The sequence below is a fragment of the [Collinsella] massiliensis genome (assembly GCF_002161605.1).
Classification (GTDB): Bacteria; Actinomycetota; Coriobacteriia; order Coriobacteriales; family Coriobacteriaceae; genus Enorma.
In genome coordinates this window covers 1-90,248 of sequence record NZ_NFIE01000010.1, presented here as the reverse complement: position 1 = coordinate 90,248, position 90,248 = coordinate 1, and the positions used below count along the sequence as shown (strand labels likewise).

Sequence of the window (90,248 nt, the reverse complement as noted above, 5' to 3'; positions counted from 1 at the left end):
CCTCGAGGTCGCGGTCGCCGAACTTGTTCATGAGGTACTCGAGCTGCATGAGCTCGTCCCAGGTGCCGCCGACGCCCATGAGGAAGATGGCGTCGTAGCCCTCGTCGGCGATGCGGTCGGCCATGGCCGCCATCTGCTTGCCGGTCTCGACGAGCGCCCGGCCGTCCTCGAGGTAGCCCTCCTGGTCGAAGTTCATGATCTCGACCTTCTCCGTCTCTGCCATGAGCATTCCTTTCTCGTGTCGTCATGCAGAAAGCAGTGCGTCGCTGCCGGCTCGCGACCCGTTCTCCCGTGGCTCGTGCTCCGGCGTGCTTCGCTGAACACACGATACCAAATTGGTTATATGACGTTATAGGACAGCGGTGAGTGGTAGGATTTTCACGGTAAACGTAGATACGTTATATAACGTTATATGTTTTCATCACAATCCGCCCACACAATGTAAAATAACCCCAGGGGTTTTTTGACATGCACGGGGTGGCCGCGGAGCGCGGTCTCACATGTAACATAACCTCTGGGGCATGTAAAATAACCCCTGGGGTATTTTTACATCAGAGGCGGAAGCTGTAGTGCTTGCCCACCACATGCTGCAGGCCGATGAACATGGGCTCGCCGTACTGGTCGGAATACTCGCCGCTCACCGTGAAGAGCGGCTCGTTCTCCGCCACGTCGAGCAGCTCAGCGAGCTGGGCGTCCGCGCGCTCCATGCTCAGCACGCAGTCCGTGCCGTTGCGCGGCACGAGGCCGGTCCTCTGCTCGATGAGCTCGAAGATGGAACAGTCGTCGAGCGGCTCCTCGAGCAGGAAGCGGTATTTGACGGGGTCGAAGAGGTTATCTTCCACCATGAGCGGCAGCCCGTCGGCGGTGCGCACGCGCATGACCCGCACGGCCGCCCCGCCATCCGCCCCGCCGAAGTAGCCGGCGCGGTCGAGCGGCAGGAGCACGCGCTCGCAGGACACGAGCCGCGCGCCCGGGACGACGCCGTTGTTCTCGCAGGTCTTGGTGAAGCTCCGCACGATGTCGTCGTTCTCGAACGGCGCCTTGCGGTCTCCCCCGTCGGCGACGAACGTCCCCTTGCCCTGCCGCTTGATGAGCAGGCCCTCCTTCTCGAGCACCTTGACGGCGTTGCGCACGGTGATGCGGCTCACCCGGTAGATATCGCCCAGCTCAAGCTCGGAGGGGATCTTCTCGCCGGCGCGGTACAGCCCCGAGGCGATGTCGCGGCGGATGTCTTCGATGACCTGCAGATATAGCGGCTCTTGCGAGGAATGGTCGAGTTCAGACGGCATGGCGGTCGCCTTTCGAATACGTCATATATTGTTATGCTACGTCTTAGTATACGCATGCGCCGCGCGCCGCAACCGGGCGACTCGGCGAGCGGCTCCACGGGTGCGCGCGAGCGCCCGGGCACGCCCGGCGCGCGTCCTCCCCTACCGCCGGCGGGACGGGCGCAGCAGCAGCGGGCGCAGAAACGCGAGATGCGTCTCTGAGAGCACGATGGCCGCGAAGATGAGGGCGAAGCCCACCACGAGCCGGACAGTGAGCACCTCGCCCGCAAACAGCACGGAGAAGAGCACGCCCGACGGGGACTCGAGCGAAAGCAGAAGCGAGCCCGTCGCGGGCGGGACGTGCGCGAGGCCGAGGTTCTGCATGAGCATGCCGATGCAGGTGCAGAACACCGCGAGGAAGGCGATCGTGCCCACGAGCTCAGGCGTCCACGGAAGCGACGTGATCGGCGGCTCCACCGCGGCGGCCGCCACGGCGTCCATCGCGCCGACGGTCAGAAACATCCAGAACGTGATGACGTTGACGTCGAGCTCGCGCCCGAAGCGCGCGGCGAGCGCGATCTGGAGCGCGAAGAGCACCGCGCCGGCGAGCGTGAGCACGTCGCCGCGGTTCATCGAGAGGCTGTCGAGCGCCACGAGTGCGATGCCCGCCACGCAGAGCACCGCCGCGCCGAGGTTGTAGCGCGTGAGCGGCTCATGCGACATGAAGAAGCTGATGAACGGCACGAGGATGCAGTACGTCCCCGTGAGGAAGGCGCTCTTCCCCGCCGTCGTCTCGACGAGGCCGAGCGTCTGGAGCGCGTAGGCGAGGCCGAGCGCGACGCCCATCGCCACGCCCACCAGGATGTTCCGCGCGTTGAAGTGCCGGGCGATGCGCCGGCCGAAGAGCACGAGCATGATGAGCGCCGACGCGAGGAAGCGGCACGCGAGCAGCGTGAACGTGGGCACCGCGTTGAGCGCGTCCTTCATGACGAAAAACGAGTAGCCCCACATGACCGCCATCGCGGCGAGCATGAGCTTCCAGAAGAGCGGCGAGCGGGCGCCGGCGCCGCGCAGGCGCGGTCCCGGTGCGCGATCTTCAATGGCGACGGGGGCGTCCGCCCCGAAGAAGCCCTCGGGCTCCGTCGGGGCGGACGCGGTCTCTTGATGCTTCGACATCGAGGCCTAGCGGCGATGCGCGCGGTAGTAGCGGATGAGCGCCTGCGTGGCGGGATCCTGCTCCGTGAGGGCGGCGTCGTCATGGAAGGCCGGGGTGATCTGCTTGGCGAGCTGCTTGCCCAGCTCCACGCCCCACTGGTCGTAGGAATCGATGCCCCACACCGTGCCCTGCACGAACGTGATGTGCTCGTAGAGGGCGATGAGCTCGCCCAAGGCGAACGGCGTGAGCGTGTCGCCGAAGATCGAGGTCGTGGGGCGGTTGCCCGTGAACACGCGCGCCGGCACGATCTCCTCGGGCGTGCCCTCGGCGCGGACCTCGTCGGCGGTCTTGCCGAAGGCGAGCGCCTTCGTCTGCGCGAGGAAGTTGCCCAGGAAGAGCTCGTGGACGTCCTGCTCGCCGTCGCGCACGGGGTGCGGGGTGTTCACGAACGCGATGAAGTCCGCCGGCACCATGCGCGTACCCTGGTGGATGAGCTGGTAGAACGCGTGCTGGCCGTTCGTGCCGGGCTCGCCCCAGAAGATCTCGCCCGTGGCCGAGGTGACCGGTGTGCCGTCCCAGCGCACGCCCTTGCCGTTCGACTCCATGGTGAGCTGCTGGAGGTAGGCCGGGAAGCGGTGCAGGTACTGGTTATAGGGCAGCACCGCGTGGCTTTCCGCGCCGAAGAAGTTCACGTACCACACGTTCATGAGACCCATGAGCGCGACGACGTTCTCCTCGAGCGGGGTCTTCTGGAAGTACTCGTCGATGGCGCGGAAGCCGCCGAGGAACTCCTGGAAGCGCTCGGGGCCGAGCGCCACGATGAGCGAGAGGCCCACGGCGGAGTCGACCGAGTAGCGGCCGCCCACCCAGTTCCAGAACCCGAAGGCGTTCTCCGGGTCGATGCCGAACTCCTCCACGAGGTCGAGGGCCGTGGACACCGCGACGAAGTGCTTGCGGATGGCCTCGGCACGGCTCTCGGCGGAGCCGTCGATGGCGCCGGCGCGCTCGAGGGCGTCGAGCATCCACGTGCGCACCTCGCGCGCGTTGGTGAGGGTCTCGAGCGTGGTGAACGTCTTGGAGACGATGATCACGAGCGTCGTCTCGGGGTCGAGGCCGGCGAGCTTCTCCGCCGCGTCGTTCGGATCGATGTTCGAGATGTAGCGGCAGTCGATGCCGGCGTCCGCGTAGGGCTTGAGCGCCTCGTATACCATGACGGGGCCGAGGTCGGAGCCGCCGATGCCCACGGAGACGACGTGCTCGATCTTCTTGCCCGAGACGCCGCGCCACGCGCCGGAGCGCACCTTGTCCGCGAAGGCGTACATGCGGTCGAGCACCTCGTGCACGTCCGCCACTACATCCTGGCCGTCGACGATGAGCGTGCCCGCCTGCTCCTTCGGGCGGCGGAGGGCCGTATGCAGCACGGCGCGGTCCTCGGTGGTGTTGATGTGCGCGCCCGAGAACATGGCGTCGCGGCGCTCCTCGACGCCCACGGCGCGGCCGAGGTCGCACAGCAGACGCACCGTCTCGTCGGTGATGAGGTCGCGCGAGAGGTCGATGTGCAGGTCGCCCGCCTCGAAGGTGAGCTTCTCCACGCGCTCGGGATCCGCGGCGAACCAGCCCTTGAGGCTGATACCCTCCTCTACCAGGCGATCGTGATGCTCTTGCAGCGCCTTCCAGGCAGGCGTCTGGGTGGCGTCGATGGGCGCGGGAATCGTTGACATGGTGCCTCCTTGCGATGTGACAGCCGGTGTCCGCGCACTGCGCGCACGGATGCTCCCATTCTACCGCGTTCGCATCGCGGGGCGCTACCAAGTGACGTTGACGCCCAGGCCCGGTTCCTCGGAGAGCACGACCGTATCGCCCTCCTCCGCGAAGCTCCCCGCGATGGCGACCGCATCGGGCGCGTAGTACCGGTAGCTGTCGCAGTCGGTGTCGCGGATGTTCTCACGGGCGGCGGCGAGCGCGAGCCCGGCGCTGATGGCGATGGGCGTCTCGAGCATGCAGCCCACCATGCAGCCCACGCCGCTCGCCTCGGCCAAGGCGTTGATGGCGAGCGCCGGGAAGAGGCCGCCGCACTTCATGAGCTTGATGTTGATCTTGTCCACCGCGCCCAGCCGGCAGGCGCGCGCCGCGTCCGACGGCGCATGGATCGCCTCGTCCGCCATGATGGCCACGCCCTGCGCGCGGCCGCGCAGCCACGCGAGCCCCTCGAGGTCGTCCGCCGAGACGAGCTGCTCGGCCTCCTCGACGCCGTGCGCGGCGAACACCTCGAGCATGCGCGCCGCCGTCGCGCGCGTATAGCCCTGGTTCGCGTCGACGCGCAGCGCCGCGCGGCCGCTGATGGCCTCCGACACCGCCGCGACGGCGCGCTCGTCCGATACGGGGTCGATGCCCACCTTCATCTTGATGATGCGGAAGCCCTCGTCCTCCACGTAGCGGCGGGCGGAGGCGGCCATGTGCGCGGGGTCGGCGATCCCGACGGTCATGTCGCTTTGGACGCGCGGATCCGCGCCGCCCAGGAGCCGCCACACGGGCATGCCCGCGGCCTTGCCCATGAGGTCGTACAGGGCGAGGTCGATGGCGCACTTCGCCGCCGTGTTCCCCGTGAGCGCCGCGTCCATCAGCCGGTGCGCCCGCTCGATGGCGAAGGGGTCGGCGCCCTCGAGGAGCGGGGCGAGGTACTCGAGCGCCGCGGTCACGGTGCCGAGCGTCTCGCCCGTCACGCAGGGCTCCGGCGCCGCCTCGCCGTATCCGTACACCCCCGCGTCCGTGGCGAGCCGCACGACGACGACCTCCGTCTCGCGGATCTCGCGCAGGGCGATCTTGAACGGCTCGCGCAAGGGGATGCTGTAGACGCGGTACTCCAGTGATGTGATGAGCATATCCTTCGATCCTTTCTACACGGGGCGGGACATGGGTTGAAAGGAACACGTCCCCAACCAACCCATGGGTTGAAAGGAACACGTCCCCAACCAACCCATTCGATCCGTTCTACGCGAGGCGGGGCGGCTCGGCCGCGTCCCAGGGAAGCTCCTGAAGGGCGATGAGCTCGACCGTCTGGGTCATGCGGTCGGCATCGGCTCCCCGCCCCCTCACCGTCGCCTCGCCCATCTGGTTGTCGAACGGGTCGCGGCGCATGCCCGTGCCCGCCGGGTCGAACGGGGCGAGAAACGCCCGGTTGAAGACCGCGCGCCAGGGATCGAGGTTGCCGAAGTAGAACCGGCGGAGCTCCTCGTCGCCCGCGCGGCGCGCGGAGACCCCGAAGGAGCAGTCCGCCCAGCGCCAGCCCGTCTCGGGCGTATGGAACATTGCCCAGTCGTGGGGCGTGATGCCGTGCGGCGCGGCGAAGAGGCCGCTCTGCCAGCGCGCGGGAACCCCCAGGCAGCGGCAGAGCGCGATGAACGTGAGCGCCATCATGCCGCAGTCGCCGTAGCCGGACGAGAGGCAGGAATCGGGGATCGCGTCGAGCTGGATATAGGAGGGCTGGTAGCGGTACGAGATATGCTCGGTCACGTAGTCGTACGCGGCGCGCGCGAGCTCGAGCGGCGTGTCATCGTAGGCGGCGGCGCGCACCCGCTCCGCGACCGCGCGCACGAGCGGGGTGAACGCGATGTGCGGCGCCTCCTCCGCGAGGTCCGCCGCGCAGGGCGGCGCGCACGGCACGGCGCGCGGTGCTACCGGCGCGGCACCGCGGCCGCCCCACAGGTCGATGTAGGGCGCGTCGATGCGAAAACGATAGGTGACCGAGCAGGTCGCCGGCCCCGTGCGGCGCCAGGACATGGTGCGCGCCGGCGCGTCCGGGGCGGCGAGGAAGCCTCCCGCGGAGGCATCGAGCACCTCGATACGCGATAGCTGGGGCGCCTCCGCCGCGACCGGCAGCCAGATGCGCACGTCGTCATCTGCCCCCGCGCGGTCGACCGAGAGCGTCGCGCGCACCGTGATGCTCCGGGCGGCGCCGCCCGCGGCGCGCATCTCGTCGCGGACGGCGCGGCAGGCGGCGAGCTCGGCGGCCGCGCCCGGCTCCGGCTCGAGCCCGGGCACCTCGTCCGCATAGATGCGCAGCGTGTCGATGAAGTGCGGGAGCGTGCAGGGCGTGCCCGCTATGAAGCGCACATCGATGCGGCCGCGCGCCGCGAGGGCGCAGACATCGTCGAACGATGCGTCGGCGCCGGCGGCGCGCAGGGCGCCCACCGCGTCCCCGAGCGGCAGGCGGTACTCATGCGCCAGGCGCGCGAGCCGGTGCCACTCGAGGCGCAAGCGCGGCACGAGCGGCGAGGCCGGATCCGCCGCGATGCCGTCGCGGCAGAGCGCGGCCGCCTGGGCGAGGTAGCCCGCATCCTTGGCGCGCGCCACCGCCGGCGGCAGCGCCATGCCGAGCGCGGCGACGTCGGCATCGCGCGCATCGGGCGCATCCTCCACCTCGACGAGCGCGCCCGTCGTCTCGACGCCCTCGTGGCCGCTCCATGTAACCGCCATGTGCTCCCCCTCATCGTCTGCCGCCCGTCGCTCACCGCACGGCCTTCAAGCGCCGCGCGACGGACGAGCCCGGCCAGCCCGCGTTTACCCTTTCGAGACCTTGCAGAGGTCGTACGTGCCCACCTGCGGACAGATGAGCCCCTTGACCGACGGGTCGTACCCGATGAGCTTCTGGGCGTGCGAGATCACGATGACGGGCACTTGGTCGGCGACGATCTCCTCGCACCGCTGATAGATGGCATCGCGATCCGGCCCCTCGGGCGTCGCGGTGCCCTCGTGGATGAGCTCGGTGTACTCATCGTCCGCGAAGCGCGAGACGTTGATGCTCGGCTCGGTGTCGGAGAACAGGTTCATGAAGTTGTCCGGGTCCCCGTTGTCGCCAATCCACCCCGCGGCGCACAGATCCCAGGCCTCGATCTCGCGGCGTGCCAGGAACGTCGTCCAATCGTAGGAGTTGACGGTGAGGCTCACGCCGGCATCCTCCAGATACCCCTGGATGCTCTCGGCGAGCTCGCGGCCGCCAGCGGCGTTGTAGTCGCGCTGCGAGGAGTACGTGAGCATGGTGAGCTCCGTGATGCCGCGCTCCGCGAACGCCGCGCGCGCCGCGTCCGGGTCGTACGGGAGCTGCTCGATGTCCTTGTCATACGGTGCCATCCACACCGGCATAAACGAGTTCGCCACCGTCGCGTAGTCGCCGTAGAGCGCCTGCACGAGCGCCTCGGTATCGATGGCCTGGCGCACGGCGCGTCGCACCGCGACATCGCTCGTCGCGCCGACATCCGTGCGCATCGCGATGTAGTTGATGTTCATGCCCTCCGAGGTGAGGATCGACTTGCCCGAAGACTCGACCGTGTCGGCCGTAGCCATGTCGACGCCCTCGATGATGTCGACCTCGCCGTTGCCGAGCGCCGTCACGCGGCTCGAGGTCTCGGCGATGAAGCGGAACACGAGCGTGTCCATCTTCGCCGCGTTATCGTCGTTCCAATAGTCGTCGAAGGCCTCAAGCACGAGGTTCTGGCTGCGGTCCCAGGAACGGAACGCGTAGGGGCCCGTGCCCACCGGATGCTCCGAGAGGTCGTTGTCGTAGGTGTCGAGCGCCGTGGGCGAGACGATGGGCGAGCTCAGCTGCATCGCGAGGTTCTTGATGAACGGGGTCGACACGGCGCGCAGGGTGAAGACCACGGTGTAGTCGTCCGGACACTCGATGCTCGCCACGCCAGTCCCCGTCTCCTCGGAGCCGAAGTTGAACGAGGCGTACGGCATGGAGTCGAGGCGGTCGGGCTCGAGCTGGCGGCTCACGGAGCGCTTGACCGCCTCGGCGTTAAAGTCGGTCCCGTCGTGGAACTTCACACCCTGGTGCAAGGTGAAGGTGTAGATGAGGCCGTCATCCGAGATGGTGTAGTCCTCGGCGAGCCACGGGATGATCTCGGAACAGTCCTCGTTGAAGCGCACGAGGTTCTCATAGATCTGATTCGTGACGTTGCTTGAGGCGATGTCCGAGATGAGCGCCGGGTCGAGCGACGAGGGCTCGGCCGCCTGGGCGAACGTGAGCGTGGATGCCGCATCCCCCGCGCTCCCGGTGGCAGACCCCGCCTCGCTCGCCCGCTGGCCCCCGCACCCCGCGAGACTCGTCGCGACGGGCACCGCAACGAGGGCGCCCATCGCCTTCAAGAACATGCGGCGCGAGACCTCGCGCGCGTTCGGCTGCTGCTCGAAGCGATTCGTCGTTCCCATGGCGTACCTCCTTGTACCGGGCGCCGCGCGTGCGGCGCGCACAACCGACCGGCCCCGCCCCGTCCTGTGGACGGGCCATCGCCTGAGCCCGGCGGCGGGAACAGCGCCCCGCCCGATCCGGCGCCCGCATGGCGCGCGACCGGCCGCTTCGGCTATGGTATGCGCCCACCGAACGCCGCCAGCTTCACTTTTTCGCAGGTAAACAAGGTGAAAACAGCTCGCATCAAACGGGAAAACAACTCGAAACGCCCCCGAGACCCACTCGACACGCGCCGAACACGCACCGGAAACCGCCCGGCAACATACGGAGGGCTCCCGCTCGCGCGCCCCAGCTCCGCGCCGGCGCGCTCCCCTCTCCCAACTATCGAACATATGTCCGTATTATTTGCTATACTTGACAGCGACGGGACGGCGCGGCACGCGCCCGCGCGGCAACGGATCGGAAGCGGGGAGGCTCGATGGACGACAGGCGAACACCGTTCGAGGGCGCACCCGCGGGCCCCGCGCCGGGGACGGACGACGAGCGCACCTACCTATGCATCGACCTCAAGACGTTCTACGCGAGCGTCGAGTGCGCCGACCGCGGGCTCGACCCCTTCACGACAAACCTCGTGGTCGCCGACCCCGCCCGGGGCGAGAGCACCATCTGCCTCGCCGTGACGCCCGCCATGAAGGCGCTCGGCGTGCGCAACCGCTGCCGCGTGTTCGACATCCCGCCCGGCATCCGCTACATCAAGGCGCGGCCGCGCATGCGCCACTACATGGAGGTCTCCGCCCAGATCTACGGCATCTACCTCGAGTACGTGAGCCCGCAGGACATCCACCCCTATTCCATCGACGAGTGCTTCATCGACGCCACGCCCTACCTCAGACTCTACGGCCTCGACGCGCGCGCGTTCGCCGAACGGCTGCGCGCCGCCGTCTTCGACCGCACGCGCATCTCCGCCACAGCCGGCATCGGGCCGAACCTCTTCCTCGCCAAGGTCGCCCTCGATATCGACGCGAAGCACGCGGACGACGGCATCGGCATGCTCGACGAGGAGTCGTTCCGCCGCACCATCTGGCCGCACCGGCCGATCACCGACATCTGGGGCATCGGCCCGGGCATCGCCGCGCGGCTCCAGAAGTACGGCGTCCACGACCTCATGGGGGTCGCCGCGCTCGATGCGTCCATCCTCTACCGCGAGTTCGGGGTGAACGCCGAGTACCTCATCGACCACGCCTTCGGACGCGAGCCCACCACCATCGCCGACATCCAGGCGTACGCGCCCGCGTCGTCCTCGTACGTGAACGGCCAGGTGCTGCCGGAGGGCTACGCGTTCGAGGACGCCCGCACGATCTTGAAGGAGATGGTGGACGCATCGGCCCTGGAGCTCGTGGACCGGCACGAGGTGTGCGGGCACATCTCGCTCTCGGTGGGATACGAATGGGAGCGCGAGGGGGCGAATGGCAGCGGGACGACGGGGGGCGGGCGCGCGGGCGACGTCTTCGTCGGTGAGCACGGGACGCGGCGCCTCGGGCGCGGACGGGGCGGCGGGCACGGCGGCGGCTCGCGCAAGCTGCCGTTCCGCACCAATTCCTACCACAAGCTCATGGCGGCCTTCGACGGGCTCTGGGACGAGACCGTCGACCGCGCGCGGCGCGTGCGGCGGCTCTCGATCGGCCTCGGCAACCTCATGCCCGAGGAGTTCGCGACCGTCGACCTCTTCACCGACGTCGAGGCGGAGGAGCGCGAGCGCGACCTGCAGAAGGCGGTGCTCGCCGTGAAGGGGAAGTTCGGCAAGAACGCGCTTCTGCGCGGCACGAGCCTCACCGAGAAGGCGACCGGCCGCGAGCGCAACGAGCAGGTGGGAGGCCACCATGCATGACGGGAACGATGTGACGCCGCCCGCGACCTGCGCGAACGGGCACGCGCGCGCCGACCGCGCCGCGCAGTTCATGCCCTTCGCGGCGCTGCGGGGCTACTACGAGCTCATCCGGCGGCAGGAGCGCGTGCCCGAGCCCCGCCACGAGCTCACCGACGAGGAGGCGCTCGCGCTCTCGCGCACGGTGGCGCGCATCCGACGCGGGCAGGTCGTGCGCGCCGTCTACTACGACGGGGACGCCTACACGACGCTCACCGGCTGCGTGGCTCGCATCGACCTTGTCGAGCGCGAGCTCACGCTCGTGCAGACGCGCATCCCGCTCGACGACATCAAGGAACTCGAAATCGTCTCGTGAGCGCGCCGCAGGGCGCGGACGGCTTGCGACGCGCCGGCGCTCCCCCGCCGGCCGAGACGCCGGCGCCGCCCGGCAGCGCCATCACGCGGAAAACGGCCACGACCCGGCGGCGAGCGCCTCGATGGCCTGGGCGACGGCATCGTCCTCGCACCGGCCGATATGCCAGCGCGCCGCCGCGGCCGCCTCGGGCGTCGCGCCCGCCACGGCGACGGGATGCCCCACGACCTCGAACATGGCGAGGTCGTTGCCCGCGTCGCCGAACACCGCGACCTCCTCGGTGGAGATGCCCAGGTGCTCGCAGAGCCTGCGAACCGCGGACCCCTTGTTCCACCCCGCGGGCATGATGTTCAGAAAGCCGCGCATGGGCACGTCGAAGTCGAGCTCCTCGAAGGCGTCGTTCAGCTGCGCGCACAGCGCGACGGTCTGGGCCATGTCGCCGTCCACGAAGACGTTCGCCTTCTGGATCTCGAAATCGGGCAGACCCGCGCTCTCGATCGCGACCTGCGCGTAATCGTACACGACCGGCGCCATGTCCGCGCGCTCGCCGCAGCACAGGTAGGGCTGCGACCCCTCGAACGCCACGAGGCCGGCGCGCGGGACGTCCCCGAGCACATCCATCAGGCGCTCGAGCGCCGCCCGGGACGGCATGCCGTAGGCGATGCGCTCGCCGTCATGGTAGATCGCGAGCCCGTTCGTGGTGATGCAGGTCGCGCAGCAGGCGGCGTCGCCGGAGAAGAAGGGCGGGATCTGGGTGACGGCGCGCCCGCTCGCCACGCCCGCGACGATCCCCGCATCGAGGGCGGCGTGGAAGGCCAGCCGCGTCCGCTCGGAAACGTGGTCCCGACCCCGGGGCATGATGGTGCCGTCGATGTCGCTCAGAATCAACTTGATAGGCTGCATGAAACCTCGTCCTCTCAGGGTCGCGCGCTCGTGTCGCCGTCGATGATAGCCCAAGGCGCCGCCGCTCGCCGGCGCGGCGCCGCCGCCGTTTCATTTTGCGCCGGGGCGCGATACGATGGTGCGGGGCGCCCGAGCGCCCCGGTCGCCGTGCCGGCGCCCGCAGCGGAAGCCCGCGCTCCCGCGCAACGCCCGGCACCCGACCAACCGATGCGGAAGCGCACAGATAGGAGACCCACGTGAACGACTTCACCTTCTACTCCCCCACCCGGATCGTCTTCGGCCGCGACGCCATCGACCGCACCGGCCAGGAGCTCGCCGCTGCGGGCTTCGGCCGCGCGCTCATCGTCTACGGCGGGGGCTCCGTCGTGCGCACCGGCACGCTCGACCGCGTGAAGGCGTCGCTCGATGCGGCGGGCGTCGCCCACGTCGAGCTCGGCGGCGTGCGCCCCAACCCCGAGGTCTCCTCCGTGCGCGCGGGCATCGAGATCGCGCGCGCCGAGGCAGTCGACGTGCTGCTGCCCGTGGGCGGCGGGTCGACCATGGACGCGGCGAAGGCCATCGCGCTCGGCGCCGTGTACGAGGGCGACGTCTGGGACCTTTTCTCGAAGCGCGCCGCGCCTAAGGGCCGCATCCCCGTGGTCGCCGTGCCCACCATCCCCGCCTCGGGCTCCGAGGCGTCCGATTCGGCCGTGATCAGCAACGACGCCGAGCACCTCAAGTGCGGCCTCAACACGAACCTCAACCGCCCCGTCCTCGCCATCATGGACCCCGCGCTCACCTTCACGCTGCCGCCGTACCAGACGGCCGCAGGCGTGACCGACATGATCGCGCACATCATGGAGCGCTTCTTCTCAGGCGAGCCCGGCGCGCCCGTGACCGACAACATCGCCTGCGGCATCATCCGCGCCGTCATGGACGAAGCACCGCGCGTCTTCGAGGACCCGTGCAACTACGACGCGCGCGCCAACATCATGTGGGCGGGCACCCTCGCGCACAACGGCCTCGCCGGCTGCGGCGTGAACATCCCGGGCGGCCGCGACGGCGACTGGACCTGCCACGGCCTGGAGCACGAGCTCTCCGCCCTCGACACCGCCATCACCCACGGCGCCGGCCTCGCGGTGATCTTCCCCGCGTGGATGCGCTACGTGTGGCAGGAGCACCCGGAGCGCTTCCTCACCTTCGCGCAGGGCGTCTTCGACATCGAGCCCATCGACGACTCCGAGGAGGCTGTGCGCGACGCCGTGACCGCCACCATCGACGAGCTGCAGGACTTCTTCGTGTCGCTCGGCATGCCGCGCACGCTCGGCGAGTTCGGCGTGAAGGAGGACGACATCGACCAGATGCTCGCCGGCCTCAAGATCAACCGCGGCGAGGTGTTCGGCAGCTTCAAGCGCCTCACGCTCGAGGACGCGCGCGCCATCTACCGCAGCGCCCTCTAGACCGCGCGGCCGCCTCGCGCCGAGGGGGTGAACCCGATGCGACCCACATCCGTCTCGCGCCGCGCGGCGCTGGCCGCCCTCGGCTGCGCCGCGGGCTCGCTCACCGGCCTTGCCGCCTGCGATGCGGCCGCGCCGGGCGGCGACGGGCAGGCGGGATCCGCGGGGAGCGGCGCTGCGGGCGACCAGGGCCCCGCGCGGGACGAACCCGCCGACGCCGTGGACGCGCTCTTGGCATCGATGACGCTCGAGCAGAAGGTCGCCCAGCTCTTCATGGTCACGCCCGAGCAGCTCACCGGCGTCTCCACCGCGACGGTCGCGGGCGAGCTCACCGAGCGCGCGCTCGCGGAGCTTCCCGTGGGCGGCCTTGCCTACTTCTCGAAGAACCTGCAGGGCGCCGACCAGGTGCGCGCCCTGCTCGATGGCACGGACCGGCTCGCGCGGGGCGCCGGCGCGGGCGTCCCGCCGCTGCTCGGCGTCGACGAGGAGGGCGGGTCGCTCGTGGCGCGCGTCGCGAACTCCGGCCTCTTCGACGTCGAGCGCTTCCCCAACATGGCCGAGATCGGCGCGACGGGGGACGCCGCGCGGGCGGCCGAGGTCGGCCGCGCGATCGGGACCTACCTGCGCGAGATCGGCTTTAACCTCGACTTCGCGCCCGACGCCGACGTGCTCACGAACCCCGATAACACCGCCATCGGCGCGCGCTCGTTCGGAAGCGACCCGGACATCGTGGCCGAGATGGTCGCCGCGGAGGTCGCGGCCATGCTCGACGCCGGGACCCTGCCGTGCGCGAAGCATTTCCCCGGGCACGGCGACACGGCGGGCGACTCCCACATCGGCGCCGTCTACGCCGAGCGCACCCGCGCAGAGATCGAGGCGTGCGAGCTCGCGCCGTTCCGCGCGGCGATCGAGGCGGGCTGCCCGCTCGTGATGGTGGGCCACATCGAGACCCCGAACTTCGCGGGCGACGGCCTGCCCGCCTCGCTCTCACCGACGATGATGGGCAACGTGCTCCGCGGCGAGCTGGGGTTCGAGGGCGTCATCGTGTCGGACGCGTTCGACATGGGCGCCATCACCGAGCGCTTCGCACCGGGCGAGGCGGCGGCGCGCTTCTTCGCGGCGGGCGGCGACCTCCTGCTCATGCCATCCGACCTGCACCTCGCCTACCAGGGCGTTCTCGACGCCGTACGTGCCGGGTCGCTCGGCGGGGAGCGCGTGGACGAGAGCGCGCGGCGCATCCTTGCGGCGAAGCGGCGCGCGGGGCTGCTCCCGTAAAGCGACCGCCCTCAGCCGGCGAGCCCGCGCAGCAGCGAGATCTCGGCCGCGTACCCCGGAAGCTCGTTCGGCGTCTCCAAGATGAACGGCAGGTCGCGCAGGGCGGGATGGCGCACGATGCGCTCGAAGACCGCGAGCCCGCCGCCCAGCTCCGCAGAGCCCAGGTACCCCTCCCCGATGCGCGCGTGCCGGTCCTTGCGCGCGCCGCAGGGGTTCTTCGAGTCGTTGAGGTGGACGGCGTGCAGCCTCTCGAGCCCCACGACGCGGTCGAACTCGTCGAGCACCCCGTCGAGGTCGTGCACGATGTCGTAGCCCGCGTCGTGCACGTGGCAGGTGTCGAGGCACACGCCCAGTAGCCCCGCGAACTCCGGCCGCGCCGCGCCCACGGCGTCGATGATCGCGCGGAGCTCCTCGAAGCGGCCGCCCACCTCCGTGCCCTTCCCCGCCATGGTCTCGAGCAGAACGCGCGTGCGCTGGCCTTCGAACATCACCGTGCAGAGCGTCTCCGCGATGAGCTCGATGCCGCGCTCCGCGCCCTGCCCCACGTGCGCGCCGGGGTGGAAGTTGTAGAACATCCCCGGCAAAAGCTCCATGCGCTCGAGGTCCTCGCGCATGGCCTCGCGCGCGAACTCCCGCGCCCGCTCCTTGGCCGAGCAGGGGTTGTACGTGTAGGACGCGTGCGCCACGAGCGGGGCGAAGGCGCGCTCGTCGAGCAGGGCGCGCAGGCGCGCGACGTCCGCCTCGTCGATGGCGCGCACCGACCCGCCCCGCGGGTTGCGCGTGAAGAAGGCGAAGGTATCGGCACCGATGGAGCACGCCGTTGCGCCCATCGCCGCGTAGCCCTTCGCGATCGAGAGATGGCATCCGATGTGCAGCATGGCCTACCTCCGCGCCAGCGCGTCGAGCACCGCCCCGATGGGGCCGGGCGTGAGGCGGCGGCGCGCATCGACGAGGCGCGCGGGGATGTCGATGTGCTGCGGGCACTTCCGCGCGCACGCCCCGCACGAGACGCACGCCGAGGCAAGCTTGGGCGACCCCGTGCGGATGGCCGACGCCGTCATGTACTGCGAGATCCCCGTAAACCAGCCGTGCGCGTACGAGGCGTTGTACGCCGCGAAGCACCCTGGGATGTTCACGCCCTTGGGACAGGGCATGCAGTAGTTGCAGCCCGTGCAGGGCACGCGGTTCGAGCGCTCGAAGACCGCGAGCACGTGCGCGATGGCGTCGAGCTCCGCGGGCGTCATCGAGCCAGGGAGCGCGCCCTCGGCGACCGCGGCGTTCTCCTCCACCATCGCGGGCGACGCCATGCCCGAGAGCAGCATCGTCACCCCCGGGTGGTTCCACACCCAGGAAAGCCCCCAGGCGGCAGGGGTCGCGAAACGGTCGCTCCCCGCAGCGTCCAGCACGCGGCGCGCCGCGTCCGGCAGCTTGTCGGCGAGGCGCCCGCCGAGCAGCGGCTCCATGACGAAGACGGCGAGCCCGCGCTCGGATGCGGCGTGCAGCCCCGCCGTGCCCGCCTGGTAGGTCTCGTTCGCGTAGTTGTACTGGATCTGGCAGAAATCCCACGCGAACGCGTCGAGCAGGCGCGGGAAATCGTCCGCGCTGCCGTGGTAGGAGAAGCCGATCGCGCCCACGCGCCCCGCGGCCTTCTGCCGCGCGATCCACGCCTCGATCCCGAGCGCGCGCAGCCGCTCCCACTGCTCGAAGCCCGTGATGTTATGCAGCAGGTAGTAGTCGATGCGGTCGGTGCGCAGGCGCTTGAGCTGCGTCTGGAAGAAGCGGTCGAAGTCCTCCGGTGCGCGGCACGAGGCGTGGGGCAGCTTGGTGGCGAGGAGCACCCGCTCGCGCAGGCCGAGCTCCTCGAGCGCGGCGCCCACGCAGGCCTCGTTGCCCGGGTAGAGGTAGGCGGTATCGAGGTAGTTCACGCCAAGCTCGACCGCGCGGGAGATGATGGCACGGGCCGCGGAGGCGTCGGGCGTCCCGAGCGGCGTGCGCGGGAAGCGCATGCACCCCAGGCCGAGCGCCGAGATGCGCGCCCCGGTTTTCGGATCGATTCGATACTGCATAGCCGCCCGACCTCCGGATGCGACGCGATGGGAACCAGCTGGCTGGATTCTACCATGCGAATGCGCGGGAACACGGGGCTGCAATGGGCGCTCGGAACCCAAAGTGAACGAAACGAACGGTTTATAAGCACCCCCTAAAGTAGCACGAGGTCACGCGCCAACAAAAGCGCAGGTAGCCGGGTTGCCCGTTTGCCGGCTACTCGGCTACCCCCTCATAAAACGCTCGTTTCGCTCACTTTGGGTTTTCGGCCGGGCGAGCGGAGCGAACACAGCCAGGCCCTGCCCCTCAAAACCTACTCGACGGCCTCGTCGAGCGCCTCGCATCGGCGCTCGGGCTCGCGCACCGCCTCGGATGCGAGGAGCGCGACCACGGCCCCCACGACCATCGCGGCCGTTATCGCCATCTCACCCATATAACCACCTGCCTCGCATCGCGCACGTCCTGCATGCCAAGCATACGGCGCGCGCGTGAGTCGCCCGCAAAGCTCGTGTAAGCGCTCGGACAAGGGTGCGCCCGCCGCGCGAAGCCGTACAATGGGGTGCGATGGCGATGGAGAGGAGCACCGTGAAGGTCACCATCTACACCGACGGCTCGGCGCGCGGCAACCCCGGCAACGGCGGGTACGGCGCCGTGCTCCTGTACACCAACCCCCGCGGCCAGGAGTTCCGCCGCGAGCTCTCCGCAGGGTACGCGCGCACCACGAACAACCGCATGGAGCTCATGGCCGTCATCGCGGCGCTCGAGGCGCTCAACCGCCCCTGCGCGGCCGAGGTGTACTCCGACTCCCAGTACGTGGTCAAGGCCTTCAACGACCACTGGATCGACGGCTGGCGGCGCCGGGGCTGGAAGACGGCGGCGAAGAAGCCCGTGAAGAACGTCGACCTCTGGCAGCGGCTGCTCGCCGCCATGGAGCCGCACGAGGTCTCCTTCACCTGGGTGCGCGGGCACGCCGATAACGCGCTCAACAACCGCTGCGACGAGCTCGCGACCACCGCGGCCGATTCGGGTAGACTGATGGAGGACACCGGCTTCACCGAGGGCGACGCGGACTGACCGCGCCGGGCGAGGCCCTATCGAGGGGAGTTCATCTATGCTGCGCATCGCAACCATCGGCACGAGCCCCATCACGAGCGACTTCATCGAAGCGGTCGCGGCCTCCCCGGACGCCGTCTTCGTGGGCACGCTCTCACGCGACGCCGCGCGCGCCCGCGCGTTCACGGCCGAGCGCGCAGGCACGCTCCCCTTCACCGAGCTCGAGGCCCTCGCGGCGAGCGACGCGGTCGACGCCGTCTACATCGGTAGCCCGAACGCCCTGCATGCGCCCCAGGCGCTCGCGTGCATCGCGGGCGGCAAGCACGTGCTCGTGGAGAAATCCTTCGCGTCGAACGAGCGCGAGGCGCGCGCCGTCTTCGACGCCGCCGAGCGCGCCGGGGTCGTCGCGCTCGAGGCCATGCGCCCGCTGCACGACCCCGCGTTCGTCGCCTGCCGCGATGCCGTGGCCGAGGTCGGGCGCGTGCGGCGCGCGAGCCTGCACCTCGGCAGCTACTCCTCACGCTACGACGAGCTCAAGGCGGGCCGGCACACGAACATCTTCGACTGCGCGATGGCGTCCGGCGCCCTCATGGACATGGGCGTCTACACCGTCGAGCCCCTCATCGAGTTCTTCGGCGCGCCCGAATCCATCACCGCCGTCCCCGTGCTCCTGGACGAGGGGACGCGCGGGCTCACCAACGGCGCGCTCGACGGCGCGGGCACGATCGTGGCGCGCTACGCCGACCACGTCGCGAGCCTGCACTGGTCGAAGATCTCGAACGACGAGCTCCCCTCGCAGGTCGAGGGCGAGAACGCCACGCTCACCTTCGCCGGTACCTCGGAGCCCGCGTGGCTGCGCATCCGCTACCGGGGGACGGTGCAGCGCTCCTCCGCCAAGCAGGCCCGGACGGCGGGCGCCCCGCACATCGAGGAGCGCGACCTCGAACCCGTTGAGAACTCCATGGTGTTCGAGCTCGCCGACTTCGTGACGGCCGTCAACGCGACCCGCTCGGGCACCCCCGCGCTCGACGCGCCCGCCGGCGCGCTCGGCTGCGTGCGCCATTTCCGGGACGTCACGCTCGCCTCGCTCGCGCTCATGGACGAGGCGCGGCGGCAGATGGGCGTCCGCTTCCCCGCCGACGAGGCGTGACGCCGCAGGGCGACGCCCGCTCCGGGCGCGCGGCCGCCCCTCTCAGACGCCGCAGACCCGCGCCCACCCCATCCCATCCGCGTTCCGAGGAGGCGCGATGAACATCTTCGACATGTTCCGCAAGCAGGACGACACCCCTCCCGCCGAGCTCAGAAGCCCGCTCGAGCGCGAGCTCATCGGCGCGCTCCAGGACCGGCTCGCGGACGAGGGCTCCACGGGCGCCCTCCGCTACCACCTGCTCTTCACCGGCAGGGTGCAGGGCGTGGGCTTCCGCTGGACCTGTCAGGAATCCGCCGACAAGCTCGGGATCACCGGGTGGGTGCGGAACCTGCGCGACGGCTCGGTCGCCATGGACGTGCAGGGCACGGCGGCGCAGCTCATCAAGCACCTGGACGCCATGCACCAGACGTACGACCGCATGCGCTGCCGCATGTGGCTCGAGGAGGCGCGCGAGCTGCCCGTCGACGGCGCGGCGGACGGCTTCCGCGTGCGGTATTGAGGTTTGATGAACAGCGCGCCTGATACGATGCGCCCCTGACGTGCAGGATAAAATGCTATCAAGAAACTGGTAAATTGGCGCGACGCGGTAGGACCGAGCGCCGCGACCGAGCGGGCAACTGAGGCGAGGAGGTGCCGGCGATGCAGAGACGCAACACGAGGCAGCGCAAGCTCGTGCTCGATGCGGTGCGGGCGCTGCACGACCACCCCACGGCCGACGAGGTCTTCACCGAGGCGCGACGCCACGACGAGCGCATCAGCCGGGGAACCGTCTACCGCAACCTCGCGCTGCTCGCCGAGGACGGCTCCATCCGCATGCTCAAGACGCCGGGCGGCAGCCGCTTCGACGATCGCTGCGACCGGCACGCGCACCTCATCTGCACCTCATGCGGCACCGTCCGCGACGTGGAGCTCCCCTACGACGGTGCGGCCGATGGCGCCGCCATGCGGGAGACGGGCTTCTCGCACGTCACGCACTATGCGTTCTTCGAGGGCGTCTGCCCCGCCTGCCAGGCGCGCGAGGACGAGGCCAAGGCACGGTAACGGGCGGCCGACGCTCCCGCGCCGAACCGCCCGCTCCTTCCGATATCGGGGTGCTTCCGCCCTACTCCACGACCTCGACGAGCTCGATGTCGAAGTTGAGGTCCTTGCCCGCCAGCTCGTGGTTCGCGTCGAGCTTGACGCCCTCGGGCGTGACCTCGACGACCGTCACCGGCACCGGCTGGCCGGCAGGGGTGGTGAGGAAGAGCTTGTCGCCCACACTGATCTGCTCGATGTTCGGGACCTGGGCGGCCGGGAACTCCAGCACGAGGTCGTCGCGGCGCTCGCCGTACGCCTCCGCGGCGGGGATGTGGACGGTCTTCTTCTCGCCCACCTCCATGTCGACGACCGCGGCATCGAAGCCCGGGATCATCTGGTGCGCCCCGCACACGAACTCGAGCGTCTCGCCGCGATCGTAGGAGCTGTCGAACTGGGTGCCGTCATCGAGCGTCCCGCGGTAGTGCACGCGCAGGGTCTTTCCGGTGTTGGACATCGGGTCCTCATTTCTCGTCGAATGCCGCACCCCTGTGGCGCGGATGTGAAGGCACTATACCCGAAAACGCGCGCCGGGAGCCTCCGTCGGGAAGGCTCCCGGAAAACTCGATGCGGTTGCGTGCGCGCGGCCGTCTCCACGGCGCCGCCACACCACAACCGGGCCGCCGCTTTTACAATGGGATGTCCGAAGTGGAGCGCGGGCGCATGCAGCACGCGGGAAGGAGCATGGTGAGACGCACGCAGGCACAGCCCCAGACCGCCCGGCGGTTCACCGTGCAGGCCGGGGCCGCCGCATACACCGTGCTCGTGACGCGCAAGCGCGTGAAGAACCTCAACCTGCGGGTTCGGGGCGACGGGAGCGTGGTGGCGAGCGTGCCGCCCAGGGTCTCGGATGCGCGCATCCAGGAGTTCCTCGACGGCCGCGCGCACTGGATAGCGGAGCATGTCGAGCGGCAGCGCGCCGCGCGCGAACGCGCCGAGGACGCCTCCTCCTCGGTGCCTGAAACGTTTCCCCTGTGGGGCGCGGCCGTGCCCACGGCGGAGCTCTTCGGCTGCACCCCGCGCGCAACCGCTCAGGAAGCCGCCGGCGAGACGCCCGCGCCCGATCGCGCGGTCTTCGACCGGCTCCTTGCCGACCGCCATCGCCGCGAGGTCGAGCGCGCCCTGCCCGCCGTCGTCGCATCCCTCGAGGGGCGCATGGGCGTCCACGCCGCCCGCTGGCAGGTGCGCAGCATGAAGACGCGCTGGGGCTCCTGCACGCCGGGCACGCGCGCCATCCGCATCAACGCGCGGCTCGCGGCGTACCCGCCCGCGTGCCTCGAGTTCGTCGTGGCGCACGAGCTCTGCCACCTGCTGGAACCGAGCCACAACGCGCGCTTCCACGCCCTGCTCGACCGCTTCTGCCCCGAAAACCGCGCGCTCGCCGCGCGTCTCCGCCGACCGGCCCTGCCGGGCACCCTACCGTAGCCGCACGATCTCCACGCCCGCGCTCGAGAGCGGCAGGCCAATCGGTGCCCACGGCTTCTTGATGCCCACCTTCACGCCCCAGAGCGCGGGGTACCGGTCGAGCAGTTCAGCGGCGAGCGCCTCGGCAGCCGCCTCGATCAGCTTGTACGTATGCTCGCGCAGGAACGCGTCGATCGTGCGGCACACGTCCCCGTAGTCGATCGATGCCTCGAGGTCGTCGGACGAGCCTGCCGCGGCGAGCGAGGTGTAGAGCACGGCCGAGACCACGAACTTCTGCCCCAGCTCGCGCTCCTCGGGGAACACCCCGTGGTTCGCGAACACCTCGAGCCCCTCGATCACGATCTTGTCGGCCAGCGCGAGCTCGCCCGGGGTTATGGTCGCGAGCTCGCGGCGGCTCATGGGCAGCCCCGCCTTCTTGCGGTGCGCGAGGGTCGTCTCCTCGCCCTGCGACGTATCTTCGGGGATGGCTTTCGTCGGCTCCATGCGTTCGCTCCTTCCAGTAGCTCGCCTCGCCAAGCCGACGCCAGAGGCGGCGCCGCGGGGAGGCGGATGTTTTTTGTGCTAGCTGTTTCTATACCCAAGATGCCCGCCTGGCTGCGGAACATATCCCCTTGACGCGCCGCCGCGCGGGTCTACAATCCCGCATGACGATTCGGATGCAAGGCGCGGTCGCGCGATCTCGGCCGCCGCCCGCAGTCGGAAAGGAAGCCATCATGGATTCGCTGGTCATACTCATCCCCGCTGCGCTCTGCGCCGCGCTCGGCATCTCCATGATCGTGTCGGGCAACCCCCGCATGCTCCATAGCTACCACTACGCCACGACGCCGCCGGATAAGCTGCCCAAGCTCGCGCGCGCAGAAGGCGCGGGGCTCGTTGGGCTCGCGGTCGGCATCGCGCTCATGGGGTTCGTCTCCGATGCGCCCGGCGCGCTCGGCATCGCGGGCACGATCGTCGGCACCGTGCTCTTCGTGGCGAGCCTCGCCGAGATGCTCATCATGATCGTGTACTACAACGGCGGGCTCATGACGTTCTCCGGGCAGACGGCGCCCGGCCCCTTCGCCACCATGCGCCCGGTGTGGCGCGTCATCGTCTGCGCGGTCGTCGGCGCCGCGGTCTCGCTCTTCGGCATCATGCCCGGCGTCAACATGATCACGACGGGCGACGTGAGCATGCTCCACAGCTACCACTACGTGAATGTCTCCCCCGCCAACCTGCCGCGCCTCGCGACCGCCGAGGGCTCCTGCATGGTCGTCCTCGGCATCGCCGCCTTCCTGTGCGTGACCGCCGCGGCGGGGTTCGTCGGCACGCGCCCCTTCAAGCGCTGGGCGGTCGCATGCATGGGCGTGGGGCTCGTGTGCCTCTGCGCCGGACTGGCGGGGCTCCTCGGCTTCATCATCTACTACAACGGCTCGCTCATGGGCTCGGCGACGCTCTAGGCACGGCCGCGAGCGGGGAGGCGGGCAAGGGCGCCCCGCTTAGACGCGAATGCTGAGGTTCTTCTTCGCGTCGCTCCACGAGCAGGCGACGCGTACGTCCGCGGGGCAGGCGAAGCACGCGCGCGACGCCTTATCCGCCTGGTAGAGCAGCTGGGAGAGGGGCGCGGCGTCGGGGTCGAAGCGCCGGTGGGCGCGGATCGCCGCGCAGATGGCGTCGACCTCCTCAGGCGAGAACGCACAGGCGGCCGGCAGCTCCTCGAGGATCTCCCGCGCCAGGCGCTCACCCGCCACCTCGTGCGGCTCGCCGGATGCGTACTGCGTCGCCTTGCCCACGTCGTGCAGGAGCGCCGCGGCGTACACCACCTCGCGGTCGATGCCGCGGGCGCGCTCCAGATTGAGCGCCCACATGATGCGCGCCGTGTCGAGCAGGTGCGGCAGCCCATGACGGCAGAACACGCGGTCCTCCTCGAGCACTACCAAGCGCTGGCATTCACGCTGAAAGACCGCGCTTTCCCAGATGGCGTCGACGCGCGGCATCTCCTCCATACACTCCCCTCCCCCGTAAAATTACCCCAGGGGTATTTTTACATGCTCAGTCGTTACGCACCTCGAAGCTGAAGCTGCACGAATCTCCCAGGTAGTCCTCGAGCCCGACCTCCATGAGCACGCCATCCTCGTCGTAGACGATGTTATCCATCTGCGCGATGGGCGTGCCCTCCGGCACGTTGAGGATCTGCGCCGTCGTCGCATCGGCGCCCGTCGCGCGCACCGTCCGCCGGGCGAGATCGGGACGTACGCCATACAGCTCGAACAGGGTCGAATACAACGAACTAACCTCGAAGTCATACGATTCGATATCCGGGAAGCGGTCGCGCGGCACCCATGTCTTCAAATGCTGGGAGGGCACCCCATCGGTGAAACGCACGCGCTCCAGGTAAAACCAACTATGAAACGGATCCTCAACCTCACGGGCCAACCGCTCGGGAAGCTCGCCTTCCCTGAGCGCCAGCACGCGAGTCGCGGGAATATGCCCGCTTAAGAGCGTCTCCTGGGAAAAACCGAGCAACGTGTTGCTCAGAGGACCGCTGCGCATGGGCTGGACGAAGCTCCCCCTACCGCGCTCGCGGATAACAAGCTTCGCCCCCACAAGCGCGCCGTAGGCCTGCCGCACCACCGGGCGCGAAAGCCCGAGCGACTCCGCGAGCTCATCCTCTGTAGGAAGCTTGTCCCCGGCCTTGAGCGTTCCATCGCCGATTGCCCGCACGATCGAATCCTCAAGCTGCTTGTAGAGGGGCAAAGGCGAGCGACGATCAATCTGTATGTATCCGATATCCATAGGGTTCCGTTCGCGGCGCGAGATGTGCTCGCGCGAAAAGAGACTTGATATGTAGTTATCGATATGATAGCAGCAGCCTTGACGTTCGCGTAAAAACGACGAGGTCGCACCCTTGCCGTGAGGCGGAATTTGACGAGCGAGCGCACCGAACGAAGCCCGGCCAAGCGCCTGGCGCGTAAAACGACACGGCGAGCAGCCAAAACGGCCACTCGCCGTGTCAGGCGATGATAATCCTGCCGTTGACCGGCGCTTGCGCCCTACTCCTCGTCGTCGTAATGCGCGAGCGGCTCCTGGAACGGGTTCACGCCCGTATCGATGAAGATGTCCTTCGCGCCCTGCGCCGCGATGAACTGGAACGGCACCGTATAGGCGAGCGGGGCGGCGTACTTGCCAACGCGGTGCGAGAACACCAGGTCGCGCTCGTCGGCATCGGGCACATCGCACATGCTCACCACGTGCACGCGCGGGGTGTACTTCTTATAGGCATCGCGGAACACGAGCATGCGCTCGTACTCAGCCTCGTCGGAGCCGATCATGAACACCGTCTGGTTGGGGCGCAGGCCCATCGTGGGACCATGCGAGAACTCCTCGAGCTCGTACCCGATCGTGGGAATGCGCAGCATCTCGCCCACCTTGAGCATGGCTTCGAGCATCGAGCCGTAATCGATGCCGTATCCCAAGATGAACAGGCGGTCGCTCTGCAGGATGGAGCCCTTGTTCCGCTCGTACCACGCCTTGCCCTCGGCGAGCACCTGGTCGAAATCATTCACAAGCGCCTCGACTTCGGCCAGCGCCGCATCGTAATCGGCAGCATCGAGCTCGCCACGGTCGCGCGCCACCTCGAGCGCCCATAGGTAGACGCTCAGCACCGACACCGTGTATCCCTTCGTCTCGGGCGGCGTGAGCTCGGGCCCCACGAGCAGATGCGTCACCACGTCGCAGAACTGCGTGATCCGGCTCTCAAGATCACCCGTGATCGCAAGCGTACGACAACCGATCTGCTTGCCGTACTCCATGACCTCGCACGTAGAGACCGACGTTCCGGACTGGCTGATGCCCACGAAGAGAATCTTCTCATTCGGGATCGACCCCGTCCAATCCGGGCGCTCGTAGTGCTTGAACACGGTGGGATACTGGGCCTCCGCCGTGATGCCGGCAATGTGCTTCATGTAGTACGCCGCGATCTGCGACACGTTATAGGATGTACCGGAACCGAAGAAGATGATCTTCTCGATGCCGTGCTCGCTGATCTCGCGGGCGAAGGGCTCAACGAACACCGCTCGGTTCGCGAATACCTGCGGAAGCACCTCGGCCTGGCTCATGATGTTGCCGAGCACCGTTTGCTCCATTGTCCACTCTCCAATCGAATCGATACCCAGACCCTCCCGGCGCGCACAGGGGAGACGGCGCGCCGGGAGCGGGGTTACAGGAACTGCTTCGTGATGTTCTCGCGCGGATCGCTCGGCACGAGCTGGTCGAAGATCTCCACGCCGAGCTCAGCGAGCTCATGGAAGGCCTCGAGGTCAGCGGGCGTGGCGTACGCCGTTCGCGCGATCTGCTTGGAGCCCTCGCGGCTCGAGATGTTACCCAACGTCACGTGATCGACCGTGAAACCGGCGCGCGCCATCTGTAGGATGGGCACCGGACTGTTGCATAGGATCATGACCTTGATGCCATGATCGATGTGGCGTGAGAACTTATCCGCCGCCTTTGCCGTATCGAACACCGAGAGCTTGCAGCGCTCGGGGCACGCCATGCGCAGCATCGATTTGCGCAGGTCGTCTTTGGCAATGGCGTCGTCCACCACCACGATGCGATCGACATCGTACTTGGGAATCCAGAAACTGCACACCTGGCCGTGCACGAGGCGGTCGTCGATGCGCGCGTCTACGATAGCCATGCGATCAACTCCCTACATCGCCACGAGGCCCGTGACACCCAGCACGAAGCCGATGACGCAGATGCCCGCGATGATGGCCGTGGTCTTCATGCCCTTCTTGAGGCAGCCATAGACGGCAAGCGTGCACACGAGCGGCAGGAACTTGGGGATGATCTGGTCCAGGTACTCCTGAATGGTGATGGTCATCTCGCCGATGGTGAAGGTGAGCGGGCAGGAGATGGACACCCACATCGCGATCATGGTGCCGATGGAGACCGCGCCGATGATGCCCGCGCAGTACGTGACGAGCTTCATCTGACCGTTCTTCTCAAGCTTTTCCAGGAAGGCGCTTCCCTGCGTGTAGCCGAGCTTGAGACCGAACCAGCGAACGAGCACGTTGGGGATGTTGAACACGAGCAAGAGGATGAACGGGGCGATGGGATTGCCCTGCTGGGCGAACGCGACGCCGAGCGAGCACGCAAGAACGCGGAAGATGCCCCAGAAGAAGGTGTCGCCGATACCGGAGAGCGGGCCCATGAGCGAAACCTTGATGGAGTTCACCGTGCTCGGATCGAGCTCCTTGTCGCGCTTGAAGCTCTCTTCCATGGCAATGGAAATGCCCATGACGAAGGTCGAGGGGGCACAGGTCATGTTGAACGCTGCGATATGGCGCTTGAGCGCGGCCCGCAAGCCCTCCTCGTCATCTCCGTAGATGCGCTTGAGCGGCTTCATGATGCTGTACAGGAAGCCCAAGCTCTGCATACGCTCGTAGTTGAACGAACCCATGAGGGTGAAGCTGCGCCAGAATGCGCTGCGGAAATCACGCTTCGTGATCTGGGAAGCGGCTTGAGTCGTTTCAGCCATGATGCTAGTCCTCCCATTCGTCATCGTCTGCCACGGCGACCGTCTGCGCCGCAACGACCTGCTGCTCGGACCTGATCTGCCAGATGATCAGCGCGATGGCAACTGCGACGGCAGCCATGCCGACCATGTTGAGATCAAAGCCCACGAAGGCGGCGGGAACGAAGCCCAGGATGAAGTACGGCCACATCGAACCGTCCATGATGATGCTCATGAGCAGGGCGAAGCCCAGGCACGGCAGCAGCGCGGCAATACCGTTCAGGCCGGAGCTGACCCAATCGGGCAAACCGCCCACGATGGCATCGATAAGATCGCCGCCGAGGTACATCAACATGAAGATGAGCACGAAGGTCTTGATGGCCGAGAGCAGTACGCACATCCAGTGCAATGCGGTGAGCTTGGTGATCTTGAGCTGCTCGATCGCCTTGTCAGCCTCGAGCATCACGCCGGAGTACGCAGCCATGAGCAGCGTGTTCACGAACTGCATGATGACCGACACGGGGACGCCGAACATGATGGCGCTCTCCAAGCCGGTACCCGTAGCGATGGCAACCGCGGCGCCAACGGTACCGCCGGTGCCGATGTCCAAGCCAGCGGTGGGACCGATGGCAGTCGCACCCATCCACATGAGCTGCATCTGCGCACCGAGCACAAGACCCTTGGTGACGTCGCCCAAAATGAGGCCGACGAGGAAGCCCGTGACGATGGGCTCGCGCATCTTGTTCTCACCGAAGATGTTGCCGTCGAGCTCGGTCAGGACGGCCACGAGCGCGATCAGCACAGCTTGCCACAGTGTGATCATGGTTTCTCACCCCTCTATCCGACAACCTGTCCGACGGAGCTCGGGCTGGCCAATTCCCCTACCGTCGGAACGACATATTCAGGATATTGTTATATTGTTATCCTAAATTGATTAAGCAGGGTAAACGGTCGGATTTCTCCGCGAACGGCATGGGCAAACGCTATGTCAAATAACCCCAGGGGTATTTTTACATGCTGTGCGTGGCGTAGACGCGCTCGTCCTCCCAGAGGCGGACGGCGTCCGAGAGCGGGCAGCCCAGCTCGACAGCCGCGGCACGCGTCGCGTTCAGGTCGATGAGGCGCTGGTTCGAGGAGCCGCGGAACCGCAGGGAGATGTCGTGGAGCTCCTGCACCCAGGGGCCGTCCACAAGGATGTCGATGCAGTCGAGCATGCGCCCGGTCACCTCGGTGCGATGGCGCGCGCCCGGCATGAGCTCGTCGAGCGTGTCCCCCGTGAAGCACCAGATGGTCTTGGCAGGCGAGCCGTCCGGCCGCGCGCCGCGCGGGAAGCGCTCGCGCACGCGCTCGAGGAACTCCACGAGCCCCCGCTGGTTCTCGGGTTCCATGGGCTCGCCGCCGAGCACGGTGAGACCGTCGCAGAAGGGGTGGTCGAGGCTCGCGATGATCTTGTCCTCGACCGCGCGCGTGAAGGGCTCCCCCGCCGCGAAGCTCCAGGCGCCCGAGTTGAAGCACCCCGGGCACCCGCGCCGGCACCCGCTCACGAAGAGCGACGTCCGCACGCCCTCGCCGTTGGCGATATCGAAGTACTTGATCTCTGCGTAGTTCATCGGACTCCCCTCACGCCGATGGCATCGGCTGCTTTCAGAACACTACGCGCTCAGCGGGCGCGCCTCATGGGAACGAGGCCGTAGACCCACACCTCGTCCGCTGTGCGATCGTACTCGTACACGAGGATGAACGAACCAACCGTCATCTTGCGAACCTCAGAGCCGTAGCGCTCGCGGATGGAATCGGCAACATCGGTGGAGCCGATCTCGGGAAACGATTCAAGCGCGGCGAGCGCCTGCACGAGGCTCCTTTTCACCCGCTCCGACCAGATGGCCGCTGCATCGTCGAGGAAGCCCTCGGTATAGTTCATCCTAGCCACGCTGCGCCGCCCGGCGTTCGATCTCCGCGAGCGCGTCCTCCGTGCCCTCGACATAGCGGCCGGCAACCCTATCCGCGCGGCCGCGCTCAAGCACCATGGCCACCCGCGCCTCGGCGACGGCATGCTCGGCCGCCAGCTCGAGATTCCGATCGTAGAGCTCCTCGCTCATGAGCACGAACGCCGCGTTTCCGTTTTCGGTGATGTGAACGACTTGCTCGCGCGCAGCATCCTTCACCTCGCGCTGCCGTGTCTTGAGCGCCGCAGACGAATAGATCACAGTCGCCATGGTTGCTCCTTTGAACGCAATCCGATACGTAATATCGTACCCGATAAGGCATCACATTGCGCACGATAACACACTCGTCGTATCGCTCGTCCACCCAACTCATAGGGGCATGGCTATGGCAAACCCCCGGACACATCGGCTCATGCGCGGCACACGAAGCGCTAACCGAGCACGAGCTGATGCATTCGGGGGTTCCACCCAAAAGCCGCTCCCCTACAGATGCAGCACGCGGTCGCGGATCTCCTCGGTGCGGCCCTGGTTCCAGAACTGCGTCCCGATGTAGCCGCAGGTACGGCGCGCGACGTTCATCTTCTCCTGGTCGCGGTTGCCGCAGTTGGGGCACTCCCACACGAGCTTGCCGTCGTCCTCCACGATGCGGATCTCGCCGTCGTAGCCGCACACCTGGCAGTAATCGCTCTTGGTGTTGAGCTCGGCGTACATGATGTTCTCGTAGATGTACTGCATCACGCGGATGACCGCCTTGAGGTTGTCCTGCATGTTGGGCACCTCGACGTAGGAGATCGCGCCGCCCGGCGAGAGCGCCTGGAACTCGCTCTCGAACTGCAGCTTGTCGAAGGCGTCGATCTCCTCGCTCACGTGCACGTGGTAGCTGTTCGTGATGTAGCCCTTGTCCGTCACGCCCGGGATGATGCCGAAGCGGCGCTGCAGGCACTTCGCAAACTTGTAGGTGGTCGACTCGAGCGGCGTGCCGTAGAGCGAGTAGTCGATGTCCTCGGCGGCCTTCCACTCGGCGCACTTGTCGTTCATGCGCTGCATGACGGCGATCGCGAAGTCCTTGCCGCGCTCGTCGGTGTGGCTCACGCCCTTCATGTACTTCACGCACTCATACAGGCCGGCGTAGCCCAGGCTGATGGTGGAGTACCCGCCGTAGAGCAGCTTGTCGATGGTCTCACCCTTGTCGAGGCGGGCGAGCGCGCCGTACTGCCACAGGATCGGCGCAGCGTCGGAGATCGTGCCCTTCAGGCGCTCGTGGCGGCAGCGCAGCGCCTTGTGGCAGAGCTCCAGGCGCTCGTCGAAGATCTCCCAGAAGCGCTGCTCGTCACGGCCGGAGGAGCAGGCCACGTCCACGAGGTTGATGGTCACGACGCCCTGGTTGAAGCGGCCGTAGTACTTCGGCTTGCCCGGCTCGTAGTTCTTGGCGCGCGCAACGTTGTCGAAGCCGTTGCCCGAGCGGTCCGGCGTGAGGAAGCTGCGGCAGCCCATGCAGGTGTAGACGTCGCCCTCGCCCGGCTTCTCGCCCTTCGAGAGCTTGAGCTCGCGCATCTTCTTGGCGGAGATGTAGTCGGGCACCATGCGCTTGGCAGTGCACTTGGCCGCGAGCTGCGTGAGGTAGAAGTACGGGCTCCCCTCGTAGACGTTGTCCTCGTCGAGCACGTAGATGAGCTTGGGGAACGCCGGGGTGATCCACACGCCCTGCTCGTTCTTCACGCCCTCGTAGCGCTGGCGGAGCGTCTCCTCGATAATGAGCGCCAGGTCGTGCTTCTCGGCCTCGGAGCGCGCCTCGCCCAGGTACATGAACACGGTCACGAAGGGCGCCTGGCCGTTCGTGGTCATGAGGGTCACGACCTGGTACTGGATGGTCTGCACGCCGCGGCGGATCTCGTCGCGCAGGCGGTCCTCCACCACCTCGGAGATCTTGTCGCCCTGCGCCTCGAGGCCGAGCTCGGCGAGCTCGCGCTCCACCTGGCGGCGGATCTTCTGGCGGCTCACCTCGACGAACGGCGCGAGGTGCGTGAGCGAGATGGACTGGCCGCCGTACTGGCAGCTCGCGACCTGCGCGATGATCTGCGTGGCGATGTTGCAGGCCGTCGAGAAGCTATGCGGCCGCTCGATCATGGTGCCGGAGATGACGGTGCCGTTCTGCAGCATGTCCTCGAGGTTCACGAGGTCGCAGTTGTGCATGTGCTGCGCGAAGTAGTCCGAGTCGTGGAAGTGGATGATGCCCTCATTGTGCGCCTCGACCACGTCGGCCGGGAGCAGCACGCGCTGGGTGAGGTCCTTGGATACCTCGCCGGCCATGTAGTCGCGCTGCACGGAGTTCACCGTGGGGTTCTTGTTGGAGTTCTCCTGCTTGACCTCTTCGTTGTTGCACTCGATGAGCGAGAGGATCTTGTCGTCCGTGGTGTTCTTCTGGCGCTTCAGGCTCTGCACGTAGCGGTAGATGATGTACTTGCGCGCCACCTCGAACTTGTCGAGCTTCATGAGCTCGTCCTCCACGAGGTCCTGGATCTCCTCGACCGAGACCGTGTGGCCGGCGTTCTCGCACGCCTCGGCGACGTTCTGCGATGCGTAGATGATCTGGCGCTCGGAGAGGCGGTCGCTGTCCGCGACATCCCCGTTCGCCGCCCGGATGGCGTTCTCGATCTTCGTGATGTCGAACGCGACCTCGATGCCGCTGCGCTTGATGATCTTCATGGCGTGCCCTTCATGGTTATCGGTCTGGTGCCGTAAGATGTCCGTCTGAAAACTTCTGCCGCTCCATCTTACGCGAAGTTGGCATCACCATATGCTGTGAAAGTTTATTCACTGAGCACTATATATTGTGTTTCAGCAGCTCAGGGACGTGAGGCGGGCGGCGGGGCTGTCAGCGGTTTGTTGAGGGGAAAGATAGCTTGCGCGCACGCACATTTCGTACCTGCGGGGACGCATGGGACGGCGCGCGGAACCGCTTGCGGAAATCCATAACTTCTTCGGAAGCCCCTGCGCGCCGTCCCCCAGAATCTCCAAAGATCCACCCTTGACCTAGATGTTGTGGCGACGCGACCGCGCCCGCCCGCACCCCGCGCGTCGACTCGGAAACCCGGCCGGGATGCGCCCCATTCAGGAGTACAATACCGCCTCGACAAAGGAGGCTGCACCATGACCGAATGGCTCGTCAAGAGGTTCGTCCGCGACTACGAGGACACCGCCGATCCCGCTGTGCGCACGCGCTACGGGCAGTTCGCGGGGATCGTCGGCATCATCTGCAACATCCTGCTCTGCGCGGGCAAGGGGGTGATCGGGCTCGCCTCCGGGTCGGTCTCGATCGTCGCTGACGCGTTCAACAACCTCTCGGACGCCGCCTCGAACATTGTGAGCCTGCTCGGCTTCAAGCTCGCGAGCCGCCCCGCCGACCCCGAGCACCCCTACGGCCACGGCCGCTACGAGTACCTCGCGGGCCTTGTCGTCGCCGCGCTCGTGCTCACCATCGGAATCAACCTCACGCTCTCGTCCATCCAGAAGATCATCGCCCCCACCCCCACTGAGTTCTCCGGCGCGCTCGTGGCGGTGCTCGCGCTCTCCATCGCCGTCAAGCTCTGGATGGCGGTGTTCAACCGCACGATCGGCCGGCGCATCGACTCCGACACACTCGCCGCGACGGCGATCGACTCGCGCAACGACGTCATCAGCACGGCGGCGGTGCTCGCCTGCGCCTGCATCTCGCACGCAACCGGCATCGAGCTCGACGGCTGGGCGGGCGCCGCGGTGGGCGTCTTCATCTGCGTGAGCGGCGTGCAGCTCCTGGGCGAGACCATCAGCCCGCTCCTCGGCCAGGCGCCGAGCCCGGAGCTCGTCGCCCACATCCACGACAAGATCATGAGCTACCCCGGCGTCCTCGGAACGCATGACCTCATGGTGCACGACTACGGCCCGGGCCGGCAGTTCGCGAGCGCCCACGTGGAGATGGCGGCCGAGGCCGACCCCATGGAGAGCCACGACCTCATCGACAACATCGAGCAGGACTTCAAGGAGCACGACGGGCTCATCGTCACGCTGCACTACGACCCCATCGTGACCGACGACCCCCAGGTGAAGAACATGCGCAACTGGATCGCCGAGCAGGCGCGCGAGATCGACCCGCGCATCACCGTCCACGACGTGCGCTGCGTGCCCGGCCCCACGCACACGAACATCCTTTTCGACTGCGTGCGCCCGACCGACCTCCCACTCTCCCCCGCTGAGCTGCGCGAACGCATGACCATGCTCGTGCAGGGGCACTACCCGCGCTCCATCGCGAAAATCACGATTGACGAGAGCTACGTGAGCTCGAAGCAGTAACCGCACCCTCCAAGGGCCCCTCAATCGGGCCGACGATCCCAAACGACGCGAAACGAACGGTTTATAGGCGCCCCTGGAAGTAGCAAGGGGTTGCACGCTAACAAACATGCAGGTAGCCGAGTCGCCCTTGTGTCGGCCACTCGGCTACCCCCTCATAAAACGCTCGTTTCGCGCACTTTGGGAAACCGGGCGCCGCAAGGCACGCTGTTTCCGCAGGATTGGGCAACGGGAAACGTAAATCTTCGGCAGTTCGGCGTCACCACTCCGCGGCAGACCCCATCTCGACGACGGGCGAGAGCAGGCGCACAGCGTTCTCGTCCACGAGGTAACGCGCCCGCGCGCGCTTGAACTGCTCCTTTACGGCGGAAGGCGCAGTCCCGCCCTCGGTGGTGCGCGCCGCGACGATGGCGTCGAGGTCGAGCGCGCCCGCGATGTCCTCGCCGAAGAGCTCGCTCGCCTCGTGGAACACCTCAAACGGCAGCTCGGAGATATCGCAGCCCGCCTTCTCGGCCTCGAGCACCAGGTGGCCCACCACGGCATGCGCCTCGCGGAACGGCATGCCGCGCTTCGCCAGGTAATCGGCCACGTCGGTCGCCGCGAGGTGCCCGCGGTGCATCACGGCGCGCATGCGGTCCGCGTTCACCGTCCAGGTGCCCACCATGCCCGTCATGACCGCGAGGCACTGCTCGAGCGTGCGCGCCGCGTCGAGCGCGCCCTCCTTGTCCTCCTGCATGTCCTTGTTATAGGCGAGCGGCAGGCCCTTGCACGTCATGAGCAGCTGCACGAGGTCGCCCACCACGCGCCCGCACTTGCCGCGGATGAGCTCGGCGAAGTCGGGGTTCTTCTTCTGCGGCATGATGGACGAGCCGGTGGAGTAGGCGTCGGACAACGTGATGAAGCCGAACTCCTGGCTGCTCCACAGCACGATCTCCTCGGCGAGGCGCGAGAGGTGCACCGCCATGACCGAGCAGGCGTACTCGAGGTCGAGCAGGAAGTCGCGGTCGCTCACGGCGTCGAGCGAGTTCTCGATCACGCGCGAGAAACCCAGGAGCCCCGCCGTCATGTGCCGGTCGAGCGGGTAGCTGGTGCCGGCGAGCGCCGCCGCGCCGAGCGGCGAGGCGTCGGCGGCATCGAAGGCCGCGGCGAGGCGCGTGAAGTCGCGTGTGAGCATCCATGCATATGCGAGCAGATGGTGCGCGAGGAGCACGGGCTGCGCGTGCTGCAGGTGCGTCATGCCAGGCAGGATGGTGTCGCCCGCGGCCTCCGCCGCGTCGAGCAGGGTGCGCCGAAGCCCCAGGTTCGCCTCCATGAGGCGCTTGGCGAGCGCCTTCGCGGCGAGGCGCGTGTCAGTCGCCACCTGGTCGTTGCGCGAACGCCCCGTGTGGAGGCGGCCGCCCGCCGGGCCGATGCGCCGCGTGAGCTCCGCCTCGATCGCCATGTGGATGTCCTCGTCGGCGATGTCGAAGACGAAGGAGCCGGCGTCGATATCGGCCTCGATGGCGTCGAGCCCCGCGCAGATGGCCTCCGCGTCCTCTTCGGGGATGATGCCCTGCGCGGCGAGCATCTTCGCATGCGCGCGCGACCCGGCGATATCCTGCTTGTACAGCGCCTTGTCAACCGGAAGCGACGCGCCGAACGCCCGCGTCACCGGCGCCGCATCCTCCTCGAACCTACCGCTCCACAGCGCCATCCGCGCCGACCTCCTCGTGCCATCCGCCTCGTTCGCGCGGATGGGTTGAAACGAACACGTCCCCAAATGACCCATCTACATGAGCCCGAGCTGCGCCGCGTGCGCGAACGGCCCGCACGCATGCGTCCACCCCTTGACGGTGTAGACCGCCTCGTGCTCCGTCGGCGCGGGCTCCGCGGATCCGAGCTCTGCGACGAGGGCGCGCGGCCCCTTGCCGCTCTGCTCCGTCCACGCCTTGAGCGAGGAGGGAATCGCCTGCGCCTTCGCGATATCGATATCCATGCCGTACATGCTGGCCCCTTTCCGCGGGATGGTAATCCTCTAAAGCAATGGCTGCCGGGCTAGAGCGCCGCCGCCTGGGCGACCGCGGGCTCCGTGGCGCCGCCCTCGACGACGCCGAACAGCGCCTGCGCGCTCCCGCTCGCCGCCTCCTTAGCCTGCGCGAGCTGCGCCTGCTTCATGGCCCAGGTCTTGATGGAGAGCGCCTGGATGTCGATGAAGCCCTTCGCGGCCTTCTGGTCGAAGGCGTCGTCGTTGTCGTAGGTGGCGAGCGCCTGGTCGTAGAGGGCGGCGGCGCTGCGGCGTCCCACCACCACGCACGAGCCCTTGTAGAGCTTGAGCTTCACCTCGCCGGTGAGCTGCGCCTGCGTCGCGCCCATGAAGGCGTCGAGCGCCTGCTTGAGCGGGCTGAACCACCGGCCGTTGTACACCTGGTCCGCCCACGTCTGCTCGAGCCCGAGCTTCATGTGGAGCACGTCGCGCTCCAGGCAGAGGTCCTCGAGCGCCTTGTGCGCCTGGATGATGGCGAGGCCGGCCGGCACCTCATAGCACTCGCGGCTCTTGATGCCCACGTAGCGGTTCTCAATCATGTCGATGCGCCCGTAGCCCGCCGCGCCGGCCATGCCGTTCAGCTGCTCCACGAGCTCGACCAGGCCCATCTGCTCGCCGTTCAGGCTCACGGGCACGCCCGCCTCGAACCCGATCTCCACGTAGGTGGGCTCGTCCGGCGCCTCGGTGGGGTCGACGGTCATCGTCCAGATGTCCGCCGGCGGCTCGTTCCACGGGTCCTCGAGCACACCCGCTTCGATCGCGCGACCCCAGAGGTTGTCGTCGATGGAGTACGGCTTGTCGAGGCTCACCGGCACCGGCACGCCGTGCGCCTTGGCATAGGCGATCTCGTCGGGGCGCATGCCCAGGTCCCACTCGCGCACGGGCGCGATCACCTTGAGCGCGGGGTCGAGCGCCATGATGGAGGTCTCGAAGCGCACCTGGTCGTTGCCCTTGCCCGTGCAGCCGTGCGCCACGGCGGTCGCGCCGTACTTGTGCGCGGCGTCGACGAGGTGCTTGGAGATGAGCGGCCGCGAGAGCGCGGAGAGCAGCGGGTACTTGTTCTCGTACATCGCGTTCGCCGCGATGGCGCAGGTGAGGTACTCGTCGGCAAACTCCTCGCGCATGTCCACGACCTCGCACGCCACGACGCCGAGCGCCTTGGCCTTCGCCTCGATCTTCTCCAGGCCGTCGTGCTCCTGGCCCACGTTGCCGAGCACGCAGATGACGCCGTAGCCGAGCTCCTCCTGGAGCCACTTCACGCAGACGGAGGTGTCGAGGCCACCGGAGTACGCGAGCACGACCTTTTCCTTGGCGGTTTCCTTGTTCATGGGTGCGTCCTTTCAAACAGGGGTGAAGCGGACGAGCCCGTCAAAGGATATGAAGATGTCCAGGGTATGGGGCAGGCACGGCAAAACCGTAGCACGCTCGCAGCAGGGCGATATGGGTAACCCTGGGCGGCACGCTGCCCATAGGATGGGACGACGACAAACCTTATCGGGACTCTTGTGCGCGAGATGCGCGGACAGAGACGACCAGTTATCGTCGTCGCGAGATTGCACGCTGGCGTCGCTGCTGGGCGTCGATGGCGCATGCGCCGGGCAGGATGGCGCTCATCGCCATCGCCTCGTATGTCGCCATCGTGTTCTGCACCAGATGCTCCCGTCGTGCGTTGCAATCCCAACTCCGCGAACGGTAGGTGTCGCGGGTTGAACGGTATCCTACCCGATGCCCGAACGCTTTGCCAAGCTAAAGTTTTTCGCGATGCATAATGTTTCGAGATTATGAACGAAAGGGCGCGGGCCGCGCTTACCGCCGCTGCGCCGCGAGCACGGCATCGATGACCTGCGCCACGCCGCGCTCGTTGTTGGAGGGCGCCACGAAGCGCGCATGCTCGCGCATGTGCTCCTCGGCGTTGGCGACCACGTAGCTGTGCCCCGCGACCTTGAGCATGGGGATGTCGTTGTACGTGTCACCGAGCGCCATCGCGTCCGCGGTCGACACTCCCAGGTGCGCGCACAGCCGCTCGAGCCCCCGGCCCTTGTCGACCCACGGGTTCATGATGTCGATCCACATCTTGCCGGCGTTCGTGACCGAGAAGCGCTCGCCCCAGCGGTCGCGGTACGCCTCGGCGTAGACCTCCTCGGCGTCGTGCTCGGGGAAGTAGACCGTGTACTTGTTGACGTCCGCGTCGAGCTCCTCGAGGGAGTCGAGGTAGACGATGTGCTTGTAGAACGTGCGGAAGTAGCTGTCGAAGCACTCGGCGCTCCGGGAGATGAAGCAGGCGTCGAGTCCGCAGACCGTGGGGATGCCGCGGCCGTCCGCAAACGTGAAGGCCAGGAGCTCCTGGTAGGCGGAGACCTCGATGAGGTCCTTGTAGACGAGCTCGCCGCGGCACGAGATGGCGGCACCGTTGTCCGAGATGAACGCCATATGGTCGGCCACCTCGTCGAACATGGCGCGCAGCGTGTAGCTCGGCCGCCCGCTCGCCGCGCAGAACGTGATGCCCGCCGCATCGAGGGCGCGGATGCGGTCGGGCATGCCGGGCGGCATCGTGCCGTCATCCGCGAGCAGGGTGCAGTCCATATCCGCCGCGATGACGCGGACGCGGTCGAGTGCGGTATCGTCGAATACGGTGGTCATAGCTTCCCTTCAGCCAGATGTTGTGCCTTCGCCTGCCCGGGTGCCCGGGTGCCGGCGCGAAGCGGCGGGCAGCGGCGGCCGGGCATCCGGGCTCGGGCCGCCGCGCAAACGGGCCTCGCGCGGTGCGGGCTACTTCGCGTCCGCCCAGGTCTCGCCGCACGAGACCTCGGCGATGAGCGGCACCTTGAGCGCGACGACGCCCTCCATCTCGGAACGCACCATGTCGGCGAGCGCCTCGACCTCGTCCAGCGGGCACTCGAAGTCGAGCTCGTCGTGCACCTGCAAGATCATGCGCGCACGGAAGCCGTCATCGCGCAGGCGGCGCGCCACGCGGTTCATCGCGATCTTGATGATGTCGGCGGCGCTGCCCTGCATGGGGTGGTTCATGGCCGTGCGCTCGCCGAAGCTCCGCTGCGCGGGGTTGCGCAGCTTGAGCTCGGGGATGGGGCGACGGCGACCGAACATCGTCTCGGCGTACCCCAGGCGCTTCGCCTCCTCTACCGTGCGGTCGAGGTAGGTGCGCACGCCGGGGTACGCGCGGAAGTACGCCTCGATCATCTCGCGCGCCTCCGCGAGCGGGATGTCGAGCGACTGCGACAATCCGAACGCCTGCTGGCCGTACACGATGCCGAAGTTCACGGCCTTCGCGCGACTGCGCAGCTGGGGCGTGACCTCCTCGACGGGCACGCCGAACACGCGCGCGGCGGTCTCCGCGTGGAAGTCCTCGCCCTCGTTGAAGGCCGCGACCAGGTGCTCGTCGCCCGAGAGGTGCGCGAGCAGCCTGAGCTCGATCTGCGAGTAGTCCACCGCCATGAAGACGCTGCCCGGCGCCACGGAGAACGCCGTCTTGACCGTATGCCCCAGCTCGGAGCGCGTGGGGATGTTCTGCAGGTTGGGGTTGGACGACGAGAGGCGCCCCGTGGCGGTGATGGCCTGGTTGTACGTGGTGTGCACGCGGCCATCGCCCATCTCGCGCGCGAGCGGACCCAGCGTGTCGAGGTAGGTCGACTTGATCTTCGTCTTCTCGCGGTACTCGAGGATGAGGCGGACGAACTCGTTGTCGCGCGCGAGCTCCTCGAGCACGCGGGCGTTCGTGGAGTAGTAGCCGCGGTGCGTCTTCTTGAGCCCCTTCGTGGGGAGCCCCATCACGTCGAAGAGGATATGCGAGAGCTGCATGGGGCTCGAGATGTTGAACGTCTCGTCGCCCGCGAGCTCGCGGATGCGGGCCGCAAGCGCATCGATCTGCGCCCCGAGCTCGGCGGAGAGCTCGGCCAGGCGCTCCGGCTCGACGTACATGCCCGTGCGCTCCATGGCGGCGAGCACGCCCACGAGCGGCATCTCGATATCGTGGAACACCGCGAGCGACCCCTCGCTCTCAAGCGCCTGCTCGAGCTTTTCCACCACCGCCTGCGACACGACTGCCGAGCGCGCGGCCGCGCTCACGGCGTCCGGAGCGGCGCCCTCCTCCCCCGCCGCCGGGGGAAGCGCGGAGCGCAGGTAGGTGTCCGCGAGGTAGGCCGCGTCGAAATCGGAGTGCACCGAATCGAGCAGGTACGCCGCGACGGTGGTATCGAAGAGGCGCGCGGGTTCCGCCACGAGCGGGTCGAGCGCCTCGGGCAGGGAGGAGTCCACGGGCGAGAGCTCGTGCATGAGCGCCTTCACGTCGGGCGAGGCGAGGCACGCACGGCCGAAGAGCAGCAGGAGGACCCCCCGGATGAGCCCGGCGGCGCAGTCCGCGCCGTGCTCGGCGGCCGCCGCGACGACCTCCTGCGTGGGCGCGGCGGTGCCGTCCGGCTCCTCGAACGAGAGGAGCGCGCCGCCCGCAGCCACCCAGAGCGTGTGCGTGAGCCCGAAGAGCGCGCCGGCGGCCTTGTCGTCGTCGATGAGCGCGGCGACCCACTCCCCCGCCTCGATGGCGCCGTCGATGAGCCCGAAGGCCTCCTGCGCGGCGGCCGCGTCGTCCCCGCGCACCGTGAGCACGCGCGGCATCTCGAGCGCGGAGGCAACGGCGCCGCCCGCATCCTCGCCGAGCAGCGCGAGGAAGCGGTTCTGCATGGACATGATGCCGAGCTCGCCCAGGGTGTCCGAGACCGCCTGCGCATCGTAGGCCGGGAAGGCCGTGTGCTCGAAGTCGAGCTCGACCGGGGCGTTCGTCTGGATGGTCGCCACGCGGCGCGAGAGCAGCGCGTCGTCGATGTGCGCGCGCAGGTTCTCGCCCATCTTGCCCTTGACCTCGTCGGCGTGCGCGATGACCTCGTCGAGCGAGCCGTACTGCGCGATGAGCGCGCTCGCCTTCTTGGGGCCGATGCCCGGCACGCCGGGGATGTTGTCCGAGGTATCGCCCTTGAGGCCGTAGAAATCCGGCACGAGCGCGGGCGTGATGCCGTGGTAGAGGTCCTCGACGGTCTCGGGCGTCATGATCTGCACGTCCGAGAGCCCCTTCTTGGTGCCCACGACCTTCACGTGGTCGGTGGTGAGCTGGTACATGTCGCGGTCGCCCGTGATGAGGAGCATGTCGCAGCCGGCCTCCTCGCCCGCGCGCGCGAGCGTGCCCAGGATGTCGTCGCCCTCCCAGCCCTCGGCTTCGAGCACGGGCACGGAGAGGTGCGCGAGGAGCTCCTTCACGCGCGGGAACTGGGCGCGCAGGGCGGGGTCCATGGGCGGGCGCTGCGCCTTGTACTGCGGGAGCATCTCCATGCGCACGCGCGGCTTGCCCTTGTCGAAGGCGACGGCGACGCCGTCCGGGTGGAAGGCGTCGACCATCTTGAGGAACATGTTGAGGAAGCCGAAGATGGCGTTCGTGGGCGTGCCGTCCGGCGCGTTCATGGTGGGCGGCACGGCATGGAAGGCGCGGTGCATGAGCGAGTTGCCGTCGATGACGGCGAACGTGCGGCGGGCGGCGCCCTCGGGCGCTTGGGCGGTATCTGACATGCGGGGCGTCCTCTCTTTCACGGGTTGGCTCACATCAGTCTACCCCATCACCCGGACATGAGCGCGGCGCGCCCCCTCCCCCGCCGCGAGATGATAAAAAGCGGACAGGCTGGTTTTATCACCAGCCCGTCCGCTTGCATCGATCCGTCGTTGGCGGGGCAGCGCCGCGCCCCGCGCTACTTCGTCTTGGGCAGCAGGAAGAGTACCACGCCCGAGATCACGAGCGGCACCACGAGCGCCGCGAACCCCATCGAGAAGCCGGCGGCGTCGGCGATGCCCGCGACGACCGTGTTGCCGAACATCGTGCCCGCGAAGCACAGCACGTTCATGGCCGCGTTGGCCGAGGACATCATCGACGGGGCGACGAGGGTGCCCGAGCCGTCGGCGCGCTCAGCGAACGGCAGGTTCAGGATGAGCGTGAACATGAGCGAGGCGAGGAACGTCGAGACGTAGAGGAACACCACGATGACGGCCAGGTTGCTCGACGAGGTCATGAGCCACATCGAGGCGGCCGCGCCCAGGCCGGACACCGTGGCGAGCACGCGCTCGCGCCCGCGGAAGTAGCGGCGCGTGATGGGGTCGGAGACCGCCATCGCGACGCCCATGACCACGGCGTACCCGATGAGGATCATGGTGATGAGCTGGGGGTTCGCCACCATCTCCGCCTGGATGACGGGGATGGTGTCCAGGTAGGACGGCAGCCAGATCATCATGACCATGCTCGCCATGTTGTTGCACAGCAGCGACACGCCGAGCACGATGACCGTCTTGTGCTTCCACGCCGAGAGCAGCGACACCTTCTCCTCGGGAGGCGTGCGCTTGTGCGGCACCACGGCCACCATGAGCACGAACGCCACGATGAAGAAGGCCGCGAGCACGAAGTACGCGAGCTGCCAGCTCTCGTTCACGAGCATCGTGAAGACGGTGTACACGAGGATGGACCCGATGCCCGTCGTGGTGAGGACGATGGCCTGCACGCCCTGGCAGACCTCGGGCTTGAAGCTCTCCACGATGGCCTTCGCCAGGCCGTTGGAATAGCCGGTCTGGCCGATGCCCACCACGAAGCGCGAGAACAGAAGGCCCATGAGCACACCCGTGGCGCTGCCCGCGGCGGACCCCATGAAGCCCGCGAGCCCGAACGTCGCCGACGAGATGCCCAGCAGCGCCAGGCACGTGGCCATGAACGGCTTGAAGCCGAAGCGGTCCATGATGTAGCCGGAGACGAAGGTCATGATGATGTTGCTCGCGTAGTACATGTTCGTGACGTTCGCGAACTCCGAGGCGCTGTAGCCAAACTGCTCGCGGATGATGGGCGTCGCCACGCCGATGAGCGACTTGTCGATGCTGCACACGAGCCCCACGAAGAACAGGACGAGGAACACGGAGAGCTCTCGTTTGGTCAGTTTGCCGAGCATGCCTTACTCCTTCGGATCGGGATCGCCCGCACGGCGGCGGAGCCAGCCGAGCGCGACGGCCACGTGCGCCGCCACGCCGCACGCCAGCGCGGACTCGTCGAGCACCATCTTGCTGTTGTGCACCGGGGCCCAACCGGGCGCGCCGGCACCGAGCTGCACGAACGCCGAGGGCACCGCCTGGCTCACGTACGAGAAGTCCTCCGACCCCGCCATGGGCTCGCATCGGTGCACCGCGTCCTTGCCGAGCACGCCGCCGATGAACTCGATCGCCTCGGGCAGGAACTGCGGGTCGTTCTCGGTGGTGGGCATCTCGATGAGGTCGATGTCGCACGTCCCGCGCCAGGCGCGCGCGATGCACTCGGCCATCTCGGGCACGCGGGCGAGCAGGTGGTTGCGGTCGGGCGTGCTGAGCGTGCGCATGTTCGCCTGCAGCACCGCCTCGTCGGGGATGATGTTGGTGAGGGTGCCGCCCGCGAGCGCCCCGATGGAGAACGTCACCATCTTGGAGGGGTCGGCCTCGCGCGTGAACAGCAGGTTGAGCTGGGTGTAGATCTGCGTGGCGATCATGTTGGGGTCGATGGTGAGCTGCGGCTGCGAGCTGTGCCCGCCGCGGCCGCGCACCGTGATGGTCCAGCAGTCCATGGACGAGGTGGAGGCACCGGGCGCGTAGAACACCTGGCCGAGCGGCTTGTCGGGCATGACGTGCAGGGCGAAGGCCGCGTCCACGCGCGGGTTCTCCAAAAGGCCGTCTCGCATCATGAGCGCGGATCCCATGCCCATCTCCTCGCCGGGCTGGAACATGAGCTTGACCGTGCCGGGCAGCTCCGCCTCGTGCTCCTTGAGGATGCGCGCCGCGCCCAGGAGCATCGCCGTGTGCGCGTCGTGCCCGCAGGCGTGCATGGCGCCCGCGCGCTCCGAGGAGAACGGCAGCCCCGTCTCCTCGCCCATGGGCAGCGCGTCCATATCGGCGCGGAGCAGGATGCACGGGCTCCCGGAACCGATCGCGGCCACGATGCCGGTCGTCTCCTCGTAGTGGCCGTAGCCGCCGCGCTCGTAGAGGTCGATCGTCTCCTGCGGGATGGCGCCGCCGCACGGGCGCCAGGCGATGCCCATCCCGTCCAGGGCGCGCCCCACGTACGCGGCCGTGTCCGGGGTCGCGAAGCCCACCTCGGGGCACCGGTGCAGGGCGCGGCGGTCCTGGATCACGTCGTCCAGGACGCCCTCCGCCGCCGCTCGTATATCAAACATGGATGCTCCTCTCACAGGGCGCCCCGCCTGGCCGACGCGTGCGCGCGCGGGAAGACGGGGCGCGGGGCAGGCTTAGAAGCGCAGGGACAGGCAGGAGAGGCCGCCGTCGACCTTGCGGTACTCGGAGGTGTCGACCACGAGCGTCTTGTAGCCCAGGTCCTGGACCGCCTTGAGCACGGTCGGGTAGCCCTCGGCCACGATGACGGTGCCGTTCACCCAGATGCAGTTCGCGCCGTAGGCCTCCTCCTCGGGCACGACGATCTTGTTGTACTGGGCGAAGTCCGGCTTGTCGATGAACTCGCCCGAGACGAGCATGTTGCCGTTCTCGATGTAGTTCACGCCGGTCTTGAGGTGCAGCACCTCCTCGAGCGGCACCTCGGAGCCCTCGAGGCCCCAGCCCTCGAGGATCTCGATGAACTGGCGGATGCCCTCCTCGTTCGTGCGCGCGGAGCGGCCCACGTAGAAGTGGTCGCCCACCATCATGACGTCGCCGCCGTCGAGGGTGCCGGGAGCCTCGATGCGCTTCACGTGCTCGTCGTCGAAGAAGCGCCGGACGACCGGCTCGATCTCGTCCTTCTCGCCGTTGCGCGAGGCGGCGCCGGGATTGGTGATGATGGCGCCGCAGCGGGTGATGACCGCCGGGTCCTCGACGAAGCAGCTGTCCGGGTACTCCTCGAGCGCCGGCAGCACCGTCACGTCGACGCCGCACTGCTCGAGCGCGTGCTCGTAGTCGTAGTGCTCCTCGATGGCGCGCTCGTAGATGGGCTGGCCGAGCTCCGGGGCGCTCGTGATGCCCTGGCTGAGCGAACGGCCGGGACGGCGGATGATGACATGGCTGAACTTGGTCATGGTTTCTCCTTGGGGTTCGGGGCGAGCGGGGCCTCGCCCGCCCGCCGCATGGGGACTACGGTACGCCTGCGCGCAAGGCGCGGCGCTCTTTTGCATATTGTATACAATTTATTAACCAAGGCGCATAGCTTCCGGTGAACGGTCGAGCGCGCCGCGGCAGCGCGCAGCCCCTATACTGGAAGGGATGGATCATCACGGATAAGGAACGCCCATGGAAACCATCCGTCGCCCGCTCAAAGACCATGTATACGAGCACATCGCCCACCAGATCGATGCGGGGGCGCTCTCCGCGGGCGACCGCGTGAGCGAGCAGGCCATCAGCGACGCCCTCGGCGTTTCGCGCACGCCGGTGCGCGAGGCCCTCATCGAGCTCGCCTGCGACGGCTACCTCGACAACATCCCCCGCCGCGGCTTCCGCGTGCGCGGCTTCGACCGGCAGAGCGCCCGGGAGGTCTTCGAGATCATCGGCCCGCTCGACGGGCAGGCGGCGTTTCTGGCCTGCCCGCGCCTCGAAGACGAGGACTTCGCGCAGCTCCGCTTCCTCATCGACTCCATGGACGCCGCCATAGGGCGCGGGCTCGTGAGCCGCTACGACGACCTACAGCGCGAGTTCCATCACACCTACGCGCAGCGCAGCGGCAACGAGCGGCTCGTCGGGCTGCTCCGGCAGTTCGAGCGCTGCTTCATCAAGCACGGGTACGAGACGGTGGACGAGCCCACCGGGCGCGCGCTCCTGCAGCAGGCGAACGACGAGCACCGGCGCATCCTCGAGCTGCTCGAGGCGCGCGACGCGGCGGGCGCGCGCGACTATATCCGCGACGTGCACTGGAGCGTCGAGAACGCGCCCTTCACCGCCTGGTAGCCACATGATAAAAAGCAGGCAGGCCGGTTTGCATCATCTTCGGACGACACGATGCAAACCAGCCTGCCCGCTTCTTGTCAAAACAGGCGCCGCCGGCACACGGGCACCGGCGGCGCGATGCATGCGTCAGGCTACGCGGCAAGGCGGCGCAGCGCATCGACGAGCAGCTCGTAGAAGCGCTCGAACGACGCGAGCTCCAGGTGCTCGTCGGGCGTGTGGACGTCCGAGAGCGTGGGGCCGACGGCGATGGCGTCCAGCCCGGGCAGCGACTCGGCGAACAGGCCGCACTCGAGGCCGGCGTGGATGGACTCGATGCGCAGCTCCTTGCCGAAGAGCTCGCGGTAGCTCTCCTGGAAGACCTCGCGCACGTGCGAGTGCTCGGCATAGCTCCAGCCGGGGTACTCGTTCTCGAACACCGCGTCGAAGCCGAAGGCGTCGGCGAGCGTGCGGATGCGCTCCTTGACGTCCTCCTGGAGCGAGGTGATGGACGAGCGCGGCGAGAGCAGGAACTTCACCTGGTCGGCCTCGGTGGCGACCACGCCGATGTTCGACGAGACCTCGACCGAGCCGTCCGCCGCGACGTTGCGGCGCATCACGCCGTTCGGGGCGAGGCGCAGCGCGCCCACGAACGCGCGCGCGTCGGCGTCGCTCATCACCTCGGCCTCCGCATCGTCCACGACCTCGATCGCGCAGGTGAACCCGGGGTCGAAGACCTCGAGCTCGGCGGTGACGGCGTCGACCATGCCCTGCGCGACGTCGGCGGCGGCGTAGGCCTCCGCGGCGTCCGCGTACATGAGCACCGCCGTGCTCTCGCGGTTGATGGCGTTGTCCTTCGTGCCGCCGTCGATGCTCACCAGGTGCGGCGCGCCCGTGCGCATGAGCTTCTCGATGATGCGCGCCATGATGAGGTCACCGTTGCCGCGCTCGCGGTCGATGTCCTGACCGGAGTGGCCGCCCTGCAGGCCGGAGATCTCGAGCGTGAGCGACGCGCCATGGAGGGGCTCGCGGGTCACGGCGCGCGTGAGCGTCGCCACCACGCCGCCGGCGCACGACACGGTCGCCACACCCTCCTCCTCGGAGTCGAGGTTCACCATGATGCGCGCGTCGATCTGCGACTTGTCGAGCGTCTCGGCGCCCACGAGGCCGGTCTCCTCGTCCGTGGTGAACACGCACTCGAGCGCCGGGTGCACAAGGGCGTCGTCGTCGAGCACGCACATCATGAGCGCCACGGCCACGCCGTTGTCCGCGCCGAGCGTCGTGCCGTTCGCGGAGAGCACGCCGTCGTTCACCACGAGGTCGATGCCGTCGTGCTCGAAGTCGTGCTCCACGCCGGCGCGCTTGTCGCACACCATGTCGATGTGGCCCTGTAGCATGACGGCCGGCGCGTCCTCGGCGCCCGCGCTCGCGGGCTTCTTGATGATGACGTTATACACATCGTCCTGGTAGACCCACAGCCCGCGCTCCTTCGCGAACGCGACGAGGAAGTCGCTGATGCCCTTCTCGTTGCCCGACCCGCGCGGGATGGCGCAGATGTCCTCGAAGAAGTGGAAGAGCTTCTCGGGCTGGTAGCCGGTGATCTTATATTCCATTATTCCTCCTTGCGTACCCGTGATCCCGCGCGCTACGGGCGCGTTCACGCACACTGAACACGTACCTGCATACCCATCATGCCAGATGCGCATGCGCGGGGCGCATGCAAATGGTGCCAACGGCCGGCGCCCATCCGGAAACGGTCACAAGTATGCACACAGCGAGAAAAAATATGCAAGATGTGCGCGGCGCGGGGCGCCTTTGAGGGGCGCTGCCCCTGTTCGAGCCTCGATACTGTGTGGGATGCGCGACCCTGTGAGTAGCCGCGCCCAAAAGCCGGCAAAACCGCAGGATTCGCGTGGGCGCAACGCGGGTCTACCCGGCACATCCGAGATCCCACACAGTATCGAGGCTCGAACGTGCGCGCGACCCCACTCTGGAGCGCGGCGCCTGTCCCCCGTCTCACGTTTCTCCGCCCCGGCACCGTGCTACCATGGCACAGGCAGCTACCCACCGAGGAAAGGACCCGACCATGGAACGTCCCTGCGCATGGAAGGCGTACACGCCCGACGCGCTCGCCGAGCTCGAGCAGCTCTGCGGCGAGTACCGCGCGTTCATCAGCGAGAACAAGACCGAGCGCGAGTGTGTGCGCGCGAGCGTGGCGCTCGCCGAGGCAGCGGGCTATCGCGACCTCGAAGCCGTCCGCGCCGAGGGCGGAGCCCTCAACCCGGGCGACAAGGTCTACGCCGTGAACCATAACAAGTCCCTCATGCTCGTGAACCTGGGCACCGAGCCCATGGAGCGGGGCATGAACATCCTGGGCGCGCACATCGACTCCCCGCGCCTCGACCTCAAGCAGAACCCGCTCTACGAGGCCGGCGACATGGCCTACCTCGACACGCACTACTACGGCGGCGTGAAGGCCTACCACTGGGTCGCCACCCCGCTCGCGCTCCACGGCGTCGTGTGCAAGAAGGACGGCACCACGGTCGAGGTCTGCGTGGGCGAGGATCCCGCCGACCCGGTGTTCTGCATCTCCGACCTGCTCATCCACCTCGCGGCCGACCAGATGAAGAAGCCCGCCGCCGAGGCCGTCGACCATGAGAACCTCGACGTCATCGTGGGCGGCAAGCCCGTCGTGATCGAGGGCGACGAGGAGCAGAAGGAGCCCGTGAAGCAGCTCTTCCTGAACATCCTTTCCGAGAAGTACGGCATCGACGAGGAGGACTTCCTCTCCGCCGAGATCGAGGTCGTGCCCGCCGGCGCCGCGCGCGACATGGGCTTCGACCGCTCCATGATCTTGGGGTACGGCCAGGACGACCGCGTGTGCGCCTACACCTCGCTCGCCGCGCAGCTCGCGGTGCCGCAGGTGACCCGCACCGCCGTCACCCTCCTCGTGGACAAGGAGGAGATCGGCTCCGTGGGCGCCTCGGGCATGACGAGCCGCTTCTTCGAGAACACCGTGGCCGAGGTCATGGAGCTCGCGGGCGAGTCCGGCGAGCTGCGCCTGCGCCGCGCGCTCGCGAACAGCCGCATGCTCTCCTCCGACGTGTCGGCCGGGTTCGACGCGCTCTACGCCGACCGCTTCGAGAAGAAGAACGCCGCAATCATGGGGCGCGGCCTGTGCTTCAACAAGTACACCGGCTCGCGCGGCAAAGCCGGCTCGAACGACGCCGACGCCGAGTACCTCGCGCTCGTCCGCGACATCATGGACGAGGCCGGCGTGGCGTTCCAGACCTGCGAGCTCGGCCGCATCGGCGCGGGCGGCGGCGGCACCATCGCCTACATCCTGGCCGAGTACGGCATGGACGTCATCGACTCCGGCGTGGCCGTACTCTCCATGCACTCGCTGTGGGAGGTCACGAACAAGGCCGACGTCTACGAGGCGTACAAGGGCTACCAGGCGTTCATCACGCGCGCGTAGCTCCTAACCTCACGTGGCGAGGAGCCCCCGGCGTTCCCTTTGCTCGCGCGCTTCGCGCAAGCTCGCGCAGGGAACGCCGGGGGCTCCCGCATAGCGGGTGGCGTAGCTGCGGTGATGGACGCCTGGGTGCCCTTCGGGGTACGGGAGCTGGAACTGGAACTAGAAGGGCATGACGAACTTCACGTGGGTGCGGGTCATGCCGTGGTTCTCGTAGAAGCGGTGGGCGTCGTGGCGGCGCGCGTTCGAGGTGAGCTCGATCTGCTCGCAGCCGGCATCGTGCGCGGCCTCGCAGGCACGGGCGAACAGCGCCCCGCCGATGCCGCCGCTCCGCGCGGTCTCGTCCACCACGAGCTCCATGATCTCGGCGATATCGGCCGCATGGTGCAGCTGCCCCTCGATGCGCATGTTGATGAAGCCGAGCACGCGCGGCTCGGCATCGTCGGACACGTAGACGAACGCGTGCTGGCCGGGCGCCGCGAGCTGGGCATCGAAGATCGCGTCGAACGGCTCCCGCGGCAGCTCGCAGTCCTCGAGCTGGCACATGAGCCCGTACACGGCGTCCGCATCGTGCGCGGCGACCGAACGAATCATAGGAACCCCCTCATCGATGCCCGGCGCAGCCCCGGGCCCCTTCCCCTCACATGCATCCCCCGCGGGCGCGCCCCGACGCGCCCTCCCGCCTACCGCTCAGGACGCTCCGCGCGCCAGCGGCCGTCGCCGAGGCCGGCGCGAATCAGGTGCAGAGCCATCGCGCCGAAGACGACGATCGCGACGATGAAGATCGGCGAGCCCTTGCCCACGAGGAACACCATCACGGCATATAGGACGCCGAACGCGCAGAAGAGCGCACCCAGAAAGCAGCCGATGCGCCGAAGCCACGTGGGCACCGTCCGCGCGGGCTTCTGCGCGGGCTCGAGCTCGCTGCCCGTCCGTGCCCCCTGCTTCGCCCGCTTGTCCGCGTTCTTCGCCATGCATAACTCCTTGCGCGAAATGAATATCGCCATCACTATACCCTGCGCCAGGCGGCATCGCTACAGAAAGCTCTGGGAACGGCCGCTCGCCGGGGGCGGCCGCCCCGCGCGCCCGTTTCGCCGAAACCCGCTGCGGGTACAACTCACGTCGTATGAACGCCGCATACGGGAAGGAGCCCCCATGAAGGTCATGCTCGTGAACGGAAGCCCCCACAAGTCGGGGAGCACGAACCGCGCGCTCGAGGAGGTCGCGCGCACGCTGGAAGCCGAGGGCATCGAGGCCGAGATCTTCTGGATCGGCCGCAAGCCCGTGGGCGGCTGCGTCGCCTGCGAGGCGTGCAGCCGCCTGGGGCGCTGCGCCTTCGATGACGTGGTGAACGAGTTCAGGCCGCTCGCCGCCGAGGCGGACGGCTTCGTGTTCGGCGCGCCGGTGCACTACGCCCACGCGGCCGCATCGCTGCTGGGGTTCATGGACCGGCTCTTCTACGCGAACGGCCGCGCCGGCACGGAGGACGTCCTCGCCTACAAGCCGGCTGCAGCCGTGGCGAGCGCCCGCCGCGCGGGCACGACCTCCGCGTTCGACGACATCAACAAGTTCTTCACCATCAAGGAGATGCCCGTCGTGAGCTCGCGGTACTGGAACAACGTCCATGGCAACGTCGCCGAGGAGACGGAGCAGGACGCCGAGGGCCTCTGGACGATGCGCCAGCTCGGCCGCAACATGGCATGGCTCCTCAAGTGCATCGAGGCCGGGCGCGCCGCCGGCATCGCGGCGCCCGCGCGCGAGGCGGGGCAGGCCACGAGCTTCATTCGCTAGCGCCGGCGCGCTGGCCGCGGCGCGGGCGCACCACCTAGGAGACGTACTCGTCCAGGAAGGCGAAGATCGTCTGGTAGTACAGCTCCGGGTCGACATCCGAGCTCGCGCCGTGGCCGGCGCCGTCGACGATCAGGAGCTCCTTCTCGCCGTCGTAGGCGTCATAGAGCTCCTCGCCCATGTAGGTGGGCACGTAGTCGTCCGCGCCGCCGTGGATGAAGAGGATGGGCAGTTCGCAGGTCGCGAGCACCGCCTCGGCGTCGGCGTCGGAGAAGAAGAAGCCGTAGCGCGCGGCGCACACGAGGTTCGCCGCCGGCAGGAACGGGAACTCGGGCAGGCCGAAGCGCTCCTGGAGCTGGTCGGTGAACATAGCGTAGGCGCTCGTGTAGCCGCAGTCCTCGACGACGGCCACCACGTTCCGGGGCAGGTCGTCCTCGCCCGACGCCATGAGCACCGTCGCCGCGCCCATGCTCTCGCCGTAGAGCACGATCTCGGCTTCGGGGTCGCGCGCGCAGATCTCGTTCGCCCAGGCGACGACGTCGCGCTTCTCGAGGTAGCCCATGGAAAGGAAGTCGCCCTCGCTGTTGCCGCGGCCGCGCTCGTCCGGGGTGAGCACGTTATAGCCCGCCTCCACGAAGGGCACGATCGCGGGCGCGATGTCGCGATGGTCGACCGTGTAGCCGTGCACGGCGAGCACGTAGCGGTGCGTGGGCTCGTCCGCCGGGTACAGCTGCGCCCACAGCTCGAGGCCGTCCTCGTTCTCGATCGTCCACGCATCGAGCTCGCGGCCCTGCACCCACGCGTCATAGGTCCGCTGCGCCTCGGTGTCCTGCACGCCCGTATAGGGCTCGCCGTTCATGGAGCCGAGCGTGCCGTCGTCGTTCACCGTGAGCGCGTAGTCGACGAGGTAGTTCCCCGCGAAGCCGGAGATTCCCACAAAGGCGACCACCAGCACGATCGCAAGCCCTATGAGGACGCGCTTGATCACGCGATGCCCGTTCCCGCCGGTTCGTCCCATATCCGCACCTTTCCCCCAACGCCGAAGCGGGCCGCGGCCCCCCGCGCCCGCCGCCGGCTCGATGTACACAGGTTGACGAATCTAACATATCCGTCAAGATGCAATCGATGGCGGCGAGCGATGCGCGGAAGAACCACAACCCGCTTCATGCCGGGATGCGGGCGGGGCACCCCTCCCCGCCCGGCGCGGTTACCGCACGTTGGGATCCGTCGTCCCCGCGAGCGGCTTGTCGCCAGGGCGCGCGAGCGGCCCCACGAGCTCGTGCGCGGTGTAGGGTTCCTCGAGGTAGGCGACCTCCTCCGCCGAGAGCTCCACGTCGAGCGCCGCCACGGCGTCGTCCACGCGCCCCGGCTTCGAGCAGCCCACGATAGGCGCCGTCACGCCGCGCGCCCAGAGCCAGGCGAGCGCCACCTGCGCCATCGCGACGCCGCGGTGGGCGGCCACCTCGGCCACGCGCGCCACGATGGGCATGTCCTGCGCCTCGGCGGCATCGTACTTGTTGCGCACCGTGGCGTCCGTCGTGCCGCGCACGCTCGGCGACTCCCAGGTGGGACGGCACAGGTGCCCGGAGGCCAGGGGGCTGTAGGGCGTGAGCGCCATGTCGAACTGCCGGCACACGGGGATGAGCTCGCGCTCGTCCTCGCGATAGAGCAGGTTGTAGTGGTCCTGCATGCTCGTGAACGTGGCCCAGCCGTTGCGCTCGGCCGCGTCCTGCATGTTGTGGAGCTGGTAGGCGTACATCGCGCTCGCGCCGAGCGCGCGCACCTTGCCCGCCCGCACGAGGGCGTCGAGCGCCTCCATGGTCTCCTCGATGGGCGTGCCGTAATCGAAGCGATGGATGATGTACAGATCGAGGTAGTCGGTCTGCAGCCTCCTGAGCGTGCCGTCGATCTCGCGCTCGATGGCAGCGCGGCTCAAGCGCCCCTCGTTGAAGAAGACCTTGCTCGCGAGCACCACCCGGTCGCGCGGCACCCCGAGCTCGCGCAGGGCGCGGCCGATGAACTCCTCGCTCGTGCCCTGCGCATAGCAGTTCGCGGTGTCGATGAACGTGATCCCCCGCTCGAGCGCCCGCGCGATGATGGCGCGCGTCTCCTCGTAGCCCGCGACCCATTGGTGCCCGCCCGGAACCTTCTCACCGAAGCTCATGCCTCCCAGGCAGACGCGGCTCACGGTGATGCCGGAATGTCCCAGCGTGGTATACAGCTCTGCCATATGCCGCCCCTTTCATGGAAAAGCGGCGCGCCCACCGCTCGATGGGCGCGCCCGCCTTACGCCGGATACTCGTCGTCGGTAACGGGCTCGAGCCACTCGTTCGAGCAGTTCTCGCCCGGGGCCTCGAAGGCGATATGGCTGAACCAGCTATCGCGCGCGGCGCCGTGCCAGTGCTTCACGCCCGCCGGGATCACGACGACGGTGCCGGGCGTGAGTTCCTGCGGATCCTTGCCCCACTCCTGGTACCAGCCATGTCCGTCCACGCAGATGAGGATCTGGCCACCGCCTTTGTCGGCGTGGTGGATGTGCCAGTTGTTGCGGCACCCCGGCTCGAAGGTCACGTTGGCAAGCGCCACGCCCGCCTCGGGGCCGGTCAGCGCGTTGAGGTACGACTGGCCGGTGAAGTACTGCGCGTACGCGTCGTTGGGGTTGCCGATGCCGAACATCGGCGTGAAATCGGTCTGCTCGCTCATGTCTCTCTCCTCTTCTTGGTTTGCTTTCCGGTGTCGTTTTACGCTACCGCGCGGCGTTGTCCACGCACGCGAGCGCGTTCAGGCTGCGCGGGTACCCGATGTAGGGCACCATCTGCGAGACCACGCGGTACAGGAAGTCCTTGGTGCGGCCGAGGTTCAGATTGCCCGCGGCATGCGCCGTGGCCTGGGGCTCGCAGCCGCCCTGCGCGGCGATGTAGCAGAAGGTCACCATCTCGCGATCCTCGTCGCTAAGACCTCCACGCGTGTAGTAGTCGCCGAAGCAGTTCTCCGCGAGCCAGCGGTTGATGTGGGCGCGCTCCGCAGGGCCGGTCTCCCAGCTCGCGCGCATGCCCTCGCCGAAGTACTCGACCTGCTTCTGGTTGCCCGCGTCGCGGCGCGTCTCGAGGGTGGTCGTACCCTGCGGCTCGAGCGGGAGCTCGATGGCGCGCTCGGCGAGCACCTCGTTGAGCGCGCGCAGGAACGGGCGCACGCGGCCGATGCCCAGGTAGGCCGTGGCCTGGTAGACGACCTCGCGCGCCTCGACGGGCGTCACGCCGTCGTCGAGCGCGCAGGCCAGCTGCACGCGGAACTCGTCCACGCCCTGGCAGCCCAGAAGCGCGGCCAAGATCACCAGGTGCCGCTCGCGCGCGGGCAGCTCAGCGGCGGGTTCGCCCGGAACCTCGGTACCCGCGAAGTACGCGAACCGCTCGGCATATTCCGGGTCGGTCCGCTCGAATTCAACCATATCTGAAGTCAGCGACATCTCGTCTTCCTCTCTCGCTTCATGCCTATCCGATAGACCGGCGCGATGCGTCGGCGCCAGCCGCCCAGGTATCGCTACTCCCGCAGGAACGCCTGGTCGTGTGCCGGCACGCCGGCGTCATCGCTGAGGTAGCGCTCCGCGCGCATGTGCAGGTCGTACTTGTCGCGCAGCTCGGCGATCTTCGCCATCATGGACGAGGCGTGGTGCTCGTCGAGCGCAGCTTGGTCGCGCCAGGCATCGATGAGCAGCACCGTCTCGGGGTCGTCGAGCGGCTGGAAGTAGCGGTAGCAGAGATTGCCCTCGCGCGCCCGGATGGCGTCCGCCGTGCCCGTCGCCTCCATCTCCTCCGCGAACTTGCGCGCGGCACCGTCCGCTCCCGTGTAGTACAGGTTCATCGTGATCGCCATGTCTGCCATCCCTTCTCTGCGCCCCCGGGGTTTCCTCCCGGAGGCCCCAGGGGTCTCGCCGTACCCCGTCTTATAGTCGAAGCCCCAGCTCGTACGCCTCGCGGCGCGCCCTCGAAGCGCGCGTCATGCCGGGCGTGCCGCAGCCATAACCGAGCACCTGGCCGCAATCGGTCATGTCAAGGTAACGGCACAGCGTCTCGTAATGCGCCACGAGCGCGTCGAACGTCCAACCGTCGGCGTTCCACGCCACGGTGATGAGCGCTGCCTTGAGTCGCTTGGCACTGATGGCGGAATTGGCCGAGCAGAACCGGTCGATAACCGCCTTGAGCTGTGCGGTCATGCCGTAATAATACAACGGCGTCGCCAGCACGAGCATGTCGGCAGCAAGCACCCGGTCAAGAATCTCGTCCATGCCGTCGCGCTGCACGCACGGGCGCGCGCCGTAGCCGCATGCCACGCAACCGCGGCACGGGTTCACATCCGCCGCGCACACGTCGATGCGCTCGACGGCATGCCCCGCCTCGCGCGCGCCGCGGGCGAACTCCTCGACGAGCATCGCCGTCGAACCGTCACGGTTGGGACTCCCCTGCAAAACGAGAATATCCATGCTCCCTGCTCCCTTCCTGAGGCTTATTGCTCGAATACGATGCCGTGCAGACGGTACGCCTCGCGCACGTCCTGCACGTCGAGAATCACCGGCGCCCCCTCATCCATGGCGTCGATCTGGGCGAGGTCCGCCGCGGTGAGCTCGAAGTCGTCGATATCGAGGTTCTCGCGGATGCGCTCGTCGTGCACCGACTTCGGAATGGCGATGACGCCCTCCTGGCGCAGCCACCTCAGCACCACCTGCGCCGCCGTCTTGCCGTGCGCCGCGCCGATGGCCGTGAGCGTGGGGTTGCCGAACAGCCCGCGCTGCCCCTCGGCGAAGGGCGCCCACGCCATGGGCGCGATGCCGTAGCGCGACATGAACCGGCGCAGCGCGCGCTGCTGGCAGAACGGGTGCAGCTCGATCTGGTTCACCGCCGGCACCACCCCGTGCGTGAGCACGAGGTCGGCGAGGCGGTCCGGCAGAAAGTTGCACACGCCGATGGCGCGCACGCGACCCGCCCGGACCAGCTCCTCCATGGCCCGCCAGCTGCCGTGGTAATCGCCGTAGGGCATGTGGATGAGGTAGAGGTCCAGGTAATCGGTCCCGAGGTTCTCGAGCGTACGCTCGAAGGACGCCATGGTGCGCTCGTAGCCCGCGTCCTGGATCCACACCTTCGAGGTGAGGAACACGTCCGCGCGCGGCACCCCGCTTTGGGCGAGCGCGGCGCCCACGGCGCGCTCGTTGCCGTAGCAGGCGGCCGTATCCACGAGCCGGTACCCCGCGTCGAGCGCCGCGCGAACCGCACGGACGCACGCGGCTTCATCCGTCACCTGGAAGACGCCGAGCCCCTCAAGCGGCATCTCGACACCGTTGTTCAAGGTAATCGTATCCATCATGCACCCCTCTATCGTTGCGGCGCGGCCACCGATCGCGCCGCGCCCCGCCAAGATGACGCCCGGTAGCACGGCGCGCTACGCAACATGGGCCGCCCGCGCGCCCAGCCGGCGCGCCTCCGCCACGGCCACCGTGCCCACGACCTCGCCCTTTTGCCACACGCGCTCGCCCCACACCACGCCGCGCACGGTATCCCCGAGGTTCTCGAACACCAAGCGCAGGTCGTCTGCCGCGTGCGAGAGGCCGCGCCGGCCGTCGTGACCGGTCACGACGAGGTAGACGTCCTTGCCGCCGAGCGCCTGCCAGAACGGAAGCAGGCGGTCGATCATCACCTTGAGCTGGCCGCACGGCAGCCCGAAGTACACGGGCGTCGCCACGCACAGCACGTCCGCCGCGGCGATCTTCTCGAGCAGCGACGCCATGTCGTCGCGGAGCACGCACCGCTGCGTGCTCCAGCAGCCATAGCACGCGCGGCACGGCCCGATCGAGAGGTCGCGCAGCGCCACCTCCTCGGCCGCCGCGCCCGATGCGCGCGCCGCGGCGGCGAACTCATGGCAGAGCACATCCGAGTTGCCGTCTTTGCGCGGACTCGAGCTGATGACCAGAACCTTCCTCATCTTGCATTCCCCCTTGCGTGCTACCGTGCCCAGGGGGGCGCCGACGCGACGCACGGCCTCGGCGCCCCGGGCGGCTAGATGGCGAGCCCTGCCGCCAGACCCTCCTCGGTGGCCTTGTTCGCCGGGCCCGCATGGCGCGCATCGCCCACCACGTATACCTCGTCGGTGATGGCGCGCGCCGCCGTCTCGAGCGGGTTGTCGGCACGCATCCCCATGGCGAGGACAACGTTGTCAAATCCGCGGGCGCTCTTTGCCTCTCCATCCTGCTCGTAGTCGATGCCGTCATCGTGGAACCGCGTGATCCTCGCGCTCGTAATGGCTTGCACCCCCTTCTCGGCCAGGCGCCTCATGAGGAACGCGCGCGGCGTGTACTCCTCATCGAGCGCGATATCGGGACGCATCTCCACCACCGTGCAGGAACGGAAGTGCTCGGAGAGGAAATCGGCCGTCTCGACGCCCGACATGCCGCCACCCGCGATGAGCACCTTGGCGCCGGGCAGCACGCGGCCGTCGAGCACGTCCGCCACCGAGAGGAACGACGCGTTGTCGATGCCCTCGATAGGCGGCATGGCCGGTACGCTACCCGTGGCGAGCACGATGGCGTCCGGCGCGAGCGAGCGCATGAGCTCCTCGTCCACCGGGGTGTTGAGGCGCAGGTCGACGCCGTACTTCTTGCACATGGTGACGTAGTAGCGGATGGCGCCGGCGATATCGTGCTTGGTGGGCGGCACCGCGGCGAGGCGGAACTGCCCGCCGAACTCACCCGAGCGCTCGCACAGCACCACGTGGTGCCCGCGCTGCGCAGCGGTCTTGGCAGCCATGAGGCCGGCGGGGCCCGCGCCCACCACGAGCACCTTCTTGGGGGCCTCCACCGGGGTGAAGTCGTACTCGCCCTCGTGCCCCGTCACGGGATTGACCAGGCACGATGCGTAGATTCGATCGCTCAGGATGTAGCCCAGGCACGACTGGGTGCAGCTGATGCAGGGCGCCACCTCATCGATGCACCCCTCGCGCAGCTTGGCGGGCAGCGCGGGCTCGGCGAGCGAGCCGCGACCCATGGCGATGAAATCGGCCTTGCCCGTGCGCAGCATGTCGTCGCCCATGGCCGGTGTGATGCGGCCCACCGCGATGACGGGGATGCCCACACTCGAGCGGATCTTCTCGGTGGCGAACTGGTTGTAGCCGTTGGGCAGCGCGCCGTTGGCGCTCATGTACTCGGTGCTCGCGTACGTCATGATCGACACGTCAAGAAGGTCGACGCCGGCCTCCTCGAGCTGGTGCGCCACCACGAGGCTCTCCTCCAACGTGCGGCCGCCGGGAACTTTCTCGTCATAGCTCATGCGGAAACCGATGATGAAGTCGTCACCGCACTTCTCGCGCACGGACCGCACGATGAGGAGCGGGAAGCGCATGCGCCCCTCGAACGTGCCGCCGAACTCGTCGGTACGCTTGTTGGCATGCCCCGACATGAACTGCGCGATGAGGTAGCCGTGGGCGCCGTGGATATCGACGCCGTCGAAGCCCGCCTTCTTGGCGCGCAGGGCCGCGTTGCCGAAATCCTCGACGAGCCGGTAGACCTCCTCGGTGGGAATCTCCCGGGGCAGAACGTTGTCTACCGGGCAGGCGATGCGCGAGGGAGCGATGGGCTGCAGCCCTCCGATGTTGGCGGGATTGGTCTGACGGCCCGCGTGGTGGATCTGCAGAAGGGTCTTGGCGCCCTCGGCATGGATGGCGTCGACGAGCTTCCTCATGCCGGGGATGTTGGCGTCATCCCAGAAATGCCCTTCGTTGGGGATGCACATGCCCGTGGGGTTGACCGCGACGCCCTCGACCACGATGAGGCCGAAGCCGCCCCGGGCGCGCGCCGCGTAGTAGTCGATCAGGCGCTGCGAAACGGTGCCGTCCTCGTTGCCCAGATTGGTGCCCATGGCGGGAACCACCAGGCGGTTCCTGATCTGCACCCCCTTCAGGGTATAGGGTTCGAAGAGGTGATCGAACGTCCCTGCTGCCATATGCCTCATCCTTTCTCTTGCGCCCGCCGCGGCGCGCGAGCGCCGGCTCGACGTTGTACGCCGCCAAGAGCTCGCGTGCGCGGGCGAGCATCCCCTGGATCTCGGGGTCCGTGTAGTCTTACTCGAGCCCCGCGAGGAGCTTCTCGCGCTCCGTCCGGGGTTCCCGTCCCAGGCTTGCCATGGCGATCATCTTCCTTTCCCAAGGGCGCGCCGCCGCCCGAAGCGGCCGAGCAGCGCCCAGGGCCCCGCGCCCGCGAGCGCGTAGAGCGCGCCTACGGCGAGCCATTGCGCCCAGCGCAGCGCTAGCGGCGCATCGAAGTCAACGAACACGAAGGGCGATGCGTAGGCGAGGTAGGTGCCGACATCGAGCACCGTGAACGCCCACGCGCCGGCGACGAGGGCGAGCGCGCAGAGCGCCGCCGCCGCGCAGCGGGCAGGCCCGTCGCCGCGCCAAGCCCGCGCGACCGCCGGCTGGACATGGAATCCCACGTGCAGCCCGGCGAGCAGGTATCCCCAGTACGAACCCAGCAGATGCGCCGGGCGCGCCCAGCCCGCCCCCGGGATGACCGACAGCCACGAGAAGGCATGCACCGAGACGACGAGGGCGCTCGCCACGAGCGCGAGCATGCCCGCAACGAGGCCGAGGTCGACCGCCGTCGAGACGGCGCGCCGCGCGGACCAGCAGCCGCGGGGCACCGCGCGCCACCATGCGCGGTTCAGCACCTGATGAGCCGCCACGAGCGCGAACACGGCGATGCCGAGCCATTCGTGCGCGAAATCCTCCACGAGAGCCGTCGCCATCACGAGCGGGAGCGCGGCGGCGAGGGCGATGTCGACGACCCTGTGCGCCATACGAGCCCGGCCCCTGCTACGCCACGACCCCACGTGCCCAGTCCGCGGCATCGGAGCCGCTCAGGAGCGCACCGCGCCGCCATGCGATGCTCGGGTACTTACTGGAGAGGCTGCGCTCGGCACCGGATATGCCCGAGCCGCCCGAGGTCGCGAAGGGCACCACGGTCTTACCGGAGAAGTCGTACTGCTCGAAGAACGTGTCGATCACGGCCGGCTCGTGCCCCCACCAGATGGGGAAGCCCACGAGCACCGTGTCGTACGCATCCATGTCCTCCACCGCGCGCGCCACCGCGGGGCGCATGGACGCGTCGCGGTCCTCGAGCGAGCTGCGGCTGTTGCGATCGTTCCAGTTGAGGTCTGCCGCCGTATAGGGCTCCGCGGGCTCGATCTCGAACAGGTCGGCACCGATGGCGCGCGCGATCGAGGCGGCGACCCGCTTGGTCACTCCGCTTGCGGAGAAATACGCGACGAGCGTTGTTGAATCTGCCATGATCTCCCTCCTTGCTCGGGGCGGGCTCGCCCGCCCTGCTTCGCTTCCCTCAGAATGCCCGGCCGCCGGCGCCTAGAGCGCGAGGCCGTCGGCCCACGACGCGACCTCGTCGGCCGAGGCGCCGGCAACGAAGCGCTCACCATCGATCCAGGTGCCGGTCCCCGCGAGCCCAGCGAGCTCGTCGCCCGATCCCCCGATGCCCGAGGAGGCCGAGGTGCAAAACGGCACCACGGTCTTGCCCGAGAAGTCGTTGCCCTCGACGAAGGTCTTGACCGGCCATGCCGCGTCGCCCCACCAGATGGGGTATCCCACGAATACCGTGCCATAGGCCTCGAAGGCATCGGGCGCCACCTGCGCGAGCTCGGGGCGCGCATCCTCGGCGCGCTCAATGCTCGTGCGGCTACCGCTATCGTTGTAGTCGAGGTCGTCGGCGGTATAGGGCTCTGCGGGCGTGATCGCGAACACATCGGCGCCCAGGTGGTCGGCGAGCTCGGCCGCGACGCCGGCGGTGTTGCCGGTGGCCGAGAAATACGCCACGAGCACGCCGCCGGCCGGCGCCGTGGCACCCTCGTCGGCGGCGCTACCCGCGGCGCCCGCCACCGCGCTTCCGGCGTTCTCCGCAGACCCCGCCGGCTGATCGGTCTCCCCTGCCCGGTTGTTCGAGCAGCCCGCGAGCCCCGTTCCCAAGGCGGCTGCAGCAACGGTCAGGAACTGTCTTCTTGTCAGCATGTCTCTCCCCTGCTCTCTGAAATCCCGGTTTCTAGGCTTCGACTTCAACCAGCTCGTACGACTGCGATCCCAAGCCGATCGCCTCGACGTGGTCGAGCGCGTGCGCCCCGTTGCGGCTCTCCGTGCGCTCGATGAGCGCCGCGCCGTCCGGCGCCGCGTAGACCAAATCGACGCAGGCGCGATCGAGTGCCACGGGATCTAGCGATGCCAGGATGCCGATATCGACCATCTCGGGCTCAGCCGGGTGGGAGTCGCAATCGCAATCCACCGAGAGCCGATTCATGGCGTTCATGTAGCACATGCTGCTGCCGACCCCGCCGAAGTGGTCGCTCACGGCCTTCGCTGCCTCGGCCATGGACTCGAGAAAATCGTCCTGGGCGCATCCGGCTAGTCCATCACCTTTTCCCAGAAGCGAATCACGTCGAGGCCGAGGGAATCCGCCACGCGCTCCAGCCCGGCGACCTCGTCCGCCGAGAGCTCGACCTTTGCCGCCTCGGCCGCATCGTCAACCTGACCGGGTTTGGTCACGCCGATGAGCGGGAGCGTGCCCTTCGCGATGGCCCACGCCACGGGCACCTGTGCGGGCTTGACGCCATGTGCCTCGGCCACGCGGGCGATCTCGGCGTTCATGATCTCGAGCTTGTCCATGATGGGGTTGTAGGTCTCGCCGCGCGTGGAGTCGGCCGGCATGGGATTGGCCGTGGTGTACTTGCCCGTGAGCGCACCCTGCTCGAGCACCATGTACGCGAAGAACGCAGCATCGTGCTCGCGGCACCAGTCCAGGATTCCCGAGGTCTCCGACGAGCGGTTGATGAGACTGTAGTGGTTCTGGACGGCTCCCAGACGCAGGCCGTGCGCGCGCAGGATCTCGTCCGCCTGGCGAATCTCGGCGAGGTTGTGATTAGACACGCCGATCACCGGCGCGTCGTCGCTGCCCTCGAAGTAGCGAGCCATCTCTTCGGTGTAGCGCGGGGCGCCCACCGGGTTGTGGATCCAGTAAATATCGAAGCGGTCGAGCCCCATGAGCTCGAGCTGCCGGGTGATCATGTCGGCCACCGGCGTCTTGGAGTCGGGGTCGGCGCATTGCGGCGTGAACTTATCGGACACGAGATAGCTCTCGCGCGGAAGGTCGGCGAGGAAGCCGGCGAGCGTGCGCTCGGAGGTGCCCATGCCGTAGGCGTAGGCTGTGTCCCAAAGGTTGAGGCCATGGGTGCGCGCCGCGTCGAAGACCGGCCGCACGTCCTCGGGCGACAGCCCGCCGCCAAAGGTGCCGTCATTGCCCCAGGCCCAGGCACCGAGCGCCACCGTGGGGTACGTGATTTCGCTCATCGCGTCATTCCTTTCTCGTTCGGCAGTGCGAACCCGCCGCGCCGCCTGGTGTCTTGCATGAACATGCGCTTGGCTCATGCCTTGAGCTGCTCAGCCTTCTTGCAACTCAGGCGCGGAGCCAGCACGTCGCCCGTCGTGAGGTGCCGATACGCGGGGAATTCGAGGAACGCCGGTTTGGCAGGAACCCGTCCCCCTCATGGCACGGCACCCGCGCGCCCCGGCTACTCCGCCTTCAGACTTTCCTCGAACACCCGGATGATCTCGTCGCGCGTGAGCGCGTGGTAGCCGCCCTCCATGACGAGCGTGCTATCGGCAAGCGCCTCGAGCATGTCCTCGGTGGCGCCGAGCTCGGAGATGCTCATCACGCAGCCGATCTCGCGCATCCAGGCCTCCATGGCGTCGAGGCCGGCGGCGGCGAGCTCCTCCTCGGTCTTCCCCGCCGCCTCGACGCCCCACACGGCGGTCGCGAAGCGCGCGAACTTCGCCAGCCCGTAGGGCATGACGAGGCGGTAGTACGGCAGCGCCACCGCGGCGAGCGTCATGCCGTGCGTGGCGTCGGTGTGGGCTCCCACGGCCTGGCCGAGCATGTGCACCTCCCAGTCCGTGGTCTTGCCGCAGGCCACGAGCGTGTTGAGCGCCCAGGTAGCGCACCACATGATGTTCGAGCGCGCCTCGTAGTCCTCCGGGTTCTCGACGGCGATGCGGCTCGCATGCACGAGCGAGCGCATGAGGCCCTCGGAGAGGTAGTCGCTCGTGTTGTCGTCCTCACCCGAGAAGTACTGCTCGGTGATGTGGTTCATGATGTCGAAGATGCCGGCGACCATCTGGTACCTCGGCAGGGTGTAGGTGAACTCGGGGTTGAGCACCGCGAACTTGGGGAACACGTCAGGGTTCGCGAAGACGTGCCCCACCTTCATCTTCGCCTCGTGGTTGGTGATGACCGATCCGCAGTTCATCTCGGAACCGGTGCCCACCATGGTGAGGACGGATCCCACAGGGACGACCGGGCAGGTGGGCTCATCGAAGTCGACCCAGTACTTCTGCCAGGGATCGACGTCCTCGGGCAGGTTCACCGAGACGGCCACGCCCTTGGCGTAGTCGATGCACGAGCCGCCGCCCACCGCGAGAATGAAGTCCACGTGGTTCTCGCGAGCGATCTTCACGCCCTCGTAGAGCTTCTCGACCGTGGGGTTCGGCATGACGCCGCCGTCCTCCACGACGGTCTTGCCGGCGGCCTCGAGCGCGGCCATCACCTGGTCGTAGATGCCGTTTCGCTTGATGGAGCCGCCGCCGTACACGAGCTGCACCACCGGGCCGTACTGCTTGAGCTCGTCGACGAGCATGTCCATGGCGTCCGCTCCGAAGATGAGCTTGGTGGGGTTCTGATACGTGAAGTTGCCGAGCATGGTCTGTCCTTTCGACCGAATGGATCGTGCCGATAATTGCACGCGCACCGGAGGGGGCGCGCAGGCGCTACGCCTCGGGCTGGTACGCGTCCTTGAACGAGAGGCACGGCCCGAGCTTCTTGCCGCACGCCAGGTAGGAGTACGTGGGGAACTCGAAGAGCACGGGCGCGAGCTTCTCGTAGTCGGGCTTGCCCGCGTCGTCGAGCTTGTCCTCATCCACGAGGGTTGCCGCGATCGAGCAGATGAAGTTGTCGAACGTCTCGGTCTCGTAGATGTCCTCGACGTTGCAGACGAGCGTGAGCGGGGCGTCCACCGGCACCGGCGCGCCGTTCTTCGCCGCCTCCCACGCGAAGACGCCGGACTTGTCCACCTTCTTGCCGGAGTGCGCGCCCACATAGGCCACGCGCGGCAGGAGCGCCTCGTCCACGAGGCTCACCGTGAGCCCGCCCGTCGCGCGGATGCCCTGGTTGGTGAAGTGGCTCTTCATGCTGCTCACCATGATGCGGTCGTGACCGATGATGCCCACGTGCGCCACCTCGAGCCAGGTGGGCTTGCCGTCCACCATGGCGCCCACGAGCGTGGCGGGCAGCGGGTACAGCGCGAGCATCGAACCCAGGTTCTTCTTCATGGTCGGTCTCCTCCCCATGCCATCCGCCCGCCGCCGCGCGGCAGCTCGCCGGGCGGTCTTCCAGACGAATAAGCAACGTTGCGTTACTTGACACTGCTTAATATAAGAAACGCAACGTTACTTGTAAAGTATTTTATTTTCTTAACGTTATCTACATAGAGATTTTCCTGCATGCCGTTACTTCTGGTATAGTGCAGGCTATCCGGAAAGGTGGAAGGACATGTCGGAATTCATTCGCGCCCGCAGTGACGAGCAGAAGGCCCAGCGCCTGGCTGAGGTAAAGGCCGTCGCGCGGCACCAGTTCGACACGCGGCCGTATCACGAGATCACGCTCACCACGATCGCCGACGAGCTCGGCTGGTCGCGCGCGAACCTCTATAAGTACGTGAGCACCAAGGAGGAGATCTTCCTGCTCCTCGCGGGCGACACCTGCGCGGAGTACTTCGACGCGCTCTTCGCCGCCCTGCCCGAGGGCTGTGGCTTCTCGGCCGCCACGGTCGCGGAGGTCTGGGCGGGCATCGCCAACGCGCACCAGGAATACTTTCGCCTGGGCGACCTGCTTTCCACCATCATCGAGACGAACGTGACGGTCGAGCGCCTCGCCGACTTCAAGCAGGGCTACTACCGATACGTCGATGCCATGGCAGAGCGCTTGCCCCGCATCCTCGACATCGAGCCGCGCGACGTCGAGCACCTGCTGCTCGCCGTGTACTACCACGCCACGGGGCTCGTGAGCGGCTGCTGGAAGAACCCACTCATCGCCCAGGCCCTCGAGCAGATCGGCCGACCGCGCCCCGAAATCGATTTCCGCGCCGAGATGCGCGAATTCATCGGCATGTGCATCGAGCACTACGCAAAATAACCCCAGGGGTTTTTCTACATCGAACCTCCCCGGCACCCCGCGAATCGGCGAGACCGCGCAAACAACCCCTGCATATGGCGGGAGGCCCCGCCCGCGGGCATCGCCGCGAACAGGGCCTCCCTGCACGGAGGAAGGAACGGGCGCGCGTTGCCCGCGCACCCGGGACACCAAGGCCAGCGCGCCGAAGCGCCCGCGCTACTCGAGGTTCTCCTCGGTCTCCTTGCTGAAGAAGTGCAGCGCGCCGCCACCGAAGGAGAACGCGATCTGCTCGCCGGGGTTCAGGATGAGCGGCCTGCCCTCGAGGCTCGTGGTCTGCGCGACGATGATGCTGTCGTGGCCGTACACGTTCACATGCAGGTTGATGGAGCTGCCCATCATCTCGGTCACGTCGACGGTGCCGGTGAGCACGTTCTCGCCCTCCTCGAGCAGCGAGATGTCCTCGGGGCGCACGCCGAGCGTGATGGGCTGCGACTCCACGCCCTTCGCGGCGAGCGCGGCCTGCTTCTTCTCCGACGGCGTGATGACGGCGTCACCGATGCGCACCTTGTACGAGCTGCCGTCGCGCTCGAGCTCGGCGTCGTAGAAGTTCATCTGCGGCATGCCGATGAAACCGGCCACGAAGAGGTTCGCGGGGTGGCTGTAGACCTCCTGCGGGGTGCCGATCTGCTGCACCATGCCGTCCTTCATGACCACGATGCGGTCGCCGAGCGTCATGGCCTCGGTCTGGTCGTGCGTCACGTACATGAAGGTCGTGTTGATGCGCTCGCGCAGCTTGATGATCTCGGCGCGCATCTGGTTGCGCAGCTTCGCGTCGAGGTTCGAAAGCGGCTCGTCCATGAGGAGCACCTTGGGCTCGCGCACGATGGCGCGGCCGATAGCCACGCGCTGGCGCTGGCCGCCGGAGAGCTCCTTGGGCTTGCGGTCGAGGTACTGGGTGATGCCGAGGATCTTCGCCGCCTGCTCGACCTTCGCGTAGCGGTCCTCCTTGGACATCTTGCGGAGCTTCAGGGGGAAGGCCATGTTGTCGCGAACGGACATGTGCGGGTAGAGCGCGTAGTTCTGGAAGACCATGGCGATGTCGCGGTCCTTGGGCGCCACGTCGTTCATGAGCTTGCCGTCGATGTAGAGCTCGCCGCGGGTGATCTCCTCCAGGCCGGCGACCATGCGCAGGGTGGTGGACTTGCCGCAGCCCGAAGGCCCGACGAGCACCACGAACTCGCGGTCGGCGATATCGAGGTTGAAGTCCTCGACAGCGATGACGCCCTCGTCCGTCACCTTGAGGTTCGGCCCCTTCTTGCCGCCATCGTGCTTCTTGGGCGCGTGGCGCTTGCCGCCCGCATGGGGATACACCTTCTCGATGTGCTTCAGGTTCACTTCTGCCATGGTCTGTTCCTCCTCAAAGACCGTATGTCCTCGTTCTTCCTCACGTGCCGCGCGGGCGCAGCCGCGCCTCGGCTACCGGCGTTCCGGAAGCCGCTCGTAGAGCTCCATCTGCCGGTGCAGGCGCTGCGCGAGCTCGGGGGTCGTATACCCCGGGAGCGCGCGCCAGCACCAGTTGCCACCGAGCGTCGAGGGCGTGTTGATGCGCGCCTCGCCCCCGAGCCCGAGCACATCGGGCATCATGGCGATCGCCGTGTCGGCCACGCTGGACCATATGGCGCGCATCATGCCCCACCCCTCCCCTTCCTCAGGGTCGAGGTGCAGGTACTCGCGGGCGAGCGCCACGTCCGCCGGGTCGGCCGACTCGAGCCAGCCGAGGGCGGTGTCGTTGTCGTGCGTGCCCACATATGCCACGCAGTGGCGCGTGTAGGCATGCGGCTGGTAGACCCTGCCCCCGCCGTCGCGGCTGTCGAAGGCGAACTGCAGCACCTTCATGCCGGGGCAGCCCGTGTACTCCAGCAGCTCGTAGACCGACGGCGTGAGGAAGCCCAGGTCCTCGGCCACGATGGGGCATGCGCCCAGCTCGCGCTCGATCGCGTCGAAGAGCGCCTTGCCCGGGCCGGGGCGCCAGCGCCCGCCCGCCGCCGTCTCCGCCCCCGCCGGGATGGCGAAGTACGAATCGAAGCCGCGGAAGTGGTCGATGCGCAGGATGTCGTAGAGCCCCAGCTGGAACCGGATGCGCCCGATCCACCACGGGAAGCCGTCCGCCTCCATGCGGTCCCAGGCGAACAGCGGGTTTCCCCAGAGCTGCCCGGTAGCCGAGAACCCGTCGGGCGGGCAACCGGCGACCTCGGTGGGACGCAGCTCCTCGTCCAGCTGGAACTGATCCGGATGCGCCCAGAGGTCCGCGCTGTCCTCGGCCACGTAGATGGGCATGTCGCCCATGAGCCGGATGCCGCGGTCGTGCGCGTAGGCGCGAAGCCTCCCCCACTGCTCGAAGAAGAGGCACTGCACCGCCTTCCAGAACGCGACCTCGCCCGCGAGCTCGCGCGCGGCGCGCTCGAGCGCCTCGGGCTCGCGCATGCGCAGCGGCTCGTCCCACGCGGAGAGCGCCGCACCGCCGCCCGCGTCCTTGATGGCCATGAAGAGCGCGTAGTCGTCGAGCCATGCGCGCTCGCGCGCGCAGAACGCATCGAAGTCGTCGCGCCTCGTCGCCAGAAGGCGCCGCACCGCGCAGCGCAGGACCCCGTAGCGCTCCCGGTAGAGCGCGCCGTAGTCCACCTGCGAGGGGTCGTCCCCCCAGCTGATCCCGGCGTACTCGTCGCGCTCGAGGAGCCCCTCGGCGCACAGGTCGTCAAGATCGATGAGATAGGGGTTGCCCGCGAACGTCGAGGGCGACTGGTAGGGCGAATCGCCGAAGCTCGTGGGGCCGATCGGCAGCAGCTGCCAAATCGATTGCCCGGCATCGGCGAGGAAATCTATGAAGGAGCGCGCCTCGGTGCCGAGCGTGCCCACACCCCAGGGCGAAGGCAGCGCGGTCACGGGCATCAGGATGCCGGCGCTTCTCATGTCTCCTCCTCTCATGCGACCGCGCAGCGGCCGCGTCCTCCGCGAGCCCGCGCGGCGGGCGGGCGAACCACCCGCTCCAGACCGCGCGCCCGCGCCTTTAGGGTCATGCGACCCGAACCGGTTCCCGCTCCCGCGTGCACACGCTCTCGCGGTTGAGCAGCTGGTAGGGAACCATCTCGCGCACCGGCTGCTCCTCGCCGCCGAGCGCCGCCAAAAGCGCGTCCACGCTCCGCGAGGCGAGCTGCCGCGTGTCCTGCCGGATCGTGGTCAGGCGCGGCACGCAGAACTGCCCGGCGGAAAGGCCGTCGTACCCGGCGATCGAGATGTCGTCCGGGATCCGGAGCCCCATGTCGAACACCGCGCGCATCGCGCCGATGGCGATGGCGTCGCCCAGGGCGAAGATCGCCGTGAGGTCGCGCGAGCGCATGATGAGGCGCACCGCCGCGTCGTAGCCGTCCTCCATCGCGAAATGGCACGGCTCGAAATCGCGCTCGTAGTCGAACTCGATCCCATGCGCGCGCAGGGCCTCCTCCGCGCCATGCAGGCGCCGACCGCCCACCTGGGACAGCGAGCGCTCGCCGCCGATGATCCCGATCCTGCGGTGCCCGCGGGCATAGAGGTGCTCGATCACGTCGCGTGCGGCGGCGACGTCGTTCGTCGACACGCTCGACAGGTTCTTGAACCCCAAGCCCGCCGCGGTGTTCGTGACGAGCACCGCCGGCACCTCGATGCGCTGGAACCCCGCCTTGAAGTAGGCCGGGTCGCCGCCCAGAAAGACGATGCCCTTCGGGTGGCGCAGGCGCTCGTAGCGCACCGCGTGCACGACCTCGTTGTCGTCCTCCCCCAGATAGACCACGTCCGGCTGCTCGCCCGCCTCGCGCAGAAGCGCCTGCACCCGCTCGAGGATGTCGGCGAACAGCATGTTCCGCGATCCCTTGACGAAGATGGCGACGGAGAGGTGCGACTGCATCTTCAGGTAGCGCGCGTTCGAGTTGGGCTCGTAGCCCACCTCTTCCACCACCGCGAGCACCCGCTCCCGCGCGCGCTCGCTCACGTTGGGGTGACCGTTGAGCACGCGCGAGACCGTCCCCAGGCTGTAGCCCGAAAGCCGTGCGATGTCGCGGATATCCATGATGCGCCTAGCCCTTGACGGCGCCCGCGGCGACGCCCTTGATGATGTGCTTCTGGCACAGCAGGTAGAAGATCACGACGGGGATGACCGCCATGATGAGCGCCGCCATGATGGCGCCCATGTCCACGCGGCCGTACGACCCCTTCATGAACTGGACCACGATGGAGATCGTCTTGTACTTCGTGGTGTCGAGCACCAGGTAGGGCAGCAGGAAGTCGTTCCAGATCCACATGGTCTGCAGGATGCCCACCGAGATGTAGGTGGGCTTCATGATGGGGAGCACCACGCTGAAGAACGTGCGGATGGGCGAGCACCCGTCGATGAGCGCCGCCTCCTCGATCTCGATGGGGATGGACTTCACGAAGCCGCAGAACATGAAGACCGCGAGACCCGCGCCGAAGCCCAGGTACACGATGATGATGCCCCAAGGCGTGGAGAGGCCCAGGCGGTCGGCCACGAGCGAGAGCGTGAACATGACCATCTGGAAGGGCACGACCATGGAGAGCACGCACAGCAGGTACACGCCGCGCGTGAAGCGGTTCGCCACGCGCGTGATGAACCAGGCGCACATCGAGCAGCACAGCAGGATCACGAACACCGAGCCCACGGTGATGAACACCGTCCAGCCCACGGCGTCGAGGAAGCCGTAGTAATCGATGGCCTGCACGTAGTTCTCAAGTCCCACGAACGTCTGGTCCGTGGGGAACGCGAACGGCTCGAGGCTGATGAACGTGCGGCTCTTGAACGAATCCATGAGGACGATGAGCACGGGCAGCACCCAGATGAAGCACAGGATGGTGAAGAACACCGTGCCGATCGTGCTCAAGATCTTCTTCCGCTTCATTTACTGCTGCACCTCCCTCGAGCGCGTAACGCGCAGCTGGATGAGGCCGATCGCCACGACCACGAGGCAGAAGATCACGGCCTTGGCCTGGCCGACGCCCTCCCAGCCCACGCGGCCGTAGAAGGTGTTGTAGATGTTGAGCGCCAGGAGCTCGGAGAGCTTCGAGGGCTCGCCGGCCGTGAGCGAGAGGTTCTGGTCGAACAGCTTGAAGCCGTTGGTGATGGACAGGAACGTGCAGATGGTGATCGAGGGCATCATCATGGGGATGATGACGCTCTTCAGGCGCTGCCACGGGCCCGCGCCGTCGACCTCGGCCGCCTCGAGCACATCGGTGGGGATGGACTGGAGCCCGGCGATGTAGATGATCATCATGTAGCCGATCTGCTGCCACGAGACCAGGATGACGAGGCCGGCGAAGCCGTACCACTCGTTCAGGTTGATGGCCTGGCTGTACTGGGCGAGGATGCCGTTGAAGATGAGCTGCCAGATGTAGCCGAGCACGATGCCGCCGATGAGGTTCGGCATGAAGAAGATGGTGCGGAACAGGTTCGTCCCGCGCATCTTCTGGGTGAGCGCGAGCGCCAGCGCGAACGCGATGACGTTGATCACCAGAAGCGAGACGATCGCGAAGAGCGCCGTGAACCAGAAAGAGTGCTGGAACATGGTGTCATCGAACGCTCGGATATAGTTATCGAGCCCGATGAACTCCGCGTCGGTGACGGTGGTGAAGTCGCAGAACGACAGCCACACGCCCATGATGAACGGCACGATGAAGCCGATGACGAATGCCGCGAGCGTGGGCACCAGGAAGATCGGCCAGTATTTCTTGATCGTTTTCTCCACGTTGACCTCCTTTGCAAACAACGAGGCCGACGAGCGGGTTGGCCCCGCCCGCCGGCCGAAAGTTCAGGTGCCTAGCGGGGCCGCGCCCCACCGGACGATGCGCGTTTACGCCTTGGAGGCAGCGGCCTCGTCAGCCCAACCCTGGACGAACGCGGACTGCACGGCCTCCCAGTTGCTGTCGGACTGGTCGGCGGCGTACGTGGTGAGCGCGGAGCCCACGCCGTTCTTCCACTCCTCGGACGGCATGGTGGAGAAGCACCACTTCACCGGGGTCTTGTCGGCGTTGATCTCGTCGGCGAGCTGGTTCAGCACGTTATCGGAGGGCAGGTTCTTCTCGAACGGGATCACGAAGCCCATGCCGGCCTCGCCGGACGGCATGGCGCCGTCGGCGCCGCACATTGCCTGGACACCGGTGTCGGACGTGACGCACCAGTTGATGAAGTCGAGCGTCGCCTGGATGTCCTCCTCGGAGGCGTTCTTGTTCACGCACCAGTAGTTCTCGGAGCCCGTGCAGATGCCCTGGTCCTCTTCGCCCTCGACGCCGATGTAGATGGGCAGCAGGCCGATGTTGTCATCGGTGACGTTGCTCCCGTCGGTGACGATGTTCGCGTACTCCCACGTGCCGTTCTGATAGAACACGCACTGGCCGGTGTTGAACTCGGCGGTGGCGTCGTCGGCGGTCTTCGTGGAGAGAAGCGTGGGCTCGCAGGTGGCGTTGTTGATGTAGAGGTCCCAGATCTGGCGGTACTGCGGCAGGTAGGTGCCCTTGATGGCGTCGGTGGTATCGATGCCGTCGGCCTTGTACTCATAGTAGATGGGCAGGTTCGCCAGGTGGGTCTTGAAGCGCCAGTCGGAGCTGGAGTCCATGCCGGCGGAGCCGAACGCGCTGAAGCCGAGCTCGTCCTTGCGGGAGGTGATGTCCTCGGCGACCTTCTTGAGGTCTTCGAAGTTCTTGATGTCGTCCGCGCTATAGCCGGCCTGCTCGAGCAGGTCCTTGTTGTAGATGAGGCCGTAGGACTCGATGACGTAGGCGATGCCCTTCGTCTTGTCGTCATCGCCCTTCAGGGCGTAGTCCTCCTTGGTGAGCTGGCCCATGATGTCCGTGTCATCGAGGTCGTAGCAGTAATCGACCCAGTTAGCCAGGCCGACCGGTCCGTTGACCTGGAAGAGCGTGGGGGCATCGGTCTTGGCCATCTCGGACTTGAGCGTGGTCTCGTACTGGCCGGAGGCAGCGGTGAGGACGGTCACGGGCACGCCGGTCTCCTCGGTGTAGATCGTGGCGAGCTCCTGCCACTGCACATCCTGCTCAGGCTTGAAGTTGAGGTAGTAGACCTTACCGGACGCCTTGTCGGAGCCGCTACCGGAAGCGTTCTCGTTGGAGCCGCCCGAGCAGCCAGTCGCCGCGACGGCAGCAACACCCGCCGTAGCACCGAGCCCCGCCGTAATGAATTGACGACGATTAAGCATGATGACTTCCTCCTCACGTTGTCATCCGAAATTGGAAACGTTTCCAATTTCTTCTGGTTCCATTATTCCATGCTTGGAAAACAATGGAATGAAACGTTTCCAAAAATACCGTTCGCGGAAGACGTGTCACCGCTCACCGTTCACCATTCGGCGAGCGGTCGCTGCCATGGAAACAGTTCCATCCCGCCGGGATGAGTCATTGGGTATGTAAAATAACCCCAGGGGTATTTTTACATCGCGTCATGCAAGGGTGCCCCTGGGGTACTGTTACCTGGTACATCGTCTCGGCTTGAGAGGGCGCCATGCTGCACGTCATCATCTCCCCCGCCAAACAGATGCGCGTCGCGCGCGACTCGTTCTCGCCGCGCGGCATCCCGCCCTTCCCCGACGCGACGGAGCGCCTGTACCAGGCATTGCTCGCCATCGAGCGCGCGCACGGCACAGACGGCCTCAAGGAGCTCTGGCGCGTGAACGACAAGCTCCTCGCCCAGAACGTCGAACGCCTGCACGCGTTCGTGCCCGTCAGGGATGCGGCGCAGCTCGAGGAGCCGGGCATCGCGCGCGCGGTCTCGCCCGCCGCGTTCTCGTACATCGGCATCCAGTACCAGAGCCTCGCGCCCGAGGTGCTCGACCTGGATGCCCTCGCATGGCTCGAGGAGCACCTCTGGATCCTTTCGGGCTTCTATGGCTGCGTCCGGCCGTTCGACGCCGTCGAGCCCTACCGCCTCGAGATGGGCGCGAAGCTCGCGGTAGAAGGGGCGCGCGACCTCTATGCGTTTTGGGGCGACCGCATCGCGCGTGTGATCGAGGGCGACGCGACAGGATGCGCTGACACAGCGTTCGAGCCCGCCGTCATCGTGAACCTCGCGAGCGTCGAGTACGCCAAGGCGGTGCTCCCTCACACGGCATCCACCACGCAGGTCATCACCTGCATCTTCGGCGAGGAGCTGCGTGGCGGCAAGCCCGTGCAGCGCGCCACGGCGAGCAAGATCGCCCGCGGCTCCATGGTGCGCTGGATGGCGGAGCAGCGCATCGAGCATGCCCGCGACCTCGCTCAGTTCGACGTCGGCTACCGCCACGCCCCCGAATTCGACCGAGAACGCAGGCTCAAGACGGGCGCGACGGAGCGGACGCTCACCTTTATACGCAACGACAGCGCGGCGTGAGCGCGCCCGGAACAAGTTCGAGCGTCGAATCCGAATGGAATTGGCATGAGGCCGAGTAGCGGGTTGACCCGACCTCCTGCCACCTGAGGTTTTGTTGACCCCTTGAGGCGGTCTACTCGGGTACTCGCCCATTCCGTTCGGTTTCGACGCTCGAACGTGCCCCGCAGGCGCCTTTGAGGCCTCAAGCGGAGCCCGCAAGCCCCCGATTACGCCAGATAGCGCTCGCGCAGCAGCTCGACCTCGGCCGGCGTGACCTCGAGCGCCTCGTTGATGTAGCCCATGAGGCTGCCGTAGCGCTCGGTCGCGGCGTCGCGGGCGGCGCGCAGCGCGCGGATGACGGCCGGGTAGCTGAAGGACTGCTCGTTCGTCGCGAAGATGTTCGTCGCGAGGTAATCCGCCTCGATGTCCTCCCAGTCCACGCCGAGCACCGTCTCCATGAGCGCCGAGGCGAGGCCGCAGCGGTCGCGTCCCACGGAGCAGTGCCACAGCGCCGCGCCCTCGGGGAACTCGATGATCGAGCGCAGAAGCGCGCGGTAGCCGAGCATGCCCGACGCGCTCATGAGCAGGTAGCGGTACATGACCTCCATGCTGTCGTCGGTGTCGTCGCGCATGGAGCGCTCGAACTCGCGCCGCTCGCGCGCGATCTTCTCGCGCGTCGCCTTCTCCTGCGTGATGCCCTCGGCGCTGCGCGCGAGGATGTCGGCGTGCACGTAGCGTGCGCCCGGGAAGGCGTCCATGGGGTCGGGGATCTCGATGAGCTCCTCGACGTTGCGCAGGTCGACGACGAGCCCCAGGTGGTACTCGTCGCGCAGGCGGTTGAGGTCGGCGTCGCTGCCGAAGCCGAGCGCGCCGGAGCGCAGCAGCAGCTTGGGCTTCACCCGCGAGCCCTCGGCAGCTGCCAAACCGCCCAGGTCGCGCGTGTTCGGCAGGTGGCCGAAATCGATCCAACCGTAGGTCTCGCGCCCCGCCGGGCCCATCGCCGCGGGAACCTCGACCTCGATGGGCGCATGCTCCTCGAAGAAAGCGATGCGGCGCGCGATGCGCTCCTCGACCTCCGGGATGCCGCCCGGGGCCGCCCCGGCGATGCTCCCCTCCTGCGGATACAGCTCTTCGGCGATTGCCATGGCGCTCTCCTTCGTCCTCACGTCGTTCTTCCGACGAACCATTGTGCCATCACGCTGCGCGAAACGCATCAAGCAACGGTAAGTACACGGAACGACCGCGGGGCGACGACGGTGCGGGCGCGGCCGGAGCACAGCACGGGCGGGTGACTCGGGCGAGCGGCGCGGCGGGCGCAGCGCGACCTACCGCGGGATGACCTCAGCGCCGAACGGCAGGAGCGAGAGCTGCGCCATCTTGAAGAGCTGGAGGCCGATGGGGATGCCGATGATGGTGATGCAGTACAGGCAGCCGAGGATGAGGTACGCGAGCGCCATCCACGCGCCGCACAGCACGAGCCACACGACGTTGGCGATGGTCGACGCCGCGCCTCCCCCGTAGGCGATGTCCACGCCGAACGGAGCGAGCGTGAGCCGGGCCATCTTGAACGCCTGCAGCCCAAGCGGGATGCCGATGACCGTGATGCAGAGGATGCAGCCGGCGAAGCACCACGCGACCGCGGTGGCGAGCCCGCCGAAGATGATCCAGATGATGTTGGCTATGAGCGACATCGTTCCTCCTATCGATGGGGCGCCGCCGAGCGTGCGCCGCCGAATGCTTGTATCAGACGCGTGGATTTTGCGACGGTTCCAGGCACATGCCCCCTCGCCCGTTGGGATGCCGATGGCTTTTTCAGGATCAATTCACTAGAGGGGTTCCCGTTATCACGGTTTCGTATTCGCTGCGGTGGCTGCGCAGGCTCCGCCGCTGGATCGTCGTCACTGCAAGGCGATGCGTCGGGGGCGGTTTACCCCTTTCTGTGCTATTATGCAAAGTTGACGGCCACCGCGTCACCGGTTCGGCCGCTCCTTTTCGTCACGTTTTCAGCGTGGAGAGTGGCCGCTGTCGGTTATCCGAAGGCGGCTGCTTTCCTTTTCCGATGAAAAGCCCGAACGATATAGCTGTAACCGCCAGCCGAGCGATACGCATCCGCCCTTTTCCTCGCAGCCAAGAGAACTGCCGACCACGCATCCACTACCCAAACCTCGCCCGAGAGCGTGCCGGCGCGAGGGCGCGCCGATGATAGAATGGTTGAGACGACCGATATGCCTCGCATGCGGATCGGAGGTGCCAAGGGCATGATGAATGCGGCCGCGATCGATATGGCCGAAAGGGTGCCCCAGCCCGCGTTGTCGGAGGGGACGATGCAAGCGCTTCCGCGCCTCCGGGCTGCGTGCGCGAAAAACCCCGCGATCAAGCAGCTCTACCTGTTCGGGTCGCGCGCCCGCGGAGCCGATACTGCGTCAAGCGACTTTGACTTCTTTGCCGTGCTCGACCTCGACCACCCTGCGCCCGCTCGTCAATACCTAGAGACGATCGAGCTCCTCGAAACTGCTACAGGCGGGCGAATCGACCTCGTCGTCGACGGGCATTGGAACTACCGCGACGGCATCCTCAAATCGGAGATAGAGAGGGATAAGGTGCTCATCTATGACCGCGATGCCCAATGACGTGCTAAGAGTCAAAGAGATCGATCGGCTCATCGACGACCTCCACCGACGCCTCGAAGCGTTTCACCTCGATGAACGCACCGTGCTCTCCCCCGAGACGTTCGAAGAGGAAGCGCTGGCGGACCTGCTTTTCATAGACATGTACCGCATCCTAGAAGAGGCGTCCAACCTGTCGTTCGAAACGCAGAGCAGCTACCCCGACATCCCCTGGACGCAGATCCGCGGCATGAGAAACCGCTTCGCGCACGAGTACTTCAACCTTAACCGCGAGGTTGCATGGAGCGTCATCGAGAACGACCTCGAACCCCTCCAGGCGATGACCCAGAGCTTTCTCGCCGCCTACGATGCCGATGACGCGCGCGATGGGAACAGCGCCTTGTAAGGAACGGCCTCGTAGCTGTTCGCCAGTAGGCCACAATCCGTTCGTGCACTCGGCTGCATGCGATATACGCACTCGATCGGTTTGATTGCAAGCAAAATTCCGCTGTTCCAGAATAGTCCACGGTATGCCAGAAAGGGCACGGCGCGATAACTCTTGGAACGGGCGGGACGTGCGCTGCGCGAATCGGACTGTCGGGTATATTGTCAACAAGGACAGATCCGAAGCCTTGACCAGGGGATTCAAGATCCACTACTCGAAGCGCGAAACGCACATCGTGCCGTTCGAGGTATATGAGGAGATGGAAGATGCTTAGGGTAGCCGACATAGAGCACCTGTTCGGCAAGGAGGTCAAGATAACCTGCACCGACGGGGAGGTAGTGCGCGGAAGGTTCTACGGCAAGACCACCGAGGCAGACGACCCCGACGAGCCGGAGAGCATCGACATCACCGGCTGGAAGTACCCGATCACGTGCATCGAGATGAATGAGATCGCGAGCATCGAGGAAGCGTGAGACAACAAGGCCGACTTTCGCCAATCCCCAAGCCTGTCGTGAGGCCGAACCGATTCAGTTAATCACTCTGCCCCTCGGTCAGCGCCAAACTTTCTCCTCTCCCACCTCCCTGCCCGACATGCCGATATGGTTCTGCCCGTTTCCAGGTTTACGGCCACGACCGCATCCCACCCTACGATTGCCCGCGATCTCCCTCCCACTAGCGTCAACTATGGCTGGCCTTTCCGTTTGATTACCAGCCAGAATGCCGCTGCTCCAAAACAGAATGGGATGCGCAGCTGTGCCTGATAAGCATGGCCAAGCGGTATACAATCCTTGAGAGCGAGACCGAGCAGACCAAGAAGGCGCTCGAGGGCTACCTGCAGGAACTGAAGGGGGCGGGAATAGTTGAAGGTTAAGAACAGCTGGACGGTTCGCAACATGACCATCCTCAAACTGACCGAGAACATCCCGCTGACAGACTGGCACAAGATGACCGTGGGGGGCGTCGAGTTCAAGCCGTTCATGGTTATGGACGCAGGAAGGGATGTCATCGCCATCGGCGGCGAGCACGACTTCACGGGTGAGGAAGTCGAGTTCATCTGACCTGGCTCCAAAACGCCCAAGCATGCCACGACAAGTCGCCTCCGGGCGGCTTTTTCATGCCGAGGCTCCGAGCGACACCATCGATAGCTTCTCCCTATCACCCGGACATGAGCAAAAGGCCCGCCTATCTCGCCCGGGGAAGGGCGCAGACCAACCTAGGAAAGGAGAAGGAGATGGCAGAGGAGGGCTCCGTTCGACGATGGAGGTCTGATTACCAGATAGAATGCCAATGCCCCAAACCTCGCAAGGGCATATAGGGAAGGCCGCGTCCCTGTGCGGAATCGGAGCCTCTCCTACTGCGTCACGATCAAGTCCAGCTACAGGGCAACCCAAGTAGTCGGCTTCAGCAAAACAGAAGCCCGCCCCGCGTTATCCAGCCCCGTCCAAACCCTATTTTCGCTCCGAGAACGCGGCGACGATGTTGTTACCGTACTGCCGGCGATACACCTTCTGGTTGCACTGGAACACGCATGCAGCGAGCACCTCGGCCGCATAAATGACCCCGGCATCCGTCCCCATCGAAGCGGACGGAACAGAGCGATCGCTGATCTCGAGCACCTTGATGTGCACATCCGCAATCTCGACGAGCGGGCTCTTCCCGGCGTTCGATATCGCGATGACGGGAATTCCGCGGCTTTTCGCATATTCCGCGATGCCGACCGATTCCGACTTCTCGCCGGACTTCGACACGATGATGACCACATCTCGTTCGGAATCGAGCTGGAACACGCGTCGCTTGGTAAGAATGGCATTGCTTTCGCACAATGCTCCCTTGCCGATCTCGATAAGCAGCTCGCAAAGGTACGACGCGAAAAGATTGCTCGTCGTATATCCGTAGCAAACGATGTTGCGCGCGCCGTCGATCAACTTGGCAGCACGCGCGAAACACTCCGCGTCATTGCTCTGGCGAATGGACTGGATGATGTCGCATGTACGCTTTTCCAGCTTTTCCAAGATGTCAGAAGGCGTATCCGATTCGATGATTTCCGAGGTAGACTCCCCCACCGAATTCTTCGCATCATCGATCATCTCGCCAAACATGCGATACCCGAGCTTCTTTGAGAAGCGGACTACGGTCGCTTGCCCGATTCCCAAACGCTCCGCGAGATCATATGAGGTCATTCCGCCCACATCAGCACCGTTGATGATGAGGTAGTCCGCGATCTTTTTCTCGGTCATCGTGAGCTTGGTGTAGAGACTGTTTACTTTAGTTGAGAACATCGTGTGCCTCGCTGAGGGGTGGGAACGTGATGGCTCCACTATATCTGAATCGGGCTCCGTACACGAAATACAATCGGCTGGCGCAGATGAATAACGTTCTACCGGATATGAAGGCGCCCCGTGCACGCTACGCGCGGGGCGCCTTCGCGGCATCCTATCCCAGCACCCGAGAGAACACCTCGGGCACCCGGCGCGGACACGAAACCTCACGCACCGCGTCCGCGAGCATCTCGAGCGCCAACCGCTCGCGGGGCTCGCACGGGTTGAGTTCGGTCACCGCGCGCACCGCCTCATCGATACCGAGCTCGCGCACCAGGCGCGCCATCTCCACCGATTGCGGCTCAGCGGCGTCTTCGTAGCAGAAGCCATGTGCTGCTGCGCGCAAGATGAAATACGGGGTGATACCTTGCTCGATGCAGAGCAAAGCCGGACCCAGGAATCGATCGCCTTTCTTGAGCTTGCGAATCGGCTGTCGAACGATTCGCGCGATACGGTCGTGGAAATAGGGCGTGTCGAATTTCTCCATCATGGTCTTGATGGCAGCCTCGTCCGGCACGGGAATACCGTACGCCGCTTCAAGCGCGCGCCTGCCTTCAAACCACGCATAGAGCGCAAGGGCGCCGATGCGCGCGTCCTCGATCGCCTCGTTGACCGTCGTGTATCCGGCGCACGCGCCCATGAATCCCAGCGAGCAATGGATGAGGTTCTCGCTCCAGATCTTCTCGATCATGCTGAGCTCGACATCCGGATCGATGTGGAAGAACGAGGGAAGGCGATGCCCCGCCTCAAAGGGCAGGCAATCCTCCACGGGTAGCACGGACTTGTTGTCGCCGGTGAGCGCGAACCGCTCCGCCCCCGTGCCCGCATGAACCACCTTCCGATTCGCTTTCGAGGTGGCAAGCGCCACGTACGTGCGGGCGTACGCACGCTCGTCCTCGTTGAGCTGCGCCTCGATAGCGCGCTGGAAATACTCGTGGAGCCCCACGAAGTTCCCGCCCAGTATGACGGCTGCCACATCTTCCACACCGCGCGCCTTCCGGACGCGCACCATTTCGGCAAGATCGCGGGCAACGTCATCGAACGACTTGGGAAACACCGCCACCGCGATGTACGTCGCCCGAGCCAGCGCATCGAGGTAGGCGTCGCGATCAGCCACGTCCACGCACGAGAATCCGTCCACGCGCACGTGTTCGACGGAGCCCGTAAGCAGATCCTTCTCCTCGACCGTGTAATGCCCCTGCTCGCGCAAGCCGCGCACGAGCGCTGCATCGGTGTCGGCAAAGGTCAGCTCGTAGCAGCCCTCCTTATAGAAGAGGGCACCGAACATGCCGCGTCCGGTCTGGCCCGCGCCCACGATCACCACGCGTTCCGGCTCCATGGGTCACGCCTCCTTCGCATGGTAGGAGATCGCGATGCAGTCCATGTCACCCTGCAGCTCGAACGAACCGAAGCCAGCTGGAACGAGCAGCGTCTCCCCCAAGCCGATCGGCGTGCCACCGACGCTGCCCGCGCCCGCCACGCAGGTGATGAACAGAAACGAGTCGTATCCAAACGACGTTTCCCCTTCAACCTTCATGCGCAGGGCGACGTACTCGCCGTCCACATCGTGGTAGGTGATGAGCTTCATGCCCGGTACCTGCACCGGATGCGGTGGCTCCGCGCGGAACGGAACCTCCGGGAAGTGCACGCAGGCATAGACATCGTCAAGGGCAAGCGGACGGGTAGGATCGTCGCGATCATTGTCGAAGAACCGATACGTGATGTCCCCGTTCGTCCCGAACGTCGCCGAGACCGCGCCTGCACCGTTCCCGCCATGGATGACGCCTGCCGGCGTGTGGACGAAATCACCGTCGTGCACCGTAAGGGTGTCGAACAGACGATTCCAGTCGCGCCGCTCCACGCAATCCTTGAACTCCTCGAGCGAAGCGACCTTGTGACCGAAAAGCCAGGTACCGACATGCCCCTCGTCATCAAGCGTCACCGCACCCGACACCTTTCCACGACATCCTTCGTGCGCAAGCGCATAGGCATCGTCGGGGTGGAGCTGATAGGACTGGAAGCCCTCGTTGCAGGTGATGGTCATGCGCACGGGGAAGACCTCGTCAGAGCAGGCGAAAAGCTCACGATTCGACGCATAGAACGCCGAGAGGGGCTCGCCGGTCTCTCGCACGATGTTATCCAGCTCGCCGGGCAGCGCGATGACGCAATAGATAGTCCCCACATTGGGCAGGTCGGTATCGATGCCGAAACGGTCTATGAGCTTCCGCCCTGCCCAGATGAACGATTTATACATGGGCTCGATATGGTATATCCGCTTCATGAGACCCCCTTACAGAATTCCCGCGAGGCCGAGCACGAGGACGGCTGCCATGAGACCGAAGATCATCTTGGTAACCGATACGCCCTTCTTGGAGACCAGGTACCAGCAGCCCACGACGAGCAGCAAGCTCAAGATGTTCGGGAACACGCCGTCGATGACCTCTTGCACCACAACAGGGTCGGCATCGGCGGAAGCGGCGAACGAAAGCGGCGTGGTGAGCTTCACGTAGCTCGCCGAGAGCGCGCCAATGATCACGATGCCGAAGAGCTGCACCGCAACTTTGATCTTCTCGATTGCCGAACCCATGAGCATGGTGATGGCGTCCTTGCCAAGCTCATAGCCCTTGTTGAACAGGAAGCGTGCATAGACCCACAGCAGGATGGGCGTCGCCACGATAAACGCGATCACGCCGAGCGGGCTATACGGGCCGGTTCCCGTGAGCGAGATGGCGATGGTCGTGAGCAGCGGAAGCACCGTCGCCTGGATGAGGCTGTCGCCGATGCCGGCAAGCGGCCCCATGAGCGAGGACTTCACCGTACGGATCATGTCGTCGCCCACATCCGCGCCGAGTGCCTTCTGCTCCTCCATACCCACGAGGATGCCCCACAGCACGCTCGCCGTGGTCTGCTCCGTGTTGATGAAGTCGATCACGCGAAGCATGCCCTGCTTCTGGCCCTCAGCGTCATAGTATTTCTTGTACAGGGGAATCATGTCGTACGCATAGCAATTGCCATGCCAGTTCTCAAGGTTGCAGCAGTACAGGTACTGCAGCTGATAACGCCAGAACAGCGCGTTGAGTTCCTTCTTCGAAAGCGGCTCCGCGTGCTTAGAGGTCGTCTCCTGGATGATCTGATCGCTCATGTTACAGCTCCTCATCATCGTCAGCAGCCGCAGAAGCGGCTGCGACCTGGGGTTGATCGTTCTTTTCAATGAGGTAGTAGAAGAACGCGATCGCAGCGGCAACGATACCGATCGCAATGAAGCTCATGCCCATGACGGACATCATCATGAAACCGAGCACGAAGAAGATGAACATCCAGTTACCGGAGATGTTGAACTTGAGCAGAATCGCCATACCGACAGCGGGAAGCGTGTTTCCCAGCAGGCCAAGGGCGTGGAGCACGTTCTCGGGAATGACGGCCAAAAGCCCATTGACGGCATCGGCGCCCAGATAGAGAAGGATGAACACAACGAAGAAGTTCTTCGCGATAAGGAACAGCTGGGGAAGAACCACGTTGCCCATGAAGATGGTTCGATAGTTGGTCTGTTCAATCCCTTTGTGCACGATGCTGGTGCAGAACGTGTTGAACGCGCGCATCACATGCACGAGGTTTGCGGTGAGCACCGAAACGGGCGCGGCAAGCGCGAGCGCAGTACCGGTATCAAGGCCGTTGATGATGGAGAGCGCCATGATGGGGTACGACACGACGCCGACGTCGATGGTCACGGCGCCGCCCACGGCAAAAGCGCCCATATATGCAAGCTGGAATGCAACCCCCAGCTCAAGGCCCTTTTGAAGGTCACCGAAAATCAGTCCCACGAGCAGGCCGCCCACCAAGGGACGCTGGCAGGTATAGCGGCCAAACACCATGCCGCCAAACGAAGCGAACGTATCGGTCAGGTAATACAGAATCGCGACGAGTAGTACCTGGATGAAGTATGTCATGAATGCACACCCGCTTTCGACTTGGCATTTGCCCACGTGAGGTTCGGCGTGGTAAATGCCGGATTGATGATGAGATCGGTCCCGTGCGATTCAAGGACATTCAAGTCCTCGATCTGCTCGGGCGTGAGATACAGCATCTTCTCTATGAGCGTCGCCCCGGGAACATTGGGTTGCGGCCCCACGTTGAGCACACCGCTGAACGCATAGCCCTGCTCAACGAGATCGCGTGCAGCGCGCGTGGTCTTGAACACGACGAGATAGCGCTTCTTCGACTGCTCGGCTTCGGGAAGTTTCACCAGTGCTCGCTCTTCCGTGAACGCAAGCAGACGCGTCGAACCGAGCGCGCTTTTGAATACCGTCTGCATGAACGTATCGCCGGCGATCTCATCGTCGACGATAATCACGCCATCGACCGGATGCTCCTTGGTGATTTTCGTGGTCGTCTGACCATGCACGACCCTGCTGTCAATGCGATAATGGACGATCATCAACCCACCTCTCAATCTATCAGGATTGTTGATGCGAAGGCCTTCGACGCTATCATGCCATAGTTTCCTGCCAATAAGTCAAATAATTCAAGTTTTTTTCTGAACGGTTGAATTATTCGGTTTATCGGTAGGTGCGGAGGTTGGTCGCCTCCCCCCCACCCGCGTATAATGTCGCCAACGCTTGCGCGGCGCATCGCCCCGCGAGCGGGGACATATCGGGGAGCTTGCGGGAAACGGCAGGCTGAGAGGGGGCGCGCCCGCCCCGACCCGCAGAACCTGACATGGGTAATGCCAACGAAGGGAGCCGCATCATGGATGCACCGCAGAACCCAGCCACAAACAACGCCGACACCGCGACCGCACAGGCCGCCGGCACCCCCACCCGCCCGGACGGCAGCCCGTGCATCACGCAGATCGACTTCGCGCGCGCGGGCGTCATCACGCCGGCCATGCGCGCCGTCGCCGAGCGCGAGCACCGTGACCCGGAGTTCATCCGCGCGGGCGTCGCCGCCGGGCGCATCGCCATCCCGGCCAACGTGCGGCACCTCGCGGCCGGCCTCAAGCCCGCGGGCGTGGGCGCGGGCCTCTCCACGAAGGTCAACGTGAACCTGGGCATCTCGGGCGACGTCGCGGACGCCGATGTGGAATGGGAGAAGGTCGCCACGGCCGAGCGCCTGGGCGCCGACGCCATCATGGACCTCTCGAACTCCGGCAAGACGCGCTTCTTCCGCCAGGAGCTCGTGAAGAAGACCCCGCTCATGGTGGGCACCGTGCCCATGTACGACGCGATCGGCTACATGGAGAAACCCCTCGTGAAGCTCACCGTCGACGACCTACTGGAGGTCACGCGCGCCCACGCAGAGGACGGCGTGGACTTCCTCACCATCCATTGCGGCATCAACAAGAGCGTCGTCAAGACCTTCAAGGAGACCGGCCGCCTCATGAACATCGTGAGCCGCGGCGGGTCGCTCCTCTTCGGCTGGATGGAGGTCACGGGCAACGAGAACCCCTTCTACGAGTACTACGACGAGATCCTGAAGATCTGCCACGAGTACGACGTGACGATCTCCCTCGGCGATTCGTGCCGCCCGGGCTGCCTCTTCGACGCGAACGACGCCGTCGAGACCGCTGAGATGATCGAGCTCGGCAAGCTCGCGAAGCGTGCCTGGGACGCCGGCGTGCAGGTGATGATCGAAGGCCCCGGCCATATGGCCATCAACGAGATCGCCGCCAACGTGGAGCTCGAGAAGCGCCTGTGCCATGGCGCGCCCTACTACGTGCTCGGGCCCCTCGTCACGGATATCGGCGTGGGCTACGACCACATCACCGCGGCCATCGGCGGCGCCATCTCCGCGAGCGCCGGCGCGGACTTCCTGTGCTACGTGACGCCGGCCGAGCACCTCTGCCTGCCCGACGCCGACGACGTGCGCGAGGGCCTCATTGCCACGAAGATCGCCGCGCACGCGGCCGACATCGCCAAGGGCGTGCCGCATGCGCGCGACGTGGACGACCGCATGGGCGACGCGCGCCGCCGCCTCGCGTGGGACGAGATGTGGAACTACGCGCTCGACGCCGATACCGCCCGCGCCCGCTACGAGGCATCGCCCGCATCCACCGAGGGCACGTGCACCATGTGCGGCAAGATGTGCGCGGTACGCACGGTGAACAAGGTGTTCGAGGGCACCACGATCGACCTGGACGCGGAGTAACGGCGCCAGGCGGGGGCCGGGTCGGCCATACCATCCCGTGCTCAGACAGCGCTGCGCGAACTGCGCGCGGGACGGTATTGCCGACCCGGCCCCCACAGCATCACCCCTCTCCGCGGCCAGGTCGAGCGCGGTGCCGCTCCCACCGATCACCCAAGGTGCGGAGAGATGGAAGGGTTGCAACCATTCTTTGTTTTGGATGGTCAACCTGCTTGAAATGGGTACGAGAGCAGGTGATGTCGCCCCGCCCCCTCACCGTATCGTTCCGCGCGCAGTTCGCGCAGCGCTGTTTGAGCACGGGATGATACGGTGAGGGGGCGGGGCGGCAGATCATCCCCACGCTTTGGAAGCGAGGTTATTGTTTATGCAGGTAAAGACCATCCCCGCCGTGCTGTCTATCGCTGGGTCGGACTCGAGCGGCGGCGCGGGCATCCAGGCGGACATCAAGACCATCGCGGCGCACCACCTCTTCGCCGAGACCGCCATCACGGCGCTCACCGCGCAGAACACGACGGGTGTGCGCGCGGTGCTCGAGGCCACGCCGGAGTTCGTCGCCCAGGAGATCGACGCCGTGTTCGAGGACATCCCGCCGGCGGCGGTGAAGATCGGCATGGTGTCCTCCGCCGCCATCATCGAGACCATCGCCGAGCGCCTCGAGCACTGGGGTGCGCGGAACATCATCGTCGACCCCGTGATGGTCGCGACGTCCGGCGCGCGCCTCATCGACGAGGGCGCAATCGAGGCGCTCACCGCGCGCCTGTTGCCCATCGCCACCGTCATCACGCCGAACATCATGGAGGCGGAGGCGCTCGCCGGGCGCGCCATCGAATCGAGCCGCCACCAGGCGCTCATCGCCCAAGACCTCGTCCGCCGCTTCGGCTGCGCCGCCCTCGTGAAGGGCGGCCACAACGTCAACGACGCCAACGACGTGCTGGCAGAGCCCGTGGCGAACGCCGACGACGAGCCGCGCATCACGTGGTTCCGCCACACGCGCGTCGAGACGGAAAACACCCACGGCACGGGCTGCACGCTGTCCTCGGCCATCGCCTGCGGCCTCGCCCAGGGCAGGACGCTCCCCGATGCCATCAACCAGGCTAAGGAATACCTCACCGGCGCACTCGCCGCGGGGCTCGACCTCGGGCACGGCTCCGGCCCGGTCGATCACATGTGGCAGATCTGATGATAAAAAGGTGACTGACACCATTTTATCATCAGAGGTGCAGACGGCCCAGGAGCTCGGGATATCCCTCGTCGATCGCATCGTTGAACTGGCGCGCGTAGAGACCGATGGCCGCGAACCACGCCGCCGCGAGCGCGAGCGCGACCATGAGGAGCACGGCGACGCCGGCGATGAGGACGGCTGGCGTCAAGCCTGCCCGCGAGACCATGAGCCCGATGAGCGCCAGGCACCCGAGGGGCACCGCGACGGCGAGGATGCGCAGGGTGCGACGGCGCGCTCGCTGACCGCGCAGCAGCGCCGCATGGAGCTCGGCGAGCTCTTCGTGCGTGAAGCGGCGCTCGAGGAGCTGCGAGCGCTCGCGCGCGCTCAAGCGGTTGATATAGATATGCATCGCGAAGCTCCCTTCCCGGCCCGTCGCCCCATTCTACCGCCGATCGGCAGGCGGCCAGCACGCGGCCAGCACGCCGCGGTGAAATGTGGCAGTATGCATGCTCATATCGCTATTTGCGACTAAACGAACAGCATTCTTGATTATCGGCCGGTAATCCGGGTAGAAGAGTAGTAACAACGTGCCTCCCGACCGACTCACGGATGGGAGGCTTTTTCGTTAGGAGGAGTCATGCAGCACTTCGATCCGGATCACGATTACGTGAACGAATATGTAAACCTATGGAATCGCAGGATCGGCAGCGCGAAGATCTGGATGATCGTCTTGGGCGTCCTGCTCGTCATCTTGGGCATCGCGAGCGCCGCCGCGCCGCTGGGCATGTATGCCTTCATCCAGGGCTTCATCGCCGCCGTGCTCATCATCCGCGGCGTATCCGACATCATCGGCTACGTTCAGACGCCCGCGTTCTTCCGCAACGGCGCCACGCTCGCGGCAGGCATCCTGAACGCCCTGCTCGGCGTGCTGTTCCTGGCGCTGCCGACGGTGTTCACCGCCACCACGCTCGGCCTCTTGCTGGCCTTCCTGCTCATCATGACCGGCATCGAGCGCCTCTCCTTCGCGCACAGCATGCGCTACTACGAGCTTGAGGGGTCGTCCGCCGGCACGGTCATGGGCATCGTGAACATCATCCTCGGCGTCATCCTCGCGTTCACGCCGCTCTTCACGGGCGTGGTGCTCACCTACCTCATCGCCGCCTACCTCATCGTGGCGGGCGCGACCCTCATCGTCGAGGGCGTGATGATCAAGCGCATCGAGCGCTGATCCAGCCCGCGCGGCGCGTGCCCGTCACCAAACCCGCGTAACCGAAGCGACCGGAGCGAGATGCCCGTCATCCCGCTCCGGTCGCTTTTTCATGCCGGTTGCGAGCGCGACGGCCAAGACCCATGACTCGGTGGCAAGCGCCGCCCGTCCCAGGCGGGTGCGCTTACAGGTACTTGCGCCAGTCGTCCTCGTCCTCGTCGTCGTCCGCCTGCGCCTCGCGCGCCGACTCCTCGGCGGCAGCACGAGCCGCGGCCTCGCGCGCGGCCTCGGCATAGGACGTGGCGGGCGCCTCGGGGAACGCGCTAAACGCGTGCTCGAACTTCGCGAGGTTGTCGTCGTAGCGCGTGCGCGGAATAGCGAACACGACCTCCTTCACGCCGTGGACGCCGCTCGCGAGCTCCTCGCGGAAGAGCTCGGCGACCTGCTCGGCATCCCAGCCGAAGACGCCGCAGCCGTACGCGCCGAGCACGGCCTTCTCCCTACCGAGCGCGTCGATGATCGAGAGGACGAAGCGGATGCGGTCGCGCATGGCGGCCGCGAGCGTGTCCTCGGCCACATGGTAGTCCGCGCGGGCACGCTGGGCATTGGGCGCCGCCGCCACGATGACGTCCGCGTACGCGTGCATCTTGCCGCGCTCAAAGCGCACGGCGGGCACCATGAGCGCACGGTCGCGGTACAGCTCGCAGTTGATGTTGCGACGGCGGTTCTCCCCGTACCAATCGCGCTGCTCGTTGAGGACGTTGTACAGGTACGACTCGGTGCAGAGCGCCTCTTCCTGCGCGAGCCCGCCGCGGATGTAGCCGCCGCCCGGGTTCACGAACGAGGCGAAGTCGAGCACGGCGAGATCGCAGAACTGGGCGTACCCGCGGCCGTGCTCGAGGATAGCCGCGACGGCGTCGGTCGCCTCGACCGTCACCGCAGGGACGCAGGCCTCGGCGACCTCGGTCTTCGGCGCGCCCTCGTAGCGCACCACGCCCTCGAGCGAGCGGGCGATATCCTTCGCGAGCCGCGTGGCGACCTCGTCCGTATGCTGCTCAGCAGCCACTCGCCGCGCCTCGCGCCGCGGGTTCTCGCGACCGCCCCCGCGGTTTCCGCCGTTTCCCTGCCCGCCGCGCGCGCGGCGATCGTTCCTGCGCTCCATGTCATCACCTTCAGCGTCTGAAGCCGGCCAAACACCCTTTAAGGATACCCGCAAACCGCGCGCGGCGCACGGCCTTGAGCGCACGGGATCGCGAGCGCGCAACCGGGTGCCGACGCGCCCCGGGTAGCGCCGCCTACGCCCCGATGGCGCTCGTGGCGATGGCAACCGCCTCGGACACGTCGTCGGTGATGTGGACGAGCTCGGGGTCGAGCTCGGAGATCATGTTCTCCGCACGCAGCGTCCCTTCGATCCAGCTGAAGAGCCCGCTCCAGTACGCGCGGTCCATAAGCACGACCGGCGTGCGCGTGACCTTATGCGTCTGCACGAGCGTGAGCAGCTCGAACAGCTCGTCGAGCGTTCCGAAGCCGCCGGGGAACACGATGGCGCCCTGGGAGTACTTCACGAACATCGTCTTGCGCACGAAGAAGTAGCGAAACGACATCCCCAGGTTGACCCACCTGTTGAGCCCGTCCTCGTAGGGAAGCTCGATCCCGAGCCCCACCGAGGTGCCGCCGCATTCCGCCGCGCCGCGGTTCGCCGCCTCCATGATGCCCGGGCCGCCGCCCGTGATGGTCGCCACGCCCGCCTGCGCCAGGCGGCGCCCCACCTCGCGCGCTTGGGCGTAGCGCGCGTCATCGCGCGGGGTGCGCGCCGAGCCGAACACCACGACCGCCGGCCCCACCTCGGCGAGCGCCCCGAAGCCGTCCACGAACTCCGCCTGGATGCGCAGGACGCGCCAGGGATCCATGTGCAGCCAGTCGGTGGACGCCTCGGGTGCGAGGAGGTTGCCCATCACGGTGTCGCTCGGCATCATGGACCCGCGCATGATCACGGGTCCGCGCTGGTGCGCGCGCTCGCCCTCGTAGCCCCGCTCGTCATCGGGGATGCCATCGACCGGGCAGTGCCCGCGCACGGTATCGTCGCTCATCGCCGTCCTCCTTCCTCCCGCATGGGCGCGGGAGGCCCCTAGTAGTCCGCCGCCGCGGGCGAATCCATCCAGTCGCGCACGAACGCCTTGTAGCGCCCCTCGATGATGGCCTGGCGCGCGCGGCGCATGAGGTCGAGCAGGTAGTAGATGTTGTGCATCGAGAGCAGGATGCCGCCGAGCATCTCCTTCTGCGCCACCATGTGGCGGATGTGCGCGCGGGTGTAGCCGCCCGTGCACACCGGGCAGGTGCAGTGCTCGTCGACGGGCCGCGGGTCGCGCGCGAAGCGGGCGTTGCGGAAGTTCAGCCGCCCCTCGCTCGAGAACGCCGTGCCCATGCGGCCGGTGCGCGTGGGCAGCACGCAGTCGAACATGTCGATGCCGCAGGCCACGCCGCGCACGAGCGTGGTGGGGTTGCCCACGCCCATGAGGTAGCGCGGCTTGGTGCGCGGCATGTACTCGGCCGCGAGCGGCTCGAGCGTCTCGAACATGACCTCGTGGCTCTCGCCCACTGAGTAGCCGCCGATGCCGTACCCGGGGAAATCGCCCATGTCCTCGAGGCGCTGCAGGCTCTTCACGCGCAGATCCATATGCATGCCGCCCTGCACGATGCCGAAGAGCGCCTGGTCGGGGCGGGTGTGTGCCTTGTAGCAGCGCTCCGCCCAGCGGCTCGAGAGGTCGGTCGAGCGCTCGACGTCGCGCCGTTCCACGGGGTAGCCGATGCACTGGTCGAGCTGCATGCAGATGTCGCTGCCGAGCTTCTGCGCGATGGCCATGTTGTCCTCGGGCGTCCAGAACACATGGCTGCCGTCGTAGTCCGTGGCGATGAAGCGCACGCCCTCGTTCGTGAGCTTCACGGCATCCGAGTGGCTGAACACCTGGAAGCCGCCGGAATCCGTGAGGATGGGGCCGTGCCAGTTCATGAACTCGTGCAGGCCGCCCAGCTCGGCGATGAGGTCCGCGCCGGGACGCATGGCGAGGTGGTAGGTGTTCGAGAGCACGATCTGCGCCCCCAGGTCGCGCACCGTCTCCCACGGGATGCCCTTCACCGTGGCGCGCGTGCCCACGGGCATGAAGATGGGGGTCCCGATGTCGCCATGCGGCGTATGCAGCACGCCCGCGCGCGCGTGCGTGCGCGGATCTTCAGCGATGATGTCATAGGTGAACAGGGACTGATCCATAGGCATCCGTTCCTCGCGTGGTAATCTCGTACCGGGTGTTAGGGTACCACGCGCGCGCCGGCGGCCGCGGACGCCCCTTGGGAAAACCAGATACGGGGCCGGACGCGGCGGCGCGTGCGGGTGCAGCGACGAAGGGAGACCAGCTATATGAAGTCAAGACCTGAAGGCTAGCTTTTCTCATTCCCGGATCTATCGGAACCAGCACCTTGAGAACCGGATACCGAATGCTTTGAAGGGTCCCTCCCGGGCCTTGCCGG

At 66.9% G+C, this 90,248-nt stretch carries 90 protein-coding genes and 1 pseudogene; 24 read left to right on the top strand and 67 right to left on the bottom strand.

Going from position 1 to position 90,248, the window contains the following annotated elements; translation table 11 throughout:
- The 7 genes and pseudogenes from B5G02_RS05645 to B5G02_RS05615 all read right to left on the bottom strand — a co-directional run.
- Positions 1–223 (bottom strand): annotated as a pseudogene (locus B5G02_RS05645) (SIS domain-containing protein); the annotation flags it as partial.
- 328 nt (positions 224–551) lie between these two features.
- Entirely contained in the window at positions 552–1,289 is a 738-nt protein-coding gene (locus tag B5G02_RS05640) for a GntR family transcriptional regulator (protein WP_094335510.1), read from the bottom strand.
- 141 nt (positions 1,290–1,430) lie between these two features.
- Positions 1,431–2,444: a DMT family transporter gene (locus B5G02_RS05635; protein ID WP_094335509.1), complete on the bottom strand. Its 1,014-nt coding sequence runs from the start codon at positions 2,442–2,444 to the stop codon at positions 1,431–1,433.
- Between the two features lie 6 nt (positions 2,445–2,450).
- Positions 2,451–4,145, bottom strand: coding sequence for a glucose-6-phosphate isomerase (pgi, locus tag B5G02_RS05630; protein WP_094335508.1), 1,695 nt, complete (start codon positions 4,143–4,145; stop codon positions 2,451–2,453).
- Between the two features lie 84 nt (positions 4,146–4,229).
- Positions 4,230–5,306, bottom strand: coding sequence for a mandelate racemase/muconate lactonizing enzyme family protein (locus tag B5G02_RS05625; protein ID WP_094335507.1), 1,077 nt, complete (start codon positions 5,304–5,306; stop codon positions 4,230–4,232).
- A 109-nt stretch (positions 5,307–5,415) separates the two neighbouring features.
- Complete coding sequence (locus B5G02_RS05620) at positions 5,416–6,900, bottom strand: transglutaminase-like domain-containing protein (protein ID WP_094335506.1); 1,485 nt, start codon at positions 6,898–6,900, stop codon at positions 5,416–5,418.
- Between the two features lie 84 nt (positions 6,901–6,984).
- Complete coding sequence (locus B5G02_RS05615; protein WP_094335505.1) at positions 6,985–8,634, bottom strand: ABC transporter substrate-binding protein; 1,650 nt, start codon at positions 8,632–8,634, stop codon at positions 6,985–6,987.
- 458 nt (positions 8,635–9,092) lie between these two features.
- Between B5G02_RS05615 and B5G02_RS05610 the strand changes: the two genes are divergently transcribed.
- Together B5G02_RS05610 and B5G02_RS05605 are read left to right on the top strand one after the other, a co-directional pair.
- Complete coding sequence (locus B5G02_RS05610) at positions 9,093–10,502, top strand: DNA repair protein (protein WP_094335504.1); 1,410 nt, start codon at positions 9,093–9,095, stop codon at positions 10,500–10,502.
- Positions 10,495–10,854: a hypothetical protein gene (locus B5G02_RS05605; RefSeq protein ID WP_094335503.1), complete on the top strand. Its 360-nt coding sequence runs from the start codon at positions 10,495–10,497 to the stop codon at positions 10,852–10,854. The genes B5G02_RS05610 and B5G02_RS05605 overlap by 8 nt, the downstream gene beginning before the upstream one ends.
- An 81-nt stretch (positions 10,855–10,935) precedes the next feature.
- Here the strand turns inward: B5G02_RS05605 and B5G02_RS05600 are convergent, their stop codons facing one another.
- Positions 10,936–11,754: an HAD family hydrolase gene (locus B5G02_RS05600; RefSeq protein WP_094335502.1), complete on the bottom strand. Its 819-nt coding sequence runs from the start codon at positions 11,752–11,754 to the stop codon at positions 10,936–10,938.
- Between the two features lie 236 nt (positions 11,755–11,990).
- Here B5G02_RS05600 and B5G02_RS05595 point away from each other — a divergent pair, with 236 nt between their 5' ends.
- Complete coding sequence (locus tag B5G02_RS05595) at positions 11,991–13,193, top strand: iron-containing alcohol dehydrogenase (RefSeq protein WP_094335501.1); 1,203 nt, start codon at positions 11,991–11,993, stop codon at positions 13,191–13,193.
- Between the two features lie 36 nt (positions 13,194–13,229).
- Entirely contained in the window at positions 13,230–14,465 is a 1,236-nt protein-coding gene (locus tag B5G02_RS05590; RefSeq protein ID WP_094335500.1) for a glycoside hydrolase family 3 protein, read from the top strand.
- An 11-nt stretch (positions 14,466–14,476) separates the two neighbouring features.
- On the opposite strand, the gene B5G02_RS05585 is transcribed toward B5G02_RS05590, so the two are convergent.
- Positions 14,477–15,343: a deoxyribonuclease IV gene (locus B5G02_RS05585; protein ID WP_094335499.1), complete on the bottom strand. Its 867-nt coding sequence runs from the start codon at positions 15,341–15,343 to the stop codon at positions 14,477–14,479.
- 3 nt (positions 15,344–15,346) lie between these two features.
- Positions 15,347–16,531 (bottom strand): aldo/keto reductase, encoded by a 1,185-nt coding sequence (locus tag B5G02_RS05580; RefSeq protein WP_094335498.1) that lies wholly within the window; start codon positions 16,529–16,531, stop codon positions 15,347–15,349.
- Positions 16,532–17,075: 544 nt separating this feature from the next.
- Here B5G02_RS05580 and rnhA point away from each other — a divergent pair.
- The 4 genes from rnhA to B5G02_RS05560 all read left to right on the top strand — a co-directional run bounded on the left by rnhA (position 17,076) and on the right by B5G02_RS05560 (position 19,755).
- A complete protein-coding gene (gene rnhA, locus B5G02_RS05575; protein WP_019238845.1) occupies positions 17,076–17,585 on the top strand; it encodes a ribonuclease HI in 510 nt (169 codons plus the stop codon).
- 37 nt (positions 17,586–17,622) lie between these two features.
- On the top strand, positions 17,623–18,714 hold the full coding sequence (locus B5G02_RS05570) for a Gfo/Idh/MocA family protein (protein WP_094335497.1): 1,092 nt from the start codon (positions 17,623–17,625) through the stop codon (positions 18,712–18,714).
- A gap of 97 nt (positions 18,715–18,811) precedes the next feature.
- Positions 18,812–19,213 (top strand): acylphosphatase, encoded by a 402-nt coding sequence (locus B5G02_RS05565; RefSeq protein WP_019238847.1) that lies wholly within the window; start codon positions 18,812–18,814, stop codon positions 19,211–19,213.
- Positions 19,214–19,353: 140 nt separating this feature from the next.
- The gene (locus B5G02_RS05560) at positions 19,354–19,755 is read left to right on the top strand and encodes a Fur family transcriptional regulator (protein WP_019238848.1); all 402 of its coding nucleotides are present in this window, start codon (positions 19,354–19,356) and stop codon (positions 19,753–19,755) included.
- 61 nt (positions 19,756–19,816) lie between these two features.
- Here B5G02_RS05560 and B5G02_RS05555 read toward each other — a convergent pair whose 3' ends face one another.
- Positions 19,817–20,245: an FKBP-type peptidyl-prolyl cis-trans isomerase gene (locus B5G02_RS05555; protein WP_019238849.1), complete on the bottom strand. Its 429-nt coding sequence runs from the start codon at positions 20,243–20,245 to the stop codon at positions 19,817–19,819.
- A 227-nt stretch (positions 20,246–20,472) separates the two neighbouring features.
- On the opposite strand from B5G02_RS05555, the gene B5G02_RS05550 reads away from it, so the two are divergent.
- Positions 20,473–21,213, top strand: coding sequence for a M48 family metallopeptidase (locus B5G02_RS05550; RefSeq protein ID WP_094335496.1), 741 nt, complete (start codon positions 20,473–20,475; stop codon positions 21,211–21,213).
- On the opposite strand, the gene folB is transcribed toward B5G02_RS05550, so the two are convergent.
- Positions 21,205–21,696: a dihydroneopterin aldolase gene (gene folB, locus B5G02_RS05545; RefSeq protein WP_094335495.1), complete on the bottom strand. Its 492-nt coding sequence runs from the start codon at positions 21,694–21,696 to the stop codon at positions 21,205–21,207. The two genes, B5G02_RS05550 and folB, sit on opposite strands and share 9 nt — an antisense overlap.
- A 230-nt stretch (positions 21,697–21,926) precedes the next feature.
- Between folB and B5G02_RS05540 the strand changes: the two genes are divergently transcribed.
- A complete protein-coding gene (locus B5G02_RS05540; RefSeq protein WP_241146177.1) occupies positions 21,927–22,649 on the top strand; it encodes a hypothetical protein in 723 nt (240 codons plus the stop codon).
- 39 nt (positions 22,650–22,688) lie between these two features.
- Here the strand turns inward: B5G02_RS05540 and B5G02_RS05535 are convergent, their stop codons facing one another.
- From B5G02_RS05535 to nrdD, 10 genes are all read right to left on the bottom strand, one after another.
- On the bottom strand, positions 22,689–23,195 hold the full coding sequence (locus B5G02_RS05535) for an HD domain-containing protein (protein WP_094335493.1): 507 nt from the start codon (positions 23,193–23,195) through the stop codon (positions 22,689–22,691).
- Positions 23,196–23,241: 46 nt separating this feature from the next.
- On the bottom strand, positions 23,242–23,985 hold the full coding sequence (locus B5G02_RS05530; RefSeq protein ID WP_019238854.1) for a GntR family transcriptional regulator: 744 nt from the start codon (positions 23,983–23,985) through the stop codon (positions 23,242–23,244).
- A 257-nt stretch (positions 23,986–24,242) separates the two neighbouring features.
- Positions 24,243–25,334: an SIS domain-containing protein gene (locus B5G02_RS05525; RefSeq protein ID WP_094335492.1), complete on the bottom strand. Its 1,092-nt coding sequence runs from the start codon at positions 25,332–25,334 to the stop codon at positions 24,243–24,245.
- 74 nt (positions 25,335–25,408) lie between these two features.
- Positions 25,409–25,885 (bottom strand): PTS system mannose/fructose/N-acetylgalactosamine-transporter subunit IIB, encoded by a 477-nt coding sequence (locus tag B5G02_RS05520; protein ID WP_019238856.1) that lies wholly within the window; start codon positions 25,883–25,885, stop codon positions 25,409–25,411.
- A 12-nt stretch (positions 25,886–25,897) separates the two neighbouring features.
- On the bottom strand, positions 25,898–26,728 hold the full coding sequence (locus tag B5G02_RS05515; protein WP_094335491.1) for a PTS system mannose/fructose/sorbose family transporter subunit IID: 831 nt from the start codon (positions 26,726–26,728) through the stop codon (positions 25,898–25,900).
- Positions 26,729–26,732: 4 nt separating this feature from the next.
- On the bottom strand, positions 26,733–27,527 hold the full coding sequence (locus tag B5G02_RS05510; protein ID WP_094335490.1) for a PTS mannose/fructose/sorbose/N-acetylgalactosamine transporter subunit IIC: 795 nt from the start codon (positions 27,525–27,527) through the stop codon (positions 26,733–26,735).
- A 187-nt stretch (positions 27,528–27,714) separates the two neighbouring features.
- On the bottom strand, positions 27,715–28,314 hold the full coding sequence (gene nrdG, locus B5G02_RS05505; protein WP_094335489.1) for an anaerobic ribonucleoside-triphosphate reductase activating protein: 600 nt from the start codon (positions 28,312–28,314) through the stop codon (positions 27,715–27,717).
- A 50-nt stretch (positions 28,315–28,364) separates the two neighbouring features.
- Positions 28,365–28,625 (bottom strand): type II toxin-antitoxin system RelE/ParE family toxin, encoded by a 261-nt coding sequence (locus B5G02_RS05500; protein WP_094335488.1) that lies wholly within the window; start codon positions 28,623–28,625, stop codon positions 28,365–28,367.
- Position 28,626: 1 nt separating this feature from the next.
- Positions 28,627–28,920 (bottom strand): type II toxin-antitoxin system Phd/YefM family antitoxin, encoded by a 294-nt coding sequence (locus B5G02_RS05495; protein ID WP_094335487.1) that lies wholly within the window; start codon positions 28,918–28,920, stop codon positions 28,627–28,629.
- A 213-nt stretch (positions 28,921–29,133) separates the two neighbouring features.
- The gene (nrdD, locus tag B5G02_RS05490) at positions 29,134–31,356 is read right to left on the bottom strand and encodes an anaerobic ribonucleoside-triphosphate reductase (protein ID WP_094335486.1); all 2,223 of its coding nucleotides are present in this window, start codon (positions 31,354–31,356) and stop codon (positions 29,134–29,136) included.
- A gap of 444 nt (positions 31,357–31,800) precedes the next feature.
- Between nrdD and B5G02_RS05485 the strand changes: the two genes are divergently transcribed.
- Complete coding sequence (locus B5G02_RS05485; RefSeq protein ID WP_094335485.1) at positions 31,801–32,979, top strand: cation diffusion facilitator family transporter; 1,179 nt, start codon at positions 31,801–31,803, stop codon at positions 32,977–32,979.
- 256 nt (positions 32,980–33,235) lie between these two features.
- Here B5G02_RS05485 and argH read toward each other — a convergent pair whose 3' ends face one another.
- The 8 genes from argH to B5G02_RS05445 all read right to left on the bottom strand — a co-directional run bounded on the left by argH (position 33,236) and on the right by B5G02_RS05445 (position 44,082).
- Complete coding sequence (gene argH, locus B5G02_RS05480) at positions 33,236–34,669, bottom strand: argininosuccinate lyase (RefSeq protein ID WP_094335484.1); 1,434 nt, start codon at positions 34,667–34,669, stop codon at positions 33,236–33,238.
- Positions 34,670–34,744: 75 nt separating this feature from the next.
- Positions 34,745–34,960, bottom strand: a complete 216-nt coding sequence (locus B5G02_RS05475; RefSeq protein ID WP_094335483.1) for a hypothetical protein — start codon at positions 34,958–34,960, stop codon at positions 34,745–34,747.
- A gap of 50 nt (positions 34,961–35,010) precedes the next feature.
- Positions 35,011–36,327, bottom strand: coding sequence for an argininosuccinate synthase (locus tag B5G02_RS05470; protein ID WP_094335482.1), 1,317 nt, complete (start codon positions 36,325–36,327; stop codon positions 35,011–35,013).
- A 478-nt stretch (positions 36,328–36,805) separates the two neighbouring features.
- The gene (locus B5G02_RS05465; protein ID WP_094335481.1) at positions 36,806–37,639 is read right to left on the bottom strand and encodes an HAD family hydrolase; all 834 of its coding nucleotides are present in this window, start codon (positions 37,637–37,639) and stop codon (positions 36,806–36,808) included.
- Positions 37,640–37,768: 129 nt separating this feature from the next.
- Positions 37,769–40,570, bottom strand: coding sequence for a DNA polymerase I (gene polA / locus B5G02_RS05460; protein WP_094335480.1), 2,802 nt, complete (start codon positions 40,568–40,570; stop codon positions 37,769–37,771).
- Between the two features lie 176 nt (positions 40,571–40,746).
- Complete coding sequence (locus tag B5G02_RS05455; RefSeq protein WP_094335479.1) at positions 40,747–41,985, bottom strand: MFS transporter; 1,239 nt, start codon at positions 41,983–41,985, stop codon at positions 40,747–40,749.
- Positions 41,986–41,988: 3 nt separating this feature from the next.
- A complete protein-coding gene (locus tag B5G02_RS05450; RefSeq protein WP_094335478.1) occupies positions 41,989–43,233 on the bottom strand; it encodes a M20 metallopeptidase family protein in 1,245 nt (414 codons plus the stop codon).
- A 72-nt stretch (positions 43,234–43,305) separates the two neighbouring features.
- Positions 43,306–44,082, bottom strand: a complete 777-nt coding sequence (locus B5G02_RS05445) for a dimethylarginine dimethylaminohydrolase family protein (protein ID WP_094335477.1) — start codon at positions 44,080–44,082, stop codon at positions 43,306–43,308.
- Positions 44,083–44,293: 211 nt separating this feature from the next.
- On the opposite strand from B5G02_RS05445, the gene B5G02_RS05440 reads away from it, so the two are divergent.
- Positions 44,294–44,944 (top strand): GntR family transcriptional regulator, encoded by a 651-nt coding sequence (locus tag B5G02_RS05440; protein WP_094335476.1) that lies wholly within the window; start codon positions 44,294–44,296, stop codon positions 44,942–44,944.
- Positions 44,945–45,075: 131 nt separating this feature from the next.
- On the opposite strand, the gene B5G02_RS05435 is transcribed toward B5G02_RS05440, so the two are convergent.
- Positions 45,076–46,533, bottom strand: coding sequence for an aminoacyl-histidine dipeptidase (locus tag B5G02_RS05435; RefSeq protein WP_094335475.1), 1,458 nt, complete (start codon positions 46,531–46,533; stop codon positions 45,076–45,078).
- A 473-nt stretch (positions 46,534–47,006) separates the two neighbouring features.
- Between B5G02_RS05435 and B5G02_RS05430 the strand changes: the two genes are divergently transcribed.
- Positions 47,007–48,398, top strand: a complete 1,392-nt coding sequence (locus tag B5G02_RS05430; RefSeq protein WP_019238874.1) for an aminopeptidase — start codon at positions 47,007–47,009, stop codon at positions 48,396–48,398.
- Between the two features lie 159 nt (positions 48,399–48,557).
- On the opposite strand, the gene B5G02_RS05425 is transcribed toward B5G02_RS05430, so the two are convergent.
- Both B5G02_RS05425 and B5G02_RS05420 read right to left on the bottom strand, forming a co-directional pair.
- Positions 48,558–48,989: a GNAT family N-acetyltransferase gene (locus B5G02_RS05425; protein WP_094335474.1), complete on the bottom strand. Its 432-nt coding sequence runs from the start codon at positions 48,987–48,989 to the stop codon at positions 48,558–48,560.
- Positions 48,990–49,078: 89 nt separating this feature from the next.
- Positions 49,079–49,369, bottom strand: a complete 291-nt coding sequence (locus B5G02_RS05420) for a hypothetical protein (RefSeq protein ID WP_094335473.1) — start codon at positions 49,367–49,369, stop codon at positions 49,079–49,081.
- 181 nt (positions 49,370–49,550) lie between these two features.
- On the opposite strand from B5G02_RS05420, the gene B5G02_RS05415 reads away from it, so the two are divergent.
- Positions 49,551–50,186 carry a flavodoxin family protein gene (locus tag B5G02_RS05415; RefSeq protein WP_094335472.1) on the top strand — a complete coding sequence of 212 codons (636 nt, stop codon included), beginning with the start codon at positions 49,551–49,553 and terminating at the stop codon, positions 50,184–50,186.
- Positions 50,187–50,220: 34 nt separating this feature from the next.
- On the opposite strand, the gene B5G02_RS05410 is transcribed toward B5G02_RS05415, so the two are convergent.
- The 16 genes from B5G02_RS05410 to B5G02_RS05335 all read right to left on the bottom strand — a co-directional run bounded on the left by B5G02_RS05410 (position 50,221) and on the right by B5G02_RS05335 (position 63,602).
- Positions 50,221–51,201, bottom strand: a complete 981-nt coding sequence (locus B5G02_RS05410) for an alpha/beta hydrolase (RefSeq protein ID WP_094335471.1) — start codon at positions 51,199–51,201, stop codon at positions 50,221–50,223.
- Positions 51,202–51,390: 189 nt separating this feature from the next.
- Positions 51,391–52,413 carry an aldo/keto reductase gene (locus B5G02_RS05405; RefSeq protein ID WP_094335470.1) on the bottom strand — a complete coding sequence of 341 codons (1,023 nt, stop codon included), beginning with the start codon at positions 52,411–52,413 and terminating at the stop codon, positions 51,391–51,393.
- A 56-nt stretch (positions 52,414–52,469) separates the two neighbouring features.
- Positions 52,470–52,886: a cupin domain-containing protein gene (locus B5G02_RS05400; protein ID WP_094335469.1), complete on the bottom strand. Its 417-nt coding sequence runs from the start codon at positions 52,884–52,886 to the stop codon at positions 52,470–52,472.
- A gap of 43 nt (positions 52,887–52,929) precedes the next feature.
- Positions 52,930–53,649, bottom strand: coding sequence for a carboxymuconolactone decarboxylase family protein (locus B5G02_RS05395; RefSeq protein ID WP_094335468.1), 720 nt, complete (start codon positions 53,647–53,649; stop codon positions 52,930–52,932).
- 74 nt (positions 53,650–53,723) lie between these two features.
- Complete coding sequence (locus tag B5G02_RS05390; protein ID WP_094335467.1) at positions 53,724–54,056, bottom strand: putative quinol monooxygenase; 333 nt, start codon at positions 54,054–54,056, stop codon at positions 53,724–53,726.
- A 70-nt stretch (positions 54,057–54,126) separates the two neighbouring features.
- Positions 54,127–54,663, bottom strand: coding sequence for a flavodoxin family protein (locus tag B5G02_RS05385; protein WP_094335466.1), 537 nt, complete (start codon positions 54,661–54,663; stop codon positions 54,127–54,129).
- A 23-nt stretch (positions 54,664–54,686) separates the two neighbouring features.
- On the bottom strand, positions 54,687–55,538 hold the full coding sequence (locus B5G02_RS05380; RefSeq protein WP_094335465.1) for an aldo/keto reductase: 852 nt from the start codon (positions 55,536–55,538) through the stop codon (positions 54,687–54,689).
- Between the two features lie 78 nt (positions 55,539–55,616).
- A complete protein-coding gene (locus B5G02_RS05375; RefSeq protein ID WP_094335464.1) occupies positions 55,617–56,156 on the bottom strand; it encodes a flavodoxin family protein in 540 nt (179 codons plus the stop codon).
- 74 nt (positions 56,157–56,230) lie between these two features.
- Positions 56,231–58,168 carry an NAD(P)/FAD-dependent oxidoreductase gene (locus B5G02_RS05370; RefSeq protein ID WP_162609752.1) on the bottom strand — a complete coding sequence of 646 codons (1,938 nt, stop codon included), beginning with the start codon at positions 58,166–58,168 and terminating at the stop codon, positions 56,231–56,233.
- A gap of 186 nt (positions 58,169–58,354) precedes the next feature.
- Positions 58,355–59,020, bottom strand: coding sequence for a DUF4405 domain-containing protein (locus tag B5G02_RS05365; protein ID WP_094335462.1), 666 nt, complete (start codon positions 59,018–59,020; stop codon positions 58,355–58,357).
- Positions 59,021–59,036: 16 nt separating this feature from the next.
- A complete protein-coding gene (locus B5G02_RS05360) occupies positions 59,037–59,510 on the bottom strand; it encodes a flavodoxin (RefSeq protein WP_094335461.1) in 474 nt (157 codons plus the stop codon).
- 72 nt (positions 59,511–59,582) lie between these two features.
- On the bottom strand, positions 59,583–60,239 hold the full coding sequence (locus tag B5G02_RS05355) for a flavodoxin (protein WP_094335460.1): 657 nt from the start codon (positions 60,237–60,239) through the stop codon (positions 59,583–59,585).
- 31 nt (positions 60,240–60,270) lie between these two features.
- Positions 60,271–60,594: a DUF362 domain-containing protein gene (locus B5G02_RS05350; protein WP_143758286.1), complete on the bottom strand. Its 324-nt coding sequence runs from the start codon at positions 60,592–60,594 to the stop codon at positions 60,271–60,273.
- Positions 60,595–60,626: 32 nt separating this feature from the next.
- Positions 60,627–61,568: an aldo/keto reductase gene (locus B5G02_RS05345; RefSeq protein ID WP_094335459.1), complete on the bottom strand. Its 942-nt coding sequence runs from the start codon at positions 61,566–61,568 to the stop codon at positions 60,627–60,629.
- Between the two features lie 221 nt (positions 61,569–61,789).
- Positions 61,790–62,974, bottom strand: coding sequence for an iron-containing alcohol dehydrogenase (locus B5G02_RS05340; RefSeq protein WP_094335458.1), 1,185 nt, complete (start codon positions 62,972–62,974; stop codon positions 61,790–61,792).
- Between the two features lie 67 nt (positions 62,975–63,041).
- The gene (locus B5G02_RS05335; RefSeq protein ID WP_094335457.1) at positions 63,042–63,602 is read right to left on the bottom strand and encodes a flavin reductase family protein; all 561 of its coding nucleotides are present in this window, start codon (positions 63,600–63,602) and stop codon (positions 63,042–63,044) included.
- 220 nt (positions 63,603–63,822) lie between these two features.
- Between B5G02_RS05335 and B5G02_RS05330 the strand changes: the two genes are divergently transcribed.
- A complete protein-coding gene (locus B5G02_RS05330; RefSeq protein ID WP_094335456.1) occupies positions 63,823–64,464 on the top strand; it encodes a TetR family transcriptional regulator in 642 nt (213 codons plus the stop codon).
- A 195-nt stretch (positions 64,465–64,659) separates the two neighbouring features.
- On the opposite strand, the gene B5G02_RS05325 is transcribed toward B5G02_RS05330, so the two are convergent.
- The 6 genes from B5G02_RS05325 to B5G02_RS05300 all read right to left on the bottom strand — a co-directional run bounded on the left by B5G02_RS05325 (position 64,660) and on the right by B5G02_RS05300 (position 71,699).
- Positions 64,660–65,847 (bottom strand): ABC transporter ATP-binding protein, encoded by a 1,188-nt coding sequence (locus B5G02_RS05325; RefSeq protein ID WP_094335455.1) that lies wholly within the window; start codon positions 65,845–65,847, stop codon positions 64,660–64,662.
- A 72-nt stretch (positions 65,848–65,919) separates the two neighbouring features.
- A complete protein-coding gene (malQ, locus tag B5G02_RS05320) occupies positions 65,920–67,413 on the bottom strand; it encodes a 4-alpha-glucanotransferase (protein WP_094335454.1) in 1,494 nt (497 codons plus the stop codon).
- 103 nt (positions 67,414–67,516) lie between these two features.
- Positions 67,517–68,545 (bottom strand): LacI family DNA-binding transcriptional regulator, encoded by a 1,029-nt coding sequence (locus B5G02_RS05315; RefSeq protein ID WP_094335453.1) that lies wholly within the window; start codon positions 68,543–68,545, stop codon positions 67,517–67,519.
- Positions 68,546–68,552: 7 nt separating this feature from the next.
- Positions 68,553–69,389, bottom strand: a complete 837-nt coding sequence (locus B5G02_RS05310; RefSeq protein ID WP_094335452.1) for a carbohydrate ABC transporter permease — start codon at positions 69,387–69,389, stop codon at positions 68,553–68,555.
- Positions 69,390–70,232: a carbohydrate ABC transporter permease gene (locus B5G02_RS05305; RefSeq protein ID WP_094335451.1), complete on the bottom strand. Its 843-nt coding sequence runs from the start codon at positions 70,230–70,232 to the stop codon at positions 69,390–69,392.
- Between the two features lie 105 nt (positions 70,233–70,337).
- Positions 70,338–71,699: an ABC transporter substrate-binding protein gene (locus B5G02_RS05300; RefSeq protein ID WP_094335450.1), complete on the bottom strand. Its 1,362-nt coding sequence runs from the start codon at positions 71,697–71,699 to the stop codon at positions 70,338–70,340.
- A 302-nt stretch (positions 71,700–72,001) separates the two neighbouring features.
- Here B5G02_RS05300 and B5G02_RS05295 point away from each other — a divergent pair, with 302 nt between their 5' ends.
- Complete coding sequence (locus B5G02_RS05295; RefSeq protein WP_094335449.1) at positions 72,002–72,865, top strand: YaaA family protein; 864 nt, start codon at positions 72,002–72,004, stop codon at positions 72,863–72,865.
- A 206-nt stretch (positions 72,866–73,071) separates the two neighbouring features.
- Here the strand turns inward: B5G02_RS05295 and B5G02_RS05290 are convergent, their stop codons facing one another.
- Positions 73,072–73,989 (bottom strand): tyrosine-protein phosphatase, encoded by a 918-nt coding sequence (locus B5G02_RS05290; protein ID WP_094335448.1) that lies wholly within the window; start codon positions 73,987–73,989, stop codon positions 73,072–73,074.
- A 180-nt stretch (positions 73,990–74,169) separates the two neighbouring features.
- A complete protein-coding gene (locus tag B5G02_RS05285; protein WP_094335447.1) occupies positions 74,170–74,535 on the bottom strand; it encodes a YccF domain-containing protein in 366 nt (121 codons plus the stop codon).
- A gap of 516 nt (positions 74,536–75,051) precedes the next feature.
- Here B5G02_RS05285 and B5G02_RS05280 point away from each other — a divergent pair.
- The 5 genes from B5G02_RS05280 (at position 75,052) to B5G02_RS05260 (ending at position 76,953) form a co-directional block, all read left to right on the top strand.
- Positions 75,052–75,474, top strand: coding sequence for a nucleotidyltransferase family protein (locus B5G02_RS05280; protein WP_094335446.1), 423 nt, complete (start codon positions 75,052–75,054; stop codon positions 75,472–75,474).
- Positions 75,455–75,856, top strand: coding sequence for a HepT-like ribonuclease domain-containing protein (locus B5G02_RS05275; protein ID WP_094335445.1), 402 nt, complete (start codon positions 75,455–75,457; stop codon positions 75,854–75,856). Before B5G02_RS05280 ends, B5G02_RS05275 begins: the two co-directional genes overlap by 20 nt.
- Before the next feature lie 124 nt (positions 75,857–75,980).
- Positions 75,981–76,169, top strand: coding sequence for a polymorphic toxin type 50 domain-containing protein (locus B5G02_RS05270; protein WP_241146176.1), 189 nt, complete (start codon positions 75,981–75,983; stop codon positions 76,167–76,169).
- Positions 76,162–76,368: a hypothetical protein gene (locus tag B5G02_RS05265; protein ID WP_094335444.1), complete on the top strand. Its 207-nt coding sequence runs from the start codon at positions 76,162–76,164 to the stop codon at positions 76,366–76,368. The genes B5G02_RS05270 and B5G02_RS05265 overlap by 8 nt, the downstream gene beginning before the upstream one ends.
- A 387-nt stretch (positions 76,369–76,755) precedes the next feature.
- Positions 76,756–76,953: a hypothetical protein gene (locus B5G02_RS05260; RefSeq protein WP_094335443.1), complete on the top strand. Its 198-nt coding sequence runs from the start codon at positions 76,756–76,758 to the stop codon at positions 76,951–76,953.
- A gap of 390 nt (positions 76,954–77,343) precedes the next feature.
- Here the strand turns inward: B5G02_RS05260 and B5G02_RS05255 are convergent, their stop codons facing one another.
- The 6 genes from B5G02_RS05255 to B5G02_RS05230 all read right to left on the bottom strand — a co-directional run bounded on the left by B5G02_RS05255 (position 77,344) and on the right by B5G02_RS05230 (position 82,648).
- Positions 77,344–78,174, bottom strand: a complete 831-nt coding sequence (locus B5G02_RS05255) for a MurR/RpiR family transcriptional regulator (RefSeq protein ID WP_094335442.1) — start codon at positions 78,172–78,174, stop codon at positions 77,344–77,346.
- A 154-nt stretch (positions 78,175–78,328) separates the two neighbouring features.
- Positions 78,329–79,552, bottom strand: coding sequence for a hypothetical protein (locus B5G02_RS05250; RefSeq protein WP_094335441.1), 1,224 nt, complete (start codon positions 79,550–79,552; stop codon positions 78,329–78,331).
- 3 nt (positions 79,553–79,555) lie between these two features.
- A complete protein-coding gene (locus B5G02_RS05245; RefSeq protein WP_094335440.1) occupies positions 79,556–80,494 on the bottom strand; it encodes a hypothetical protein in 939 nt (312 codons plus the stop codon).
- Between the two features lie 9 nt (positions 80,495–80,503).
- Entirely contained in the window at positions 80,504–81,355 is an 852-nt protein-coding gene (locus B5G02_RS05240; RefSeq protein WP_094335439.1) for a PTS system mannose/fructose/sorbose family transporter subunit IID, read from the bottom strand.
- Between the two features lies 1 nt (position 81,356).
- Positions 81,357–82,160, bottom strand: a complete 804-nt coding sequence (locus B5G02_RS05235; protein WP_094335438.1) for a PTS sugar transporter subunit IIC — start codon at positions 82,158–82,160, stop codon at positions 81,357–81,359.
- Positions 82,157–82,648 carry a PTS sugar transporter subunit IIB gene (locus B5G02_RS05230; RefSeq protein WP_094335437.1) on the bottom strand — a complete coding sequence of 164 codons (492 nt, stop codon included), beginning with the start codon at positions 82,646–82,648 and terminating at the stop codon, positions 82,157–82,159. Before B5G02_RS05230 ends, B5G02_RS05235 begins: the two co-directional genes overlap by 4 nt.
- A gap of 311 nt (positions 82,649–82,959) precedes the next feature.
- Here B5G02_RS05230 and thiC point away from each other — a divergent pair, with 311 nt between their 5' ends.
- Both thiC and thiD read left to right on the top strand, forming a co-directional pair.
- Positions 82,960–84,357, top strand: a complete 1,398-nt coding sequence (gene thiC / locus B5G02_RS05225) for a phosphomethylpyrimidine synthase ThiC (RefSeq protein WP_094335511.1) — start codon at positions 82,960–82,962, stop codon at positions 84,355–84,357.
- 361 nt (positions 84,358–84,718) lie between these two features.
- Positions 84,719–85,534, top strand: coding sequence for a bifunctional hydroxymethylpyrimidine kinase/phosphomethylpyrimidine kinase (gene thiD, locus B5G02_RS05220; protein WP_019238913.1), 816 nt, complete (start codon positions 84,719–84,721; stop codon positions 85,532–85,534).
- Positions 85,535–85,565: 31 nt separating this feature from the next.
- On the opposite strand, the gene B5G02_RS05215 is transcribed toward thiD, so the two are convergent.
- Positions 85,566–85,925 (bottom strand): hypothetical protein, encoded by a 360-nt coding sequence (locus B5G02_RS05215; RefSeq protein ID WP_019238914.1) that lies wholly within the window; start codon positions 85,923–85,925, stop codon positions 85,566–85,568.
- 228 nt (positions 85,926–86,153) lie between these two features.
- On the opposite strand from B5G02_RS05215, the gene B5G02_RS05210 reads away from it, so the two are divergent.
- Positions 86,154–86,744, top strand: coding sequence for an HdeD family acid-resistance protein (locus tag B5G02_RS05210; protein ID WP_094335436.1), 591 nt, complete (start codon positions 86,154–86,156; stop codon positions 86,742–86,744).
- 163 nt (positions 86,745–86,907) lie between these two features.
- Here the strand turns inward: B5G02_RS05210 and B5G02_RS05205 are convergent, their stop codons facing one another.
- The 3 genes from B5G02_RS05205 to tgt form a co-directional block, all read right to left on the bottom strand.
- Entirely contained in the window at positions 86,908–87,789 is an 882-nt protein-coding gene (locus tag B5G02_RS05205) for a TIGR02452 family protein (RefSeq protein ID WP_232385486.1), read from the bottom strand.
- 229 nt (positions 87,790–88,018) lie between these two features.
- Positions 88,019–88,813 (bottom strand): TIGR00730 family Rossman fold protein, encoded by a 795-nt coding sequence (locus B5G02_RS05200; RefSeq protein ID WP_094335435.1) that lies wholly within the window; start codon positions 88,811–88,813, stop codon positions 88,019–88,021.
- Positions 88,814–88,851: 38 nt separating this feature from the next.
- Positions 88,852–89,991 carry a tRNA guanosine(34) transglycosylase Tgt gene (gene tgt / locus B5G02_RS05195; RefSeq protein ID WP_094335434.1) on the bottom strand — a complete coding sequence of 380 codons (1,140 nt, stop codon included), beginning with the start codon at positions 89,989–89,991 and terminating at the stop codon, positions 88,852–88,854.
- Between the last annotated feature and the right edge of the window lie 257 nt (positions 89,992–90,248).

Excerpts from the sequence above, each read along its gene's own strand:
- B5G02_RS05325 (WP_094335455.1), bottom strand. The coding sequence starts at position 65,847 with ATGGCAGAAGTGAACCTGAAGCACATCGAGAAGGTGTATCCCCATGCG.
- B5G02_RS05300 (WP_094335450.1), bottom strand. The coding sequence starts at position 71,699 with ATGCTTAATCGTCGTCAATTCATTACGGCGGGGCTCGGTGCTACGGCG.
- B5G02_RS05495 (WP_094335487.1), bottom strand. The coding sequence starts at position 28,920 with ATGGCGACTGTGATCTATTCGTCTGCGGCGCTCAAGACACGGCAGCGC.
- B5G02_RS05470 (WP_094335482.1), bottom strand. The coding sequence starts at position 36,327 with ATGAACAAGGAAACCGCCAAGGAAAAGGTCGTGCTCGCGTACTCCGGT.
- B5G02_RS05435 (WP_094335475.1), bottom strand. The coding sequence starts at position 46,533 with ATGGAATATAAGATCACCGGCTACCAGCCCGAGAAGCTCTTCCACTTC.
- B5G02_RS05555 (WP_019238849.1), bottom strand. The coding sequence starts at position 20,245 with ATGTCCAACACCGGAAAGACCCTGCGCGTGCACTACCGCGGGACGCTC.
- B5G02_RS05455 (WP_094335479.1), bottom strand. The coding sequence starts at position 41,985 with ATGCTCGGCAAACTGACCAAACGAGAGCTCTCCGTGTTCCTCGTCCTG.
- B5G02_RS05605 (WP_094335503.1), top strand. The coding sequence starts at position 10,495 with ATGCATGACGGGAACGATGTGACGCCGCCCGCGACCTGCGCGAACGGG.
- B5G02_RS05380 (WP_094335465.1), bottom strand. The coding sequence starts at position 55,538 with ATGGATACGATTACCTTGAACAACGGTGTCGAGATGCCGCTTGAGGGG.
- B5G02_RS05340 (WP_094335458.1), bottom strand. The coding sequence starts at position 62,974 with ATGCTCGGCAACTTCACGTATCAGAACCCCACCAAGCTCATCTTCGGA.
- B5G02_RS05640 (WP_094335510.1), bottom strand. The coding sequence starts at position 1,289 with ATGCCGTCTGAACTCGACCATTCCTCGCAAGAGCCGCTATATCTGCAG.
- B5G02_RS05540 (WP_241146177.1), top strand. The coding sequence starts at position 21,927 with ATGGATTCGCTGGTCATACTCATCCCCGCTGCGCTCTGCGCCGCGCTC.
- B5G02_RS05570 (WP_094335497.1), top strand. The coding sequence starts at position 17,623 with ATGCTGCGCATCGCAACCATCGGCACGAGCCCCATCACGAGCGACTTC.
- B5G02_RS05210 (WP_094335436.1), top strand. The coding sequence starts at position 86,154 with ATGCAGCACTTCGATCCGGATCACGATTACGTGAACGAATATGTAAAC.
- B5G02_RS05500 (WP_094335488.1), bottom strand. The coding sequence starts at position 28,625 with ATGAACTATACCGAGGGCTTCCTCGACGATGCAGCGGCCATCTGGTCG.
- B5G02_RS05430 (WP_019238874.1), top strand. The coding sequence starts at position 47,007 with ATGGAACGTCCCTGCGCATGGAAGGCGTACACGCCCGACGCGCTCGCC.
- B5G02_RS05450 (WP_094335478.1), bottom strand. The coding sequence starts at position 43,233 with ATGTTTGATATACGAGCGGCGGCGGAGGGCGTCCTGGACGACGTGATC.
- B5G02_RS05245 (WP_094335440.1), bottom strand. The coding sequence starts at position 80,494 with ATGAAGCGGATATACCATATCGAGCCCATGTATAAATCGTTCATCTGG.
- B5G02_RS05290 (WP_094335448.1), bottom strand. The coding sequence starts at position 73,989 with ATGGCAATCGCCGAAGAGCTGTATCCGCAGGAGGGGAGCATCGCCGGG.
- B5G02_RS05360 (WP_094335461.1), bottom strand. The coding sequence starts at position 59,510 with ATGGCAGATTCAACAACGCTCGTCGCGTATTTCTCCGCAAGCGGAGTG.
- B5G02_RS05510 (WP_094335490.1), bottom strand. The coding sequence starts at position 27,527 with ATGATCACACTGTGGCAAGCTGTGCTGATCGCGCTCGTGGCCGTCCTG.
- B5G02_RS05530 (WP_019238854.1), bottom strand. The coding sequence starts at position 23,985 with ATGGATATCGGATACATACAGATTGATCGTCGCTCGCCTTTGCCCCTC.
- B5G02_RS05440 (WP_094335476.1), top strand. The coding sequence starts at position 44,294 with ATGGAAACCATCCGTCGCCCGCTCAAAGACCATGTATACGAGCACATC.
- B5G02_RS05525 (WP_094335492.1), bottom strand. The coding sequence starts at position 25,334 with ATGGAGCAAACGGTGCTCGGCAACATCATGAGCCAGGCCGAGGTGCTT.
- B5G02_RS05635 (WP_094335509.1), bottom strand. The coding sequence starts at position 2,444 with ATGTCGAAGCATCAAGAGACCGCGTCCGCCCCGACGGAGCCCGAGGGC.
- B5G02_RS05275 (WP_094335445.1), top strand. The coding sequence starts at position 75,455 with ATGACCGCGATGCCCAATGACGTGCTAAGAGTCAAAGAGATCGATCGG.
- B5G02_RS05375 (WP_094335464.1), bottom strand. The coding sequence starts at position 56,156 with ATGAGGAAGGTTCTGGTCATCAGCTCGAGTCCGCGCAAAGACGGCAAC.
- B5G02_RS05280 (WP_094335446.1), top strand. The coding sequence starts at position 75,052 with ATGGTTGAGACGACCGATATGCCTCGCATGCGGATCGGAGGTGCCAAG.
- B5G02_RS05350 (WP_143758286.1), bottom strand. The coding sequence starts at position 60,594 with ATGGCCGAGGCAGCGAAGGCCGTGAGCGACCACTTCGGCGGGGTCGGC.
- B5G02_RS05385 (WP_094335466.1), bottom strand. The coding sequence starts at position 54,663 with ATGGATATTCTCGTTTTGCAGGGGAGTCCCAACCGTGACGGTTCGACG.
- B5G02_RS05240 (WP_094335439.1), bottom strand. The coding sequence starts at position 81,355 with ATGAGCGATCAGATCATCCAGGAGACGACCTCTAAGCACGCGGAGCCG.
- B5G02_RS05345 (WP_094335459.1), bottom strand. The coding sequence starts at position 61,568 with ATGAGCGAAATCACGTACCCCACGGTGGCGCTCGGTGCCTGGGCCTGG.
- B5G02_RS05270 (WP_241146176.1), top strand. The coding sequence starts at position 75,981 with ATGCCAGAAAGGGCACGGCGCGATAACTCTTGGAACGGGCGGGACGTG.
- B5G02_RS05250 (WP_094335441.1), bottom strand. The coding sequence starts at position 79,552 with ATGGAGCCGGAACGCGTGGTGATCGTGGGCGCGGGCCAGACCGGACGC.
- B5G02_RS05330 (WP_094335456.1), top strand. The coding sequence starts at position 63,823 with ATGTCGGAATTCATTCGCGCCCGCAGTGACGAGCAGAAGGCCCAGCGC.
- B5G02_RS05465 (WP_094335481.1), bottom strand. The coding sequence starts at position 37,639 with ATGACCACCGTATTCGACGATACCGCACTCGACCGCGTCCGCGTCATC.
- B5G02_RS05235 (WP_094335438.1), bottom strand. The coding sequence starts at position 82,160 with ATGACATACTTCATCCAGGTACTACTCGTCGCGATTCTGTATTACCTG.
- B5G02_RS05215 (WP_019238914.1), bottom strand. The coding sequence starts at position 85,925 with ATGCATATCTATATCAACCGCTTGAGCGCGCGCGAGCGCTCGCAGCTC.
- B5G02_RS05445 (WP_094335477.1), bottom strand. The coding sequence starts at position 44,082 with ATGACCAAGTTCAGCCATGTCATCATCCGCCGTCCCGGCCGTTCGCTC.
- B5G02_RS05515 (WP_094335491.1), bottom strand. The coding sequence starts at position 26,728 with ATGGCTGAAACGACTCAAGCCGCTTCCCAGATCACGAAGCGTGATTTC.
- folB (WP_094335495.1), bottom strand. The coding sequence starts at position 21,696 with ATGGAGCCGACGAAAGCCATCCCCGAAGATACGTCGCAGGGCGAGGAG.
- B5G02_RS05425 (WP_094335474.1), bottom strand. The coding sequence starts at position 48,989 with ATGATTCGTTCGGTCGCCGCGCACGATGCGGACGCCGTGTACGGGCTC.
- B5G02_RS05315 (WP_094335453.1), bottom strand. The coding sequence starts at position 68,545 with ATGGATATCCGCGACATCGCACGGCTTTCGGGCTACAGCCTGGGGACG.
- polA (WP_094335480.1), bottom strand. The coding sequence starts at position 40,570 with ATGTCAGATACCGCCCAAGCGCCCGAGGGCGCCGCCCGCCGCACGTTC.
- thiD (WP_019238913.1), top strand. The coding sequence starts at position 84,719 with ATGCAGGTAAAGACCATCCCCGCCGTGCTGTCTATCGCTGGGTCGGAC.
- nrdD (WP_094335486.1), bottom strand. The coding sequence starts at position 31,356 with ATGAAGATCATCAAGCGCAGCGGCATCGAGGTCGCGTTCGACATCACG.
- B5G02_RS05485 (WP_094335485.1), top strand. The coding sequence starts at position 31,801 with ATGACCGAATGGCTCGTCAAGAGGTTCGTCCGCGACTACGAGGACACC.
- B5G02_RS05590 (WP_094335500.1), top strand. The coding sequence starts at position 13,230 with ATGCGACCCACATCCGTCTCGCGCCGCGCGGCGCTGGCCGCCCTCGGC.
- B5G02_RS05565 (WP_019238847.1), top strand. The coding sequence starts at position 18,812 with ATGAACATCTTCGACATGTTCCGCAAGCAGGACGACACCCCTCCCGCC.
- B5G02_RS05580 (WP_094335498.1), bottom strand. The coding sequence starts at position 16,531 with ATGCAGTATCGAATCGATCCGAAAACCGGGGCGCGCATCTCGGCGCTC.
- B5G02_RS05255 (WP_094335442.1), bottom strand. The coding sequence starts at position 78,174 with ATGTTCTCAACTAAAGTAAACAGTCTCTACACCAAGCTCACGATGACC.
- B5G02_RS05265 (WP_094335444.1), top strand. The coding sequence starts at position 76,162 with ATGCTTAGGGTAGCCGACATAGAGCACCTGTTCGGCAAGGAGGTCAAG.
- B5G02_RS05365 (WP_094335462.1), bottom strand. The coding sequence starts at position 59,020 with ATGGCGCACAGGGTCGTCGACATCGCCCTCGCCGCCGCGCTCCCGCTC.
- B5G02_RS05405 (WP_094335470.1), bottom strand. The coding sequence starts at position 52,413 with ATGGCAGAGCTGTATACCACGCTGGGACATTCCGGCATCACCGTGAGC.
- rnhA (WP_019238845.1), top strand. The coding sequence starts at position 17,076 with ATGGCGATGGAGAGGAGCACCGTGAAGGTCACCATCTACACCGACGGC.
- B5G02_RS05615 (WP_094335505.1), bottom strand. The coding sequence starts at position 8,634 with ATGGGAACGACGAATCGCTTCGAGCAGCAGCCGAACGCGCGCGAGGTC.
- nrdG (WP_094335489.1), bottom strand. The coding sequence starts at position 28,314 with ATGAACTACGCAGAGATCAAGTACTTCGATATCGCCAACGGCGAGGGC.
- B5G02_RS05620 (WP_094335506.1), bottom strand. The coding sequence starts at position 6,900 with ATGGCGGTTACATGGAGCGGCCACGAGGGCGTCGAGACGACGGGCGCG.
- B5G02_RS05410 (WP_094335471.1), bottom strand. The coding sequence starts at position 51,201 with ATGGGACGAACCGGCGGGAACGGGCATCGCGTGATCAAGCGCGTCCTC.
- B5G02_RS05535 (WP_094335493.1), bottom strand. The coding sequence starts at position 23,195 with ATGGAGGAGATGCCGCGCGTCGACGCCATCTGGGAAAGCGCGGTCTTT.
- thiC (WP_094335511.1), top strand. The coding sequence starts at position 82,960 with ATGGATGCACCGCAGAACCCAGCCACAAACAACGCCGACACCGCGACC.
- B5G02_RS05370 (WP_162609752.1), bottom strand. The coding sequence starts at position 58,168 with ATGGCAGCAGGGACGTTCGATCACCTCTTCGAACCCTATACCCTGAAG.
- B5G02_RS05585 (WP_094335499.1), bottom strand. The coding sequence starts at position 15,343 with ATGCTGCACATCGGATGCCATCTCTCGATCGCGAAGGGCTACGCGGCG.
- B5G02_RS05335 (WP_094335457.1), bottom strand. The coding sequence starts at position 63,602 with ATGAAGAAGAACCTGGGTTCGATGCTCGCGCTGTACCCGCTGCCCGCC.
- B5G02_RS05610 (WP_094335504.1), top strand. The coding sequence starts at position 9,093 with ATGGACGACAGGCGAACACCGTTCGAGGGCGCACCCGCGGGCCCCGCG.
- B5G02_RS05390 (WP_094335467.1), bottom strand. The coding sequence starts at position 54,056 with ATGGCGATCACGATGAACCTGTACTACACGGGAGCGGACGGTGCCGCG.
- B5G02_RS05310 (WP_094335452.1), bottom strand. The coding sequence starts at position 69,389 with ATGAAGCGGAAGAAGATCTTGAGCACGATCGGCACGGTGTTCTTCACC.
- malQ (WP_094335454.1), bottom strand. The coding sequence starts at position 67,413 with ATGAGAAGCGCCGGCATCCTGATGCCCGTGACCGCGCTGCCTTCGCCC.
- B5G02_RS05520 (WP_019238856.1), bottom strand. The coding sequence starts at position 25,885 with ATGGCTATCGTAGACGCGCGCATCGACGACCGCCTCGTGCACGGCCAG.
- B5G02_RS05355 (WP_094335460.1), bottom strand. The coding sequence starts at position 60,239 with ATGCTGACAAGAAGACAGTTCCTGACCGTTGCTGCAGCCGCCTTGGGA.
- B5G02_RS05295 (WP_094335449.1), top strand. The coding sequence starts at position 72,002 with ATGCTGCACGTCATCATCTCCCCCGCCAAACAGATGCGCGTCGCGCGC.
- tgt (WP_094335434.1), bottom strand. The coding sequence starts at position 89,991 with ATGGATCAGTCCCTGTTCACCTATGACATCATCGCTGAAGATCCGCGC.
- B5G02_RS05625 (WP_094335507.1), bottom strand. The coding sequence starts at position 5,306 with ATGCTCATCACATCACTGGAGTACCGCGTCTACAGCATCCCCTTGCGC.
- B5G02_RS05285 (WP_094335447.1), bottom strand. The coding sequence starts at position 74,535 with ATGTCGCTCATAGCCAACATCATCTGGATCATCTTCGGCGGGCTCGCC.
- B5G02_RS05230 (WP_094335437.1), bottom strand. The coding sequence starts at position 82,648 with ATGATCGTCCATTATCGCATTGACAGCAGGGTCGTGCATGGTCAGACG.
- B5G02_RS05550 (WP_094335496.1), top strand. The coding sequence starts at position 20,473 with ATGGTGAGACGCACGCAGGCACAGCCCCAGACCGCCCGGCGGTTCACC.
- B5G02_RS05560 (WP_019238848.1), top strand. The coding sequence starts at position 19,354 with ATGCAGAGACGCAACACGAGGCAGCGCAAGCTCGTGCTCGATGCGGTG.
- argH (WP_094335484.1), bottom strand. The coding sequence starts at position 34,669 with ATGGCGCTGTGGAGCGGTAGGTTCGAGGAGGATGCGGCGCCGGTGACG.
- B5G02_RS05395 (WP_094335468.1), bottom strand. The coding sequence starts at position 53,649 with ATGTCGCTGACTTCAGATATGGTTGAATTCGAGCGGACCGACCCGGAA.
- B5G02_RS05420 (WP_094335473.1), bottom strand. The coding sequence starts at position 49,369 with ATGGCGAAGAACGCGGACAAGCGGGCGAAGCAGGGGGCACGGACGGGC.
- pgi (WP_094335508.1), bottom strand. The coding sequence starts at position 4,145 with ATGTCAACGATTCCCGCGCCCATCGACGCCACCCAGACGCCTGCCTGG.
- B5G02_RS05415 (WP_094335472.1), top strand. The coding sequence starts at position 49,551 with ATGAAGGTCATGCTCGTGAACGGAAGCCCCCACAAGTCGGGGAGCACG.
- B5G02_RS05200 (WP_094335435.1), bottom strand. The coding sequence starts at position 88,813 with ATGAGCGACGATACCGTGCGCGGGCACTGCCCGGTCGATGGCATCCCC.
- B5G02_RS05475 (WP_094335483.1), bottom strand. The coding sequence starts at position 34,960 with ATGTACGGCATGGATATCGATATCGCGAAGGCGCAGGCGATTCCCTCC.
- B5G02_RS05600 (WP_094335502.1), bottom strand. The coding sequence starts at position 11,754 with ATGCAGCCTATCAAGTTGATTCTGAGCGACATCGACGGCACCATCATG.
- B5G02_RS05400 (WP_094335469.1), bottom strand. The coding sequence starts at position 52,886 with ATGAGCGAGCAGACCGATTTCACGCCGATGTTCGGCATCGGCAACCCC.